The 112,667-nt window shown below is 73.1% G+C and carries 98 protein-coding genes, 1 tRNA gene and 3 pseudogenes (1 of these 102 running past the window's edge); 54 read left to right on the forward strand and 48 right to left on the reverse strand.

The features are described 5' to 3' along the window. Window positions 1-127 precede the first annotated feature (127 nt). Together LE181_RS09430 and LE181_RS09435 are read right to left on the reverse strand one after the other, a co-directional pair. Window positions 128-604, reverse strand: a complete 477-nt coding sequence (locus LE181_RS09430; RefSeq protein ID WP_190112922.1) for a DUF2771 domain-containing protein — start codon at window positions 602-604, stop codon at window positions 128-130. A 26-nt stretch (window positions 605-630) separates the two neighbouring features. Then, window positions 631-2,007, reverse strand: coding sequence for an MFS transporter (locus LE181_RS09435; protein ID WP_225660755.1), 1,377 nt, complete (start codon window positions 2,005-2,007; stop codon window positions 631-633). Between the two features lie 328 nt (window positions 2,008-2,335). On the opposite strand from LE181_RS09435, the gene LE181_RS09440 reads away from it, so the two are divergent. From LE181_RS09440 to LE181_RS09450, 3 genes are all read left to right on the forward strand, one after another. Next, the gene (locus LE181_RS09440; RefSeq protein WP_225660756.1) at window positions 2,336-3,232 is read left to right on the forward strand and encodes a DUF3027 domain-containing protein; all 897 of its coding nucleotides are present in this window, start codon (window positions 2,336-2,338) and stop codon (window positions 3,230-3,232) included. A gap of 709 nt (window positions 3,233-3,941) precedes the next feature. Further along, window positions 3,942-7,175, forward strand: a complete 3,234-nt coding sequence (locus LE181_RS09445; protein WP_225660757.1) for a sacsin N-terminal ATP-binding-like domain-containing protein — start codon at window positions 3,942-3,944, stop codon at window positions 7,173-7,175. A 96-nt stretch (window positions 7,176-7,271) separates the two neighbouring features. Next, a complete protein-coding gene (locus tag LE181_RS09450) occupies window positions 7,272-7,463 on the forward strand; it encodes a DUF1059 domain-containing protein (RefSeq protein ID WP_225660758.1) in 192 nt (63 codons plus the stop codon). 9 nt (window positions 7,464-7,472) lie between these two features. On the opposite strand, the gene LE181_RS09455 is transcribed toward LE181_RS09450, so the two are convergent. Together LE181_RS09455 and LE181_RS09460 are read right to left on the reverse strand one after the other, a co-directional pair. Then, a complete protein-coding gene (locus tag LE181_RS09455) occupies window positions 7,473-9,821 on the reverse strand; it encodes an HAD-IC family P-type ATPase (protein ID WP_225660759.1) in 2,349 nt (782 codons plus the stop codon). An 81-nt stretch (window positions 9,822-9,902) separates the two neighbouring features. Beyond that, a complete protein-coding gene (locus LE181_RS09460; protein ID WP_225660760.1) occupies window positions 9,903-10,166 on the reverse strand; it encodes a DUF2530 domain-containing protein in 264 nt (87 codons plus the stop codon). A gap of 221 nt (window positions 10,167-10,387) precedes the next feature. Between LE181_RS09460 and LE181_RS09465 the strand changes: the two genes are divergently transcribed. Then, window positions 10,388-11,863, forward strand: a complete 1,476-nt coding sequence (locus tag LE181_RS09465; RefSeq protein WP_225660761.1) for an NCS2 family permease — start codon at window positions 10,388-10,390, stop codon at window positions 11,861-11,863. 103 nt (window positions 11,864-11,966) lie between these two features. On the opposite strand, the gene LE181_RS09470 is transcribed toward LE181_RS09465, so the two are convergent. Continuing rightward, window positions 11,967-12,176 (reverse strand): hypothetical protein, encoded by a 210-nt coding sequence (locus LE181_RS09470; protein ID WP_225660762.1) that lies wholly within the window; start codon window positions 12,174-12,176, stop codon window positions 11,967-11,969. A gap of 491 nt (window positions 12,177-12,667) precedes the next feature. On the opposite strand from LE181_RS09470, the pseudogene LE181_RS09475 reads away from it, so the two are divergent. The 6 genes and pseudogenes from LE181_RS09475 to LE181_RS09500 form a co-directional block, all read left to right on the forward strand. After that, window positions 12,668-13,099 (forward strand): annotated as a pseudogene (locus tag LE181_RS09475) (NsdA family TPR-like regulatory protein); the annotation flags it as partial. A 208-nt stretch (window positions 13,100-13,307) separates the two neighbouring features. Next, on the forward strand, window positions 13,308-13,754 hold the full coding sequence (locus tag LE181_RS09480; RefSeq protein ID WP_190112929.1) for a MarR family winged helix-turn-helix transcriptional regulator: 447 nt from the start codon (window positions 13,308-13,310) through the stop codon (window positions 13,752-13,754). Between the two features lie 24 nt (window positions 13,755-13,778). Next, the gene (locus LE181_RS09485) at window positions 13,779-15,170 is read left to right on the forward strand and encodes an MFS transporter (protein ID WP_225660763.1); all 1,392 of its coding nucleotides are present in this window, start codon (window positions 13,779-13,781) and stop codon (window positions 15,168-15,170) included. A gap of 139 nt (window positions 15,171-15,309) precedes the next feature. After that, window positions 15,310-15,891: an RNA 2',3'-cyclic phosphodiesterase gene (gene thpR / locus LE181_RS09490; protein WP_225660764.1), complete on the forward strand. Its 582-nt coding sequence runs from the start codon at window positions 15,310-15,312 to the stop codon at window positions 15,889-15,891. Window positions 15,892-16,166: 275 nt separating this feature from the next. Further along, on the forward strand, window positions 16,167-17,294 hold the full coding sequence (locus LE181_RS09495; RefSeq protein ID WP_225660765.1) for a permease: 1,128 nt from the start codon (window positions 16,167-16,169) through the stop codon (window positions 17,292-17,294). 52 nt (window positions 17,295-17,346) lie between these two features. Next, the gene (locus tag LE181_RS09500) at window positions 17,347-18,336 is read left to right on the forward strand and encodes an aldo/keto reductase (protein WP_225660766.1); all 990 of its coding nucleotides are present in this window, start codon (window positions 17,347-17,349) and stop codon (window positions 18,334-18,336) included. A gap of 90 nt (window positions 18,337-18,426) precedes the next feature. On the opposite strand, the gene LE181_RS09505 is transcribed toward LE181_RS09500, so the two are convergent. Next, entirely contained in the window at window positions 18,427-19,122 is a 696-nt protein-coding gene (locus LE181_RS09505; RefSeq protein WP_225660767.1) for a GDSL-type esterase/lipase family protein, read from the reverse strand. A gap of 193 nt (window positions 19,123-19,315) precedes the next feature. On the opposite strand from LE181_RS09505, the gene LE181_RS09510 reads away from it, so the two are divergent. Then, window positions 19,316-19,861 (forward strand): dihydrofolate reductase family protein, encoded by a 546-nt coding sequence (locus tag LE181_RS09510; RefSeq protein ID WP_225660768.1) that lies wholly within the window; start codon window positions 19,316-19,318, stop codon window positions 19,859-19,861. Between the two features lie 45 nt (window positions 19,862-19,906). Here LE181_RS09510 and LE181_RS09515 read toward each other — a convergent pair whose 3' ends face one another. After that, on the reverse strand, window positions 19,907-20,140 hold the full coding sequence (locus LE181_RS09515) for a hypothetical protein (RefSeq protein WP_225660769.1): 234 nt from the start codon (window positions 20,138-20,140) through the stop codon (window positions 19,907-19,909). A 324-nt stretch (window positions 20,141-20,464) separates the two neighbouring features. On the opposite strand from LE181_RS09515, the gene LE181_RS09520 reads away from it, so the two are divergent. Genes LE181_RS09520 through LE181_RS09530 form a run of 3 tightly spaced genes read left to right on the forward strand, consistent with a single transcriptional unit; the run spans window position 20,465 to window position 21,834 of the window. Beyond that, window positions 20,465-20,692 carry a GntR family transcriptional regulator gene (locus LE181_RS09520; protein WP_225660770.1) on the forward strand — a complete coding sequence of 76 codons (228 nt, stop codon included), beginning with the start codon at window positions 20,465-20,467 and terminating at the stop codon, window positions 20,690-20,692. A gap of 33 nt (window positions 20,693-20,725) precedes the next feature. Beyond that, window positions 20,726-21,151 carry a nuclear transport factor 2 family protein gene (locus LE181_RS09525; RefSeq protein ID WP_225660771.1) on the forward strand — a complete coding sequence of 142 codons (426 nt, stop codon included), beginning with the start codon at window positions 20,726-20,728 and terminating at the stop codon, window positions 21,149-21,151. 2 nt (window positions 21,152-21,153) lie between these two features. Then, window positions 21,154-21,834, forward strand: a complete 681-nt coding sequence (locus tag LE181_RS09530) for a TetR/AcrR family transcriptional regulator (RefSeq protein ID WP_225660772.1) — start codon at window positions 21,154-21,156, stop codon at window positions 21,832-21,834. A gap of 14 nt (window positions 21,835-21,848) precedes the next feature. On the opposite strand, the pseudogene LE181_RS09535 reads toward LE181_RS09530, so the two are convergent. From LE181_RS09535 to LE181_RS09550, 4 genes and pseudogenes are all read right to left on the reverse strand, one after another. Then, window positions 21,849-22,021, reverse strand: a pseudogene (locus tag LE181_RS09535) (transposase); the annotation flags it as partial. 80 nt (window positions 22,022-22,101) lie between these two features. Next, window positions 22,102-22,560, reverse strand: coding sequence for a carboxymuconolactone decarboxylase family protein (locus LE181_RS09540; protein WP_225660773.1), 459 nt, complete (start codon window positions 22,558-22,560; stop codon window positions 22,102-22,104). Between the two features lie 70 nt (window positions 22,561-22,630). Then, complete coding sequence (gene sigJ, locus LE181_RS09545) at window positions 22,631-23,521, reverse strand: RNA polymerase sigma factor SigJ (protein ID WP_225660774.1); 891 nt, start codon at window positions 23,519-23,521, stop codon at window positions 22,631-22,633. 435 nt (window positions 23,522-23,956) lie between these two features. After that, on the reverse strand, window positions 23,957-24,784 hold the full coding sequence (locus LE181_RS09550) for a helix-turn-helix transcriptional regulator (protein ID WP_225660775.1): 828 nt from the start codon (window positions 24,782-24,784) through the stop codon (window positions 23,957-23,959). 124 nt (window positions 24,785-24,908) lie between these two features. On the opposite strand from LE181_RS09550, the gene LE181_RS09555 reads away from it, so the two are divergent. Further along, a complete protein-coding gene (locus tag LE181_RS09555) occupies window positions 24,909-25,646 on the forward strand; it encodes an SDR family oxidoreductase (protein ID WP_225660776.1) in 738 nt (245 codons plus the stop codon). Window positions 25,647-25,688: 42 nt separating this feature from the next. On the opposite strand, the gene LE181_RS09560 is transcribed toward LE181_RS09555, so the two are convergent. Continuing rightward, window positions 25,689-26,159, reverse strand: a complete 471-nt coding sequence (locus LE181_RS09560; RefSeq protein WP_225660777.1) for a carboxymuconolactone decarboxylase family protein — start codon at window positions 26,157-26,159, stop codon at window positions 25,689-25,691. Window positions 26,160-26,266: 107 nt separating this feature from the next. Next, entirely contained in the window at window positions 26,267-27,490 is a 1,224-nt protein-coding gene (locus tag LE181_RS09565; protein WP_225660778.1) for a hypothetical protein, read from the reverse strand. Window positions 27,491-27,734: 244 nt separating this feature from the next. Here LE181_RS09565 and LE181_RS09570 point away from each other — a divergent pair, with 244 nt between their 5' ends. The 4 genes from LE181_RS09570 (at window position 27,735) to LE181_RS09585 (ending at window position 30,461) form a co-directional block, all read left to right on the forward strand. After that, window positions 27,735-28,502 carry a MerR family transcriptional regulator gene (locus LE181_RS09570; protein ID WP_225660779.1) on the forward strand — a complete coding sequence of 256 codons (768 nt, stop codon included), beginning with the start codon at window positions 27,735-27,737 and terminating at the stop codon, window positions 28,500-28,502. A gap of 132 nt (window positions 28,503-28,634) precedes the next feature. Next, a complete protein-coding gene (locus tag LE181_RS09575) occupies window positions 28,635-29,570 on the forward strand; it encodes a GDSL-type esterase/lipase family protein (RefSeq protein ID WP_225660780.1) in 936 nt (311 codons plus the stop codon). A gap of 69 nt (window positions 29,571-29,639) precedes the next feature. Beyond that, the gene (locus LE181_RS09580; RefSeq protein WP_225660850.1) at window positions 29,640-30,002 is read left to right on the forward strand and encodes a helix-turn-helix domain-containing protein; all 363 of its coding nucleotides are present in this window, start codon (window positions 29,640-29,642) and stop codon (window positions 30,000-30,002) included. A gap of 48 nt (window positions 30,003-30,050) precedes the next feature. After that, the gene (locus tag LE181_RS09585; protein WP_225660781.1) at window positions 30,051-30,461 is read left to right on the forward strand and encodes a VOC family protein; all 411 of its coding nucleotides are present in this window, start codon (window positions 30,051-30,053) and stop codon (window positions 30,459-30,461) included. Window positions 30,462-30,533: 72 nt separating this feature from the next. On the opposite strand, the gene LE181_RS09590 is transcribed toward LE181_RS09585, so the two are convergent. The 8 genes from LE181_RS09590 to LE181_RS09625 all read right to left on the reverse strand — a co-directional run bounded on the left by LE181_RS09590 (window position 30,534) and on the right by LE181_RS09625 (window position 42,161). Then, window positions 30,534-31,103 carry a hypothetical protein gene (locus LE181_RS09590; RefSeq protein WP_225660782.1) on the reverse strand — a complete coding sequence of 190 codons (570 nt, stop codon included), beginning with the start codon at window positions 31,101-31,103 and terminating at the stop codon, window positions 30,534-30,536. Between the two features lie 134 nt (window positions 31,104-31,237). Continuing rightward, a complete protein-coding gene (locus LE181_RS09595) occupies window positions 31,238-31,846 on the reverse strand; it encodes a TetR/AcrR family transcriptional regulator (protein WP_225660783.1) in 609 nt (202 codons plus the stop codon). Continuing rightward, window positions 31,834-32,571 (reverse strand): enoyl-CoA hydratase family protein, encoded by a 738-nt coding sequence (locus LE181_RS09600; protein WP_225660784.1) that lies wholly within the window; start codon window positions 32,569-32,571, stop codon window positions 31,834-31,836. Before LE181_RS09600 ends, LE181_RS09595 begins: the two co-directional genes overlap by 13 nt. A 28-nt stretch (window positions 32,572-32,599) precedes the next feature. Next, window positions 32,600-33,775: an acyl-CoA dehydrogenase family protein gene (locus tag LE181_RS09605; RefSeq protein ID WP_225660785.1), complete on the reverse strand. Its 1,176-nt coding sequence runs from the start codon at window positions 33,773-33,775 to the stop codon at window positions 32,600-32,602. Next, entirely contained in the window at window positions 33,772-35,886 is a 2,115-nt protein-coding gene (locus LE181_RS09610; protein ID WP_225660786.1) for an acetyl/propionyl/methylcrotonyl-CoA carboxylase subunit alpha, read from the reverse strand. Before LE181_RS09610 ends, LE181_RS09605 begins: the two co-directional genes overlap by 4 nt. Window positions 35,887-35,898: 12 nt before the next feature. Then, window positions 35,899-37,494: an acyl-CoA carboxylase subunit beta gene (locus LE181_RS09615; protein ID WP_225660787.1), complete on the reverse strand. Its 1,596-nt coding sequence runs from the start codon at window positions 37,492-37,494 to the stop codon at window positions 35,899-35,901. Then, window positions 37,491-39,194: an acyclic terpene utilization AtuA family protein gene (locus tag LE181_RS09620; protein WP_225660788.1), complete on the reverse strand. Its 1,704-nt coding sequence runs from the start codon at window positions 39,192-39,194 to the stop codon at window positions 37,491-37,493. The genes LE181_RS09615 and LE181_RS09620 overlap by 4 nt, the downstream gene beginning before the upstream one ends. Window positions 39,195-39,242: 48 nt before the next feature. After that, window positions 39,243-42,161 (reverse strand): FAD-binding and (Fe-S)-binding domain-containing protein, encoded by a 2,919-nt coding sequence (locus LE181_RS09625; RefSeq protein WP_225660789.1) that lies wholly within the window; start codon window positions 42,159-42,161, stop codon window positions 39,243-39,245. Window positions 42,162-42,350: 189 nt separating this feature from the next. Here LE181_RS09625 and serC point away from each other — a divergent pair, with 189 nt between their 5' ends. Then, window positions 42,351-43,469, forward strand: a complete 1,119-nt coding sequence (gene serC, locus LE181_RS09630) for a phosphoserine transaminase (protein WP_225660790.1) — start codon at window positions 42,351-42,353, stop codon at window positions 43,467-43,469. Between the two features lie 69 nt (window positions 43,470-43,538). Here the strand turns inward: serC and LE181_RS09635 are convergent, their stop codons facing one another. The 3 genes from LE181_RS09635 to LE181_RS09645 all read right to left on the reverse strand — a co-directional run bounded on the left by LE181_RS09635 (window position 43,539) and on the right by LE181_RS09645 (window position 45,859). Continuing rightward, window positions 43,539-43,910, reverse strand: a complete 372-nt coding sequence (locus tag LE181_RS09635; protein ID WP_225660791.1) for a peptidoglycan-binding domain-containing protein — start codon at window positions 43,908-43,910, stop codon at window positions 43,539-43,541. Window positions 43,911-43,993: 83 nt separating this feature from the next. Further along, window positions 43,994-45,013 (reverse strand): SdiA-regulated/phytase-like domain-containing protein, encoded by a 1,020-nt coding sequence (locus LE181_RS09640; protein ID WP_225660792.1) that lies wholly within the window; start codon window positions 45,011-45,013, stop codon window positions 43,994-43,996. A gap of 159 nt (window positions 45,014-45,172) precedes the next feature. Further along, the gene (locus tag LE181_RS09645) at window positions 45,173-45,859 is read right to left on the reverse strand and encodes a TetR/AcrR family transcriptional regulator C-terminal domain-containing protein (RefSeq protein ID WP_225660793.1); all 687 of its coding nucleotides are present in this window, start codon (window positions 45,857-45,859) and stop codon (window positions 45,173-45,175) included. 83 nt (window positions 45,860-45,942) lie between these two features. Between LE181_RS09645 and LE181_RS09650 the strand changes: the two genes are divergently transcribed. Beyond that, on the forward strand, window positions 45,943-46,413 hold the full coding sequence (locus LE181_RS09650) for an ester cyclase (protein WP_225660794.1): 471 nt from the start codon (window positions 45,943-45,945) through the stop codon (window positions 46,411-46,413). Window positions 46,414-46,437: 24 nt separating this feature from the next. On the opposite strand, the gene LE181_RS09655 is transcribed toward LE181_RS09650, so the two are convergent. After that, window positions 46,438-47,538 (reverse strand): citrate synthase 2, encoded by a 1,101-nt coding sequence (locus LE181_RS09655; RefSeq protein WP_225660795.1) that lies wholly within the window; start codon window positions 47,536-47,538, stop codon window positions 46,438-46,440. A 454-nt stretch (window positions 47,539-47,992) separates the two neighbouring features. On the opposite strand from LE181_RS09655, the gene pdxH reads away from it, so the two are divergent. Together pdxH and LE181_RS09665 are read left to right on the forward strand one after the other, a co-directional pair. Further along, window positions 47,993-48,688: a pyridoxamine 5'-phosphate oxidase gene (pdxH, locus tag LE181_RS09660; RefSeq protein ID WP_308103113.1), complete on the forward strand. Its 696-nt coding sequence runs from the start codon at window positions 47,993-47,995 to the stop codon at window positions 48,686-48,688. Between the two features lie 393 nt (window positions 48,689-49,081). Next, window positions 49,082-50,443: a PAS domain-containing protein gene (locus LE181_RS09665; RefSeq protein ID WP_225660796.1), complete on the forward strand. Its 1,362-nt coding sequence runs from the start codon at window positions 49,082-49,084 to the stop codon at window positions 50,441-50,443. Window positions 50,444-50,493: 50 nt separating this feature from the next. Here the strand turns inward: LE181_RS09665 and LE181_RS09670 are convergent, their stop codons facing one another. Continuing rightward, on the reverse strand, window positions 50,494-51,249 hold the full coding sequence (locus LE181_RS09670) for an SIS domain-containing protein (protein WP_225660797.1): 756 nt from the start codon (window positions 51,247-51,249) through the stop codon (window positions 50,494-50,496). Between the two features lie 222 nt (window positions 51,250-51,471). On the opposite strand from LE181_RS09670, the gene LE181_RS09675 reads away from it, so the two are divergent. The 3 genes from LE181_RS09675 (at window position 51,472) to LE181_RS09685 (ending at window position 55,043) form a co-directional block, all read left to right on the forward strand. Then, entirely contained in the window at window positions 51,472-52,164 is a 693-nt protein-coding gene (locus LE181_RS09675; RefSeq protein ID WP_190111226.1) for an iron-dependent transcriptional repressor DtxR, read from the forward strand. A 462-nt stretch (window positions 52,165-52,626) separates the two neighbouring features. After that, window positions 52,627-53,475 carry an alpha/beta fold hydrolase gene (locus tag LE181_RS09680; protein WP_225660798.1) on the forward strand — a complete coding sequence of 283 codons (849 nt, stop codon included), beginning with the start codon at window positions 52,627-52,629 and terminating at the stop codon, window positions 53,473-53,475. 143 nt (window positions 53,476-53,618) lie between these two features. After that, window positions 53,619-55,043 carry an FAD-dependent monooxygenase gene (locus LE181_RS09685; protein ID WP_225660799.1) on the forward strand — a complete coding sequence of 475 codons (1,425 nt, stop codon included), beginning with the start codon at window positions 53,619-53,621 and terminating at the stop codon, window positions 55,041-55,043. 34 nt (window positions 55,044-55,077) lie between these two features. Here the strand turns inward: LE181_RS09685 and LE181_RS09690 are convergent, their stop codons facing one another. The 3 genes from LE181_RS09690 to LE181_RS09700 all read right to left on the reverse strand — a co-directional run bounded on the left by LE181_RS09690 (window position 55,078) and on the right by LE181_RS09700 (window position 58,301). Next, window positions 55,078-56,691, reverse strand: a complete 1,614-nt coding sequence (locus LE181_RS09690) for a transporter (protein ID WP_225660800.1) — start codon at window positions 56,689-56,691, stop codon at window positions 55,078-55,080. Beyond that, the gene (locus LE181_RS09695; RefSeq protein ID WP_225660801.1) at window positions 56,688-57,467 is read right to left on the reverse strand and encodes an ABC transporter ATP-binding protein; all 780 of its coding nucleotides are present in this window, start codon (window positions 57,465-57,467) and stop codon (window positions 56,688-56,690) included. Before LE181_RS09695 ends, LE181_RS09690 begins: the two co-directional genes overlap by 4 nt. A gap of 165 nt (window positions 57,468-57,632) precedes the next feature. After that, window positions 57,633-58,301 (reverse strand): bifunctional DNA primase/polymerase, encoded by a 669-nt coding sequence (locus tag LE181_RS09700; RefSeq protein WP_225660802.1) that lies wholly within the window; start codon window positions 58,299-58,301, stop codon window positions 57,633-57,635. 315 nt (window positions 58,302-58,616) lie between these two features. Here LE181_RS09700 and LE181_RS09705 point away from each other — a divergent pair, with 315 nt between their 5' ends. Further along, window positions 58,617-60,005, forward strand: coding sequence for an NsdA family TPR-like regulatory protein (locus LE181_RS09705; protein WP_225660803.1), 1,389 nt, complete (start codon window positions 58,617-58,619; stop codon window positions 60,003-60,005). A gap of 1,066 nt (window positions 60,006-61,071) precedes the next feature. Continuing rightward, on the forward strand, window positions 61,072-62,220 hold the full coding sequence (locus LE181_RS09710) for a hypothetical protein (RefSeq protein WP_225660804.1): 1,149 nt from the start codon (window positions 61,072-61,074) through the stop codon (window positions 62,218-62,220). Between the two features lie 51 nt (window positions 62,221-62,271). Here LE181_RS09710 and LE181_RS09715 read toward each other — a convergent pair whose 3' ends face one another. After that, window positions 62,272-63,561, reverse strand: a complete 1,290-nt coding sequence (locus LE181_RS09715; protein WP_225660805.1) for an ABC transporter substrate-binding protein — start codon at window positions 63,559-63,561, stop codon at window positions 62,272-62,274. A 180-nt stretch (window positions 63,562-63,741) separates the two neighbouring features. On the opposite strand from LE181_RS09715, the gene LE181_RS09720 reads away from it, so the two are divergent. Together LE181_RS09720 and purU are read left to right on the forward strand one after the other, a co-directional pair. Then, a complete protein-coding gene (locus LE181_RS09720) occupies window positions 63,742-64,185 on the forward strand; it encodes an SCO4402 family protein (protein WP_225660806.1) in 444 nt (147 codons plus the stop codon). Between the two features lie 63 nt (window positions 64,186-64,248). Further along, window positions 64,249-65,112: a formyltetrahydrofolate deformylase gene (gene purU, locus LE181_RS09725; RefSeq protein WP_225660807.1), complete on the forward strand. Its 864-nt coding sequence runs from the start codon at window positions 64,249-64,251 to the stop codon at window positions 65,110-65,112. A gap of 26 nt (window positions 65,113-65,138) precedes the next feature. Here the strand turns inward: purU and LE181_RS09730 are convergent, their stop codons facing one another. Both LE181_RS09730 and LE181_RS09735 read right to left on the reverse strand, forming a co-directional pair. Next, entirely contained in the window at window positions 65,139-66,269 is a 1,131-nt protein-coding gene (locus LE181_RS09730; RefSeq protein WP_225660808.1) for a maleylpyruvate isomerase N-terminal domain-containing protein, read from the reverse strand. Then, window positions 66,266-66,829 (reverse strand): sigma-70 family RNA polymerase sigma factor, encoded by a 564-nt coding sequence (locus LE181_RS09735; RefSeq protein WP_225660809.1) that lies wholly within the window; start codon window positions 66,827-66,829, stop codon window positions 66,266-66,268. The genes LE181_RS09730 and LE181_RS09735 overlap by 4 nt, the downstream gene beginning before the upstream one ends. A gap of 422 nt (window positions 66,830-67,251) precedes the next feature. Between LE181_RS09735 and LE181_RS09740 the strand changes: the two genes are divergently transcribed. Further along, window positions 67,252-67,629, forward strand: coding sequence for an STAS domain-containing protein (locus LE181_RS09740; protein ID WP_225660810.1), 378 nt, complete (start codon window positions 67,252-67,254; stop codon window positions 67,627-67,629). Window positions 67,630-67,648: 19 nt separating this feature from the next. Here the strand turns inward: LE181_RS09740 and LE181_RS09745 are convergent, their stop codons facing one another. Both LE181_RS09745 and LE181_RS09750 read right to left on the reverse strand, forming a co-directional pair. After that, complete coding sequence (locus tag LE181_RS09745; RefSeq protein WP_225660852.1) at window positions 67,649-68,752, reverse strand: sensor histidine kinase; 1,104 nt, start codon at window positions 68,750-68,752, stop codon at window positions 67,649-67,651. A gap of 29 nt (window positions 68,753-68,781) precedes the next feature. After that, window positions 68,782-69,447, reverse strand: a complete 666-nt coding sequence (locus tag LE181_RS09750; protein ID WP_225660811.1) for a response regulator — start codon at window positions 69,445-69,447, stop codon at window positions 68,782-68,784. A 189-nt stretch (window positions 69,448-69,636) separates the two neighbouring features. Here LE181_RS09750 and LE181_RS09755 point away from each other — a divergent pair, with 189 nt between their 5' ends. Continuing rightward, window positions 69,637-70,485, forward strand: a complete 849-nt coding sequence (locus LE181_RS09755; RefSeq protein ID WP_225660812.1) for a DUF4344 domain-containing metallopeptidase — start codon at window positions 69,637-69,639, stop codon at window positions 70,483-70,485. Window positions 70,486-70,537: 52 nt separating this feature from the next. Here the strand turns inward: LE181_RS09755 and LE181_RS09760 are convergent, their stop codons facing one another. Then, window positions 70,538-71,851, reverse strand: a complete 1,314-nt coding sequence (locus tag LE181_RS09760; protein ID WP_372458302.1) for a helix-turn-helix domain-containing protein — start codon at window positions 71,849-71,851, stop codon at window positions 70,538-70,540. A 243-nt stretch (window positions 71,852-72,094) separates the two neighbouring features. Here LE181_RS09760 and LE181_RS09765 point away from each other — a divergent pair, with 243 nt between their 5' ends. Together LE181_RS09765 and LE181_RS09770 are read left to right on the forward strand one after the other, a co-directional pair. Further along, a complete protein-coding gene (locus LE181_RS09765) occupies window positions 72,095-73,360 on the forward strand; it encodes an alpha/beta fold hydrolase (RefSeq protein ID WP_225660853.1) in 1,266 nt (421 codons plus the stop codon). A gap of 150 nt (window positions 73,361-73,510) precedes the next feature. After that, entirely contained in the window at window positions 73,511-74,797 is a 1,287-nt protein-coding gene (locus LE181_RS09770) for a M64 family metallopeptidase (protein ID WP_225660814.1), read from the forward strand. A 107-nt stretch (window positions 74,798-74,904) separates the two neighbouring features. Here the strand turns inward: LE181_RS09770 and LE181_RS09775 are convergent, their stop codons facing one another. Continuing rightward, entirely contained in the window at window positions 74,905-75,564 is a 660-nt protein-coding gene (locus LE181_RS09775; RefSeq protein ID WP_225660815.1) for a TetR/AcrR family transcriptional regulator, read from the reverse strand. Between the two features lie 86 nt (window positions 75,565-75,650). On the opposite strand from LE181_RS09775, the gene LE181_RS09780 reads away from it, so the two are divergent. Beyond that, the gene (locus tag LE181_RS09780) at window positions 75,651-77,117 is read left to right on the forward strand and encodes a DHA2 family efflux MFS transporter permease subunit (RefSeq protein ID WP_225660816.1); all 1,467 of its coding nucleotides are present in this window, start codon (window positions 75,651-75,653) and stop codon (window positions 77,115-77,117) included. 29 nt (window positions 77,118-77,146) lie between these two features. Next, a complete protein-coding gene (locus LE181_RS09785; protein ID WP_225660817.1) occupies window positions 77,147-77,539 on the forward strand; it encodes a VOC family protein in 393 nt (130 codons plus the stop codon). Between the two features lie 44 nt (window positions 77,540-77,583). On the opposite strand, the gene LE181_RS09790 is transcribed toward LE181_RS09785, so the two are convergent. Beyond that, a complete protein-coding gene (locus LE181_RS09790) occupies window positions 77,584-78,753 on the reverse strand; it encodes a winged helix DNA-binding domain-containing protein (RefSeq protein WP_225660818.1) in 1,170 nt (389 codons plus the stop codon). A gap of 138 nt (window positions 78,754-78,891) precedes the next feature. Continuing rightward, window positions 78,892-78,964, reverse strand: a tRNA-Arg gene (locus tag LE181_RS09795). Between the two features lie 146 nt (window positions 78,965-79,110). On the opposite strand from LE181_RS09795, the gene LE181_RS09800 reads away from it, so the two are divergent. Genes LE181_RS09800 through LE181_RS09810 form a run of 3 tightly spaced genes read left to right on the forward strand, consistent with a single transcriptional unit; the run spans window position 79,111 to window position 83,088 of the window. After that, window positions 79,111-80,748 carry a serine/threonine-protein kinase gene (locus LE181_RS09800; protein ID WP_225660819.1) on the forward strand — a complete coding sequence of 546 codons (1,638 nt, stop codon included), beginning with the start codon at window positions 79,111-79,113 and terminating at the stop codon, window positions 80,746-80,748. A 53-nt stretch (window positions 80,749-80,801) separates the two neighbouring features. Further along, complete coding sequence (locus LE181_RS09805) at window positions 80,802-82,568, forward strand: serine/threonine-protein kinase (RefSeq protein ID WP_225660820.1); 1,767 nt, start codon at window positions 80,802-80,804, stop codon at window positions 82,566-82,568. 49 nt (window positions 82,569-82,617) lie between these two features. Continuing rightward, a complete protein-coding gene (locus LE181_RS09810; RefSeq protein ID WP_225660821.1) occupies window positions 82,618-83,088 on the forward strand; it encodes a hypothetical protein in 471 nt (156 codons plus the stop codon). A gap of 63 nt (window positions 83,089-83,151) precedes the next feature. Here LE181_RS09810 and LE181_RS09815 read toward each other — a convergent pair. Together LE181_RS09815 and LE181_RS09820 are read right to left on the reverse strand one after the other, a co-directional pair. Continuing rightward, window positions 83,152-83,921 (reverse strand): annotated as a pseudogene (locus LE181_RS09815) (GntR family transcriptional regulator). Further along, a complete protein-coding gene (locus tag LE181_RS09820) occupies window positions 83,918-84,460 on the reverse strand; it encodes a GntR family transcriptional regulator (protein WP_225660822.1) in 543 nt (180 codons plus the stop codon). The pseudogene LE181_RS09815 and the gene LE181_RS09820 overlap by 4 nt, the downstream one beginning before the upstream one ends. Window positions 84,461-84,955: 495 nt before the next feature. On the opposite strand from LE181_RS09820, the gene LE181_RS32625 reads away from it, so the two are divergent. Genes LE181_RS32625 through LE181_RS09835 form a run of 3 tightly spaced genes read left to right on the forward strand, consistent with a single transcriptional unit; the run spans window position 84,956 to window position 88,699 of the window. Then, entirely contained in the window at window positions 84,956-85,222 is a 267-nt protein-coding gene (locus LE181_RS32625; RefSeq protein ID WP_225660823.1) for a DUF6255 family natural product biosynthesis protein, read from the forward strand. Between the two features lie 57 nt (window positions 85,223-85,279). Beyond that, complete coding sequence (locus tag LE181_RS09830; RefSeq protein WP_225660824.1) at window positions 85,280-86,905, forward strand: succinic semialdehyde dehydrogenase; 1,626 nt, start codon at window positions 85,280-85,282, stop codon at window positions 86,903-86,905. A 12-nt stretch (window positions 86,906-86,917) separates the two neighbouring features. Beyond that, the gene (locus tag LE181_RS09835) at window positions 86,918-88,699 is read left to right on the forward strand and encodes a GMC family oxidoreductase N-terminal domain-containing protein (protein WP_225660825.1); all 1,782 of its coding nucleotides are present in this window, start codon (window positions 86,918-86,920) and stop codon (window positions 88,697-88,699) included. A gap of 617 nt (window positions 88,700-89,316) precedes the next feature. Here the strand turns inward: LE181_RS09835 and LE181_RS09840 are convergent. Further along, window positions 89,317-89,685, reverse strand: coding sequence for a chorismate mutase (locus tag LE181_RS09840; RefSeq protein ID WP_225660826.1), 369 nt, complete (start codon window positions 89,683-89,685; stop codon window positions 89,317-89,319). Between the two features lie 317 nt (window positions 89,686-90,002). Between LE181_RS09840 and guaA the strand changes: the two genes are divergently transcribed. From guaA to LE181_RS09865, 5 genes are all read left to right on the forward strand, one after another. Next, the gene (gene guaA / locus LE181_RS09845) at window positions 90,003-91,607 is read left to right on the forward strand and encodes a glutamine-hydrolyzing GMP synthase (RefSeq protein ID WP_225660827.1); all 1,605 of its coding nucleotides are present in this window, start codon (window positions 90,003-90,005) and stop codon (window positions 91,605-91,607) included. Window positions 91,608-91,737: 130 nt separating this feature from the next. Next, entirely contained in the window at window positions 91,738-92,322 is a 585-nt protein-coding gene (locus tag LE181_RS09850) for a Uma2 family endonuclease (RefSeq protein ID WP_225660828.1), read from the forward strand. An 84-nt stretch (window positions 92,323-92,406) separates the two neighbouring features. Then, window positions 92,407-93,213, forward strand: a complete 807-nt coding sequence (locus LE181_RS09855; protein ID WP_225660829.1) for a class II aldolase/adducin family protein — start codon at window positions 92,407-92,409, stop codon at window positions 93,211-93,213. Between the two features lie 223 nt (window positions 93,214-93,436). Beyond that, the gene (locus tag LE181_RS09860) at window positions 93,437-94,465 is read left to right on the forward strand and encodes a L,D-transpeptidase (protein WP_225660830.1); all 1,029 of its coding nucleotides are present in this window, start codon (window positions 93,437-93,439) and stop codon (window positions 94,463-94,465) included. Window positions 94,466-94,671: 206 nt separating this feature from the next. After that, on the forward strand, window positions 94,672-95,139 hold the full coding sequence (locus tag LE181_RS09865; RefSeq protein WP_225660854.1) for a DoxX family membrane protein: 468 nt from the start codon (window positions 94,672-94,674) through the stop codon (window positions 95,137-95,139). Here LE181_RS09865 and LE181_RS09870 read toward each other — a convergent pair. Both LE181_RS09870 and LE181_RS09875 read right to left on the reverse strand, forming a co-directional pair. Continuing rightward, complete coding sequence (locus tag LE181_RS09870) at window positions 95,127-95,381, reverse strand: hypothetical protein (RefSeq protein WP_225660831.1); 255 nt, start codon at window positions 95,379-95,381, stop codon at window positions 95,127-95,129. The two genes, LE181_RS09865 and LE181_RS09870, sit on opposite strands and share 13 nt — an antisense overlap. Continuing rightward, entirely contained in the window at window positions 95,368-96,720 is a 1,353-nt protein-coding gene (locus LE181_RS09875; RefSeq protein ID WP_225660832.1) for a PspC domain-containing protein, read from the reverse strand. The genes LE181_RS09870 and LE181_RS09875 overlap by 14 nt, the downstream gene beginning before the upstream one ends. Window positions 96,721-96,866: 146 nt before the next feature. Between LE181_RS09875 and LE181_RS09880 the strand changes: the two genes are divergently transcribed. From LE181_RS09880 to LE181_RS09895, 4 genes are all read left to right on the forward strand, one after another. Further along, window positions 96,867-98,651: a serine/threonine-protein kinase gene (locus LE181_RS09880; protein WP_225660833.1), complete on the forward strand. Its 1,785-nt coding sequence runs from the start codon at window positions 96,867-96,869 to the stop codon at window positions 98,649-98,651. Between the two features lie 70 nt (window positions 98,652-98,721). Next, window positions 98,722-99,990, forward strand: a complete 1,269-nt coding sequence (locus LE181_RS09885) for an ATP-binding protein (RefSeq protein WP_225660834.1) — start codon at window positions 98,722-98,724, stop codon at window positions 99,988-99,990. Beyond that, on the forward strand, window positions 99,987-100,679 hold the full coding sequence (locus LE181_RS09890; protein WP_225660835.1) for a LuxR C-terminal-related transcriptional regulator: 693 nt from the start codon (window positions 99,987-99,989) through the stop codon (window positions 100,677-100,679). Before LE181_RS09885 ends, LE181_RS09890 begins: the two co-directional genes overlap by 4 nt. A gap of 112 nt (window positions 100,680-100,791) precedes the next feature. After that, window positions 100,792-101,907 (forward strand): alpha/beta hydrolase, encoded by a 1,116-nt coding sequence (locus tag LE181_RS09895; protein WP_225660836.1) that lies wholly within the window; start codon window positions 100,792-100,794, stop codon window positions 101,905-101,907. Window positions 101,908-101,948: 41 nt separating this feature from the next. Here the strand turns inward: LE181_RS09895 and LE181_RS09900 are convergent, their stop codons facing one another. Beyond that, a complete protein-coding gene (locus LE181_RS09900; RefSeq protein WP_225660837.1) occupies window positions 101,949-103,031 on the reverse strand; it encodes a C40 family peptidase in 1,083 nt (360 codons plus the stop codon). Between the two features lie 278 nt (window positions 103,032-103,309). Between LE181_RS09900 and LE181_RS09905 the strand changes: the two genes are divergently transcribed. Both LE181_RS09905 and pcrA read left to right on the forward strand, forming a co-directional pair. Continuing rightward, a complete protein-coding gene (locus tag LE181_RS09905) occupies window positions 103,310-103,663 on the forward strand; it encodes a hypothetical protein (protein ID WP_225660838.1) in 354 nt (117 codons plus the stop codon). A 112-nt stretch (window positions 103,664-103,775) separates the two neighbouring features. Then, window positions 103,776-106,235 (forward strand): DNA helicase PcrA, encoded by a 2,460-nt coding sequence (gene pcrA, locus LE181_RS09910; RefSeq protein WP_225660839.1) that lies wholly within the window; start codon window positions 103,776-103,778, stop codon window positions 106,233-106,235. An 81-nt stretch (window positions 106,236-106,316) separates the two neighbouring features. Here pcrA and LE181_RS09915 read toward each other — a convergent pair whose 3' ends face one another. Together LE181_RS09915 and LE181_RS09920 are read right to left on the reverse strand one after the other, a co-directional pair. Beyond that, a complete protein-coding gene (locus LE181_RS09915) occupies window positions 106,317-107,909 on the reverse strand; it encodes a M23 family metallopeptidase (RefSeq protein WP_225660840.1) in 1,593 nt (530 codons plus the stop codon). A 195-nt stretch (window positions 107,910-108,104) separates the two neighbouring features. Then, a complete protein-coding gene (locus LE181_RS09920; protein ID WP_225660841.1) occupies window positions 108,105-109,022 on the reverse strand; it encodes an esterase/lipase family protein in 918 nt (305 codons plus the stop codon). A gap of 384 nt (window positions 109,023-109,406) precedes the next feature. On the opposite strand from LE181_RS09920, the gene icmB reads away from it, so the two are divergent. Next, entirely contained in the window at window positions 109,407-109,820 is a 414-nt protein-coding gene (gene icmB / locus LE181_RS09925; protein WP_190111181.1) for a coenzyme B12-dependent isobutyryl CoA mutase small subunit, read from the forward strand. Between the two features lie 360 nt (window positions 109,821-110,180). Here icmB and LE181_RS09930 read toward each other — a convergent pair whose 3' ends face one another. Further along, window positions 110,181-111,788, reverse strand: a complete 1,608-nt coding sequence (locus LE181_RS09930; RefSeq protein ID WP_225660842.1) for a DUF5691 domain-containing protein — start codon at window positions 111,786-111,788, stop codon at window positions 110,181-110,183. Between the two features lie 66 nt (window positions 111,789-111,854). Further along, window positions 111,855-112,667, reverse strand: partial view of an SWIM zinc finger family protein gene (locus LE181_RS09935; protein WP_225660843.1) — the 3' portion only. Its footprint extends 588 nt past the window's final position; the window shows 813 of its 1,401 coding nt (coding positions 589-1,401); its start codon lies beyond the right edge, outside the window; the stop codon is at window positions 111,855-111,857.

Consider the following 112,667-nt stretch of genomic DNA (forward strand, 5'->3'; position numbering starts at 1 on the left):
CCCGGCGCAGCGTGGCGCCGGGCAGGGCGACCTCCGCCGTGGCCGGCCATGCGGCCGTCACGACGTCACGTTCCGCCGTGACGGCGGCGACGACGAGGACCCGCGTCGGCAAGGTGGCCACGGTGCGTCAGGAGTCGCGTTCGAGGGTGAAGTTCCAGACGCCCAGGGCCTTGCCCGTGGTCGTCTCGACGATGCTGATCTGAGTCTTCTTCACCGCCGCGCCCTGGCCGGCCGAGAAGAAGGCGCTGGCCGGGATGGTGCGGTACGTCTTCTTGTTCGGCTCCTGCTCGGCGGGCTGGCCGTTGATGAACAGGCTCCAGCCCTCATCGGCGATCTTCGGGTCGACGCCGAAGCGGACCTTGTCCTCCATCGACGCCTTGACGGTCTTGCCCGCGTCCTTCAGGCAGGGCGCCACCTTCTCGGTGTCGACGGCCTCGCCGTCGTTGTAGGCGCACGCCTCGGCGGTCACGGTGGTCGAGCCGACGGTCACCGTCGCCAGCGGCGTCGGCTTGTCGCAGGCGGAGAGGGCGACGAGCCCGAAGGTCACGGCACCCACGGCGGCAGCGGCGCGGCGGCGCTTGCCCCGGAAAATCGCAGCGGTCATGCGGGCAGGCTATCGGGCGTCCCCGCTCAGGCCACGCGCGGGTGCGGCGAGCCGCGCCGGGCGGCCGTCAGCAGGCCCCGTACGGCAGTGACCGCGCCCAGCGCGAGGAATCCCGCGGCGACCGCCATCCCCACCACCCCGTTGAGCGGAAGCAGGATGCCGATCGCGCCGCCGACCACCCAGCACATCTGCAGCAGCGTCTCCGAACGGGCGAAAGCGGACGTCCGCACCTCCTCCGGCACGTCCCGCTGGATCAGCGAATCCAGCGACTGCTTGCCCAGCGCCTGCGAGATGCCCGCCACCGCCGCCATGACCACCACGAAGAACGCGCTGTAGAGGACGGCCGTCACTATCGTCGTCCCCAGCGTCACCGTCAGCACCAGCGCGATCATCTTCTCCGGCCCGCGCGAACGCAGCAGCGCCCCTATGGCCGTGCCCAGCGCATTGCCGGTGCCCGCCGCCACCGCCACCACGCCCAGCGAGAACGCCGGGCTCAGCCCGCCCAGCGGATGCACCCGCAGCAGGAACGCCAGGAAGAACGTCAGGAACCCCGACAGCATGCGCAGCGCGCCGTTCGCCTGCAGGCCGTGCAGCACCGAGGCACCCACCGTCCGCAGCCCCGGCGTCCGGGGCCGCTTGCGCTGCTTCGTCAGGTGGTGCCGGGACTCCGGCGCCGTCAGCCGCGCCCGCGCCTCGCCCTTCGCCGAGTCCACCTTGTGCGGCAGCGACAGCGACAGGTACGTACCGAACGCGAAGACCGCGCACGCCCCGTACAGCGGCCACGCCGGGCCCAGCTGGTGCAGCCCCGCGCCCAGCGGGGCCGCCACGCCCGTGGCCAGCAGTCCGCCCAGCGTCACCCGTGAGTTCGCCTTCACCAGCGCGATCCGCGGCGGCACCAGCCGCGGCACCACCGCCGAGCGCACCACCCCGTACGCCTTCGACGCCACCAGCACCCCGAGCGCCGCCGGATACAGCTCCAGCCCGCCCGTCGCCACCGCGCCCGACATCGTCAGGGCCAGCAGCGCCCGCGCCAGCATCGCGCACGCCATCGCCGCCCGCCGCCCGTGCGGCACCCGGTCCAGCAGCGGGCCGATCACCGGGGCCAGCAGGGTGAACGGCGCCATCGTCACCGCCAGGTACAGGGCCACCCGGCCGCGCGCCTGGTCCGTGGGGACCGAGAAGAACACCGTCGACGCCAGCGCGATCGTGATCATCATGTCGCCGGCGGAATTCACCGCGTGCAGCTCGATCAGCCGGCCCAGCCCGGACTCGCCGGCACCGTGCGCGTTCGTCGCTTTCCGCACACCCCGCGCGGCGCCCGTGAAAGGCGCGCGAATGACTCGGCCGACGCTCCGGCCCGTACGGCGGAGCGGACCGCCTTCGGCTGACCGGATGGCTCCCACCACGCCATACTGCCCCAACTGGCACCGCGCATGGCACTTTCGGCGCACGAGCGGGGCGCGCGCACCAGGTCGCCGGGGGCTCGCCGCGGCCCGGGTATCCCCCGGGCGGTCGCGCGGGGTAGCGTGCGTAGCGCGCCACCGGCCGCCCGCCATTGGCCGCACCCCGAGTCCCCATCCCGCAGAATGGGTGATGACAGGTGCGCCCGAGGCCGTTCGGGCGCGGACGTCGACGCGGTCCGCCGGTCCGCTCCGTCCGCAGCCCCGACCGTTCGGCTGGCGCACTCGTGAGACGGCGTGGAAGAGAGAATCGATTCTTGTGAGTGCTGCGATGCGAAGCCGTACCCCGGACCGCCTGTGCGCCGAGGCGGTCGAACTCGCCCGTGCGGCGGCCGAGGAGGCCGCGCTGCCCGGGAAGGTCGGCGACCACGTCGAGGTCGTCGCCGACGGGGACCGCGTCGTCACGCATTACTTCGCCTGCGAGGACCCCGGCTACCGCGGCTGGCGCTGGGCCGTCACCGTCGCGCGCGCCTCCCGCGCCAAGAACGTCACCCTCGACGAGACCGTCCTGCTGCCCGGGCCCGACGCCCTCATGGCCCCCGAATGGGTGCCCTGGAGCGAGCGGCTGCGCCCCGGCGACATGGGCCCCGGCGACCTGCTGCCCACCGAGTCCGACGACCTGCGCCTGGAGCCGGGCTGGACCGGCGAGGACGTCCCGCCGCCGAATTCCGTCGTCTCGGAGGAGATGGCCCAGCTGGCCGAGGCGGAGGACGCGGACGTCACGGCCGGGCCGCCGTCCGCCCAGCCCTCGGCGCCCGTGCGCGGCTCGATCGCCGCCCTCGCCGAGGAACTCGGCATGCGGCGCGCCCGGGTGCTGTCGCGGTACGGGCTGCACACGGCCGCGGACCGGTGGGACGAGTCCCACGGCTCCAAGACCCCGATGGCCCAGGCGGCGCCGGCGTCCTGCGTGAGCTGCGGCTTCCTGATGCCGATCGGGGGGTCGCTCGGTCAGGCGTTCGGCGTGTGCGCGAATGAGTTCGGTCCGGCGGACGGGCACGTGGTGTCGCTGTCGTACGGCTGTGGGGGGCACTCGGAGGCGGCGGTCATGCCGAAGGCACCGCGGCCGGCGCCGCCGGTGGTGGACGAGACGCTGGTGGACACGATGCCGCTGCGGGACGAGACGGCGGAGTCCGAGTCCGAGTCCGAGGAGGACCTCGGGCACGCGTAGCGCTGCGCTTTGCGGTGCGCTTTGCGGTGCGGCTTGGTGGTGGGTCCGGGGGCCGGGGGCTCCGGAGGGTATTCCGGAATCGGATATTTACGGGCCCGCCGCCCTCTCTCCTTGACGCACCCCGCACCGGGCGGGCCCACAAATATCCGGCAGCATTCCGGAACACCCTCCTCCGCCCCCGGCCCCCTCCCGCCGTCGTCCGGCCCCTGCCTCCGTCACGCGACCCTCCCGCCGTCGTCCGGCCCCTGCCTCCGTCACGCGACCCTCCCGCCGTCGTCCGGCCCCTGCCTCCGTCACGCGACCCTCACGCCGTCGTGCGTGCGTCACTCTCTCCGGTGACCGCCATGGGTGCTGCCCGCAGGTCCCGCCCGGGCCGCCCCTCACGCCGTCATCGGTACGGTCTGCAGACTCCGTCCGGGCGGAGGGGCCGGGGTGGGATGGGCCCTGGCAGGGGCGTTACGCGTTATTTGCGGCCCCAGGAGGGGGCGCCCATGGCGGTGCCGGGCAACGGGCCGTAAATAATGCAGCCCCAGAAGGGTCCGTCCCGCCCCGGCCCCGGCCCACCCGCCGGAGCCAGGGAGAACCGCACCACCTAAGCGGAGCGGAATGGCCCCGGCCCACCCGCCGGAGCCAGGGAGAACCGCACCACCTAAGCGGAGCGGAACCGCGGAACGGCCCACCCCCACTGCGTACAGGGAGATCACCAGACGTGACCGGCACGGAGTTGGACCCCTTCGGCACCGCCCACCTGCGCCGCGCCGTGCTGGACGCCTGGGCGGCCGCCCCCGCGCGGTTCCGGGAGGACGCCAACGCCGAGGAGGACCTCGCCCTCGGCGGCTACCGCGACCGCCTCGTCGTCGAGCTCGCCCAGAACGCCGCCGACGCCGCGGCCCGCGCCGGCGTCCCCGGCCGTCTCCGGCTGACGCTGCGCGCAGCCGACGGCGGCGCGCCCGCCACCCTCGCCGCCGCCAACACCGGCGCGCCCCTCGACGCCGCCGGCGTCGAGTCCCTCTCCACGCTGCGTGCCTCCGCCAAGCGCGAGGACACGGGCCGGGCCGTCGGCCGGTTCGGCGTCGGTTTCGCCGCCGTCCTCGCGGTCAGCGACGAGCCCGCCGTCCTGGGCCGTACGGGCGGCGTCCGCTGGTCGCTCACCGAGGCCCGGGCCCTCGCGGACGCCACGGGCGACGGCGGCCTGGCCGAGGAGATCCGCCGCCGCGAGGGCCACGTGCCGCTGCTGAGGCTCCCGCTGCCCGCCGAGGGCGAGGCGCCCGCCGGCTACGACACGGTGGTCGTGCTGCCCCTGCGCGACGGCGCCGCCGAGGACCTGACCCGCCGTCTCCTCGCGGGCGTCGACGACGCGCTGCTGCTGACCCTGCCCGGCCTGACCGAGGTCGTCGTCGAGACGCCCGGCGGCGGGGAGCGCACCCTGACGCGTCGCCAGGACGGCCCTTACGTCGTCGTCGAGGACTCCGCCGCTGCGCAGCCCACGCGCTGGCGCGTGCAGCGGGACGGCGGGCCGCTGGAGCCCGCCCTGCTCGCCGACCGGCCGGTCGAGGAGCGCCTGCGCCCGCACTGGTCGCTGACGTGGGCCGTCCCCGTCGGCGCCGACGGCGCGCCCGCACGGCCCGCCACCGCGCCGGTCGTGCACGCGCCGACCCCGACGGACGAGCCGCTGGGGCTGCCGGCGCTGCTCATCGCGAGCTTCCCGCTGGAGCCGACCCGCCGTCACACGGCCCCCGGCCCGCTGACCGACTTCCTCACCGAGCGTGCGGCGGAGTCGTACGCCGCCCTGCTGCGGGACTGGCAGCCGGTGGGCACCGGCACCCTGGACCTGGTCCCGCCGCCGCTGGCGACGGGCGTGGTGGACGCGGAGCTGCGCCGCCGGGTGCTGGAGCGGCTGCCGCGCGTGGCGTTCCTGCCGGGTGCCGCGGGCGGGGGCGCCGAGGAGGAGCCCGCACCGCCGGCCGGTGCCGGCGTGGAGGGCATCCCGTGGACCGAGGGGCCGGACGCCTCCACCCAGCGGGCGGAGCCGTCCGAGCACGCCTGGGACGACCCCTTCGCGCACACCGCCGCCGACGCCCCGCGGGCCCTGCGGCCGGTGGAGGCCGAGGTCGTGGAGGGTGCGGGCGCGGAGACCGTGGCGGTGCTGGCCGAGTTGTTCCCGAGCCTGCTGCCCGCGGGGCTGGAGCGCCGCCAGGAGTTGCGGGCGCTCGGCGTGGCGCGCGTGCCGCTCGGCGAGGTCATCGACCGCCTGGCGGGCGCCGAGCGGCCCGCGGACTGGTGGTGGCGGCTCTACGACAGCCTGGCCGGCGTCGACCCGGACCGGCTGACGGGCCTGCCCGTGCCGCTGGCCGACGGCCGGACGGCCGTCGGACCCCGTCAGGTGCTGCTGCCGCCGGCCGACACGACCGGTTCGGAGCGCCTGTCGCGGCTGGGCCTGAAGGTCGCTCACCCCGACGCCGCCCACCCCCTGCTGGAGAAGCTGGGCGCCACACCCAGCTCGCCGCGGGCCGTGCTGACGACCCCGCAGGTGCGGGCCGCCGTGGCCGCTTCGCTGGATGCGGAGGACGTCTGGGACGAGGAGGGGCTCGACAGCGACACGCTGGCCGAGGTCGTCCTCACCCTCGTGCGGGACGCGGACCTCGCCCCGGGCGACGAGCCCTGGCTGGCCGCGCTGGCCCTCCCGGACGAGGACGGCGAGCTCGCCCCCGCCGGCGAACTGGTCTTCCCCGGCAGTGCGTTCGAGCGCGTGATCCGGCCCGGGGAGCTCGCCGCGTGCGACGCGGAGCTGGCCGGGCGCTGGGGCGAGCAGCCGCTGACGGCGGTCGGCGTGCTCGCGGACTTCGCGCTGGTGCGGGCCACGGACGTCGTCCTGGACCCGGACGAGCTCGAACCGCGCGACGGCGACTTCGCCGAGCCCGACGACGTGGGCCTGCTCGACGCGGTCGACGTGTGGTGCGAGGACGTCCTGGACCGCCTCCCCGACACGCCCGTGCCGCCGGTGGCGACGGAGATCGTCGCCGTGCGGGACCTCGACCTGGTCGACGACGACGCGTGGCCGGAGGCGTTCGCCCTGCTGTCCCGGCCGCCGCTGCGCGACGCGCTGACCGCGCCCGTGCGGGTGCTCCTGCCGGACGGCACGACGGAGTCGGTACGCCCGTACACCGCGTGGTGGCTGCGCGGCCACCCCGTCCTGGATGGCCGCCGCCCGGCCGGCCTGCGGGTCAGGGGCGGCGATCCGCTGCTGGCGGGCCTCTACGAGGCCGCCGACGCGGCCGGTCTCGCCGACGAGCAGGTGCTGCGCGCGCTGGGCGTGCGAACCTCCGTGGCCGCCCTGCTGGAAGAGCCGGGCGGCGCGGCCGAGCTCCTGGGCCGCCTCGCGGACCCGGACCTGCCCGTGACCCCCGCCCAGCTGCACGGGCTGTACAGCGCGCTGGCGGAGCTGGACCCGGAGGACGTGACGCTGCCGGACGACCTGCGGGCCGTGGTCGACGACGAGGTGCAGGTCGGGGACGCGACCGACGTGCTGGTCGCGGATGCCCCCGACCTGATGCCCCTGGCGGCGGGCCACCCGCTGCTGCCCGTGCGCCCGGACCGGGCGGCCGCCCTCGCCGAGCTGCTGCAGGTGCGGCGGGTGAGCGAGGTGTTCCCCGTGATCGTCCCGGCCGGCGAGGGCCGGGAGCGCGAGGTGCCGGAGGGCGTCCGCGTCCTGCTCCCGGGCGCGCCGGCGACGTACGTCGAGCACGAGGAGCTGGTCGTCGGCGGCGTCGAGCTCGACTGGCGCTACGGCGAGGACGGCGTCCTGCACGCCGCCACCCTGGAGGGCGTGGCGGCGGGCCTGGCCTGGGCGGCGGGCGCCTGGTCCCGCCGCTTCGAGGCGGCGGCGCTCCTGGAGGACCCGACGCGCACGGAGGAGCTGGCGCGCGCGAGGTGGTTCGACTAGCCCGGGGAACGGGCGGGGGAATCCCCCGCCCGGTCACGGGCCTACCCTGGCAGTACGGCGAAGTGTCCGTACGCACGTACTACCGGGAGGCTCCCCATGACCCGGAAAGTCGCCGACTGCCGCAAGTACCCCAGCGAATCGCACTGCACCCTCACCATCTCCGGTGAGGAGGAGGAAGTGCTCCGCGCGGCCGCCGAGCACGCCGTCTCCGTGCATCAGCACGAGGACACCCCCGAGCTGCGCGAGCAGATCCGCGGCCTGCTGGAGGACGAGAAAGCCGGTTCCTGAGGGGCGTGACTACGCCGGGAACCTCCGCCCCACCCACCGCCAGGTCACTTCCAGCGCCCCCGCCGCCACGGCCGCCACGGCGACGGCGGCCCACGGCATGGTCGTGCCGACCAGCTTCAGCGCGAAGAACCGCTGGAGCCACGGCGTGGCGAGCACCGCCAGGAAGGCGGCGCCCATGGCCGCCACCAGCGTCACGCGCCACCACGTGTACGGCCGCGCGATGATCGCGAGCACCCACATCGAGATCAGGAAGAGCGTCAGCGTCGCCGCGCTCGTCTCCGCGTCCAGCGCGCCCGCGCCGGAGTAGTGGTGGCGCGCCAGCAGGTACACCGCGAACGTGGCCGCGCCCGCGATGAGCCCCGCCGGAACGGCGTACCGCATCACCCGTCGCACGAAATGCGGCTGCGCCCGCTCCTTGTTGGGCGCGAGCGCGAGGAAGAAGGCCGGTACGCCGATCGTCAGCGTCGACAGCAGCGTCAGGTGGCGCGGCAGGAAGGGGTAGGGCACGCGCGTGCACACCACGAGGATCGCCAGCAGCACCGAGTAGACGGTCTTGGTGAGGAACAGCGTCGCCACGCGCGTGATGTTGCCGATGACGCGCCTGCCCTCGGCCACGACCGAGGGCAGGGTGGCGAAGCTGTTGTTGAGCAGGACGATCTGGGCGACGGCCCGGGTGGCCTCCGAGCCGGAGCCCATGGAGACGCCGATGTCGGCGTCCTTGAGGGCGAGCACGTCGTTGACGCCGTCGCCGGTCATGGCGACGGTGTGCCCGCGTGACTGCAGGGCGCCGACCATGTCGCGCTTCTGCCGGGGGGTGACGCGCCCGAAGACAGCGCCCTCGTCCAGGGCGCGGCCCATGGCGTCGCGTTCCCCGGGCAGCCGCCGGGCGTCGACGGGCGCCTCGGAGCCGGGCAGGGCCAGTTTCGCGGCGACTGCGCCGACGGAGACGGCATTGTCGCCGGAGATGACCTTGGCGGAGACGTTCTGTTCGGCGAAGTAGCGCAGGGTGTCCGCGGCGTCCGACCGCAGCCGCTGCTCCAGCACGACGAGCGCGGTGGGCTGCAGGCCCTCGGTGACGCGCGGGTCGTCCAGCCCGCGCCCCGCCCGCGCCAGCAGCAGCACCCGCAGTCCCCGGGCGTTGAGGGCCTCGACGTCGGTGAGCGCCGCGTCGCCGGGCGGCAGGAGGACGTCGGGTGCGCCGAGCAGCCAGTTGCCGCTGTCGTGGCCGGGGCCGTCGAGCGTGGCGCCGCTGTACTTGCGCGCCGAGGAGAACGGCAGGGAATCGGTGCAGCGCCAGCCGCTGCCGTCGGGGTAGGCGTCGATGATGGCCTGCAGGCTGGCGTTGGGGCGGGGGTCGGCGTCGCCGAGGGCGCCGAGCACCTGGCGCACGTAGCCCTCGTCGGCCCGGGCGTCGGGCAGGACGCGCAGTTCGCTGACGTCCATGCCGCCCTCGGTGAGCGTGCCGGTCTTGTCGAGGCAGACGACGTCGACCCGGGCCAGCCCCTCGATGGCGGGCAGCTCCTGCACCAGGCACTGCTTGCGGCCCAGCCGGACGACGCCGATGGCGAAGGCGACGGAGGTCAGCAGCACCAGGCCCTCGGGGACCATCGGCACGATGCCGGCGACCATCCGCCGGACCGCTTCCTTCCAGTCGTGTTCCTGCACGACGAGCTGGCTGATGACGAGCCCGAGGGCGGTGGGCAGCATCATCCACGTCACGTACTTGAGGATCAGGCTGATGCCGGTGCGCAGCTCGGAGTGGACGAGGGTGAAGCGGGACGCCTCCTCGGCGAGCTGGGCGGCGTAGGCGGCGCGGCCGACCTTGGTGGCGGTGAAGGCGCCGCCGCCGGCGACGACGAAGGAGCCGGACATGATCTTGTCGCCGGGCTGTTTGAGGACGGGGTCGGCCTCGCCGGTGAGGAGCGATTCGTCGATCTCCAGGCCGTCGGCCTCGACGACCTCGCCGTCGACGACGCACTTGTCGCCGGGGCCGAGCTCGACGAGGTCGCCGAGGACGATCTGGCCGGTGGGCAGGGAGACGGCCGTGCCGTCGCGCCGGACGGTCGGTCTGGCCTCGCCGATGAGGGCGAGGGAGTCGAGGGTCTTCTTGGCGCGGAGTTCCTGGACGATGCCGATCGCGGTGTTGGCGATGATCACGAAGCCGAACAGGCCGTCCTGGAGGGGGCCGACGACGAGGATGATCAGGAAGAGCACGCCGATGATGGCGTTGAACCGGGTGAGGACGTTGGCCCGGACGATGTCCGCGGTGGAGCGCGAGGACCGTACGGGCACGTCGTTGATCTCGCCCCGGGCCACGCGCTCGGCGACTTCGCGGGAGGTCAGGCCGCTGTGCCTCATCCTCCGACGGTAAGGCGCCCCCGCCGGCCCGGCCTTCCGGGAAGCCGGGGACCGGCCACCGGCCGTGGGGCCGGCAGGGGTCTAGCGGGCTTCGTCCGACCCGGCCGCGTGGCGCTTGATCGCGGCGTCGCGCTTGCGCACGTACCAGACGCCGATCAGGCCGAGGCCGCCGCCGGCCAGGCACGTCCACAGCCACCACAGGTGCCCGTGGTCCTGGAACCAGCCGTAGAACGGCAGCTGGGCGAGGAAGAGGACGAACCACAGGATGGTGCCACCGGTGATGGTGGCCACGACGGGCCCCTCCAGCGGCTCGGGCGCCTCGTGCCTGGGTGTCCACTTCGTCATGGCGGCCAGCCTAGTGCGTCCTGGGGGAGGCGCAGCCGCGGAGCCCTTGTCCCGCGGGGGTCTACGCGCGGAGATAGCCAATCGGCGTTTGTTTATTCATACTGAATCGAACCGGAATTGACTGGATGCTTTTGTTTGATCATCCAAGAAGTATCCAATCAAGATCCTTTTTTGTTTGTTTCCCCGGCCCCGGCCGGCCCTCTCACGACTGAGGTCCCCGCATGACCACCTCGGCCACCCCTGCGGTCGACGAGCAGCAGCCGTCCCCCACGCCCCCCGGCGCCGCGAAGAACGCCTTCGACCGCTACTTCCGGATATCCGAGCGGGGCTCGTCCGTCGCCCGCGAGCTGCGCGGCGGCCTGGCCACCTTCTTTGCGATGGCCTACATCATCGTGCTGAACCCGATCATCCTCGGGGCAGGCCAGGACAAGTTCGGACACCAGCTGGACAACGGCCAGCTGGTCACGGCCACGGCCCTGATGGCCGGGCTCAGCACCGTCCTCATGGGCGTGATCGGCAACGTGCCCATCGCCTGCGCCGCGGGCCTCGGCATCAACGCCGTCGTCTCGCTGCAGCTGGCGCCCAAGATGAGCTGGCCGGACGCGATGGGCATGGTGGTGCTGGCCGGCCTGGTCCTGATGCTCCTGGTCGCCTCCGGCCTGCGGCAGCGCGTCATGGACGCGATCCCCGGCGGGCTGCGCCGGGCGATCGCCATCGGCATCGGCCTGTTCATCTCGCTGATCGGCCTGGTGGACTCCGGCTTCGTCACCCGCAACCCCGACGCCGCCCACACCACCGTCCCGCTGGGCCTCGGCCAGGGCGGTCAGCTGCAGGGCTGGCCGGTGCTGGTGTTCGTCGCCGGGCTGGCGCTGACGTTCATCCTGCTCGTGCGGAAGGCGCCGGGCGCGATCCTCATCGGCATCGTCGTGATGACGCTCGTGGCGATCGTCATCAACTCGGTCGCGAAGATCCCGGACGCGAGCTGGGGCCTGTCCGTCCCGTCCTGGCCGGACAAGATCGTGGACACCCCGGACTTCGGCCTGATCGGCGAGGTCAGCCTCTTCGGCGGCTTCCACGAGGTCGGCCTGCTCACCGGCTGCCTGTTCGTCTTCACCGTGCTGCTGTCCGGCTTCTTCGACGCCATGGGCACGATCATCGGCGTCGGCGAGGAGGCCGGGCTGACGGACGAGAAGGGCCAGCTGCCCAACATGGGCAAGATCCTCATGATCGACGGCGTGGCGGTCGCCGCCGGCGGCGCCGGCTCGGCCTCGGCCAACACCTGCTTCGTGGAGTCCACGGCCGGCGTCGGCGAGGGCGCCCGCACGGGCCTGGCCAACCTGATGACGGGCGGCCTCTTCCTGCTGGCCCTCGTCTTCACCCCGCTGGCCACCGTGGTCCCCGCCCAGGCCGCCACCCCCGCGCTGGTCGTCGTCGGCTTCCTGATCATGGCGTCCAACGTCAAGGAGATCGACTGGAGCGACTTCACGATCGCGATCCCCGCGTTCCTGACGATCATCTCCATGCCGTTCACGTACTCGATCACCAACGGCATCGGCATCGGCGTCCTGGCCTTCATCCTGCTGCGGATCGCCGACAAGCGGGCGCGCGAGATCCCCTGGCTGCTCAACGCGGTGGGGCTCTGCTTCCTCGTCTACTTCATGCTGGACCCGATCGAGCGGATGCTGGGCGTGAAGTAACCGGGACGGCCCGCACGGCCCCGGCGAGGTGACTGCCTCGCCGGGGCCGTGTCCGTCCGATGTCCCGCAGGTGCTGCCGGGGGGTCTCGCGCGTGGGTGCGGCTCACCCGTCGGGTGTTCCGTCGGGCTGTTCGTCCGGCTCCCCTGCGCCCGGGCCGTCGCCCGGCTCCCTGCCCCCGCGAGGCCGCTGTCGTTGCGAGGAGTGAATCGCTCGCAGCCCCCACAGGGACAGTGCGCTGAGCAGCGCTGCGAGGTAATTGCCGAGGACGTCGTGCAGGAGGATGTCGGCCCATGGCTGGGCGAGTCGGGGCATGCCTCCAGCCTCCGGCGGGCCTTGCCCCCGGGAACGGCAGCGGTCTTTTCCGAACATCTGCCGTGCGGCGGCGACCGAACTGGGATGATCCGGAACGGCCGCGAACGGCTGGGAACGGACCTCTGGAGGGCGGCGTGGGTCAGGCAGGTCGTTTACGGATGCCGGACCTGCCACCCGGCGCCCGGCGCCGGCTGAAGCAACGACTCCATGAGTTGCACCTCAAGGCCGGAGCGCCATCGATCGGTGTGATCCTCCGCGAGTTCCCTGTGACGGAGCGGCTCTCCCGCTCTGTCGTCCACGGAGTCTTCGCGAGCCCGGCCGTGCCCCAGCGTGACCAGGTGTCGGCTGTGACGGCCGTACTGGCGAGGCGGATTCGGAAGGCGAACGTCGAGGAGCTGATCGACGAGGTGTACGGGCTGTGGGAGGAGGCGTGGACCGAGGAGACGGGCCCCGCGGCGGAGGTGGCACAGTCCGGGGAAGACCTGCGCCCCGTGCAGCGCGCACCGCGCCAGGAGCCCAACACGCGCCTCGCGGACCTCTTCACCCTCACGGGATGGACGAAGGGCGAACTCGCGCGCCTGGTGAACAGGCAGGCGGCCGTCATGGGCCATCCCCAGCTGGCGACCGACACCTCGCGCGTGCGGCGGTGGCTGGAGATGGGAGAGAGTCCACGTGACCCCGTGCCCAGGGTGTTGGCCGTGCTCTTCACCGAACGGCTCGGGCGAGTGGTGAGGATCGAGGACCTCGGGTTCGGGGTTTCGGCCGCCACGCGACGCCCTGCGGCCGAGCCGGACGGGCTGCCCTGGCCTCCCGAGCGCACTGCCGCCGTCCTCACCGAGTTCACGGGCATGGACCTGATGCTCAACCGGCGCGGCCTGGTGGGCGCGGGAGCCACGCTCGCCGCCGGGTCGGCGGTCGGCGGAGGCGCCCTGGGGGCGAGGGAGCGCTGCGTCGTCTGCGGGAAGGCGCCCATGGGCGGATTGCTGCGCATTCCCACGGCCCGGGGCGGTGTGTGCCGCCACTGCGCCCGTGATCTCGGTCGGCTTGCCGACTGACGTCCGACCCCGTCTGCCCCTGTGCCCCCACCGTGCCTACTTTCTTTAGTTCAGGTAATGAGTTAATCTAATGAACATGCCGGACCTGTCCCGTGCCCCCGAACCGGGCGACGAAGCCGCCGTGAACGCTCTGCGCTCGGCCGTGATGCGGCTCTCGCGCAGGCTCAAGCACCAGCGCGTCGACGAGTCGCTCAGCCCCGCCGAGATGTCGGTGCTCGGCACCCTCGCCCGCTGTGGCTCGGCCACCCCGGGTGAGCTCGCCCGCAAGGAGCACGTCCAGCCGCCGTCGATGACCCGCATCGTCGCGCTGCTGGAGGGCAAGGGCCTGGTCAGGCTGGAGCCGCACCCCGAGGACCGCCGCCAGAAGGTGGTCCGCCAGACCGAGCAGGCCGAAACGATGCTCGAAGAGAGCAGGCGCAGGCGCAACGCCTGGCTCGCCGAACTGGCCGGGCAGCTCGACGACGAGGAGTGGGCGACGCTGCGCGCCGCCGCGCCCGTTCTGGAGAAACTCGCGCACCTGTAAGCACCCGAAGGAGGCGAACGCACCTTGAGTACGGGACACGGAGCAGACTCCGCACCCGCACCGAACCGCCACGACGACGCACGCACCACCTCCCTGCCGCGCACTCGGCGCACCTCCAAGGGAGGCACGTTCAGCTCGCTCCGCATCCGCAACTACCGGCTCTTCGCCACCGGCCAGGTGGTGTCCAACACCGGCACCTGGATGCAGCGCATCGCCCAGGACTGGCTCGTCCTCGGCCTCACCGGCTCCTCCGCCGCCGTCGGCATCACCACGGCACTGCAGTTCCTGCCCATGCTGCTGCTCGGCCTCTACGGCGGCGTGCTCGCCGACCGCTGCCCCAAGCGGCCGCTGCTGCTGATCACCCAGTCCGCGATGGCCGTCACCGGCCTCGCGCTCGGCGTGCTCACCCTCACCGGGCACGTGCAGGTCTGGCACGTCTACCTGACCGCGCTCGCGCTCGGTCTCGTCACGGTCGTCGACAACCCCGCCCGGCAGGCGTTCGTCGTCGAGATGGTCGGCCCGGCCGACCTGCGCAACGCCGTCAGCCTCAACTCCGCCAACTTCCAGTCCGCCCGCCTCGTCGGCCCCGCCGTCGCCGGTGTGCTGATCACCGCGATGGGCAGCGGCTGGGCGTTCCTGCTCAACGGGCTGTCCTTCGCCGCCCCCATCGCCGCACTGCTGCTGATGCGCACGAGCGAACTGCACAAGGTCGACCGCGCCCCCCGCGCCAAGGGGCAGCTGCGTGAGGGCCTGAGCCATGTGGCCGGGCGCCCGGAGCTGATCTGGCCGATCGTCCTGGTCGGTTTCATCGGCACCTTCGGCTTCAACTTCCCCATCTGGCTCACGGCGTACGTCAACGACGTCTTCCACGCCGGAGCCGGCACGTACGGCCTGCTCAACACCCTGATGGCAGCCGGTTCGCTGGCGGGCGCGCTGCTCGCCGCGCGCCGGGGCACCTCCCGGATGCGGATGCTGGTCGGCGCCGCGGCGGCCTTCGGAGCGCTGGAGATCGCGGCGGCGCTGGCGCCCTCCTTCTGGGTCTTCGCGGCGCTGCTGGTGCCGATCGGCATGTGCGGTCTGACGATCAACGTCACCGCGAACTCGGGCCTGCAGATGGCCGCGGACCCGGCCCTGCGGGGACGGGTGATGAGCCTGTTCATGATGGTCTTCATGGGGGGTGCGCCGCTGGGCGCGCCGGTGATCGGCTGGGTCACCGACGTGTACGGGCCCCGGGTCGGCTTCCTCGCCGGGGGCGTGGTCTCGGCCCTGGCCGCGGTCGCGATCGGCTTCGCGCTGGCCCGCTCGGGCGGGCTGCGCCTGAAGATCGACCTGCGTCGCGGACGCCGCCTCGTGACGTTCGTCCCGCGGGAGCGGGCCACCGCCCCGCGTCCGGACGAGGTGACGGTCGTGGCATGACGGCGGGGCCGCCGGAGGGCGTGGCTGCCGGGAGGGCGTGGCCGCTGTGACGGCGGGGCCGCCGGGAGGGCGTGGCTGCCGGGAGGGCGTGGCGACGTCGCATCGCCCCGGCGGCCGCCCGCCGGGGGAGACTGGCCCCATGCGACTGTTCGCCGCGGTGATCCCGCCCGGAGCCGCCATCGACGAACTGGCGGCCGAAGTGGCGCAATTGCGTGCCGCGCTCCCCGACCGGCACGGGCGGCTGCGCTGGACCGAGCCGGCCATGTGGCACTTCACGCTCGCCTTCCTCGGTGAGGTCGACGAGGCCCTGCTGCCGGAGCTGGGCGAGCGCCTCGCCCGCGCCGCCCACCGGCATCCGGCGCACGAGCTGCGGTTCGCCGGGGGCGGCCGGTTCGGCGACCGGATCCTGTGGGTCGGGGCGACCGGCTCGCTGGAGACCCTGGGCGGCCTCGCCCGTTCCACCGTCGCCGGCGCCCGGCGGGCCGGGGTGCGGATGGACGACGCCAGGCCCTTCCGCCCCCACCTCACCCTCGCCCGGACCGCCGGGCACGTGAACCTGCGGCCGTACGCCGAGGAGCTGGCGGAGTTCCGGGGCCGCCGGTGGACCGTCGACCGCCTGGAGCTCGTCCGCAGCCGCCTGCCGGCCTCCGGGGTGCCCGGGGAGCGCCCCCGGTACGAGACCGTGGCGGCCTGGCCGCTGGGCACCCGGCGAGCGGAGTGAGCGGTCCGGTTACGCTCAAGGGGTGGACCCGAAGACCAGGAACCGGATCATGACCGGTGCGCTCGCCGTGATGCTCGTCGTCGTCGCCGTGGTGGCCGCGGTGAAGTGACGACGGCGCCCGGACGCGCCCGGACACGCCGACGGACGTACTGCCGGGCACGGACGCGCCGACCGGCGCGCGCCCGGACACGCGGGCGGCGGCCGGTGCCGGGGTACCCGGGGGCCGCGCTGGTACGGTCCCGGCCCCGGGCACTGATCGGAAGGCGGGGTCCCGGATGGTCCACGCCGTGCTGCACGCGCTCTCCATCGCCGGGTCCATGACCTGGGAGATCACCTGGGCGCTGATCCTCGGCTTCGCCCTGTCCGCCGTCGTCCAGGCCCTCGTGCGCACGGCGTCCGTCGTCTCGCTGCTGGGTGACGACCGTCCCTGGGCGCTGGTCCTCGCGGCCGGGCTGGGCGCGGCGTCGTCCTCCTGCTCGTACGCCGCCGTCGCGCTGGCCCGTTCGCTGTTCGTCAAAGGGGCGCACTTCACGTCCGCGATGGCCTTCGAGATCGCCTCCACCAACCTCGTCGTCGAGCTGGGCGTCATCCTCGCCCTGCTGATGGGCTGGCAGTTCACCGCCGCGGAGTTCGCCGGCGGCTTCGTGATGATCGCGGTCTTGGCCGTGCTCTTCCGGCTGTTGCTGCGCGAGGCGCTGCTGCGCGGCGCGCGGGCGCAGGCCGAGCGCGGGGTGGCGGGCGCCATGGAGGGCCATGCGGCGATGGACATGTCCGTCCGGGGCGAGGGCTCGTTCGCCCGCCGGCTGCTGTCGCGCGAGGGGTTCACCGCCACCTCCCACGTCTTCGTCATGGAGTGGGCGGCGATCCTCCGCGATCTGGTGTTCGGCCTGATCGTCGCGGGTGCGATCGCCGCGTGGGTGCCCGAGGACTTCTGGCGCGCGTTCTTCTTCGAGGGCCACCCGCTGCTGGCGAAGCTGTGGGGCCCGCTGGTGGGGCCGCTGGTGGCGATCGCGTCGTTCGTCTGCTCGATCGGCAACGTGCCGCTGGCCGTGGTCCTGTGGAAGGGCGGCATCAGCTTCGGGGGCGTGGTGGCGTTCGTCTTCGCGGACCTGCTGATCCTGCCGATCCTGAACATCTACCGGAAGTACTACGGGCGGCGGATGGCGCTGTTCCTGCTCGGCACGTTCTACGCGGCGGCGGTGGTGGCGGGCTACGTCGTGGAGTTCGTCTTCGGTGGTCTCGGCCTGGTCCCGGACCAGGCGGACGCGAAGGTCCCGATGGAGGGCGTGAGCTGGAACTACACGACGTACCTCGACATCGTCTTCCTGCTGCTCGCCGCGGTGCTGACGGCGCGCTTCCTCACCACGGGCGGGCGGCGCATGCTCCGGACGATGAGCGGGTGACGGGCGCGGGTCCCCCTTGCTTCGAGCGGACTCGAAGGCGTTGGCTTGGCGCATGGAGTACACGCAGCTCGGACGCACGGGACTCAAGGTCAGCCGGCTCGTCCTCGGCACCATGAACTTCGGCCCGCAGACCGAAGAGGCCGAGAGCCACGCCATCATGGACGCCGCCCTGGACGCGGGCCTGAACTTCTTCGACACCGCCAACGTCTACGGCTGGGGCGAGAACAAGGGCCGCACCGAGTCCATCATCGGCAACTGGTTCGCCAAGGGCGGCGGCCGCCGCGAGAAGGTCGTCATCGCCACCAAGGTGTTCGGCGGGATGGACGGCGACCGTGAGCCGTGGCCGAACCACGACCGGCTCTCCGCGATCAACATCCGCCGGGCCGTCGACGCCAGCCTCAAGCGGCTGCAGACCGACTACATCGACCTCTACCAGTTCCACCACATCGACCGTCGGACGCCCTTCGAGGAGATCTGGCAGGCCATCGACGTCCTCGTCCAGCAGGGCAAGATCGTCTACGCCGGCTCCTCGAACTTCCCCGGCTACAAGATCGCTCAGGCGAACGAACTCGCCGCGCGGCGCGGCACGGTCGGCCTCGTCAGCGAGCAGTGCCTGTACAACCTCGCCGAGCGGCGCGCCGAGATGGAGGTCATCCCCGCGGCGCAGGAGTACGGCCTGGGCGTCATCCCCTGGTCGCCGCTGCACGGCGGCCTGCTCGGTGGCGTGATCAAGAAGGAGGTCGAGGGCGGGCGCCGCGCCTCCGGGCGGGCGGCGGACGCCCTGGCCGACGTGGCCGTGCGGGCGCAGATCCAGGCGTACGAGGACCTGCTCGACAAGCACGGCATCGAGCCGGGCGAAGCGGCCCTGGCCTGGCTCCTGACCCGGCCCGGGGTCACCGCCCCGATCGTCGGCCCGCGCACGCAGGGCCAGTTGGAGAGCGCGTTGCGGGCGGTGGAGCTGGAGCTGGGCGACGAGGTGCTGACGGGGCTGGACGGGATCTTCCCGGGCCCGGGGCCGTCGCCGGAGGCGTTCGCGTGGTGAGGTGAACGAGCCGGCGCGCGGCGTTCTGTACGGCTTCTCGTACGGCTTCTCGTACGGGTTCCCGTACGGTCCGTACGGGAACGCCGTGCCTCAGCGGCGGGAGGGGGCGGCTGCGTACGGGCCGCCCACGTCCCACGCCTGGTACAGCGCGGTGGCGAAGGCGGCGGCGAGGAGGTGCTCGCCGGCGGCGTTCGGGTGCGTTCCGTCGTAGGTGTCCCGGTCGATGTCCCAGCCCTCGGGAGGCGAGGCGAGCAGCAGGGGCGAACCGGGCTCGTCGAGGTCGGCGACGGCCTTGCCCAGCAGCTCGTTGAAGCGCTCGCACTCGGCGGCGAAGGGCGGGTCGTTGAGCGCGCGGACATTGAGGATCACCGGCATCAGCACGGCCCGGATCCGCGGATTGGCCTCGCGGGCCCCGGCGAAGAAACGGCGGACGTTGGCGGCGGTCTGGCCGGCGTCGGTGTAGAAGCCGAGGTCTATGAGGCCGAGGGAGATCAGCAGGGTGTCCGCCTTGCCCTGGCGGACGGCGTCGCCGATGAGCGGTGCCATGTGGAGCCAGCCCTCGCCCCAGCCGGCGAGGTGACCGCGGCAGCGCTCGGGGAAGCCGGGGTCGCCGTAGTCGAGCGACCCGGCCTCACCGGTCGTGGGGTCGTACAGCTCCCGGCGCGGGCCGACGATCTTGTAGGGGGCGCCGTAGGAGGCGTTGAGGTGTTGCCACATGCGGTAGCGCCATGTGAAGTCACCGGCGCTACCGATCGTCATCGAGTCGCCGACGAACATGATTCGCATGCGGGTCATCTTCGCAGGTCGCGCCGGGGCCGGGGATGTGACGGCGACCACCCGGCGGCGAGGGGGTCCGCCGCTGCCGGGCCGTTGTCAGTGGGTGCCCCTAGATTGAGCGGCGTTGGGGAGGCGCCTGATGACGGGGCGCTTTCCGCTCTGTCCACGTGCCCGCCAGGGGCACCGCCTTGGGGGGTCTGTCATGGGCAAGATCGTCGCGCTCGTCTACCTGTCGCTGGACGGCGTCATGGAGAGTCCGTCCTGGACCGCTCCGTACTTCGACGAGGAGCACGGCGCGTACGCGCACCGCCGGTTGTTCGCCGCGGACGCGCTGCTGCTGGGCCGCGAGACGTACGAGGGCTTCGTCCAGGCGTGGCCGGGCATGACGGACGAGGACGGCTTCGCCGACCGGATGAACTCCATGCCCAAGCACGTCGCCAGCACCACGCTGCGGACGACGGAGTGGAACGCCACCCTGATCGACGGCGACCTCGCCCAGGAGGTCGCCGCGCTCAAGGAGCGGTACGAGAACGACATCCTGATCTACGGCAGTGGCGCCCTGATCCGCTCGCTCATAGCCGAGGGCCTGGTGGACGAGCTGAAACTCTGGATCCACCCGGTGGTGGTCGGCAAGGGCAAGCGCCTCTTCCCGGAGGGCGCACCGGCGTCGACGTGGGTGCCGGCCGGCACGACCACGTTCACGTCGGGGGCCATGGTGCTCGACTACCGCCCGGCCGGGCAGGAGTAGCCGGCGGGGGCAGCCTGTCGTGGGGCCGCCCCCGCCGGACGGCGGTCAGTCGCCCTTGCCGGGGGGCAGGGGGAGGCGGCCGTACACACGTTCCGCCGCGGCGAAGCGGTGCTTCTCCGGCTGCTCCGGCGGCCGCAGGTTGGTGGCGTACGCCTGCCAGCTGAAGCCGTTGGGGTGCTGGAGCCGGACGAGGCCGTTCGCCGACTCGACGACCAGGCCGACGCCGCTGGTGAAGGTGTCCACGGCAAGGATGCCGAGCGGGACGTCAGGAACGCTCACTCGCCCCACCTGCCGCCGGTGTGGGGGAGGGAGATGACGGAGGGTCGGGGCGGAAGCGAAGGCGGCAGCGCAAGCGGTGGCGTGGGCGGGGGAGGGGGCGCGGTGCTCATGAGTCGCGCTCTCGTCCAGGCGAGGAGTCGGGCGATACGCTCTTTCATGTCATCAGCTCCTTGGAGGCTGGTGGCCATGCCCCCGGACCGGTCGCACGGTCGCGGGGGTCTTGAGTCTGCGCCAGCCTAGAGCCTCCTTGAGGCACCTGTCTACACCTAGATGCATAAAGTAGGCTCTATGTTCGGTTGCATATTGCTGCATACAGTCACGCCCGTGATGGAGTTTGACCCGACCCGGCCGAAGTGGATGCAGATCGCCGATGTGATCAGGAAGCGCATCGCGGACGGTGAATATCCGCCCGACCACCTCATCTCTGAAGTGCGGATGGAGCAGGAGTTCGCCGTCGCACGCACGACGGTACGCAAGGTCACCGCGGCACTCCGCGAAGAGGGCCTGATCGTCACCACCCCGGGCATGGGCTCGTTCGTCGCACGGCGCTAGCCGACCGGGGCGGGTGCTGCCTACGCTCGTCGCATGCCGCAGCACCCGAACGTCGAAGCCGCCGTCCGGTACCACGAGGCGGTCTCCCGGGGCGCCACCGGGGAGGAGCTGGCCCGCTTCTTTCACGAGGAGGCGGTGCAGGAGGAGTTCCCCAACGCCCTCTTCCCCGACGGTGTCCGCCGTCGTCTGCCCGATGTGCTCCGGGCTGCGGAGCGCGGGCGTGAGGTCGTCGCGCACCAGCGGTTCGAGGTGCACAACGCGGTGGCGGCCGGCGACCAGGTCGCGCTGGAGGTCACCTGGACCGGCACGCTCGCCGTGCCGCTGGGCGGGCTCCCCGCCGGCCACGTACTCCGTGCACGCATCGCGGTCTTCCTCGAATTCCGCGACGGAAAGATCTGGGCGCAGCGCAACTACGACTGCTACGAACGTCTGACGGATCGGCCGGCAGGTACGGTTTGATCATGGACATATCCAGTGTTGTCAGGGCAGCCGCGCGGCGCCTCCTCGTGGAACTGGGCGCCGGCGGGCTGACCCTCGAAGCCGTGGCCGAGGGCGCCGGTCTTGCGGTCACCGACGTCGCGAGCGTCTTCCCGCACCGGGACGACCTGTTGACGGCGCTGCTCATCGACGCCTACAACGAGTCCGGCGCGGCGATGGAGCAGGCCGATCAGGCGGCCAAGGACGACGGCGCGCCGACGGGGACCCGCTTCCTCGCGGTCGCGCGTGCCCTGCGGGCGTGGGCCCTCGCCAACCCCGCCGAATTCGCGCTGGTCTACGGTTCGCCCGTTCCCGGGTACCACGCCCCTCAGGACACGGTTCCGCCCGCGTCACGCACCCCGGCCGTGCTGGCCGGGATCGTGCGTTCCGCGCTGGAGGCCGGTGAACTCACCCCGCCGCGACGGGCGGTGCCCGGGCCGCCGCTGATCCGGCCGGAGGCGACCGCGCTGTTCGGCAGCGTGCCCGAGGCGCCGTTCGCGGACGTCATCGAGCGCGGCATCGTGCTGTGGAGCAACCTGATCGGTCTCCTGGCGTTCGAGGTCTTCGCCCGTACCCACGACAGCGTCCTCGACCAGTCCGACTTCTTCGATTTCGCCATCGCGGTGACGGCCGAAGGCATCGGGCTCGTGGTTCCCCTGGGCTAGGTTCTGTCTAGGGAAGAGCCGAGCTCGTCGGGAAGGTCCCGCCAGGCGAGTTGGTGCGGTACTTCCACGCGATGGCCGCGAGAATGCGGCGGTGGTCGGCCCACCGCCGCCCTCGAACCGGATAGGCCGGCATCAGCGGCTCGATCCGGTCCCACATCACATCAGTGATCACTAATCGGACGGACACATCCGATCAACTAACTTGCCGACCAAGAGACACGCGCTGGGAGCCGTGACGCGTTCTCGTCGCCGGTGCCACTGTCGAGGTCAGCTCTCGACTGGGTACCGACTGGTGATCGCGACGCGGTTGAATGCGTTCATCAGGGTTGCGAGCCAGGCGATGGCCGAGACCTGGTCTGCGGTGAGTACGGCCGTGGCGGCGTTGTAGTCCTCGTCGCCGACGTGTCCGTCGGACACGCGGGTCACCGCCTCGGCCAGACGCAGGGCGGCCCGCTCGGTCCCGGAGAAGTAGCCGGTCTCCTCCCATCCGGGCAGGACGGCGATCCGGTCGGAGCTCTCGCCCTTCTTCAGGGCGTCGCGGGTGTGCATGCGCAGGCAGAACGCGCAGCCGTTGATCTGGGAGATCCGGATCTTCAGCAGCTCGATCAGGAGCGGGTCGAGGCCCGCTGCGGCAGCGGCCCCTTCCACCTCGGACGACAGGGTGATGAGGGCCTTGTAGGCGGCCGGGTGCTGCTTGCCGATGTTGACTCGCTGGGGGTCGTTCATGGTTCCTTCGATTCGTTGCTCGTTCGCTGTCTCATCAGGGAGACGAAATAGCCCCTGCGGGTGTGACAGCTCAGACGCGCACGAGTTTGTCGGGATTGACGACCCGGCGGTACGCGGTGATCACACCGTCTGTGATCTGGACCGTGTCCACGGAGTGGACCCGGCCTGCGCGGTGGAACACCAGGGCGAGCTCGCCGCCGACCTCAGCGAAGTCGATACGGTCCGGATGCCACTGGCGCCCCACGCGCACCATGACCTCGGCGATGCGCTCACCGCCGTGGATGGGCCTGCGCGCCGCGGACACGTTGCCGCCGCCGTCGGTGACGAAGACGGCGTCCGGGTGCAGGAGCCTGACCAGGCCGGCCAGGTCCCCGGCCTCGTACGCGGCGCGGAATACCTCAAGGACGCGTTCGCGCTCCGCCTTCGACGCCTGCGGCATGGACTGCTTCGCCTTGGCCACCCGCCGTCGCGACCGCGAAGCGAGCTGCCGGGCGCCCGGCACGGAGACGTCCAGCACTTCGGCGATCTTGCCGAACTCCAGACCGAAGACATCGTGCAGGACGAAAGCCACCCGCTCCGGCGGGCTCAGCTCCTCCATGATCAGCAACATCGCCGAGCTGACGGACTCATCGACGAGCACCGGCTGCGAGGCGTCCGGCCCCGTCAGCAGCGGCTCCGGCAGCCACGGCCCGACATAGCTCTCCCGACGGACACGCGCACTCCTGAGAATGTCGTACGACCGCCGCGCAGCCACCGTCACCAGCCAAGCCCGCAAGTCACCGACGTCCCGGAGATCCGCTCCGGCCGCCCGCAACCACACATCCTGGGTCACGTCCTCGGCATCGGCCACACTCCCCAGCAGCCGGTACGCCACACCGAAGACCGCGGGCCGGTGACTCTCCCATCCGGCTCCGAGCGAGTCCTCCCGCTCAGACCACACGGACCCGTGCCCGTCACCCATACAGACCGCAACCTCCTCCGGCTTGCCGATTCAGCGTAGCCATCCGACCCCGGCCCATCTTTGCGTATACAACGAGCGCAGCCCCGCACCCCTGGCTGCGAGGGCGGGACCCGGCATACTCCTTCCGGGGCCATCCGCAGTCATCCGCGGCACCGGGGATTCCGGGCGATGATCCCGCAGCCTTCCGACCAGATCGGCCGCCGCCAGCGGCGAGCCGCCGCGGCGGCCAACCGCCCGGCTTCGACCGCGAGGCCAACAAGGAGCGGAACACCCTTGAGCGGTGCATCAACCGGCTCAAGCGGTGGCGCCGCCTGCATGCTGGCCGGCAACTGACGCCCTGCTGTGAGGCGCTGTGAGCGCGCCGCGGCTCACAGCGCCACACCGGGCAGAACCCGAAGCATGATCCGAGCGCGACGCCGGCCAGAGCGGCAGGACCTAGGTGCGGTGCGCCGTGGCGTGCACGGAGCCGAGCAGGCCGAGCGCCTCGGCGCTGCGGCTGCCGGGTTCGGCGTGGTAGATGATCAGCTGCTGGCCGGGTGCGTCCCGCACGTCGAACGCGTGGTGGGTGAGGGTCAGGCTGCCGACGTCCGGGTGGTGGACGTGCTTGTTCTCCCTGGTCTTGCCGCGCACGGTGTGCGCGTTCCACAGCCGGACGAAGTCCGGGCTGTACGCGGCGAGTTCGCCCACGAGAGCCCGTAGGCGTGGATGGCCCGGATCGACGCCGGACGCCTGGCGCAGGTGCCCCGCCACCGTCTCGGCCGTCCGCTCCCACCGGGGGTGGAACGACCGGCCCGCCGGGTCCAGGAAGACCATGCGGGCCAGGTTGTCCATCGCTTCGAAGGGGGAGTACAGCGCCTCGGCCAGGGCGTTGGCGGCCAGGACGTCCAGGGCCGGGTTGATGACGAACGCCGGGGTGCCGGCGTAGCCGTCGAGCAGGACGCGCAGGCCGGGGGCGACCCGGTCGGTGGCGGCGGGGGACCGCCGGGCCGGTGCGGTTCCGGACAGCCGGTGGAGGTGCGCCCGGGCGTCGGCATCCAGCAGCAGGGTGCGGCTGAGCGCCTCCACCACCTGCGCGGACGGGTGGCGTTCGCGGCCCTGTTCCAGCCGGGTGTAGTAGTCCGCGTTGACTCCTGCCAGTACGGCGACCTCCTCGCGGCGCAGTCCGGCCACCCTGCGCACGCCGTGGCTCGGCATCCCGACCTCGTCCGGCCGCACGGCCGCCCGGCGTGCCCGTAGGAACTCACCCAGCTGGTTGTCGGTCATGCGCCCAGGCTAGGTGGCGGGCCCGGTGTGCTGCCCGGGTGTGTCGCACCCAGGCAGCACACGGCCTGGGCCGTCCGGAACGCTCCGCCCAGACTCGGTGCCCTACCGAGAGAAGGGGGCAGTCATGCCGGACCGGACAGCCAAGGTCGTAGCGATCACCGGCGCAAGCAGTGGGATCGGCGAGGCGACCGCCCGCCGGCTCGCCGCCGACGGCCACCGCCTGTTCCTGGGGGCCCGGCGCACCGATCGCCTGGACCGAATCGTCGCGGAGATCACCGCCGCGGGCGGAACGGCGGCGAGCCGGCGCCTGGACGTCACCGAGGCCGCCGACGTCCGGGACTTCGTGGCAGCGGCCGGAGAGCGGTACGGCCGCGTGGACGTGATGGTCAACATCGCCGGGGTGATGCCGCTGTCGCCGCTGGAGGCGCTCAGGACGGAGGAGTGGGACCGCATGATCGACGTGAACATGCGGGGCGTCCTGCACGGCATCGCCGCCGCCCTGCCCGTGATGCGCGCGCAGGGTGGCGGGCACGTCGTGAACATCGCCTCCGTCGGCGCGCACGAGGTCTCTCCCACCGCCGCCGTGTACTGCGCCACCAAGTTCGCGGTCCGTGCGATCTCCGAGGGGCTGCGTCAGGAGTCCGCCGGTGACGTCCGGGTCACGCTGGTCTCGCCGGGCGTCACCGAGTCCGAACTCGCCGACTCCATCGCGGATCCGGCCGCCCGGGAGGCCATGCGGGCGTACCGCGCCGTGGCCCTGCCGGCGTCCGCGATCGCGGACGCCGTCGCCTACGCGATCTCCCAGCCGCCGCAGGTCGACGTCAACGAGATCGTCGTACGACCTGCGGCGAGCGCCCAGTGACGGACGGAGCCGGAATGCCGTACGCCCTCGCCCGGCGGGCGGTCATGCGAACTGGCCGGGCTGGTAGTCGCCCGCGGGCATCCGCAGCATGACGTTCATGCGGTTGAAGGCGTTGATGAGGCCGATCAGCGCCACCAGGGCCATGAGCTGGTCCTCGTCGTAGTGCTTGGTGGCGTTCGCCCACACCTCGTCCGGGACGCCGGCCCCGTCGGCGATGCGGGTGCCCTGCTCCGTCAGCTCCAGCGCCGCGCGCTCGGCGTCGGTGAAGACCGTGGCCTCGCGCCACGCCGCGACCAGGTTGAGGCGCGTCGAGGTCTCACCGGCGGCGGCGGCCTCCTTGGTGTGCATGTCGAGGCAGAAGCCGCAGCCGTTGATCTGGCTCGCTCGGATCTTCACCAGTTCCTGCGTCGCGGCAGGCAGCGGCGTGTCCGAGACCGCCTTGCCTGCGGCGATGAAGTGCTTCATGAGCTTGCCGGCGGTCTGGTTGCCGAAGACGTTCATGCGGGCTTCCATCGTGTGCTCCTTGGCCGTTGTCGGTGGGTGCACGGATACGACGGAAACAGCCGGGCGCCACGTGACACGAACGGCTGTGACGTGCGTCTCCCCGGCCCGCGGGTGGGTCAGGAGCGGGTGATGCGGGTGGGAGTGACGCCGCCGGGAAGGCGTGACGACCTCTTCCGGCGCGTCAGGAACGGCAGCCCGAGCACCGGCAGCAGCCAGACGGGCAGGACGAGCCGGGCGTACTGGCCGTAGACGGGATGCGCGATCACGCTGAGGAGACCGGTGAGCGCGGCCGCCGTGGCGAGGACGGCGAAGGTGACGTCGACGCGCCAGAGGGCGGCGAACGACAGGCCGCACAGGGCGACAGGCAGGAAGGCCGCGGTCTCGCTCTGCCAGGGCAGGTAGGACCACAACGCGGTGTTGAGCCTGACCAGGTGGGCGACGGGATCGGCGACGTCCGGTTGCTTGAAGTGGTCGGTGAAGGTGTCCTGCATGGTGCTCGCGGCCTCCGGCCACCCCATCAGGCGGGCTCCGACGGTGATCCCCGCGAACCCGGCGAGGGACGTCACCGCGAGGGCGACGGTTCCCGCATGGCGGGAGCCGCGCCGGCCCAGGCACACGATCGAAGCCGCCAGCAAGGCCGCGCAGAGGAAGGTGAACGACGAGTACCGGACGAAGCAGCCCAAGGCGAGGGCGGCACACAGCGTGACGGTCCCCGGCAGCAGGGAGCGGCGGCAGGCGAGCAGGACCGCGCCGACCAGAGCCGCCAGGGTGATGGCGACGGCAGGACCGTCGGTGAGCCGCTGCACGCCCAGGCCGCCGGTGGGCAGGGCGAAGAAGAGGATCTCGCCGGTCCAGGCGGCTCGGACACCGCCGCCCGCCAGCCGGATCAGGACGATCACCAGCGCACCCCCCGCCAGGGTGAACGCGAGGGAGACGACCCACAGCCCCGCCCACACCCCCGTGAGGGGCGCAACCAGCGAGGCGAGGAAGGGATAGCCGGGCCGGGCGTAGAAGATCTCCTTGTACCGCTCGGTCGTACCGTCGTGGCGGATCAGCCAGTCCAGGCAGCCGGTGTACGCCTTGGGGTCGGGCTGCGCACCGACCGAACCCTCGACCCGCCGGGAGGCGATGTCGTTGTCGGAACGCGCTCGGCACCAGTCCGCGGCCGCCCGGCGGACCGCTTCGTCGGGCGCGGCGCCCGTCGCGCTGTGAGCCTGGACCGTGTAGCGGTAGACGTCGTTGTTCGCCGGGGGAAGCGTGTCGCTGTGGTAGCCGAGGACCTGGAAGACGGCGAACGCCACCGCAATGAGGAGTCCTCCGGCCGCGAGCCTGCGTGTCACCGCACGGGCGCTGCCCCCGGGACGAGCGGGCGGCGCCCCCCTCATGAGGAGCGCCCGCGCGGAATACACCTCATGTGCTCTGTTTAGCCCGCACGCGCGCCCTCCGCGACCCGAGCCCCGCCGGGGGCTCCGCCGGCACGCCGGCCGGGCGGGCTCCCCCGACCGGCTTGCGCTTTACGTTGCGTCAACTTCTACGGTCGTCTGTGTGGCCGGGAAAACCGGCCCGGCGATGGGAGGGGGAACGATGGCCTGGTCGATCGCGGACGTGGCCCGGATGTCGGGGACGACGTCCCGGACGCTGCGGCACTACGACGACATCGGTCTGCTGCCGCCCGCGTGGATCGGGAGCAACGGGCACCGCTACTACGAGGAGGCCGGTCTGCTGCGGCTGCAGCAGATCCTGCTGATGCGGGAGCTGGGTCTGGGGCTGCGTGAGATCAGGGCGGTCCTGGAGAGCCAGGTCGACCAGGTGGCCGCGCTCCGCGAGCACCACCAGCGGCTGCTGGGGGAACGGGACCGGCTGGAGAAGCTCGCCCGCACGGTCGGCCGCACCATCGCCGAACTGGAGGAGAACAAGGAGAAGCACGACATGGTGAAGATCAACAGGCCGGAGAACCTCTTCGAGGGCTTCGAGACCTCGGACCCCGGCACCGACGCCGAGGTGCGGGAGCGGTGGCCGGAGGCGTGGGAGGAGTCCCGGCAGGCCATCGAGTCGATGACCGCCGAGGACACGGAGCGGTGGCAGCGCGAGGTGACGGCGCAGATGGTCCGCCTGGCGGAGTTCATGGTGGCCGGGACGCCGGTCGCCGACCCCGCGGTGCAGGCCGAGATCGACGCCCACTACCAGGGCGTGTGCCGCTTCTGGACCCCGAACGCGGAGGCGTACAAGGGGCTGGGCCAGACCTACGTCGATGACCCGCAGTTCCGCACGAACTACGACAAGATCGCCGAGGGGCTGGCCGTCTACCAGCGCGACGCGATGGTCGTCTACGCCGACGCCCGTCTGGGCTGACCGGCGACTCACCTCTGCCGGGGGGCTGCAGACCCCCGGCGACCCGCACTCGCTCCGGGCGGCCGGCCACCCCGTCCGGCACCGCCGTTAGGGTTAATCGATCAACCCGAACGAAAGGCCACGGCGCTCACGGTGACCGAGTCCCGCCCCCACACCCTGTTCTCCTTCGGCACGCTGAGGGACGAGCACGTCCAGACCGCGCTCTTCGGACGGGCCGTGCCCACGTCCGCGGCATCGCTGGCCGGCCACACGACCAGGCCCCTGAAGATCACCGACCCGTCCGTGATCGCCACCAGCGGCCTCGACGTGCACCTGACCCTGGAGCGGAGGACCGGCGCCGAGGTCGAGGGAGCCGTCCTGCACCTCACCGACGAGGACCTCGCCGCGGCCGACGCCTACGAGGTGGACGACTACGTCCGCCGGCGGGTGCTCCTCTCCTCCGGGGAGAGCGCCTGGGCCTACGTGGACGCCAAGCCACTGCGCCCGGCGGAGCGCATCGTGATCGTGGGCGACAGCATCGCCTACGGACGCTGCGACCCGCACGGAGGCTGGGCGGCCCACCTGGCCGCCGCCCACATCGCCGGCGACGAGGCCCGGTGCCGGGTCTTCAACCTGGCCATCCCCGGGACCACCCTGACCGAGGTCGGCGAGCAGACCCCCGCCCTCCTCGGCCCGCGCCTCCCGGACACCCTCCTCCTCGCCGCCGGCATCAACGACTCCGCCCTGCGGCTCGCCGAGGAGCAGAGCCACGACGGCCTGGCGCACATCGCGGACAGCCTCGGCTCCCTCGCCGTCACGGCCCTGAGCCACAACGCGCGACTCGTCGTCATGGGACCGGTATGGCTCGACGAGACGCGCACCGGCGACTACTGGGGCCTGCGGTTCACCGAGGCCAGGGCGCTGGCCCTCCGCGAGACCCTGCAGACCTGGTGCGCCGGGAACCACGTCGACTACCTCGACATGTGGGAGCCGCTGCGCGATCGCCCCGGACTGTTCACGGACGGCCTGCACCCCACCCCCGAAGGACACCGGGAACTCCACCGGCACCTCGCCGCCCTCAGCAGCTGAAGCAGCGGACGAGGGCCGTGGTGTGATGGCGGCGTGACCCGCACTGCCACCGAAGACAGCAACCGCCGCATGCTCCGGGCGCGGGACGCCATGGACCGCGCCTACGCGCAGCCGCTGGACGTCCCTGCCCTGGCCCGGATCGCCCATGTGTCGGAGGCGCACTTCACGCGCACCTTCCGGGCCACGTTCGGTGAGACGCCGCACCGCTACCTGCAGCGCCGCCGCGTCGAGCGCGCGATGTTCCTGCTGCGCGAGACCGACCGCAGCGTGACGGACATCTGCTTCGAGGTCGGCTTCGGCAGCACGGGGACCTTCAGCCGCACGTTCCGCGACATCGTCGGCCGGTCGCCCCGCGAGTACCGCCAGCAGGCCGTGGCGCAGCCCGTCCCCACGTGCTTCGCCATGGCCTGGACGCGGCCCGCCGGCAGCTGAGCAGTTTTGGATAAGTTTCCCGGACCGTTGCCGCATAACGTGGTGCACATGTTCAACGCCATCACGCACTCGCAGATATACGTCCTCGACCAGGACGAGGCCCTCGACTTCTACGTCGGCAAGCTCGGCCTGGAGGTCAGCGCCGACATCCCGCTGGGCTTCATGCGCTGGCTGACCGTCAGCGTCCCCGGCCACCCGGAGCGCCAGATCCTGCTGGAGCAGCCGGGCGGCCCGATGATGTCCGAGGAGACCGCTGCGCAGGTCCGGGACCTGGTCACCAAGGGTGCGATGGCCGGCTGGCTCATCCTCACCACCGACGACTGCCGCAAGACGTACGAGACGCTGCTGGCCCGGGGCGTGGAGTTCACCGAGGAGCCCACCGAGCGCCCGTACGGGACCGACTGCGGCCTCCGCGACCCCTTCGGCAACCGCATCCGCTTCACCCAGCCGCGGGTCTGACCGGCGTGCGCACACGATGCAGCCGGGGCCGCGTGGTCGCCGCGGTCCCGGCAGTGTGCGGGGAGGAGTGCGTCAGCAGGGCCTGACGTACCAGATGGGCTCCCAGTAGTAGTTCGCCTCCCACGAGTACGCGCCCGCCGTGGTCGTGACCACGCCGTGGTTGCGGTTGAGCAGCCGCGCCTGGGTGCCCGGGGTCTGGTTGTTGACCCACGAACCCCAGCCGCGCCAGTTGGACAGCGCGTGGTCGCGGCAGTGGTACAGGTTGAGCTGGTCGCCGGTGTAGTACGTGCCCCTGTACATGCAGAAGTTCTCGTAGGGGCAGTCGCCCAGCCGTGCGGCCGCGCCGGCCTTGGCGTCCAGGTCGCGGGCCTTCTCCTCGCCGGGCAGGGTGAGGACGAGCGTGCCGGCGCCGGTCTCGATCTTGTTGGCGGCGATCTGCCGGCCGCCCGTGCCGGCCAGGTAGCCGTCGACCCTGCTCTGCAGCTCCTTGGCCTGGGAGCCGGTCAGGCCGGCCTGCTTCGCCTGGGCGGCGAAGTCCGCCGGAGCGGTGGTGGCCGAGGCGGCCGTGCCGGTCGCGCCGATCAGGGAGCCGGCCAGGGCCGTCGCCGCGAAGGCCGTCGCGGTGAACTTGCGCAGTGCCATGCGTGATTCCCCCTTACGGGTGCCGAGCCGAAGCCCACCCGGTGCGGGTGGGCACGCCAGCCAGTCTCCTCAGGACATGCACCGGATCCCAGTGGGTTCAGCGGTGCTCGAAACACACTGGTGGAATGAGCCGTTCAGCGGTCCAGGGCACCTTCCAGGATCCGCAGCCACTGTTCCACCACACGCCGCCGCCGTGCCCGGTCGTCCGTCAGCAGCGTCGCCAGGCCCAGCCCGCGCGCCATGTCCAGCAGGCCCTGCACGGTTTCCCGCACGCCCGGGACGCGTTCGTCCGCGCCGAGCAGCTCCACGGCCATGCGGTGCGTCTCCCGGCCGACGTGCGCCTCCAGGGCGGTCACGCGCTCGCGCAGCTGTGCGTGGTCGTGGGAGGCGGCGACCCATAATTGCAGCGCGGCCCGGAACAGCGGGCCGGTGTAGAGCTCGACGAGCTCGGTGACGACGACGTACCGCCGTGCGGGCCCCACGATCGGCGAGGCGGCGGCCACCACGGACCGCAGTGCCGCCGAACGTTCCTCGGCCACGTACTCGACCGCCGCCGTGAACAGGTCCTCCCGGGTGGGGAAATGATGCTGGGCGGCACCGCGCGAGACGCCCGCCCGCTCGGCGACGACGGAGACCGTCGAACCCGCCCAGCCGTACTCGGACAGACAGGAGATGGCCGCCTCCAGCAGGCGCTGCCGCGTGGCCCGGCTGCGGTCCTGCTTGGGGCCGGTCAGCGCACCCACGACGGGTCCCTCTTCGCCAGGAACGCCGTCATTCCCTCCCTGGCCTCCGCCGACGCGAACAGCCGCGCCGACCGCTCCCCGAGCTCCGCCGCATCGCGGTCGAACGCGCGCAGCACCTCCGCCGTGACCAGGCGCTTCGACTCGGCCAGCCCCTGCGGGGACCCCCGGCGCAGCCCGTCCGTGACGCGGGCGACGAACGCGTCGACGTCCTCGTCCACCGCCGTCACCAGGCCGATCCGGGCCGCCTCCGCCGCGTCGAAGCGCTCGCCGGTCAGGTAGTAGCGCGCCGCCGCCCGCGCGTCGAGGCGCGGCAGCAGCGGCAGCGAGACGACCGCCGGGGCCAGGCCCAGCCGCGCCTCCGTGAAGGCGAACGAGGAGAACGGGCCGGCGACCGAGATGTCGCAGGCCCCCAGCAGCCCGAGCCCCCCGGCCCGGACGTGCCCGGTCACCCGGGCGACCACGGGTTTGGGAAGCTCCACGATCGCCCGCAGCAGCCGCGTCAGCTCCGCGGGGCCGGTCGGCGTCGGCTCGGACAGGTCCGCGCCCGCGCAGAAGGTGGTGCCGGTATGCGTGAGCACCACCGCACGGGTGTCCGCGTCCTCGGCCGCCCGCTCCAGGCCGTCCCCCAACTCGCCCACCAGCCGGGCGGAAAGAGCGTTGCGGTTGCGGGGGGAATCCAGGGTCAGCGTGGTGATGCCGTGCTCGTACGAGCTGCGGACCAGCATCGCGGACCTCCTTCCGGATCGAAGGTTCTCAGTAGGACTTGGGCAGGCCCAGCGTCCGGTGCGAAACGTAGTTGAGGATCATCTCCCGGCTCACCGGCGCCACCCTCGTCACCCTCGCGGCCGTGATGAGCGAGGCCAGCCCGTACTCCGAGCTCAGCCCGTTCCCGCCCAGGGTGTGAACCGCCTGGTCGACGGCGCGCACCGCGGCCTCGGCGGCGGCGTACTTGGCCATGTTGGCCGCCTCGCCGGCGCCCTCGTCGTCCCCGCCGTCGTAGAGCGCGGCGGCCTTGTACATCATCAGGCGGGCCAGTTCGAGCTCGATGTGCGACTGCGCCAGGGGGTGGGCGATGGCCTGGTGGGCGCCGATCGGCTCGCTCCACACCTGGCGCGTGCGGGCGTAGTCGGCGGCCCGCGCGACCGCGTAGCGGCCCATCCCGATCGCGAACGCGGCCGTCATGATCCGCTCCGGGTTGAGGCCGGCGAACAGCTGCAGCAGCCCGGCGTCCTCGTCACCCACCAGCGCCCGCCCCGGCAGCCGCACCTCGTCGAGCACGAGCTCGAACTGCTTCTCCGGGGAGGCGACGTCCATGGGGATGGGGCGGCGCGTGAAGCCGGGGGCGTCACGGCCGACGACGAACAGACAGGGCTTGAGCCGGCCGGTCCGGGCGTCGGCGGTCCGGCCGACGACCAGGGTCGCGTCCGCGACGTCGGCGCCGGAGATGAAGACCTTGCGGCCGGAAAGAACCCAGTCGTCGCCGTCCCGGCGCGCGGTGGTGGTGAGCCGGTGGGAGTTGGAGCCGGCGTCGGGCTCGGTGATGCCGAACGCCATGCGCAGGGTGCCGGCGGCCAGACCGGGCAGCCAGGTGCGCTTCTGCTCCTCCGTGCCGAAGCGGGCGATCACCGTGCCGCAGATGGCGGGCGACACGACGAGAAGAAGCAGCGGACAGCCGGCTGCCGCCAGTTCCTCCAGCACGATGGCGAGCTCGGTGATACCCCCACCCCCGCCCCCGTACTCCTCCGGCAGGTTGACCCCCAGATAACCCAGCTTGCCGGCCTCCTCCCAGAGCTCGTCAGCATGCCTGCCGTCGCGCACGGCGGCGGTGAAGTAGTCGCGGCCGTAACGGGTGGCGAGAGCGGCGACGGCGGCGCGCAGGGCGTGGTGTTCGGGGGACTCGGCGGGAGGCCCGCCGCGGGTGTCGCTCATGAGGTCTTCTCCTCGGTCTCGGTGACCACGGCGAGCAGCTCTCCTACCTCCACCTGGCGGCCCGGCGCCGCGTGGAGGGCGGTGAGCGTCCCGGAGGCGGGGGCCACGACCCGGTGCTCCATCTTCATGGCCTCCAGCCACAGCAGCGGCTGCCCGGCCCGTACGACCCGCCCGGCGGCGACCCCGTCCGCGAGCCGCACGACGGTGCCGGGCATGGGGGCGAGCAGCGAACCGGGTTCGCTGCGGACGGTGGGGTCGGGGAAACGGGAGAGAGGCGTAAGAACGTAGGAGCCGGCGTGGAATGTATCGACGTACACGGGACCCGACGGCCCGTACGAAGCCACGTCGAGCACGCGACGCACACCGCCCGCCTCCAGCACCACCCGCTCACGGTCGGCGTGCAGGACCTGAAGGCCCGGAAAGCCCTCGACGTCCAGCCCGTCACGGGTGAGGCGGTATCGGATCTCGTACTCGGAGTCCCCGCAGCGATAGGTCTTGATCTGCGGCTGGGAGGGAACGTTGCGCCAGCCGCCGAACCGATGACGCCCCTGGGCATCGGCGACGGCGGCGGCGAGAGCGGCCAGCCGGGCATCACCTGGCGAGCCGGCGACCTCGGCCAGATGCGCATCGAAGAACCCGGTGTCCATGCGCCCCCCGACGAACGTGGGATGTCTCAGGCTGCGCACGAGCACATCACGGTTGGTGGAAGGCCCATGCAAACGGCCGAGCTCCAGTACACGCGCGAGGAGACGAACGGCCTCCGCCCGACTGCCCGCCCAGACAACGACCTTGGCGAGCAGGGGATCGTAGTGAACACCCACCCGATCCCCGTCCTCGTACCCGGAGTCGACGCGCAGGACGGGACGGTCCGCAGGCGGGAACGGACGGGAGGCGACGGGGCCGGAGGGGCGGGGGTCCGGGACGCTGCCGTGTATTTGCGGGCCCGAAGGGACGCCGGACAAGGGATGCGGAGTGCCGGGCCCGTAAATATACGGTCCCGGACCCCCGCCCCGGAGGCCCCGGCGCCGGCCCCCCGACGCACCGGCCACCCCAGACGCTTCGTCCCCGACCGCCAGCCGATGCACAACCCCGGCCTGTGGCGCCCACCCCCGCCCCGGATCCTCCGCGTAGAGCCGAGCCTCCACCGCATGCCCCACCGCCTCCGGAGGCGAGCCCAGCGCCACCCCCTCCGCGATGCGCAGCTGCAAGGCCACCAGATCCACCCCGTACACGGCCTCCGTCACCGGATGTTCCACCTGCAGGCGGGTGTTCATCTCCAGGAAGTACGGCCGGCCGTCCGCCGCGACGAGGAACTCGACGGTGCCGGCGCTGACGTACCCGATGGCGCGGACAGCCGCCTCGGCGGCCTCGCAAAGGGTCCGCACGAGAGCGTCCGGCAGACCCGGCGCAGGCGCTTCCTCGACGACCTTCTGATGCCGTCGCTGCAACGAGCAGTCCCGCGTCCCCAGCGTCCACACCGTGCCGTGCTCGTCGGCGAGGACCTGCACCTCCACGTGCCGCCCGCCCACCACGTACGGCTCCACGAACACCTCGCCGTCACCGAACGCGGCGGCCGCCTCCGCCCGGGCCGAGGCCAGCTCGCCGGGCAGGGCGGACAGGTCCCGTACGACCCGCATCCCGCGCCCGCCCCCACCCGCCGCGGCCTTGATCAGCACGGGCAGGCCGGCCCCCGTCACGGCCTCCGGCGCCAGGGGCGCGAGCAGCGGCACCCCGGCGTCCGCCATGATCTGCTTGGCGCGCGTCTTCGACGCCATGGCCTCCACGGCCTCCGGTGGCGGCCCGATCCACACGAGCCCCGCGTCCCGCACGGACCGGGCGAATGCGGCGTTCTCGGAGAGGAACCCGTACCCCGGGTGCACGGCGTCCGCGCCCGCGGCACGGGCGGCCGCGATCAGCAGGTCGCCGCGCAGGTACGTGTCCGCGGGGGCGGAACCCGGCAGCCGCACGGCCGCGTCGGCCTCCCGCACGTGCCGGGCGTCCGCGTCGGCGTCGGAGTGCACGGCCACCGTCGCGAGGCCCAGCTCGCGGCAGGTGCGGAAGATGCGGCAGGCGATCTCACCGCGATTGGCCACGAGCACCGAAGAGATCATGCAATCCACACCTCACATCCGGAAGACGCCGAAGCCGCCCCGCGCCCCCTCCACGGGGGCGCCGTGCACGGCGGACAGGCAGATCCCGAGGACCGTCCGCGTGTCCCGCGGGTCGATGACCCCGTCGTCGTACAGCCGCCCCGACAGGAACGCGGGCAGCGACTCCGCCTCGATCTGCTGCTCCACCATGGCGCGCAGGGCGGCGTCGGCCTCCTCGTCGTACGGCCGCCCCCCGGCCTCCGCCGAGGCGCGGGCGACGATCGACAGCACCCCTGCCAGCTGCTGTGGTCCCATGACGGCCGACTTGGCGCTGGGCCAGGCGAACAGGAAGCGCGGGTCGTAGGCCCGGCCGCACATGCCGTAGTGGCCGGCCCCGTAGGAGGCGCCCATCAGCACCGACAGGTGCGGCACCCGCGAGTTGGACACCGCGTTGATCATCATGGCGCCGTGCTTGATGATGCCGCCCTGTTCGTAGGCGCGGCCGACCATGTAGCCGGTGGTGTTGTGGAGGAAGAGCAGCGGGATGTCACGCTGGTTGGCCAGCTGGATGAACTGGGCGGCCTTCTGCGATTCCTCGCTGAAGAGCACGCCGCGGGCGTTGGCGAGGATGCCCAGCGGACAGCCGTGCAGCCGGGCCCAGCCGGTCACGAGGCTCGTGCCGTAGCGCGGCTTGAACTCGTCGAAGTCCGAGCCGTCGACGAGGCGCGCGATGACCTCGCGGGGATCGAAGGGCACCTTGAGATCCCCCGGCACGATGCCGAGCAATTCGTCCTCGTCATGGAGCGGAGGCGGGACGCACCCCGAAAGACCGCCCGACGTGCGCCAGTTGAGCCGGGCGACGACGAGCCGCGCCTGTCGCAGCGCATCCTTCTCGTCGACGGCGAAGTAGTCGGCGAGCCCGGAGACGCGGGCGTGCATCTCGGCCCCGCCCAGCGACTCGTCGTCGCTCTCCTCGCCCGTGGCCATCCGCACCAGCGGCGGGCCGCCCAGGAAGACCTTGGCCTGCTCCTTGACCATGATGACGTGGTCGGACATGCCGGGTACGTACGCGCCGCCGGCCGTCGAGTTGCCGAAGACGACGGCCACGGTGGGGATGCCGGCCGCGGACAGCCGGGTCAGGTCGCGGAAGAGGCCGCCGCCCGGGATGAAGATCTCCTTCTGGCTGGGCAGGTCGGCGCCGCCGGACTCGACGAGCGAGACGACCGGCAGCCGGTTGGCGGCGGCGATCTCGTTGGCCCGCAGGGCCTTCTTCAGGGTCCAGGGGTTGCTGGCGCCGCCGCGCACGGTGGGGTCGTTGGCGGTGATCACGCATTCGACGCCCTCGACGACGCCGATGCCGGTGACGAGGGACGCGCCGACGGCGTAGTCGCTGCCCCACGCGGCCAGCGGGGAGAGCTCCAGGAAGGGCGTGTCGGCGTCGACGAGCAGCTCGATGCGCTCGCGGGCGGTGAGTTTGCCGCGGGCCCGGTGCCGGGCGGTGTACTTCTCGCCGCCGGCGACGGCTTTGGCGTGCTCGGCCGCGAGGTCGTCGAGCTTGGCGAGCATGGCGGCGCGGTGGGCGGCGTACTCGGGGGCGGAGGTGTCGAGCGCGGAGGCGAGCACGGTCACAGCAGCACCTCCGGTATCTCCACGTGGCGGGCGCGCAGCCACTCGCCCAGGGCCTTGGCCTGCGGGTCGAAGCGCGCCTGGGATGCGGCGCCCTCGCCGAGGATGCCGTCGACCACGAAGTTCAGGGCCCGCAGGGCGGGCAGGACGTGCCGGGTGACGGTGAAGCGAGCGGTCTCCGGTAACAGGTGGCGGAACCGTTCGACCGTGAGGTCGTGGGCCAGCCACCGCCAGGCGTCGTCGTCGCGGACCCACACGCCGACGTTCGCGCTGCCGCCCTTGTCGCCGCTGCGCGCCCCGGCGACGAGGCCGAGCGGGGCGCGCCGGGTGGGCAGCCCGGCGGGCAGCGGTTCCGGCAGCACGGGTGCGGGCACGGGCGCGGGCGCGTCGGCGGTCCGTACGGGCGCCGGCAGCACCGGCACGCGGGTGCCGTCCGGCAGGACCGCGACGTGCCGCACCGCGTCCGCGTCCACGGAGGCGGCCTCGAAGACCCCGTACGGGGCCGGTTTGCCCGGCGGCGCCGCCACGTGGAAGCCCGGGTAGCTGGCGAGCGCCAGCTCCACGCAGGCGGCGTTGACGACGCGCCCCACCTCGGGGTCGCGGGCGCGGACGACGAGCCGCAGCAGGGCGCCGGCCTCCTCCTGCACGGGCGCGTCGGCCCGGTCGGTACGGGCGAGGCTCCACCGCACCTCGGCGGGGCGGGCGGCGGCCAGGACCCCGTCGAGCTGGGCGCGCACCAGGCGGGCCTTGGCCTCGACGTCGAGGCCGGTCAGGACGAACACGACCTCGCTGCGGTGGCCCCCGAGCCGGGTGAGCCCGACCTTGAGCGCTGCGGGCGGGGCCTCGCCGCGCACCCCGCTGATGCGCACCCGGTCGGGGCCGTCCGGCGCGAGCCGGACCGTGTCGAGCCGCGCGGTGACGTCCGGGCCCGGGTAGCGGGCGCCCGCCGTCTCGTACAGCAGCTGCGCGGTGACGGTGGAGACCGTGACGGCGCCGCCCGTACCGGGGTGTTTGGTGATCACGGCCGAGCCGTCGGCGTGCAGTTCGGCGAGCGGGAAGCCGGGCCGGCGCACGTCGTGCTCGCCGAAGAACGCGTAGTTGCCGCCGGTGGCCTGTGCCCCGCACTCCAGGACGTGTCCGGCGACGACCGCGCCGGCGAGCGGGTCGAGGTCCTCGGCGGTCCAGCCGAAGTGCGCGGCGGCGGGGCCGGTGACGAGCGCGGCGTCGGTGACGCGGCCCGTGACGACGACGTCCGCGCCCGCCCGCAGGCACTCGGCGATGCCGGCCCCGCCGAGGTAGGCGTTGGCGGTGAGGACGCCCCGGGGCCACTGGTCCTGGCCGTCGGCGAGGAGGTCGTCGCCGGTGACGTGGGCGACGCGGACGGGCACGCCGACGCGGTCCGCCAGCTCGCCGATGCGCTCGGCGAGGGCGGCGGGGTTGAGGCCGCCGGCGTTGGTGACGAGTCTGACGCCGCGGTCGGCGGCCAGGCCCAGTCCCTCCTCCAGCTGGGCGAGGAACGTGCGCGCGTAGCCGGTGGCGGGGTCCTTCAGGCGGTCCCGGCCGAGGATCAGCATGGTCAGTTCGGCGAGGTAGTCACCGGTCAGTACGTCGAGGGGGCCGCCGGTGAGCATCTCGCGCAGGGCGTCGAAGCGGTCGCCGTAGAAGCCGGAGGCGTTGCCGATTCGCAGAACGGGCACGGGCATGGCACCGGAGGGTGGCACCGCCCACAGAAACAAGCAAGCGTGCTTGCATTATTTTCGGCCGCCGCCGGGGTCCTCGTCGGTGCCCTCTCCGCGGCCACGGTTGCGGGAGGCGAGCGCGTCGGCCAGGACCTCGGCCAGGTGGCGCCCGCGGACGTCGGTGAGCTGGGCGATCTGGGTGCGGCAGGAGAAGCCGTCGGCGAGCACTTCGGCATCGCGCGGAGCCTGCCGCAGGGACGGCAGCAGCTGTTCCTCGGCGCAGGCGACGGACACGTCGTAGTGGCCGCGCGTGAACCCGAAGTCCCCGGCGAGCCCGCAGCAGCCACCGCTCAACTCGCCGGCCAGGCCCGCCCGTTCGCGTAGCCGGCGCTCGGCCGCGTCGCCGAGGACGGCGTGCTGGTGGCAGTGGGTCTGGCCGGCCACGGGCCGGCCGACACGCGGCGGCTCCCACAGCGGGGCGCGCTCCTCAAGTACTTGCGCGAAGGTCCGTACGGAGGAGGCGAGCCGGCGGGCGTGGGGCTCGTCGGGGAGCAGCTCGGTGAGGTCGGTGCGCAGGGCGGCGGTGCAGCTGGGTTCGAGCCCGACGACGGGCAGGCCGGCGTCGAGGGCGGGCGCCATGACGCGCAGTGTCCGCCGCAGAACGGCCCGGGCCTGCGTGAGCTGCCCGGTGGAGACCCAGGTCAGGCCGCAGCACACGGCCTTGGGCGGGACGACCACCCGCAGCCCGGCATCCTCCAGCACGGCCACGGCGGCACGTCCCACGGAGGGCGAGAAGTAGTTGGTGAAGGTGTCGGGCCACAGCACGACGGCGGAACGCCCGGGCCCGCCCCCCGCCCCCTGCCTCGCCCTCGCCCGCCGCCGCCACCATCGGGTGAACGGCTCGGGCGCCGGGTGCGGCAGGTCGCGTTCCGGGGCGATGCCCGCCAGGCGCTTCGCGAGGGCCGTCGGGCGGGGCCGGGACAGCAGTTCGTTGATCAAGGGGGTGGCCGGTGCGCCCAGGTGGAGCCACAGGGGGAGCCGGCCCATCGTGTAGTGGGCGGCCGGGCGCGGGCGGCCCGCGTAGTGGTGGTGGAGGAACTCCGCCTTGTACGTGGCCATGTCCACCCCCGCCGGGCAGTCGCTGCGGCAGCCCTTGCACGCGAGGCACAGGTCGAGGGCCTCCCGCACCTCCTGCGAGCGCCAGCCGTCCGTGATCAGCTCCCCGGCGAGCATCTCGTGCAGCAGCCGCGCCCGGCCCCGCGTGGAGTGCCGCTCGTCGCGCGTCACGCGGTAGGACGGGCACATCACGCCCTCCCCGCTCCCGGCGGCCGGCTCCGTCTCGCGGCACTTGGCGACGCCGACGCACCTGCGGACCGCCGTCGAGAAGTCCCCTCCGTCACCCGGATAGGCGAGCTGCACCGGGACGGGCCGCCGGGGCAGCACGTCGAAGCGCAGGTTCTCGTCCAGGCGGTACGGGCGGACGACCATGCCGGGGTTGAGTCCGCCCGCCGGGTCCCAGAGGTCCTTGAAGCGCTCGAAGAGCCGTACCGCCTGCGGTCCGTACATCAGCGGCAGCAGTTCGGCGCGCGCCTGCCCGTCGCCGTGCTCGCCCGACAGGGAGCCGCCGTGCGCCACCACCAGCTCCGCCACCTCCGCCGAGAAGGCGCGGTAGCGGCGCACGCCCGCGGCGCTCAGCAGATCGACGTCCAGCCGCACGTGGACGCAGCCGTCGGCGAAGTGCCCGTACGGCGCGCCCCGCAGCCCGTGGCGGCCCAACAGGGCCCGGAACTCCCGCAGGTACGCGCCGAGCCGTTCCGGCGGCACCGCGCAGTCCTCCCAGCCGGGCCACGCCTCGCTGCCGTCGGGCAGCCGCGTCGCCGTGCCGGCGGCGTCCTCGCGGACGCGCCAGAGCGCACGCTGTCCGGCCGGGTCGGTGATGACGGTGTGACCGGAGACCAGCCCGTCGGCGGCTGCCGCCCGGCACAGTGCTTCGGCGCCGGCCGCCGCCTCGGCGGGCGTGTCGCCGCCCGTCTCGACGAACAGCCAGGCGGCACCCCGCGGCAGGTCCGCTGCGGTGTCGCCCACCAGGTCCGCGGCCATCCCCTCGACCGTCAACGGCCCGTACGGCACCAGCAGATGACCCGCGTCCGCCGCCGCGCCCTCGTCCGGGTAGCCGAGCACCGCAAGGGCACGCGCGGCGGGCGGCCGCACGAGGCGCACGGTCGCCTCCGTCAGCACGGCGAGCGTGCCCTCGCTGCCGGTGAAGGCCCGGGCGACGTCGGTGCGCCGCTCGGGCAGCAGGGCGTCGAGGACGTAGCCGGAGATGCGGCGCGGCAGGTCGGGGAAGCCGGTGCGCAGCAGGGCCAGATGGCCGTCGACCAGCGCCCGCAGGCCGTCGGCGAGGAGCTGGGGGAGGCCCTCGTAGCCACGGGCGAGCCGGGCCCGTTCGCCGTCGTACGTCAGGACGTCCAGTGCGGTCACGTTGTCGGCCGTCGTGCCCCAGGCCACGGAGTGCGAGCCGCACGCGTTGTTGCCGATCATGCCGCCGAGCGTGCACCGCCCGTGCGTGGAGGGGTCGGGCCCGAACGTCAGCCCGTACGCGCCCGCCGCCGTCCGCAGCCGGTCCAGGACCACCCCGGGCTGGACGACGGCGGTGCGAGCCTGGGCGTCGACGGAGAGGACCGCGTCCATGTGCCGGGTGAAGTCCAGGACGACGCCCTCGCCCGTCGCCTGGCCGGCCACGGACGTCCCGCCCCCGCGCGGTACGACCGGGACGCCGTGCTCGCGGCAGACGGCGAGCACGCCGGCCACGTCGTCGGCGTCGCGGGGCGCGACCACGCCGAGTGGGACGCGCCGGTAGTTGGACGCGTCCATGGTGGTCAGGGCGCGGGCGGAGACGGAGAAGTCGACGTCGCCGCGCACGACGGTGCCGAGTGCGGCCCGCAGGGAGGCGTACGGGTCCGTCGCGCTGCGACTGCTGTGATCACCCATGGGAATCAGCCTGCCCGCGAAAACCACCGAATACGGCACAGTTGCCTCATCCGTCGCAATGGACGGGCGATCGGCGGCAGGGACGGGCGATCGGCCCAGGGGGACCGCCCCTCCCGGCTGTCCCACCGGGCCGTCTCAGCGAGTGGATATTCACCGGCCGTGCGCCCGGCGACGGATTAGGCTGCCGTCGTGGCTGATATCCAGATCCCCGCTGACCTCAAGCCCGCCGACGGTCGCTTCGGCGCGGGCCCCTCCAAGGTGCGGACGGAGGCGCTCGCCGCGCTGGCCGCCACCGGTACGTCACTGCTCGGCACGTCCCACCGCCAGGCCCCGGTCAAGGAGCTGGTGGGCCGGGTGCGCGAGGGCATCCGCGAGCTGTTCTCCCTGCCCGACGGCTACGAGGTGATCCTCGGCAACGGCGGGTCGACCGCCTTCTGGGACGTCGCCACGCACGGTCTGATCGAGTCGAAGTCGCAGCACCTGTGCTTCGGCGAGTTCTCGTCGAAGTTCGCCAAGGCCGCCCGGCAGGCCCCCTGGCTCGCGGAGCCGACCGTCATCTCCTCCGAGCCGGGCACGCACCCCGAGCCGCAGGCCGAGGCCGGCACGGACGTGTACGCGCTCACCCACAACGAGACGTCGACCGGCGTCGCCGCGCCGGTCCGGCGCGTCGCCGGGGCCGACGAGGGCGCGCTCGTCCTCGTCGACGCCACGTCCGGCGCGGGCGGCCTGCCCGTCGACATCGCCGAGACGGACGTCTACTACTTCGCCCCGCAGAAGTCCTTCGCCGCCGACGGCGGGCTGTGGCTGGCGGCGTTCTCCCCGGCGGCCCTGGAGCGCGCCGCCCGGATCCACGCCTCCGGGCGGCACGTCCCCGAGTTCTTCTCGCTGCCGACCGCCATCGACAACTCCCTGAAGAACCAGACCTACAACACGCCCGCCCTCGCCACCCTGTTCCTGCTGGAGCAGCAGGTGGAGTGGATCAACAGCCAGGGCGGCCTGGACTGGGCGGTGCGCCGCACCGCGACGTCCGCGCGCACGCTCTACGGCTGGGCCGAGGCGTCGAAGCACGCGGCGCCGTTCGTGGCGGACCCGGCGAAGCGGTCGGCCGTCATCGGCACGATCGACTTCTCCGAGGACGTGGACGCCGCGGCCGTGGCCCGGGTCCTGCGCGCCAACGGGATCGTGGACACCGAGCCGTACCGCAAGCTGGGCCGCAACCAGCTGCGGGTGGCGATGTTCCCGGCGATCGACCCGGCGGACGTCGAGGCGCTGACGCAGTGCGTCGACTACGTCATCGAGCGGCTGTAGCCGGGGGCGGGACCGCTCGTACGGCAGGGGGCCGCGGCCCCCTGAACGCCGCCGGGGCCGGCCGTGGTGTCAGCCCCGGCGGGGCCGCGGGCTGCGGCGCAGTTCGTCCCAGGTCCCGGCGTCGACGACGCCGGTGGCGGTCAGGCCGCGGTCGGCCTGGAAGTCCTTGACCGCGGACTCGGTGTCCTCGTCGAAGTCGCCCGAGGGGTCGTGCGCGACCGGCAGGTAGCCCCAGAAGCCCAGGAGGCAGCGGGCCTCCTTGACCGCCGGGCCCTTGCTGCCCGGCTGGACGGCCGCCGGCCGGTGGTTGCCGTCGTAGCCGCAGGAGAGGCCCTCGACGGGGACGTCGTCCGCGGCGGCGTTTCCGGCGGTGAGGGCGCCGGCTCCCACGAGCAGGGCGGCGACGAGCGTCGCCGATGCGGCTAATCGTGGAGATTTCATGGTTGGTCCACCTCTTTCACCCGATGTCCCGGTGTGGGACGGGCTTTGAGCATATGGATCAACGTCCGGGCCGACCAAGCGATTTACGTACCGTCCGGGCGCCGGCGGAAGAGCCACCGCAGGCCGAGGGCCAGCACGGCCAGAACGGCGACGGCCCCGGCTCCCAGGACGAGCGTGTGGTGGCCGTCCCCGTCGTCTCCGCCCGCGGCCTGGTCGCCGGCGCCGCCGTGGCCTGGGTTCTTGTTCTCCTTCGCGGCGCTGTCGGGCAGCAGTTCGCCGCTCAGGGCGACCGGCGACACCCTGCTGTTGGCGCCCTCGGAGCCGTACATCAGCGTCCGGCCGTCGGTCGTGAACGTCACCGACTCGCCCTGGCGCTGCAACGGGACCGTGGGGCGGCCGATCTCCTCGGGCCGGCCGTCCGTCCAGCGGTACTCGCGCGCGTCGAAGTAGCCGCGCACGACCAGACGCGTGCCGTCGGGGGAGAACGCACCGTCCGTGGCCCAGATGTTGATGTCGGCGACGCGCCGGAAGGTGTTCACGTCCGAGGGCGAGAGCTTCGCGGGCGCCTCGTAGAGCGCGCCCTTGCCGGACTTCTTCTTACTGACGATGTACAGCCGGCCGGTCACCGGGTGCACCATCATCGACTCGGCGTCGCGCGGGCCGTCCTCGTAGCGGACGGTGTAGCGGGTGGGGGTGAGCGTGATCTCCCCCTGGAGCTCCTTCGGCTCCGGGAAGCGGTAGATGCGGACGTCGGGCCAGGTGCCGCCGAGGTTGTCGCCGATGTCGCCGAGGTAGACGTTCCCGTCGGGGCCGACGGAGATCGCCTCGACGTCCCGGGCCTCGACGCCGTCGAGGGTGACGCGGGCGACCGTGCGCCCGGTGCGCCCGTCGACGGCGTAGGCGTACGGCCCGTCGCCGCTGTCGTTGTGCGTCCAGTACACGCCGGGGTGCGCACGGCTGGCGGCGAGGCCGCTGGACTCCTTGATGCGGGGGTCCTCGATGGTGAAGCCGGCGGGCCCGTCGGCGGCCGCCGGGGCGGCGGCCGGCAGAAGGGCCAGCACGGCCAGGGCGGCGATTCCAGAAGCGGCGAGGAGCGGTCGCATGCCCCAAGCCTGCCATTCACGGGCCCGCGAGGGGTGGACGGCCGCGTGTCGCCGACCGGCCGGCCCCGGCCCGCGGTGCCGTGGACCACTGCGGGCGGCCACCCGCGGGACGGGCCGAACGGCCGGGCGGGGTGGCTGCGGTGGCGGGCCGCCCGGAGCTCAGTCGGTCTTCGACGGCCCGGCCGGGACGCCTGTCGTCGTGGCGAAGCCGGTGATCAGGGCCGTCGTCGCGGCGTGGAAGCGGGCCGCGTCGTCCGCCCCGGCGCCCGTGCGGGCGGCCTCGGTGAGCAAGGGATACCGCGCGGCGTCCAGCCCGGCGAGCCAGTCGGCCCGGCCGGGGGCGGTGGCGTCGTCCTCCTCGGCGGCGGCCTCGGCGGCCGTGTGGGCGACCACGAAGACCGACAGGGAGTTGAGCGCGTCGACCGCGGCCCCGAGCGGGAAGCCCGCCGCCGTGAGCGCCCCCAGGCCGCGTTCCACGGCGTCCAGGGTGGCCGGCGTCACGGCAGGCCGCGCCGCGGCCAGCGGCAGCACGCCGGGGTGGCGCAACAGCGTCCCGCGCAACGCGTCGGCATACGCGTGCAGCATGGCCCGCCAGTCGGGAGCCCTGCCGCCGTCCGCCCCGGCCGGCGGCAGGGCCCGGGCGAAGACGTGCTCGACGAGGCCGTCCAGCAAGGCGTCCTTGCTGGGCACGTAGTGATAGAGCGTCATGGCCTCGACGCCGAGCTCCGCGCCGAGCCGGCGCATCGTCAGCGCCTTGAGCCCCGCCCGGTCGGCCAGCGCCAGGGCCGCCTCCAGGATCTGTTCCCTGGTCAGCCCGGCCCGTTCGCCCCGCGATCTCGTTGACATTCTTACATCGTAAGTCCATGCTGGGCGCACGCCGGCACACTTACGGCGTAAGAATGAATCGACCGAACGGGGCAGGCACAGCAATGCGACAGGGCGTCAACGGCACCGGTCAGAGCACAAGCGACAGCAACGGCCACGGCAACAAGGCGGTGGTCGACGGCTTCTTCCGGGCGATCAACGAGCGCCGCCTCGCCGACCTGCCCGACTACCTGGCCCCCGACGTCGTCGACCACAACAAGGTCATCCACGGCGAGCCCGACGAGCCCGGGGCGGCGTTCGACGCCTTCGCGCAGCAGATGGCGGCCTTCGGGAACGCCCGGATGGAGGCCCGGCAGTACGTCGCCGAGGGCGACACCGTCGTGGCCCGCCTGATGGTCGGCGGCACGCACACCGGGGCGCACCCGCGCATGCCGGAGCCGACGCACCGCTCCTTCGAGGTGGAGCAGATCTGGATCTTCACGGTCGCCGACGGCCGGATCTCGGAGATCCGTGCCGTCAGCGACCGGCTGGGGATGTTCGTCCAGCTGGGCTGGGACTGGCCCACAGCGGACTAGGGCCGGGGCCGGCCCGCCCGGGGCTCAGCTCACGATGTCCGCGTAGCCCTCCACCTCGCGCGGGTCGCGCGGGCCCGGGCCGATGTAGCGGGCCGAGGGGCGCACGAGGCGGCCGGTGCGCTTCTGCTCCAGGATGTGCGCGCTCCAGCCCGCCGTGCGGGCGCACGTGAACATCGACGTGAACATGTGCGCGGGCACCTCCGCGAAGTCCAGGACGATGGCCGCCCAGAACTCGACGTTGGTCGCCAGCACCCGGTCCGGACGGCGGTTGTGCAGCTCCTCCAGCGCCGCCTTCTCCAGGGCCTCCGCCACCTCGAAGCGCGGCGCGGCCAGCTCCCTGGCCGTGCGGCGCAGCACGCGGGCGCGCGGGTCCTCGGCGCGGTAGACGCGGTGGCCGAAGCCCATGAGGCGCTCGCCGCGGTCGAGGGCGCCCTTGACGTACGCGACGGCGTCGCCGGTGCGCTCGATCTCCTCGATCATGCCGAGGACGCGGGAGGGCGCGCCGCCGTGCAGCGGGCCGGACATGGCGCCGACCGCACCGGACAGGGCGGCCGCCACGTCGGCGCCGGTCGAGGCGATGACGCGGGCGGTGAACGTGGAGGCGTTCATGCCGTGCTCGGCGGCCGAGGTCCAGTAGGCGTCGACGGCCTTGACGTGCTTGGGGTCGGGCTCGCCGCGCCAGCGCTTCATGAAGCGCTCGACGACGGTGTCCGCCTTGTCGATCTCCTTCTGGGGCACCATCGGCAGGCCCTGGCCGCGGGCCGACTGGGCGACGTACGACAGGGCCATCACGGCGGCGCGCGCGAGGTTGTCGCGGGCGGTGGCCTCGTCGATGTCCAGCAGCGGTTTCAGGCCCCACACCGGGGCGAGCATCGCCAGCGCGGACTGGACGTCGACGCGGATGTCGCCGGAGTGCACGGGGATGGGGAACGGTTCGGCCGGCGGCAGGCCGGGGTTGAAGGAACCGTCGACCAGCAGGCCCCAGACGTTCCCGAAGGACACGTCGCCGACCAGGTCCTCGATGTCGACGCCTCGGTAGCGGAGGGAACCGCCTTCCTTGTCGGGTTCGGCGATCTCCGTTTCGAACGCGACGACTCCTTCGAGTCCGGGGACGAAGTCGGACATCAGGCGGCTCCTCGTGATGTGTTCGACAAGCGGCTGCCGGCCGCGCGGACGGGGTCCGGGGTCTCCGGGTCCGGCCGGGCGGCCAGAGTGCTGAGGCGGGTGCTCGGGGCAGGGTGCTTCCGGCATGGGCGCCGGATCGGTTACGCGGCAGCGTGCGCGGCTCGCGGTCCGTTCCGGTCAACCCGGTCATGCCCCGTGCGGCGGTACTTCACCCGGTACTTCACCCGGCCTCCGCAGAAGCACGGTCCGGTGCCGGGGCCGGACACGATAGCCGGTGGGGTGCGGACGCCACATCCGTCCGCCTCGTGATTCTGGGGTGTCCGGCGCGCACGGGGGAAGGTGATGTCCGGCACACCGCTCTTTTCGCCGGAAGCAGGATTACCGGCGTGCCGCACGGGGCAGACAAGCTGATCAAGTCTTTTCGCGGCCGCCGCCCTCCTGCAAGATTGTGGCCGTGTCCCACTCCGAGAAGTACGAGTTCGCGCACGACCTGGCCGCCATGCGCGCCCACTACCAGTTCGAGGGCCTTTCCGAGCCGGGCGTCGCCCCCACCCCGTACGAGCAGTTCGCGCGCTGGTTCGGGGAAGCGGCCGCGGGCGAGCTGCACGAGCCCAACGCGATGGTGCTCTCCACGGCGGACGCCGCGGGCCGGCCCAGCTCCCGGACGGTCCTGCTCAAGGGCTACGACCCGCGCGGTTTCGTCTTCTACACCAATTACCGCTCCCGCAAGGCGCGGGACATCGCCGTCAACCCCGCGGTGTCCCTGCTCTTCCCCTGGTACCCGCTGGCCCGGCAGGTCGTCGTCACCGGTACCGCCGGGCGGGTGGACCGGGAGGAGACCGCCGCCTACTTCCGCTCCCGCCCGTACGGCTCGCAGATCGGCGCCTGGGCGAGCGAGCAGTCGACGGTGGCCGCCTGCCGGGCCGACCTCGACGCGGCGTACGAACGGATGATGGCCCGCTACCCCCAGGGCGAGCACGTGCCGGTGCCGCCGCACTGGGGTGGCTTCCGGGTCAGGGCGGAGACGGTGGAGTTCTGGCAGGGCCGGGAGAACCGGCTGCACGACCGGCTGCGGTACGTCCGTACCGGCGAGGGCGAGGGCGGGCGCTCCGGCGGCGGGGAATGGCGCGTCGAGCGCCTGTGTCCCTGAGGCCACGGCAGCCCCTGAACGCAGACGATCCGTGGGCCCGCTACCCCGCGCCGCACACGTGGCGGCGCAGGGTGCCGAGCGGACGACTCGGCGGCCCACGGATCGGGTGACTGCTGGGGATTGGCCGGCACTCCCGCCGGCGCTGCGCTGTGCGCGACGACGGGCGCTAGCCCGCAGTCACCTCACGCGTCCGGAAAGAAATCATGTCCCGAACCACCTCCCTTCTCGTGTACGCCCCACCCTAGGAACCGCCTCCGGCGGCGACAAGTGAATTTCCGTGAGCCCGATTTCGCGGAAGACGGTGTGGTCCGCGCCGGGGTCGAGTTGAATGCCGCTCGTGCAGGACATGCAGGGCATGCGGACCACGCAGAGGCGTCCAGCAGGGGGTACCCCGTGACCGTTCCACACCCGTCCGGCGCCGCCCGTCACGAGGCGGCGGACAGCGACGACCACGACCTCCTCGCGGCCCTCCTCGACGGCATGGACGCCGCGCTCTGCGCGTTCGACGCCGACGGCACCGTCACCCACTGGAACCGCGAGGCCGAGCGGATACTCGGCTGGTCCGCGGAGGAGGCCGTCGGGCGGCACGGCCTGGCCGGCTGGGCCCTGCGCGAGGCGGACGCGGCGGAGGTCACCGGCCGGCTGCTGGGCGCGATGAAGGCGCCGGGGCGGCAGGTGGACGAGTTCGCGCTGCTCACCAAGGCCGGCGGGCGGGTGCTCGTACGCATCCAGTCGTCCGCCGTGCCCGGCGGCGACGGCAGCCCGGCCGGGGTCTACTGCGCCTTCAGCGAGGTGCACACCCAGATCGACCTGGAGCGGTCGGTCGCGCTCAGTGAGGCGCTGTTCGGGGAGGCGTCGTGGGGCGTGGTCCTCGTCGACGCCGACCTGCGGCCCGCCCTGGCCAACGCGCACGCCGCACGAGCCCTGCGGACGAGCCGTACGGCGCTGCTCGGACGGCCGCTGGGCGAGCTGCTGGACCAGGGCGTGGAGGAACTGGAAGGCGTACTGCAGCACGTGCTGGCGGCCGGCGCGCCGCCCGCGCCCACCGAGCTGTGGGTGACCGTACGGGACCAGGGCACCGGCGTCGCGCTGCCCGAGCGGCGCTGCTGGCGCAGCGGCTTCCTGCGGCTGGCCACGCCCCTGGTGGAGGAGCCCGTGCCGCTGGGAGTGGCCTGGCTCTTCACGGACGTGACGAAGACACGGCTGGCGGAGCAGGAGAGCGCGCGGCTGCGCTTCCGGGGCAGTCAGCTGCACCGGGCGGGCCGGGCGGTCGCGGAGTGCGAGGACCCGATGGAGGCGGCGGCGCTCTACCTGGAGTTCGCGCTCGCGGGCTTCGCCGACCACGCCCTCATCGACACGCTGCCCGAGCCGGAGCCGGTCCCCGAGCCGCCCGTCCGGCTGACCCGGGCCGCGAGCACGCCGGCCGGCGCTCCGGGGGCGGCGGCCCCGGCCGGCGCGGGCGTCCCCGTGCCGTACGCGGCCGGGCACCCGGCTCTGCAGGCGGTCGAGCGCTGCGGCTCGGTCAGGGCGGCCACGGACCGTTCGGACGGCTGGGCGGCGGCCCGCAAATGGCCCGACGGCACGCGACACGCCCTGGCGACGGCGCTCCGCAGCCGCGGCCGGACGGTCGGGGTGGTGACGTTCCTGCGCGGCGCGGCCCGCCGCCCGTTCGACCGCGCGGACGCCGTCTACGCGGAGGACATCGCGACCCGCGTCGCAGCCGCGATCGACTTGGCGGTGACGGTGTCCCGCTAGGGCCGGGCCTGTGCCACTGCCCCGGCCGTCGGCCCGGCCGGCGGCGCCGCCTAGTGGCGGAAGAAGATGCGGTCCCCGTACTCGTCCAGCAGGCGGCCGTTCCACTCGTGGCCGCCGTCGACGTTGCCCGAGCGCAGCATCGGCGGGTCGATGCCGCGCGCCGCGAGCTCGGTGGCCGCGGAGGCGACGAGCGCCTGCATCACGGCGCTCGTGACGACCGTGGAGGCCGGGCCGAACGGCGCCGCGATGCCCTCGGCGGACAGCTCCGCGTCCCCCGTAGCGATCTTGCTGTCGAGGACGAGGTCGCAGTGGTCCTTCAGGAAGGTCCCCGAAGCGTGCCGCGACTTCGTCTCCTCGGCGTAGGCGAGCGAGGTGACGCCGATGACCTTCAGCCCCAGCGCACGGGCGTTGATCGCCATCTCGACGGGCAGGGAGTTGCGCCCGGAGAGGGAGATGACGATCAGGACGTCGCCGCGCCGGGCCGGGCTGCTGTCCAGGACCGCGCCGGCGAGGCCGTCCACGCGCTCCAGGGCGCTGCCCAGCGTGGCGGGCATGATGTCGACGCCGACCGTGCCCGGCACGGCGAGCAGGTTCATCAGGGCCAGGCCGCCGGCCCGGTAGACGACGTCCTGCGCGGCCAGTGACGAGTGGCCGGCGCCGAAGACGAAGATCCGGCCGCCGTCCGCCACGGTGTCGGCGATCATGGCTCCGGCGGCGGCGATGCGCTCGCCCTCCTCGTCGCGGACCCGCCGCAGCAGGGCGATCGCGGCGTCGAAGAACTGGCCGGCAGGCTTGTTCTCGCTCATCGCTGCGGGGCTCCTCGGGGTGCGTCGTCGGCTCGGTGCGGCAGGCCGTGGGGGAATGCGGCCGTCCGGCGCATTGTCCCGCGGCGCCGATCACGTTGCGGCCCCGACGGCGGCGCTGTCAATACGGCGGGGGCCGTCAGGGGCGTGGGCGGCCCCGTTGTCGGTGGTATGCGTCAGAATTGGGTCCAGGGCCAGCGCACGACTTATTTCGAGGGGCACGGCATGTCCGGACTGATCGACACCACGGAGATGTATCTCCGCACCATCCTGGAGCTGGAAGAGGAAGGTGTGGTTCCCATGCGTGCCCGCATCGCGGAGCGGCTCGACCAGAGCGGCCCGACGGTGAGCCAGACGGTGGCCCGCATGGAGCGCGACGGCCTGGTGTCCGTCGCCGGCGACCGGCACCTGGAGCTGACGGAGGAGGGCCGCCGGCTGGCCACGCGCGTGATGCGCAAGCACCGCCTCGCGGAGTGCCTCCTGGTCGACGTGATCGGTCTGGAGTGGGAGCAGGTGCACGCCGAGGCGTGCCGCTGGGAGCACGTGATGAGCGAGGCCGTCGAGCGGCGCGTGCTGGAGCTGCTGCGCCACCCGACCGAGTCGCCGTACGGCAACCCGATCCCGGGCCTGGAGGAGCTGGGCGAGAAGTCCGAGTCGGACCCCTTCCTCAACGCCGGCATGGTCAGCCTGATGGACCTGGAGCCGGGCACGGAGGGCAAGACCGTGGTCGTGCGCCGCATCGGCGAGCCCATCCAGACGGACGCCCAGCTCATGTACACGCTGCGGCGCGCCGGTGTGCAGCCCGGCGCCGTGGTCAGCGTGACGGAGTCGCCCGGTGGGGTGATGGTGGGCAGTAGTGGCGAGGCCGCCGAGCTGGCGTCGGACATCGCCTCCCACGTCTTCGTCGCCAAGCGCTGACCGGCCTCGACGCCCCGCGGGCGCCGGCCGCGCCGGGTACGTATGCCGCGTTACGTAAAGCTGCCGAGCCGCGGCGGAATCGGCGCGGGCGGGCCCGAGCCGTGCGACGCTGGCGCTGAGTGCTGAACGCATATGCGCGCGCCGCCGACCGGGGAGGGGATCGGATGAGCTCAGCGGGGGGCCGCACCACGGTGAAAGGGCCCCGGCGCCCTCGCGGACTGCCGGGGCCCCACCTCCCCGTTCTCCCCCGCGGCGCCCCGGAGCCCCGAGCTCCCAGGGTGCGCCTCGCGGGCCTTCTTCCCCGAACGGCCCGCGCCCAGGTCGATTTCTCCCCGGGGCACAGACGGTCAATCCTTCCGCCCGGTCACTCGAACGAGGGGTGTTGCGCGCGACCACGGTTCATTCGAATGGAAGTTCCATAAGGTGGAGCTGCTCGGGGGAGACGAGGGGGTGTCAGAGCTCATGGTCCGGCGTATCGAAGTGACCGGAAGCGGCGGAGTGCGGCTTGCCGCCTGGGAGTTCGCCGAACCGCCGAAGGCGGGGGGAGGCGGGGTGCTGCTCCTGCACGGCCTGCTGGGCCGGGCCGCGCACTGGGCGGACACGGCCCGCTGGCTGTCCACGCGGTACCGCACGATCGCCCTCGACCAGCGCGGCCACGGCCGCAGCGACAAGCCGGTCAGCGGCCCCTACGCCCGCGAGGCGTACGTCGCCGACGCCGAGGCCACCGTCGAGCAGCTCGGCCTGGCCCCCGTCACCCTCATCGGCCACGCCATGGGCGCCCTCACCGCCTGGCAGCTGGCCGCCCGCCGCCCCGACCTCGTCCGCGCCCTGGTCATCTGCGACATGCGCGCCTCCGCCCTGGGTGCGGCCACCCAGCGCCAGTGGAGCGAGTGGCTGAGGTCCTGGCCGGTGCCGTTCGCGACGCTCGCCGACGTCCGCAAGTGGTTCGGCGAGGACGACCCCACCCTGGAGCGGCCCGCCCCGGCCCGGGGCGACTTCTACGCCGAGGTGATGTCCGAGCGCGCCGACGGCTGGCGTCCGCTGTTCTTCCGCCGCCAGATGCTCCAGGCCCGCGAGGGGTACGCCCACGACGCGCACTGGGAGGAGCTGGCCCGGGTGGAGTGCCCGGCGCTGGTCGTCCGCGGGCTGGACGGCGCGCTGGGCCGTGCCGAGGCCCAGGAGATGGTCCGCGTCCTGCCCCGCGGCCGCTACGCCGAGATCCCCGACGCCGGGCACCTCGCCCATTACGACCAGCCGGCCGGCTGGCGGCGCGTCGCCGAGCCCTTCCTGGAGGCCGCCGTACCGGCGTGAGGGGCGCCCCGTCCGGGGCGTGCCCGATTTAATTCAACACCCGTTGACATAACCGGGGTGCCGGGTGTGCACTGGCATGGAGGCGCAGTCCACGTCCTGCGCACGATGCGCAGCCATGCCGCCGCCATCCACCGGGAGCCGTCATGTCCCCACGCACCGAACCCACCGCGGACGTCCTGGTCGTCGGAGCGGGCCCCACCGGGCTGCTGCTGGCCGGCGATCTCGCCGCCTCCGGCGTGCGCGTCACCGTCCTGGAGAAGCGCGCCCAGGAGTCCAACCTCACCCGTGCCTTCGCCATCCACGCCCGCACCCTGGAGGTGCTCGACGCGCGGGGCCTCGCCGAGCCGCTCATCGCCACCGGCACCTTCCTGGGCCGGCTGCGGCTCTTCGGCCGCACCTGGATCGAGCTGAACCGGCTCGACTCCCGCTTCCCCGGCGTGCTCATCACCCCGCAGTACGAGATCGAGCGGCTGCTGGAGGAGCGCGCCCTGGCGCACGGCGCCGAGATCCGGCGCGGCGCCCGGGTGACCGGGCTGCGCCAGGACGCCGAGGGCGTCGACGTCGACGTCGAACCCGCCGGGGACGGCGCCTCCGCCACCGTGCGCGGCCGCTACGTCGTCGGCGCGGACGGGGTGCACAGCGCCGTCCGCACGGCCCTCGGGATGCCCTTCCCCGGACGGTCCGTCCTGCGGTCCGTGATGCTCGCCGACGTGCGCCTGGACGTGCCCCCCAAGGACGTCCCCGCGTTCAACGGCGTCGCCGGGGGCTTCGCCTTCATCGCCCCCTTCGGGGACGGCTGGTACCGCGTCATCGCCTGGGAGCGGGGCAGCGACCTGCCCTCCGGCGCCCCCGTCGACTTCGACAGCCTGCGCGCGGTCACCCGTGCCGCGTTCGGCACGGACTTCGGCATGCGCGAGCCCCGCTGGACCTCGCGCTTCCACAGCGACGAGCGCCAGGTGCCGCGCTACCGCGAGGGCCGCGTCCTCCTCGCGGGCGACGCCGCCCACTGCCACTCGCCCGCCGGCGGCCTCGGCCTCAACACCGGTGTCCAGGACGCCGCCAACCTCGGCTGGAAGCTCGCCGCCGTCCTGCAACACCGCGGCGACGACCGGCTCCTGGACAGCTACCACGACGAGCGTCACCCCGTCGGCACCGCGGTCCTGCGGCTCTCGGGGGCCATCGTCCGGTCGGTCCTGGCCGCCACGCCCGTCACCCGGGGCCTGCGCAACGCCCTGGCCGGGGCGGTCGCCCTCGCCCCCTTCGCACTGGACCGGGCCGCCCTGTTCATCTCCGGCGTCGGCATCCACTACCCGGCCCCGCCCGGCGCCCACCCCCTCGTCGGCCGCCGCGCCCCCGACCTGCCGCTGGCCGAGACCGCCGACGGCCCGGACCGCCTCTACGAGGCGCTGCGCGCCGGCACGTACGTACGGGTCCTGCCGCGGGGCGCGGACGCGCGAAAGGCGGACGAGAAGGAGGACGGCGTCACCACGGTCACCCGTGCCGACGCCGCCCCCACGACCCTGCTCGTCCGCCCCGACGGCTATGTGGAGCGGGCCACCGACGGCTGACGGCCGCCGCGTGCGCCCTTGCCGACCGTCGTCGTCAGCCCTTGCTCACCGCCGCCAGGATCTCCGGCAGCCGGCCGGCCACCCGCGGGGCCGCGAACCGCAGCCCCGCCCAGGCGATCAGCACCCCGTATCCGGCACCGGCCGGCACCAGCGCCCACAACAGGCCCGTCGCGCCCGCCGAGTGCAGCCAGATCGCCGCCACGATGAGCGGGGTGCACAGCGCCGCGCTCACCAGCGCGCCGAGCAGCATGCCGGCCCAGGCGATGCCGTTCTGGCCGGGGGCGACGTTCTTGAAGGCCCCCTCCTGGGGAATGGAGTAGGGGTAGCGCCACGACGTCGTGGCGGCCGTCGCGAAGAGGGCACCCACCAGCGCCAGGCACAGTCCCCACACCATGGGCATGTCCCGCCAGTTGCCCGTGATCGCGGCCGAGACGATGACGACCAGCGTCGTGTACGGCACGGCGATCAGCGCGACGGCCAGCGCACGGGAACGCAGTTCGTCATAGGCGTCGCGGGGCGAGGAGATCGTCTGCAGCACCATCCAGAACGCCGAACCGTCCTGGCCGAACTGGTTGTAGTTGTGCATGCCGAGGACCGTCGTCGCGAAGAACGCGAAGTAGATGCTGCCGTTGCCCTGGGCGGCGTTGACCGCGGGCACCACCAGGCCGATGATCAGCGCCGAGGCCCACGCCATGCGGGTCTTGGGGTCGCGGCCGAGGTAGCGCAGCGAGCGCAGCATGACCGCGCCTGTGCGCCCGGCGGGCAGCAGGCCCGCCAGTCCGGCGCCCTTGTCCGCCGTCCGCCCGGCGTCCTTGCGCGACGCGTCGGGGGAGACGGTGGAGGCATCCGCGGAGACCATCACCGCGGCGAGGCTGCGCTGCCACCACCACAGCACCGCCGCCAGCACCACGGCGGACAGGGCGAGTTCGCCGGCGGCCAGCCCGTACGAGCCCTCGCCGGCGGCCCGGACGGCGTCCAGGGCGGAGCCCGGCGGCACCCAGCGCAGGACGTCGGCGAGCGGCTCCAGCCGGGCGAGGTGGAGGGTGTTCAGCTTCGCCATGCCGAGGTTCACGAACTGCAGCCCCAGGGCGATGATCAAGCCGCTGAGCAGGGCCATCTCACGGCCCTTGCGGCTGGTCAGGAGCCGGGCGTTGGCGGTGGCGACGGCCCGGGCCAGCGCCAGGCACAGCAGCAGCGCCAGGACCGCGCCGAACACCCCGACGACGGCCGCGGCGACGCCGTGCGCGGTCGCGATCACCGAGCCGACGAAGAGGATCAGCGTGAAGGCGGGACCGATGCCGATCAGCGAGGCCGTCATCAGGGCCGCCACCAGCGGGGTGGGCCGCAGGGGCAGCATCACCAGCTTGGACGCGTCCAGGGTCTCGTCGCCGCCCGGGAAGAACAGCGGGACGAACGCCCAGCCGAGCGCCAGCAGGACCGCCAGCGGCACGGTCAGGGCCGCGGCGTGCTCGTTGCCGCGCAGGGCGATCAGGGCGATGAGCTCAAGCGCCGCGAAGAGCGCGGTGAGGACGATGGAGGTGATGTAGACGGCCTTGCGGCCCGAGGACTGGCGCAGGCCGTTGCGCAGCAGCGACAGCTTCAGGTGGGCGAACGTGCCGAGCAGAGAGGGGAGTGCGGGGGCGCTCATCGGGCGCCGCCCAGCCAGTCGAGGTTCTCGCTGTCCGCGCCGGCGCGCCCGCCGACCAGCGAAAGGAACGCGTCCTGCAGAGTGGGCGCCTCGCCCCGCACCTCCGCGAGCGGGCCGTGGGCCCGGATGCGGCCGGCGGCCAGCACGGCGACCCAGGAGCACAGGGACTCCACCAGCTCCATGACGTGACTGGAGAAGACGACCGTGGCACCGGAGGCGGTGTAGCGCTCCAGCACCTTGCGGATGGTCTGGGCGGAGACCGGGTCGACGCCCTCGAACGGCTCGTCCAGGAAGAGGACTTCGGGGTTGTGGAGCAGCGCCGCGGCCAGGCCGATCTTCTTGCGCATGCCGGTGGAGTAGTCGATGACCAGCTTGTGCTGCGCGCCGGCCAGGTCGAGGACGTCCAGCAGCTGGGTGGCGCGCTTGTCGACCTCGTCGCCGGGCAGGCCGCGCAGGCGGCCGGTGCAGGCGAGGAGCTCGCGCCCGGAGAGCCGCTCGAACATCCGCAGGCCCTCGGGCAGGACGCCGATGCGCGCCTTGACGGCGGCCGGGTCCTGCCAGACGTCGTGGCCGCCGATCTCGACGCGGCCGGAGTCGGGCCGCAGCAGGCCGGTGACCATGGACAGGGTCGTCGTCTTGCCGGCGCCGTTCGGGCCGACCAGGCCGATGAACTGCCCGGCCGGTATCTCCAGATCGATACCGGCCACCGCCGCCTGCTCGCCGAAGCGCTTCCACAGTCCCTCGATGCGGACCGCGGGTATGACGTCCTGTCCCACTGTGCTCGTCCTTTTCCCCGTGAAGGTGGTGCCGGGGGAGCCGGAAGTGCCCCGCCCTCCCGGTCCACGGTAGGGGCGGTCCGGGAGGGCGGGCAGTGAGGTTTGTCAGGAGTTCGTCGTGAGGAAGGTCCTCCGGGGGCCTGGGCCTGGGCCTGGCCGGGGGACTCAGCGGCCGCGGGCGAGGGCGGCTTCCCGCCCGCACGCGTACGCCAAGGCGCTGACCAGCTCCTCCGCGTCCGGCAGCCAGCGGTTGGCGGCCGTGGGCTGCCGGGCCCACTGCACCGGCCCGCGGTTGCCGATGCGGGTGGGAGGCGCGATCACGTAGTCGCCCTCCCCGCGGGCCACGAGGTCGAGCGTGGAGGGCGACCAGCCGAGCTTGCGCGCCTGGTCGGCGACCTTCAGGGCCCCGCCGGGCAGCACGAAGAACTGCATCCGCCGGAACGGCGTGCACGTGATCGGCCCCAGCTGGATCTCCATGCGCTCCATGCGGGCCAGCGCGAGGAAGCCGGCGGACTCGGAGACGTCGAGCGCGTCGAAGGTACGGCCCGTCGGCAGCAGGATCGAGGCGCGGGGCTGCTTCGTCCACATGCGGCGCGCCGTGGACGCGCTCCCCGTGGCCTGGGTCGCCCAGTCGGGCCGGGCCGGATGGGCCCCCGGAGCGGGGCAGTCGAGATCGCCGCACGAGCAGCGCTCCCGCCCGTCCACGGCCTCCAGCCACGTACCGGCGAATACGTCCCAGTGACGGTCCTCCGCGTATCTCGCCGCCGCATCGAGCACGCGCTCGCCGCGTTGCTGGGGGATGTGCGGGGCTCCTACTCCGATGGTCTCTTCCACGTTCAACACAACTCCCCTTGTCACCAGGGGTTACGGCTTGGGCACAGGCATGTTGCAACTGCCGGTAACAGCACGTGGGGCGCACGGATGCATGTACGGGGGCGCAGGCGAAAGTTCGCCGCAGCGAAGGGGTAGCCACCTGGGCGCACGTGCTGACCCAGGACATTGCCGCGATCGATGCGAATACCGGCAAGTCCTGCATTCTCCGGATATCAGGGGGGCAAAGATCGAAGGAGAGAGCGTTCACAGCTGTACCGGCTCCTCCGCACCCAGCGGAGCTCATCGCGAACGCATAGCGTCTCAGGGGGTTACGTCATGGCCGCACGGCCACTCGTTGCGCGGCAGCCGAACGAACGGCTGCAAGCGCTGATTCAGGAAGCCGGCTGCTCCAACGCCGGGTTGGCGCGCAGGGTCAACATGTGCGGCGCCGAGCACGGTCTGGACCTGCGGTACGACAAGACGTCCGTGGCCCGCTGGCTGCGGGGTCAGCAGCCGCGCGGGCGGGCCCCCGCCGTCATCGCCGAGGCCCTCGGCCGCAAGCTGGGCCGCTCCGTCACCATCGACGAGATCGGCATGGCCAACGGCAAGAACTTGGCCTCGGGCGTGGGTCTGCAGTTCTCCCCGACGGTCCTCGGGGCCATCGAGCAGGTCTGCGAGCTGTGGCGCAGCGACGTGGGCCGCCGCGACTTCCTCAGCGGCACGTCGGTCGCCTCCTCGGCCCTCGTCGAGCCGAGCCGCGACTGGCTGATCACCGCGGCGGACGCGCAGGTCGCGCGGAGCGCGGGCGCGCGCGTCGGCCCCTCGGACGTCGAGGCGGTGCGCGCCACGACCGAGGCGCTGGTCGAGCTCGACCACCGCTACGGCAGCGGCCACGTGCGCCCCGTCGTCGTCCACTACCTCAACAGCGTCGTCTCCGGGCTGCTGGCCGGCTCGTACCGGGAGGCGGTCGGCCGCGAACTGTTCGCGGCGGTTGCCCGGCTGACGGAGCTGGCGGGCTACATGGCCGTCGACACCGGCCAGCCCGGCCTCGCCCAGCGCTACTACATCCAGGCCCTGCGGCTCGCCCAGGCGGCCGGTGACCGCGGCTACGGCGGCTACGTCCTGGCCGCCAGCATGAGCCACCTCGCCGCCTCTCTGGGCAACCCGCGGGAGATCGCGCAGCTGGCCAAGGCCGCGCAGGAGGGGGCGCGCGGGCACGTCACGCCGCGCGCGGAGGCCATGTTCTACGCCGCCGAGGCGCGCGGCCACGCGCTGCTCGGTGACGCGCGCTCCTGCCAGACGGTCGCCTCCCGGGCGATCGCCCGCCTGGACGCCGCCGACAACGGCCCGGACTCGGGCGACGACCCGCCGTGGATCCGCCACTTCGACCGGGCCTACCTCTCGGACGAGCTGGCGCACTGTCACCGCGACCTCGGCCAGGCGGAACCCGCACGCCGGCACGCGGAGGACGCCCTGACCACGCATCCGACGGGGCGGGTGCGCCGCCGCGCCATCGACCTGCTGCTGCTGGCCACGGCCCACGTGCAGCAGCGCGAGGTGGAGGAAGCCTGCCTGACGGGCACGAGGGCCCTGGAACTGCTGGGCACCCTGCGCTCGAACCGTGGGGCGGAGTATCTGGACGACTTCCGGCAGCGTCTGGAGCCGTACCGGGACGAGCCGGTGGTGCGGGAGTTCGGGGCGCGGATGGAGTTGCAGGCGGCGTAGGGGGTGCTGGGGGTGTAGGGGTGCCGGGGTCTTGGCTTGGGCCGGGGCCCCGGCTGGCCGTTCGTTGTGGGGCGGGGCCGGGGCGGGAGGGGACGGGAGCAGCCGGATTGGTGCGGAACCGGGACGGGCCGGTGCGGCCGCGCACTTGTGCGAACCGGTAGCGTGAGTCGCCGGTCACGCAAGTCCCGTTACAGCCTGAGGAGTCCCGGTGACGCAGAGCGGACAGGGAAACGAGCCGCAGCCCGCTGCGGCCCCGCCCGCGCCGCCAGTACGGCCCGCCCCCGACGGGGGCGCCCCCTGGGGCCCCGGCGCCCATCGCGCCCCCCTGCCACCGGAGACCCCCCAGGGCGACTCCGACGCCACGCAGTACCTCCCGCCGCTGGGCGGCGCCCCCATGCCGGGCGCCCCGCTGCCGCCCCCGCCGTACGCGGCCCCGCCCGTGGCCGAGGCGTCCACGCAGTACCTGCCGCCGGTGAGCGGTGACGGCGGTGCGCCCGCCGGACGGGACGTGTGCGAGATACGTGAGATACGGGAGGCGGCCGACGAGCCGCCCGGTACGTACGGTCGCGGCGTCCCCGAATCCGCTGCAGAGGCCACGCAGTTGCTTCCCCCGCAGCGGGGCGGCGCCGGACGTGGCTCTGATGCGGAGGCCACCGCACTTATCCCGCCTGTGGGTGGCATGCCCCCCTTTGGGTCGGGTGTGGGTGCCGGACGTGGTTCCGACGCTGATGCCACGGCCCTGATTCCGCCCGTGGGTGGTGGCATGCCTCCCTTTGCGCCGGGTGTCGGTGCGGGGCGTGGCTCTGATGCGGAGGCCACGGCCCTGATCCAGCCTGTGGGCGGTGTGCCCCCCATTGGGGCGAATGCCGGTGCAGGTCGTGGCTCTGATGCTGATGCCACGGCGCTGATTCCGCCGGTGGGTGGCGGTATGCCGCCTTACGCGCCGGGTGCCGGTGCAGGTCGTGGGCCCGATGCGGAGGCCACGGCCCTGATCCAGCCCGTGGGTGGCATGCCTCCCTTTGGGGCGAATGCCGGTGCTGGTTCCGACGCCGATGCCACTGCGCTGATGCCCCCCGTCCCCGGCTCGCCCCCGCTGCCGTCTGCCGGTTTCGCCCCGCAGGGGGCTCCCGTCGTGGCGCCGACGGGCGGCGCGCACGGCGGTCCCGCGGGTGCGCCTCCGGCCGGTGCCGAGGCGACCGCGGTCGGCCCGGCGGCGGGTGGCGGCGGTGCCCATCGGCGGCACGCCGCGCCGGAGCGGGCCCCCGAGGGCCAGGCCGGGGGCACCGATCCGGCCCCGTCCGTGACGGGTTCCGGGCCGGCCACGCCCTTCACCGTGATGGCGCCGGCGGGCGAGCGGCCGCCGCCCGCCGAGTTCGACACGCTCTTCCGGGCCGCCACCCCGACGCAGCAACTGCCGCCCGTCCCGCCGGTCGGCGCGCCCACGCCGCCCCCGCAGCCGGCCGCCAGCCCCTCGTACGGCGTGCCCCCGAACGGGCCGCAGGGCCCGCGCGGTCCCCAGGGCCCGAGGGACGACGCGCCGCGGCAGCCGGGGCGCAAGAAGTCGCCGGCCGTGCTGATCGCCGCGGTCGTCGCGGGCTGTGCCGTCGCCGGGCTCGGCGCGGGTGCGCTGCTCAGCGGCGGGGACGACGACAAGAGCGAGCCGCAGAAGGCCGCCGTCGCCAGTACGTCGCCCACCCCCGCGCCCAAGGGCGAGGCGTCGGCCGCACCCAGCCCCAAGGCCCCGGAGAAGTCGGCCGACCCGGCCGAGGCCCAGGCGAAGGCGCTGGACGCGTTGCTGAAGGACAGCAACAACAGCCGCGACTCCGTGATCAAGGCGGTGGACTCCACCCGGAGCTGCAAGGACCTCGGCAAGTCGGCCGCCGACCTCGACGCCGCCGCGGGCCAGCGCAACGGCCTGGTGACGCGCCTCGAACAGACGGCCACGGACCAGCTGCCCCAGCATGCGGAGCTGACGGGCCAGCTGTCGAAGGCGTGGAAGTCGTCCGCGTCGGCGGACAGCCACTACGCGGCGTGGGCCCGCCAGGTGGACGGCAAGAAGGGCTGCGTGAAGGGCCATGCCCGTCCCTCGGCCGACAGCGTCGCCGGCGACCGCGCCAGCGGCGACGCGACGGCCGCCAAGAAGAAGGCGGCCGAGCTGTGGAACCCGATCGCGAAGAAGTACGGCCTGACGCAGCACGAGTGGACCCAGCTGTAACGAGGACGACGAGCGCTGCCCGGCCCTCACCGGGCAGCGCACCCGTCGGCGTCAGCCCTTGCTCTGCTCCTCCAGCGTGCGGGCCACGTTGACGAAGCCGCTGCGGTCCGCGACCAGGCGGCCGCCCCTGACCACCTGGTAGGTGACGTCCGCGTTGACGACGCGCGGGTAGTCGCGGACGGCCAGCAGGTCCTGTTGCCGCCAGCGCAGGGGCGGTGTCAGGCCGCCCGTGTCGACCTCGTGGCCGTCGTCCAGGGCGTGGCGCACCGATGCGGCGCTGATGTCGTCCGCGTCCAGGGACATCAGTACCGACCGCAGCACCGTGTACGCGAGCCACGTCGTCTGGACTCCGGGGTCCGTGGGGCTGACGCGATTGTCGCCGAAGGCGTGCTCCTCGATGACCTTCCGCATCGAGGCCCACCGGCCGTCGTCCGCCGCCGGGTACCAGCCGGTCGCGTACGCGCCCTCCAGCGGGCTGCTCGCGCCGCCCGTGCTGTCCACCAGCGACTGCTGGACGCTGCCCAGCACGGCGGCGATGCGCACCCCGGACCCGCGTCCGGTCTCGCGCAGCCGCCGGAAGGAGTCGAAGAAGGTGTTCGTGCGCTCGCCGAGCGCCGCGGTGACGCAGGCGCCGTCCTCGGTGCCGGCGCTCTCCAGGGCGGCGGCGCTGTGCCGCGTGTAGTCCGTGGCGTCCTCCGGGGCCCGGACGTCGGCGGCCCGCGGCCGTCCGCCCGCGGTGAGGCCCGCGTCGAGCAGTGGCGGTAACTGGTCGCCGGCGATCGTGTCCGGCCGGACGAGCGCGACGCGCCGGCACACCCCGGCCAGCTGCCGCCCGTTGCCGGCGAGCAGGGTCGCCTGGCCGCCGTTGACGGGGTACGACAGGGGGCTGGTGAACTCCTCGTTCGTGATCCCGTAGCCGCCGATGAACGGTGTCCCCGATGCCTCCAGCGCCGACATCATCGACCGTCCGTGCTGGCTGTAGGAGCCGACGACCGCGACGGCCCCGGCCTCCACCGCCCGCTGCGCGCAGCCCGCGGCCGCGACCGTGTCGTTGCGCTCGTTGCAGGTGAGGACCTTCAGCCGGCGGCCGCGGATGCCGCCGCTCGCGTTGACCCAGCGGGCGTAGGCGGTGGCCATGGCGGGCATGCCGGCCATGTTGGTGGCCTGGGTGCCCTCGGGGGCCCAGGTCATGACGGTGATGGGTTCCCGGGAGTCCCCCCGGGCCCCCGGGAGCCCACCACCGCACCCGGTGAACAGCGCCGCTCCCACGGCTGTCGCACACACCGCGGCCATGGCGGAGTGCAGGAGCGGGCGGGGGAACAGGCGGCGCCGTCCGGTCATGGCCGGAAGCCTGCCGCCCGGCAGGTAACGGCGGAGTGATCATGTCGCAACGAAGGGTGACGCCGGGGTGAACACCGGGAGCGGCCGGGGTGGGGCACGGCGGGGCGCGGCGGGAACGTACGATCGATTGTTGTGCAGGGTTCAGAGAAGTCTTCCCGTCGCGGCCGCCGCTCGACCACCATGGACGGTATGCCGCTCAATGACATGCCGTGGTGGCGCTGGCGCGCGAACGTGCGCTCCGCGCTGCACATGCTCTCGGACCTCGTCTTCCAGCAGGAGTGCTGGCTCGCGGGCCGCGAGGGGTACGGGGACGTGACCGACGCCGTCTACCGCCTGGTCGAGGACACCTGGCTGGACAACTGGTCGGCCGAGAAGTACGTCGGCACCGTCTTCCGCGACTCGGGCGAGGCCGCGCTCGTCGACGTCGTCGTCCTGCGCGTCCTGCGGATCATGCACCAGGTCGGGGCGGACGCGCCGTCCTCGGCCTACCTGCAGCACCACGGCTGGCCGGAGGTCGTGCAGGCCGCGCGCGAGGCACACGTCCGGCTGGCGGCGGGCGACGGGGAGAGCCCGGACGTGCCGCCGCGCCCGCTCGCCGTGCTGGAGCTGGCCACCGGGTACTGAACCGCCACCCGCCGCCCGGCGGGCGGTCCGGCAGGGGTCCGGGATATGCGACGCTATTGGGCTATGACCACCGAACAGCCTCAGCAGTACGTCCTCACCCTTTCCTGCCCGGACAAGCAGGGCATCGTGCACGCCGTGTCCAGCTACCTCTTCATGACCGGCTGCAACATCGAGGACAGTCAGCAGTTCGGCGACCGGGACACCGGGCTGTTCTTCATGCGCGTGCACTTCGGTGCGGAGGCCCCGGTCACGGTCGAGAAGCTGCGGGCCAGCTTCGCGGCGGTCGGCGACTCCTTCCAGATGGACTGGCAGATCCACCGGGCCGACGAGAAGATGCGCATCGTGCTGATGGTGTCCAAGTTCGGGCACTGCCTCAACGACCTGCTCTTCCGCTCCCGCATCGGGGCCCTCCCGGTCGAGATCGCGGCGGTCGTCTCCAACCACACCGACTTCGCCGAGCTCGTCGGCTCCTACGGCGTCCCCTTCCACCACATCCCCGTGACGAAGGAGAACAAGCCGGAGGCGGAGGCGCGGCTGCTGGAGCTGGTCCAGGCCGAGAACGTCGAGCTGGTCGTGCTCGCCCGCTACATGCAGGTGCTCTCCGACGACCTCTGCAAGGCGCTCTCCGGGCGGATCATCAACATCCACCACTCCTTCCTGCCGAGCTTCAAGGGCGCGAAGCCGTACCACCAGGCGCACGCGCGTGGTGTGAAGCTGATCGGTGCCACCGCGCACTATGTGACGGCCGACCTCGACGAGGGCCCGATCATCGAGCAGGAGGTCGAGCGCGTCGGCCACGACGTCACCCCGGAGCAGCTCGTCGCGGTCGGCCGCGACGTGGAGTGCCAGGCGCTGGCGCGCGCGGTGAAGTGGCACAGCGAGCACCGCGTGCTCCTGAACGGCACCCGCACGGTGGTCTTCGCCTGACGTCCTCCCCCGAGCGGCGGCCGCCGTCACAGCCGTGACAGCGACGCCGTCGCGTACAGGACGTCGCGGACGGCCTCGGCGTCGCCGAGCGAGCCGGCGGCGGCCTCCTCCGGGGCGACGTGGCCCGCGGCCAGGCGGCAGAACTCCACCCCGTCCAGGGCCACATGCGCCACCTCCCCCTCCGGCGTGCCGAGCGCGCCGGGGGAGTCCAGGGCGATGTACCAGTGGCCGCCGCCCCTGCCCTCGATCTCCAGGTGCAGGGCGCGGCCGGGCGTGCCCGCCGCGACCAGCGTGCGGGCCGGCGGGGCCAGGCCCGCGCGGCGGCGTGCCGCGATCGAGGACGGCAGCAGCCGGGCCGCCAGGTCGATCATGCGGTTGAGGTGCGGCGAGGACGGCGGCTCGTACGGATAGTCGACGGCGTCGGCGATGTCCTCGGCGTGCACCCAGCACTCGAAGGCGCGGTCCAGGAAGGAGTCGCGCAGCGGCAGGCTGAACGGGCCGTACGGCACGTCGAGGTCGGCGACGTTCCCGTCGGCGAAGGACGCCGTCCGTATCAGCGCCCGGCCCTGGTCGCGCCAGGCGGACCGCACCTGGGCGGGCGTCTGCCGTGTGGGTGTGCCGGAGGCCCAGAGGGCCTCCGTGCGCTCGTCGGGCGAACCGCTTCCGCCTCCGTCGGGCAGGCCGAGCGCGCCCGCGACGATGCCGTCGACGGCCGTCAGATGGCCGATGACGCCGGCGACGGTCGCCTCGCGCGCGGCGGGGCGCCGCCCGTCGAACCAGGTGAGCCGCACCGGCGCCTGCCACTCCGCCTCGCCGATGTCGCGCAGCAGGGCGTCGAGCCGGGCGGCCTCCGCCTCGTAGGGCGCGGCCCATTCGGGGACGGGGATGCGGGCGGGCCGGCGGCTGAGCGCTCCGGCCAGGACGCGGGAGCGCAGCGTGGGGTCGAGGTCGAGGCTGTCCTCGGGGTGCAGCAGTGCGACGGCGTCGCGCAGCCGGACGGCCTCCTCCGCGCACGGGGCGCAGTCGGTCAGGTGTTCCTCGACGGCGGCGGTCTCCTCGGCCGAGCACGCGGCCAGCGCCCAGGCGCCCAGCAGCGACTTGAGCACGTGGTGGGACGGCGGACGGGCCGCCTCCGGCGGCAGGGGCGCGTCGTTCATCGCAGGGCCGCCTCGCCGGGCGGCGCGACCGCCCGGGGGCCCTCGTGGGCGGTGGACAACAGCTGTAACCCGAGCCTGAGCCGCCGCCTGGCCTCGTCCTCGGTGACACCCAGCCGCACCGCGGCCTGACGGTAGTCCAGACGGCGGAAGTAGGCGAGGTCCAGGGCGGCCCGCAGGGGCGCGGGCATGGACGTGACGATGTAGTCGGCGCGGGCGGCGGCGCTGGCGGCGCGCACCTTGGCCTCGATCTCCGCCGCGGGCCGCTCCCCGTCGTCCTCGGTGCGCCGCAGCCGGCTGACGGCGTGCCGGTGGGCGAGGGAGGCGATCCACGAGCGCAGGGGACCCTCCTTGGGGTCGTACGCCTCCGGGTGCTCCCAGACGTAGCCGAAGACCTCGCGGGTGACGCGGTCCGCGCCGCTCTCGTCGCCGAGGACGCGGTGGGCGAGGCCGTGCACGAGGGAGGCGAAGCGGTCGTAGAGCTCGCCGAGCGCGGCGGCCTCGCCGTGGACGAGCCGCTGCTGCATCCTGCGGTCCCACCGCGGTGGTGCGTCGTTCGTCATCCGGCCTGCCCCCTCCGTACGCACTCCTGTACGCCCTCTCGCCGAATGTATCGGCAGGGTCCGACAACGCACGAGCGTTTGGGGCGAAACCCGGAAAGGGTGACTCTCACTTCTGCTGCGCATGGTATTGAAGCGTTCACTTTGGGTGGAGGTCCGGGGCGGGGTGACGACCGGTCATGGCCGGTCGTGGTCGAACGCGCCCGAATGTGCCGATGTGTTATGCGGGTGTGACCGGATCTATGGGGATTGGGGGTCCGGGCTGGGCATAGGCTCAACAGCGGTCGGCTTATGCCAGGCGATGATTCACGCCGTGCCCCGCACGGTGTTTCACATGCCGCTCCACGGGGGAAGCGCCAGGCAGCCATACCGCGGAAGGGTCCATTCCGAAGGAAACGACAGACCGAGTGAAGGGGCTCGAACGCGTGACGTTGAAGGTGTTGGAGCATGAGCAAGGGGACTGGGCCGTGCTCCAGGTCTGCGGTGAACTCGATCTGGTGACCTCGCCCTCGGTCCGCCAGCACGTGCACGACGCTGTGGCGGACGGTCGGCGGAGCCTGGTGCTCGACCTCGGCGAAGTGCGGTTCTGCGACTCCAGTGGCGTGGGGGTACTGATTGCCGCACGCCGGCTGATGCGCTCCTGTCAGGGAAGACTCAGGCTGATCCTGCCCGCCCAGGGGGCCGTGGAGGACTCGCACGTCAACAGGGTGCTGGGGGCGCTGGGGGTGCGCCGGCTGTTCGAGGTCTACCCGGACCTGGAGAGCGCGACCGCGGAGCCCGCCACCAAGCCGCTCTCGGCCTGAGCGCGGCCCCGGGCCGCCGTCATCTCTCCTCCCGGGGGAAGCGGGCCCGTACGGCGAACCCGCCCTCCTCGGTGGCGCTCGCCTCCAGCGTCCCGCCCAGGCTCTGCGCCCGCTCGCGCAGGCCCACCAGACCGTGGCCCCCGCCGGGCAGTTCCGGTGCCGGCACGGCCGCGTCCGCCGGTCCGTTGCGGATCTCCACCAGCAGCCCCGCGCGGTCGTCCTCGGTGATCCGGACCGTCACCTTCGCGCCCGGTGCGTGCTTGCGGACGTTGGTGAGGGCCTCCTGCACCGTGCGGAAGGCCGCGCGCTCGACGGCCTCCGGGCGCACGGCCGCCGGGTCGGAGCCGTCCTCGAACGCGACGTCCAGCGCGCTCAGATCGATCAGCCGCGGCAGGTCCGACAGCCGCGGCTGGGGGGTGAGTTCCTCGGTGTCCGCCCCCGCCGCCCGCAGGATGCCGACCATGTGGCGCAGCTCGTCCAGGGTCCGCACGGACAGTTCGCGGATGGTGCGGGCCCCGTCGCGCGCCTGGCTGTCCTCGGTGCTGATCTGCACGGCTCCGGCCTGCAGGCTGATGAGGCTGACCTGGTGCGCGACGACGTCGTGCATCTCGCGGGCGAGCCGGGCCCGCTCGGTGGCCAGGACGCGGTCGGCCAGCAGCCGGTCCTCGCGGGCCCGGCTGCGGGTCAGTTCGTCGAGCCGGTCGGCGAGTTCGCGGCGGGTGCGGGTGAGCAGGCCCAGCGCGATGGGGGTGGCCGCCACCACGACGGCGTCGACCAGGTTGACGGCCGTCTCGCGCCGGTCGGCCAGCGTCAGGTCCGAGACCGGGTACGGCACGAACTGCGCCGTCGTCATCAGCAGCCCCGCGACGGCGAGCAGCCACCGGTGCGGGCGCCGCACGGCCAGCGTGTAGAGGGCGATCATGGGTGCGAGCCAGATGTACGTGAGGTACATGCCGGGCAGGGTCGCGGCGAAGACGGTCGCGGGCAGCCGCCGGCGCCACAGCAGCGCCGCCGCCGCGAGCAGCGACACCCACAGCTCGTACCCCGGCTCGATCCCGTTGACCAGCAGCGCGTCCCCGGCGGCGAGCAGCGCGGGCCCGGCCACGGGCACCCAGTCCGGCATCCGGGCCGGCAGCGGCACCCGCCAGGGGCTCACTGCCGTCCGCCTTCCCGGACCGTGGCCACGAGCCCGGCCCGGTCGGCGACGATCGCGGCCTGCACGCGGTTGACGCCGCCGAGCTTGCCCAGGACCGCGCGCACGTGGTCCTTGACGGTGCTCGGCGCGAGCCCCATCCGCTCGGCGATCTGCGGATTGGCCAGGCCCGCGCCCAGGTGGGCCAGCACCTCGCGCTCGCGGGGGGTCAGCGCCCGCACCGCCGCGGCCGCCGTGGACTCGGCCTCGGCGGCCAGGTAGCCGCCGATGACCGCGCGGGTCACGCCCGGGTCGAGGACGCTGCCGCCCCCGGCGAGCGTGCGCACGGCCCGCACGAGCTGCTCGGGGTCGGTGTCCTTGAGCAGGAAGCCGGCGGCGCCCGACCGCAGGGCCGCGGCGAGGTACTCGTCGGCGTCGAAGGTGGTGAGCATGGCGACGGCGGGCGGGTGCGGGTGGGCGCGCAGGGCGCGCAGCACGGTCAGGCCGTCGACGTCCGGCATGCGGATGTCGAGGAGCACCACGTCGGGGGCGCACCGCAGCACCATGGCCACCGCCTCGCCGCCGCCGCAGTCGGCGACCACGTCGATGTCCGGGGCCGTGCCCAGGATCATCCGCAGCCCGGACCGGACGAGTTGTTCGTCGTCCACCACCGCAACACGGATCACCGCCCGCTCCTCTTTCCTGTTCCGCCGGGTTCCGTCCGGCTCCCGGCCCCTCCAGCCTGCCGCACCGGCGGATAAAAGCGGAGTTCGGCACTCCACCCCAGGGCCGGGGCCACCCCCGCCGACCGGCGGGGGTGGATCTGGACCCACGGCGGATTCCCTCCGGGCCCGCCGGACGGCAGAGTGCTGTCCATGCTGCACCATGCGGGGGTCGGTCCCCGGACCCCGGCCCGTCCGCGGCGCGCCCGCGCGCTCGTGGCGGCCGGAGTCTGTACCGCCGCCCTCGCCGTCGCGTGCGGCCCACGGTCGCAGGCCGCCGCGCCCCCCACAGGCGGCGGCCTGTCCGTGTCCTACGAGGCCCCCTCCCGCGGGGGCGAGGACGAGAGGGCCTTCCTGCGCGGGCGCCGGCTGCCCGAACAGGTCGCGGCCGACCTGAACCGGACGGTCCGGCTGCCGCAGCCGGTGCGGATCGTCGGCCGTTCCTGCGAGAAGGACGGCATCCCCGAGTACGACCCGGAGTCCGGGCGCATATCGCTCTGCTACGGCTTCATCGGCGAGGTCCGCTCGATGTTCGCGGCCGAGCGGGACGGCGGCGACCCCGACGAGCGGACGGCCGGCGTCGTCACCGAGACGCTCTACCACGAGGCCGGCCACGCGCTCATCGACAAGCTGGCCCTGCCCTTCACCGGTCACGAGGAGGACGTCGCCGACCAGTTCGCGGCGTACCGCCTGCTGAGCCGGGGCGAGACGGGCCGGGCCGCGCTGCTGGCCGCGGCGGACAACTACGCCCAGTACGCACGCGAGGCGGACCCCTCCGACGTGGACCCCTCCGACGAGCACGCCCCCGACGCCATGCGCAGCGCGAGCTACCGCTGCTACCTCTACGGCTCGGCGCCCCGGCAGAAGCGGGGCAAGGAGTACCGCTCCCTCGTCGACGGCAAGCGCCTGAGCAAGGAGCGCGCCGGGCTGTGCGAGGAGGAGTACGAGAGCCTGCGGCGCGGCTGGCAGCGGCTGCTCGCACCCCATATGTCCGACCGCTGACCGGCCCCGGTGAGGGGAGGGCCGGTCGGCGGGCCGGCGGCGGCCCGCGGCGTCAGGGCCGCGGCCAGTACGGCGGCGCGGTGGGCGCGGGGCCCAGTGTGGTCGTCCCGGGCGCGGCCCGGTGTCCCAGGCCCGTGCGGTAGGCGTCCAGGGCCGCCTCCGTACGGCCCGTACGCCGCAGCAGGTCGCCCAGCAGCCGGCACAGGTCGGCGAGGTCGCCCGCGGCGCCCGTGCGCTCCAGCAGCGACAGCGCGGCGCAGTAGTGCTCCTCGGCGGCGTCGGTGTCGGACCGCTCCTCGGCGATGAGTCCCAGCAGCCGGTGCGCGCCGCCCGCGTGGACGGCACCGCGCTCGGCGCCCAGCGCGGTCGGCGCGAGCAGGGGGCGCAGCAGCTCCTCGGCCTCGGCCGCCTTGCCCCGGCGGCGCAGCACGTCCGCCAGCTCCACCTCCACCTGCACGGTGAACAGGGCGGCGCGCTTGGAGGCCAGCATGTCGCGGGCCGTGCGCAGCTCGCTCTCGGCCTTGCGCAGGTTGCCGTCCTGGGCGTGCACGTAGCCGCGCATCCAGTGGCAGTGGGCCAGTTCGGTGCGGATGTGCAGCTGCTGGTAGAGCTCCTGGGCCTTGGCGAGGGAGGCGTCGGCGTCGGCGATGCGGCCCTCGGCGATGAGGGTGCGGGCCACGCCCCGGTGCATGCCGGCCACCAGCGCGGGGTTGTCCACCTGGGGCGCGAGGGCGAGGGCGAGCTCCGCGGCGTGCGCGGCGCGTGCGTGCGCGCCCATGTCCATGTAGGGCGCGATGGAGGCGGTGTAGAGGAGCAGCAGGGCGTCCGGGTCGTGCATGCCGGAGGCGTTCAGCTCGTCGAGGGCCGTCTCCAGCAGGTAGCAGGCGTAGCGCAGTTCGCCCGCCAGGAGGTGGGCGGTGGCCCGCCCGCGCAGGGCGGGGACGCGGCGCGGCAGCGGCTGGCCGGCGAGCAGGGCCTCGGCCTCGCCGAAGAGGTCGCGGGCGTCGGTGAGCTCGCCCGTCTCCAGTGCGCAGTCGCCGAGCCCGAGCAGGGCGGTGAAGTGCTCCTGCACGAGGTCGAGCCCGGCGGCCTCGTCGCGCAGCGCGCGGAAGAGCACGGCGGCGTCCTCGGCGTCGCCGGTGGCCAGGGTGCGCCGGGCGTCGGTCAGCCGCAGGCGCAGCTCGGTGGCCAGGTGCGGGGGACGGCCGGTGGCGATCTCCTCGACGGTGGTGCCCAGCCGCCCGGCCAGGTGGCGCAGGGCGGTCTCGGAGGGCCGTACCTTGCCGGCCTCCAACGTGGAGATGTATGCGGCGGTGTAGGCGGGTTCGGCCAGTTGCTTCTGGGTGAGCCCCCGCTCGGTGCGCATCCGCAGGACGCGGCGCCCGATGTCGGAGGGTTCGTCCGCCCGTATGCCGTGGGTGCTGTTCTCGGCCACTTCCGCCCCTCGGTACATTGCGCCGTGATCCAAGCCGTTCGTTAAGTCTGCTTACGTGAGGATGTAACCGTGTCGCCTGCGCCGTCCGTGCCGTCCATACCGAAGACCACCGGAAACGGTGACACAGCGAACACCGGGGCCCCTGGCGCCGCCACCGTCCGCCAGCCCGGCCTCATGATGACCGACCACTTCTTCGACGTACCGCTCGACCACCGGGACCCGGAGGGGGAGCGTATCCGCCTCTACGCGCGCGAGGTCGTCGCCGCCGGCCGCGCCCGGGAGGACCTGCCCTGGCTGGTCTACCTCCAGGGCGGCCCCGGCTTCCCGGCGGGCCGGCCGGTGGGCCGGGAGAACTGGCTCGACCGGGCGCTGGAGGACTACCGCGTCCTCCTCCTCGACCAGCGCGGGACCGGCCGCTCCACCCCGGCCACCCGGCAGACCCTGCCGCTGCGCGGCACCCCCGGGGAGCAGGCCGCCTACCTCGCGCACTTCCGGGCCGACGCCATCGTCCGCGACTGCGAGTACATCCGCCCCCGGCTGACCGGCGGCCGCCCGTGGACCGTGCTCGGGCAGAGCTTCGGCGGCTTCTGCGCCGTCACCTACCTCTCCTTCGCGCCGGAGGGACTCGCCGAGGTGATCGTCACCGGTGGCCTGCCGTCCCTGGACGCCGGCGCCGAGGACGTCTACCGGGCGGCCTACCCCCGCATGGAACGCAAGTGCCTCGCCCACTACGCCCGTTACCCGCAGGACGAGGAGGCGGCCCGGCGCATCGCCCGGCACCTGGCGCAGCAGCCGCAGACCCTTCCGGACGGCACCGTCCTGACCGTCGAACAGTTCCAGCAGCTCGGCATCCTGCTGGGCACCGGCGACGGCTCCCACCGGCTGCACTACCTCCTGGAGGACGCCTTCGTGCCGACGCCCGCCGGAGAGCAGCTCTCCGACGCGTTCGGCGAGCAGGTCGCGGCGCTGCTCTCGCGCGCCGCGAGCCCTCTGTACACGCTCCTCCATGAGGCCATTTATGCCCAGGACGGCCGCCCGACGCACTGGGCGGCCGAACGCGTCCGTGCCGAATTCCCGCAGTTCGAACCGAACGTCGAGGACGGCGGGCGCTTCCTCTTCACCGGCGAGACCGTGCACCCCTGGATGCTGCACACCCAGCCCGCCCTGCGCCCGCTGCACGAGACCGCCCAGCTGCTCGCCCGGCGCGAGGGATGGACGCCGCTGTACGACGCGGCGCAGCTGGCCCGCAACACCGTTCCGGTCGCCGCCGCGATCTACCACGACGACCTCTACGTCGACACCGGGCACTCGCTGAGGACGGCACGGTCCATCGCCGGACTGCGGACGTGGGTCACCGACGAGTACGAGCACGACGGCGTGCGGGCGAGCGGACGCGTGGTGCTGGACCGGCTGCTCCGGCTCGTCCGGGACGAGATCTGAGCGCACGCACCTGCCGCCCCCGTGGCGAATGTGAGGCCGCATCAGCCGCATCCATTGTCATGAACCTCCCGAGCCTCTACGTTAAGCGGCGCCTTAACGCGACTTAACCCGCTGCTTGTGCAGTGGGTTTCGGTTCGGGAGGAACCCCCCATGCACCGACGAATACCTCTCGCGGCGAGCGTGGCCGTCATGGCCGTACTCGCCGCCGGCACCGGCGCCTCCGCCGTTGGTCCGACTCCGGATGTCAAACCCGCCCAACGGGTGGAGTACTTCACCGAGCCGGGCGGACACCCCCACCACACCACCGTCCCGGCGTCCCCCACCCCGCCGCGCTCGCTGCGCCCGTCCGTCAAGGGCGACGGCGACGTGACGCCCGTCGTCACCAACGGGCCCACCGGCACCACGCTCGACGTCGTGTTCATCGGCGACGGCTACACCGCCTCCCAGCAGGAGGCGTTCCACACGGCCGTGCGGGCCAAGTGGGCGAAAATGTCGGCCGTCGAGCCCTACGCCTCCTACCGCAACCTCTTCAACGTCTGGGCCGTGGACGCCGTGTCGCGCGAGTCGGGCGTCTCCGGGGACCCCGCGCAGGGTGTCGCCAAGGACACCGCGCTGAAGTCCGGCTTCTTCTGCGACGGCATCGAGCGGCTGCTGTGCGTCGACACCGGCAAGGTCGAGTCGTACGCCGCCAAGGCGCCCGCCGCCGACCTCGTGGTGGTGCTGGCCAACTCCACCAAGTACGGCGGGGCCGGCTACAACGACGTCGTCTCGACGGTCGGTTACGACGGCATCGCCACCGCCTCTTCCGACAACGACAGATCCGACCAGATCGCCGTCCACGAGACCGGCCACTCCCTCGGCAAACTCGCCGACGAGTACCAGTACGACGAGTACGGCACCTACACCGGCCCCGAGCCCGGCGACGTCAACGTCTCCGCGCTCACCGCGGAGCAGATGACGGACCGGCGCGCCAAGTGGTACCGCTGGATCGGCCGGACCTCGCCCGACGGCGGCACGGTCGGGGCGTACGAGGGCGGCGGCTACTACCCGCGGGGCCTCTTCCGGCCCACCCAGGACTCGCTCATGCGGTCGCTGGGCCGCGAGTTCAACCTCCCCGGCCGGGAGGCGATGATCGCCGGTTTCTACCGGCACGCGCGCGTGCTCAGCGGCGAGCCGGGCAGCGGCACACGCATCGGGCGCGGCGACCGGGTGCGCGTCCGTGCGGCGTCGGCGACGACCGAAGTGCGCTGGTACGTCGACGGCCGCGAGGCCGTGGCCGCCCGGGGGCGCACCACGGTCGTCCCGCGCGCGCTCGGCGTCCCCGCCGACGGCCGGCACCACACGCTGACGGCCAGGGGGACCGACCGCACGGAGGCGGTGCGCGACCCGGCACTGGCGGACCGGCTGACGACGACGCTGGGCTGGCGGGTCGGCTGACGGCAGGGACGTAGGCAGGCGGGCGGGCGAGGCAGGGCAGGCGGGCCCGCCGGCCCGGGCCGGTCAGGGGGCGCGCGCATCGCCGGCCCCCTTTCCGCCGCGTGGTGCTACGCCGGCGCCGCCGTGAGTGCGGCCGTGCCGGGGTAGGCCCGGGCGAGCCGGGCGAAGCCCCGGTCGAGGGCGTCCTCGGCGGCCGACCGCGCGCGTCCGGCCGGCTCGCCCGCCGCCAGGGCGGTGTGCACGGCCGCGTAGGCCGTCTCCCCGACGGTGACGACCAGAGCGGCGAACAGCTTCCGTTCCGCCTCCGGCAGCTGCGGCGCCCGCGCGGCCAGGAGCTCGCACAGCATCTGCTGCCGCTCGGCGGCGATCGCGAGGTAGCTGCGCCTGAGCGCGGGGCTCTCCAGCAGGACGCGGGAGAAGACCCGCCCGTGGGCGGCGTGGTCGCCGGACAGGATCCGTTCGCACCGGCCGGCGTAGAACGCGCGCAGGCCGTCGAGGAGACCGTCCCAGGTGCGGGCCGACCCGACAGTCTCCGGCATGCCCGTCCAGAACTCCTCGCGCCGGCTGAAGAAGATGTCCTCCTTCGACGCGAAGTGCGTGAAGACCGTCGCCGGAGCCACGTCCGCCGCGGCCGCGATGCGGGTGAGCGTGACGGCGTCGAAGCCCTGCTCGGAGAAGAGCCGGAAGGCCGCGTCGGAGATGGCGCGCCGGGTGCGTTCCCGCTTGCGGCCCCGCAGCCCGCTCGTGTCCGTAGGGGATGACGTCATGCGCTCAGAATAACGACTCCCGCGCTTATAAATAGAGCTGCTATATTTTTAGAGCAGGTCTACTTCTGAAGGCTCGGGGGCGCCTCATGGACACCGACGCGTTACCACGGCCCGGCACGGCGGGCGGCCCCACCGCGCCCGGCACGTCCCCGGCGCCCCGCTCCACCGCGGCGATCCTGGTCCTCGCCTGCGCCGCCCAGTTCATGGTCATCCTCGACGTGTCGATCGTGAACGTGGCGCTGCCCTCGATCCGCGCCGAGCTGCACCTCAGCAGCGCCGGCCAGCAGTGGATCGTCAACGCCTACACCCTCGGCTTCGCCGGCCTGCTGCTGCTCGGCGGCCGCCTGGCCGACCTCGTCGGCACCAGACGGGCCTTCCTCACCGGCCTCGCCGCCTTCACCGCCGCCTCGTTCGCCGGCGGCCTCGCCCCCGGCGGCGCCCTGCTGATCGCCGCACGGGCGGTGCAGGGCGTGGGCGGCGCGGTCCTCGCGCCCGCCACCCTGACGCTGATCATGACGACGTTCACCGAGCCCGCCGCCCGCACGCGGGCCATGGGCGCCTGGAGCGCCGTCATGGCGGCCGGCGGCGCGGCGGGCGCCGTCGTCGGCGGCGTGCTCACGCAGTACGCGGGCTGGCGCTGGGTGCTGTTCGTCAACGTCCCCCTCGGCGCCGTGCTGCTGGCCGCCGCCCTGGCGTACGTACCGGCCGCCACCGGCGCCGGCGGCGGCCTGCGCCGGCTCGACCTGCCGGGCGCGGTGACCGTGACGGCCGGCCTGACCGCCCTCGTCTACGGGATCATCGCCGGCGAGACCCACGGCTGGGACGCGCCCGCGGTGTGGGGCCCCGTGGCCGCCGCGGTCGTCCTGCTGGGGGCGTTCCTCGCCGTCGAGGCGAGGGTCGCCCACCCGCTCGTCCCTCTGGCGGTCCTGCGCCGCCGCACGCTCGCCACCGCGAACCTGGTCGTGATCGCGATCGGCGCGGCCATGTTCTCGATGTGGTTCCTGCTGTCCCTCTACCTCCAGCAGGTGCTCGGCTACACCGCCCTGCAGGCGGGCCTGTGCTTCCTGCCCGGCGCCCTGTCGATCATCGCGGCCTCGCGCCTCGCCACCCGCTGCGTCGGACGCGTCGGCGCGCGCCCGCTGCTGGTCGGCGGCATGACCGTCAGCGCCGTCGGTTTCGCCTGGCTCTCGCAGCTCTCCGCCGGCGGCAGTTACGCGACGGACGTCGCCGCGCCCTTCGTCCTCGCCACCTTCGGCGCGGGCCTGGCCGCCATGCCCACCACGATGACCGCCACCAGCGGCGCCGCCCGCGAGGAGGCCGGGCTGGCCTCCGGCCTCGTCAACACCTCGCGCCAGGTCGGCGGCGCCCTCGGCCTCGCCGTCCTGGGCACCGTCGCCTCCCGCACCACGGCCGCCCGGCTGGCCGGCCACGCCCACGACGTACCGGCCGCGCTCGCCGCCGGCTACGGGCGCGGCCTGCTGCTGGCCGCCGCCTGCGCGGCCTGCGCCGCCCTGGGCGGCCTGGCCCTGCCCCGCCGCACCACCAAACCCTGACCCACCGGACCGGAAGGAACGAAGACCTCATGGCGAACGAGCTGAACCACATCATCGTCCACTGCAAGGACCGCCGGGAGAGCGCCGCGTTCGTCAGCGAGCTGCTGGGCTGCGCACCCCCGGTCGACGTCCACCACTTCACCCAGCTGAAGACGTCCAACGGCGTCGACATCGACTTCGCCGACTTCGCCGTCAAGCCCGAGGACCTCAACGGCTCCCACCTCGCCTTCCTCATCAGCGAGGAGGAGTTCGACGCGACCTACGCCCGGATCACCGAGCGGGGCCTGCAGCACTGGGCCGACCCCTACCGCACGACCGAGGGCATCAACCGCAACGACGGCGGCCGCGGCGTGTACGTGTGGGACCCGGGCGGCACCATCGCCGTCGAGTTCATCACCCGCCCGTACGGCTCCGGCTCCTGACCGCTCCGGCCCCCGCCGGAGCCGCTGCCTGACCGTGCCGGCGGCTAACGGACCAGCTCCCGTTCCAGCGGGGTGCGGAACCGGGGCGTGACGCGGACGTCACCGATCCAGGCGGAGAGCCGGCCGGCCTCCGCCTCGATCGCGGCCACCGCGTCGCGCCCCACGTCCGTCAGGGCCCGCCACACGATCTCGCCGTCCGCCCGCTGCGCCCAGCCGCCGACGATGCGGCCGTTCCACCAGACGGTGGGGCCGACGTTGCCCGCCCGGTCGAACAGGAAGGGCACGTCGTCGGGGGAGAGGTACCAGTCACGCTCGCGCCACCCCATGGAGGTCGGGTCGAGCCCGGGCAGCAGCGCGGCCCAGTCGCCGCACGGCTCCACGTCGTCGAGGTCGTCGGGCAGCGCCAGGCCGGGCCCCCTCTCCAACTGCACGGCGCACGCCCCGGCGTCGGCGAGCGCCGCGCGCGTGTCGCGCACGGTCCAGCCCGTCCACCACTTGAGGTCCGCCTCCGTCGAGGGCCCGTACGAGGCCAGCCAGCGCCGCGCCACCTCCGCCTTGGCCTCCCGCACCGGCACGTCCGGCAACTGCGGCGCCGACGCCCACGTGTAGAGGCTGCTCGTCCACGAACCGCGCGGGCGGGCCCGGCGCACGTGCCCGTCGCAGGCCAGCAGCCGCAGCACCCAGCTGCCGACGCTCTGCCGCCCCTCGTACGGCTTGCCGGGAGACGTCACGACGGCCTCCCGCAGCGCCGGCACGTCCCGGGCCAGCTCGGCGGTGGTCGCCTCGCCGCGGGCGGCCAGCGCTTCCAGCGCCTCCCGCTCGACGCGCACCAGGCGCCGCTCGTCCCACTCCGGCAGGCTCGCCCGCAGGCGCTTGACGAACGTCGCCCGCTCCTTGAGCGCGATGGCCCGGGCGGTGGAGGAGGCCACGTACGGGGCGGTGTCGGTGGTGACGGCGAAGATCGTGCGCCGCATGGACAGCAGCTTCACCAGCGTCACGTCCTCGTACAGCCCCCGCTCCACCTCGGCCGCCGACGGCTCGGCCAGCCGTGCACAGGCGGAGAGGTAGACGGTCGCCGGGTCGGTGGCGTGCAGTCCGACGAGCGCGTCGGTCACCTCCTCGACGGTGGCGGCCCGGCGCTCGGGTGCCAGGAGGTGACGGTGCCCGAGGCGGGCGCGACGCTGCGCGTCGCCGATGCGGGGGAGGGTGACCATGGAAAGACCGTAGGCCGGATGTAGGACGGATTCCGTCCTAGGGCGCGCGGTGTGCGTCCTGAGGGAACGGGGTGCCCGTCCCTCGGGAACGAAGAACGGGAGCCGGACACGTGATGTGTCCGGCTCCCGTCATGCATGTGCGCTCGGCAGGATTCGAACCTGCAACCTCTTGATCCGTAGTCAAGTGCTCTATCCGTTAAGCTACGAGCGCTCGGCCCCCCGGTGGCGGAAACCCGTCGGCCGGTCGGCGTTGCGGGAACAACTGTACATGACTCATTGCCCTGCTTTTCCCGCCCGCGGAGTGAAGCGACCTGTACGGGCCCGGTCGGCCCGGGAGTGGTGCGGCAGTATGGCTCCATGGGCACCTTCGCTGCACACGGCGGTCTCATCGCCGGGCGGTACCGGCTGGTCAGGAAGATCGGGCGCGGTGGCATGGGCACGGTGTGGCGTGCCACGGACGAGCTGCTCGCCCGCGAGGTCGCGGTCAAGGAATTGCACGTCGACGATCAGCAGTCCCCCGCGGACGCCCGGGCGCAGTACGACCGCATGCTGCGCGAGGCCCGTGCGGTCGCGCTGATCAAGCACCCCAATGTGATCGTCATGCACGACATCGTCGAGCAGGACGGCCGGCCCTGGATCGTCATGGAGCTGGTCGAGGGCCGCTCGCTGTCGGGCCGGCTCTCGGCGGAGGGCCCGGTGGGCCCGCAGGAGGCGGCCCGCATCGGCATCGCGATGCTGGGCGCGCTGCGCGCGGCCCACGCCCGGGGGGTCCTGCACCGCGACATCAAGCCGCCCAACGTCCTGCTGGAGGCGGTGACCGGCCGGGTCGTGCTCACCGACTTCGGCATCGCCCAGGTCTCCGGCGCCACGACGATCACGGAGGCCGGCGCGTTCGTCGGCTCGCCCGAGTACACCGCGCCGGAGCGGATGGCGGGCGGCCGCGCGGGCCCGGAGTCCGACCTGTGGTCGCTGGGCGTGCTGCTGTGCACGGCCATGAACGGGGAATCGCCCTTCCACCGGGACTCCCTGGGCGGCATCCTGCACGCCGTCGTCTACGCCGAGATCCGGCCACCCGCCGCGGCCGGGCCACTGCTGCCGGTCGTGCGGGGTCTGCTGGAGCGCGACCCGGCGCAGCGGATGGGCGCGGACGAGGCGGAACGGCTGCTGCGGGCGTACCTGGAGACCGGTCGCGCCCCCGCCCCGCAGACGTACACGCCCACGGCGGCGGGCGGCCCGCCGCCGCTGCCCGCCGCCGCCCCTGCCGCCGCCCTGGCCTCGGTCCCCGCCGGGCCTCCCGCCGCGGTCCCGGCGTCGGCCGTCACGCCCGGCAGCGGACGTGCCCGTACCGCCCTGATGGCGGCGCTGACCATCGTCACGCTGGCCGGGATGGGCGCGGGCGCGGCCGCGCTGCTGATGGACCGTGAGGGGGCCGCGTCGGTGGACGGCAAGGCGATCCACTCCTCGGGCCCGCCGCGCGCCCCCTCCGCCGCCGAACCGCCTCCCGCCAGCGCGTCGGTGGCCGCGCCCGACGGCTACCACGCCGTGCAGGACCCGGCGGGCTTCGCCTTCGCCGTGCCCGACGGCTTCACCCGCTCCTTCGAGCCGCCGCGCGTCTTCTACTACTCGCCCGGCAAGGAGTTCCGCATCGGCGTCCTCATCCAGGACATCCAGGAGGGTGGCCCGATCGTCGTCATGCGCAGCTCCGCCGCGCTCGCCCCGGACCGCTACCCCGGCTACCGCGACGGCAAGGTCGAGCGCACCTCGCACCGGGGCCGCCGCGCAGCCTCCTGGGAGTTCGTCTGGGACGGCTTCGAGGCGCAGGAGAACAAGGGGCCCGTCGGTCCGCGGCACACCTACGACCTCGCCTGGGACGAGGGAGAAAAGATGTATGACGTATGGGTCTCGTCCCCGGCCGGCAAGGCGGCGGAGGGCCGGCGGCACTTCCGTACGGCGCTGTCCACGTTTGTCAGGACGAAGCCGGTCTCGTCCCCCTGAGGCGGGGGATCCCAAGGTGCGGTGGCGCCGCGGTGCTTGGTAGAGAATGAGCCATGACCAACCACGGGGGATGGGCGAACGAGCCCACCAGCTACGGACTTCAGCCGCCGGGCGCGCCTGAACCCGAACATTTCACGCCAGGAACGGCGACCGCGCCGATGCCGCTGCCCACGCTGCGGTCGGTGCCCCAGCAGCCGAGCGCCGACAATCCGTACATATCCGAGCAGAAGCCTGCCGAACAGAAATCCTCCGGACAGAAGCCTGCCGCTCCGGCCCCGTCCGAGGCGCCCGTGCCGGGCGCCGGCCGGCTCGTCGGCGGCCGCTACCGCCTCATCTCCCGCCTGGGCCACGGCGGCATGGGCACGGTCTGGAAGGCCCGCGACGAGGTCATCGACCGGGACGTCGCCGTCAAGGAGCCGCGCGTTCCCGACCACCTGCCCGAGCACATGCTCCAGCAGATCCACCAGCGCATGCTGCGCGAGGCGCGTGCGGCCGCCCGGATCGAGCACCCCGCCGTCGTCACCGTCCACGACGTGGTCGAGGAGGACGGCCGCCCGTGGATCGTGATGGAGATGGTGCACGGCCGCTCGCTCGCCGATCAGCTCGCCGAGGGCACCCTGGAGCCCCGCGAGGCGGCCCGCGTGGGCCTCGCCGTCCTCGGCGCGCTCGCCGCCGCCCACGAGGCGGGCGTGCTGCACCGTGACGTGAAGCCGGACAACGTGCTGCTCGGGCGCGACGAACAGGTCGTCCTCACCGACTTCGGCATCGCGCAGATCGAGGGCGAGCAGGGTCTGACCGAGACGGGCGCGTTCGTCGGCTCCCCGGAGTTCGTCGCCCCGGAACGGGCGGCGGGCCGGCGCCCGGGCCCGGAGTCGGACCTGTGGTCGCTGGGCGTGGTGCTGTACGCGGCCGTGGAGGGCGTCTCGCCGTTCCGCCGCTCCAACACGCAGGCGACGATGCAGGCGATCATCTCCGCCCAGCCGCAGTCGCCGGTGCGTGCCGAGGGCCCGCTGGGCACGCTGATCATGCGGCTGCTCAGCAAGGACGCGGCGGACCGCCCGGCCCCCGCCGAGATCCGCCGCACCCTGGAGGACCTGGCCCGCCCGCTCCCGCCCCAGCCCCCCGCTCCCGCGACCCCCGCCGCGCCCCCGGCCGCCGCCGGCAACGCCTGGGTCCCGCCCGTCCTGCAGGGCAACCGCAAGGCGCAGTTCGGCCTGCTGAGCGGCGTCCTGGCGGCGGCCGTCACGGCGAGTCTGGTCGTCCTGGACCCCTTCGCCGAAGAAACGATCCCGCCCCACTGGAAGGTCCGCGACGAGCCGGAGATCGTCAAGGCGTCCCTCGCGGTCCCCGAGGACTACGTCAAGGCCGTCGACGCCGAGAAGGGCTGGGTCGGGTTCGAGGACCCCAGCGGCATCTTCAACATCTACCTCACCAGGAGGACCGAGGAGCCGAAGTCCGCGTACTCGACCGAGCACGCGGAGATCGGCTCGGCGGAGCAGGAGGCGGACAAGCTGGCCCAGTCCTACAAGGAGGGCAAGGTGTCGGGTGTCGACGACCCCACGTCGACGACGGTCGAGGCCCCCCGCCACCAGGGCATGGAGGCGGCCGAGACGGTCACCGTCTACCGCAGGTCGGGCAACGACGAGAAGGCCCCCAAGCGGGCCATCCGCCAGCGCGTCATCGTCAACGAGGACGAGAACGTCTCCTGGGACCTTGAGGTCCGCATGCCCGCAGCCGGCCAGGGCCGCAAGGACGGCGACAAGCTCTTCGAGGACGTCCTCAAGTACTTGACGATCCAGGAGGCGCCGGCGGAAGGCTAGGAGCCTTCCGGGCGGGGGGCTTGTCAGTGCGGTCCCCTAGCCTGCGCTCATGACAACCGCCGAGTACGTCCCCCTGATCGACGAGATGCTCGCGCAGCCTTTCCCGGAGGCGGACTTCCATGACGACAACGGGTGCGGCGGCCCCGGCCATCGTGTACGCGTCCTGCGGGCCAGTCAGGAGTTCTGGGATGACGACGACGGCCAGGCGGCGCGCGAGGCGGACGCAGACCTGCGGACCCACCTCGACGCCCTGACCGCAGCCCTCACCGCACGCTGGGGCGAGCCGCTCGTCGTCGACCTGTTGCCGTACCTGCGGGCCGGCCTCGCCGGGGCGTCGGTGCCCGAGCCGGTCGGCTACCTGAGCCAGCTGACAGGCAGCATGCGAGCCTGGCCGGACCGGCCCTCCGGCCGCTGGCTCGGGCTCACCCTGGGGCAGGCAGACAAAGAGCTACCGCTCGAACTGCTCGCGGCGGTCGGCCAGACCCCCGCCCCGGAGCCGAGCGGGCCCGCCGGGCCGTGAGCGCAGCCCCTGACGGCTGCTGCAGCGGGGGGGGCGAAGCACTCAGGTGATCGGGGGCATGTCCTAGTCGGGCGTGAACTCGTACTGCAGCTCGTAGAGATGACCGGCCTTCTGGCCTCGATGGGCCGGTCGTCCTTGCTGTAGACGACGCGCAGGGTCCGGAGCACCGGCAGGCTGCCCGGCAAGCGGAGTACCTGGTACTCCTCCTGCGTGGGCACGCGCGCCGAGACCTTGTCCACGCTGAGCAGGGGCGGGAAGCCCAGGTCGGCCAGGAGCCTCGGGGTGCCGCCCTTGATCCTGCGGCGTTCCGTCATGGCCGTGCCGCGGGCGAGCTCCAGCGGGTAGTACGACTTGACCAGTTCCACGGGCTCGCCGTCGACGGTGAGCACCTGTGAACGGAGCAGTGCCGTACCGCCCTGCGCGAGGTTCAGGGCCGCGGCGATGTCCGCGGGCGGGACGACCTCGGCCACGTCGAGCAGCTCGCTGCGGGCTTCCGTGCCGTGTTTCCCCGCCTCGGAGAGCCAGCGGTACGGTTCGCCGGCCGCCGCCGGAGCCATGTAGGCGGCGGGTCTCATGGTGCGCTGTCGCCGCTCGCGTACCGTGACGGCCGCACCCGGCCGTCCGATGACCAGGCGCTCATCCTTGAGGAGCTGCAGGGCCTTCTGCACGGTGGCGTTGGAGGCGTCGAAGCGGGCCTTGAGCTGCACGGTGGACGGCAGCTTGGCTCCCGGTGCCAGGTCGCCGCTCATGATTTCGTCACGCAGATCAGCGGCGATCCGCTCGTGCAGTGAGCGCCGGTCGGCGGCTTCGGCTTCGTATCCGGGCACGGTCATCCGATCCTGATCTCGTAATGCAGCCGTTGGCGATGAGCGGGCATGGTCATCACATCCACCTGAATCGGACGCTCGTGACTGTCGAGCGTGACCCGCGTCAGCTGAAGGACGGGCTCGTCCGGCGTTGTGTGCAGGGCTTCCGCCTCTTCCCGGGTCGGCATCCGGGCGGTCACGTCCTCGCGGACGACCGCCCCGACATGCCCGAGCTCGGCGAGCAGCGTGACGGCTCCGCCGGGGATCTTCGCCGTCCCGGCGAGCCGGGTCCCACGGGCGATCCCGGCGGGGTAGTAGGTGTCCGTCAGCTCGTTGGGCTCGTCGTCGAGGAACACCATCCGCCGCCGCACGACGACCGGCTCCCCGTCGGGCAGTTCGAGCAACTCGGCGACGACGTGCGGTGCGGGCACCTCGCCTGCGTGGACGATCCGCTGAGAGCCCCGACGGCCCTGGGCGGCCGTTTCCGTACTCCAGGCATCGGGGCGGCCTGTGGGATGTGGTGTCAGGTACGGCATCGAGCTGCTGACCCACTGACCGTTGCTCACGCTGTCCTCCCACGACTGCCGTTCAACCTGTGCTCGCCTTACACGGTATGCGACCACTGCGGGGTATCGACCATCACCACGCAACCTTGCCGCTTTTCGCGAATAGCGCTACGTTTGCCCTCGGCTGGCACTCCTCTGGGGAAGGCGTAGGTCGATGGCGTACCGAGATGGCGCTTACGTGGTGGACACGCGAGAGAACCGGATCGCCGAGGCGGTCTGGAGCAGGGAGGGCCGCGCGCGGCTCCGCCGGCCCGGGGGCGGTGCCGAATGGGAAGTCCCCTTCACCGCCCTGAGGTTGGCGACCCGGGCCGAGCGGGAGGCGGCCGGAATCCGTGCGACCGCGGCAAGGTCGCCCGTCGGCTGTGCGGAGTGCGCCGGCCTGGAAGCCGCGCGGCGGCAGGCCGTAGCCCACGGAGACGAGGAAGCGACCGTGGACGCCGTCGTCGCCGTCCGCAGCCACTTTAGCGACGCGCATCTCCTGCCCCGGAGGACCTGGTGAGTGGCGCCGGGACAGGCACCGCTTTCGCGACCGGCCGGCTCGTCAGCCATTGCCTGCACGGCTCCGGCTGGACCCACACCGCAGGTGAGTCCCGCTGCGACGCGTGCGGAACGCGTCGCTTCAGCCAGTACGGCGCCCTGAGGCCACCGGGCCTGCCGCATGCAGTCAGACCCACACCGAGAGAACCGCACGCCGCGGACCGATCGGCCGCCCGGAACCTGGCGAGGTTCGCCTGCCGGCGCCAAGGGCAGGCCCGCTCGTAAGGGGATCGTGTTACCAACGGGTACCCAAAGCGGCCCACCCGGCATACGCTCACCCGCATGACGGACCCGCAGGACACTGGAACAGTCTCCGATGGCACCTCCCGCAATCCCGTAGCCCCGGCGGGCGCCCGTACCGCCGCCGATGTGCTGACGCCCGCGCTCGTCACCCGCCTCATACGCCCCGTCGTGAGCTCCGGGAGCGCCACCACCGCCGGCCACGCGCCCCTCACCGGGGAGCGGCTCGCCGAGTTGCCCGTTTCCTCGCCCGCGGACGTCGAGGAGGCGTTCGTACGGGCCCGCACGGCGCAGCAGGCGTGGGCGGCCGTGCCGGTGCGGCGGCGGGCGGCCGTGCTGTTGCGCTTCCACGACCTCGTGCTCGCCCGCCAGTCGGAGGTGCTGGACCTCATCCAGCTGGAGACCGGCAAGGCCCGCCTGCACGCCCACGAGGAGGTGCAGGCGGTCGCGGTGGCCGCCCGGCACTACGGGCGTTCGGCCCCTGCGTATCTGCGGCCCAAGGCGCACACGGGCGTCCTGCCCGTCCTCACCCGCGTCACCGAACTGCGCGTGCCGCGCGGGGTGGTGGGCCAGATCGCCCCGTGGAACTACCCGTTCGAGCTGTCCGTCGGCGATGCGCTGCCCGCCTTCGCCGCGGGCAACGCGGTCGTGATGAAGCCCGACACGCAGACCGCCCTCACCGCGCTGTGGGCACGCGAACTCCTCGTCGAGGCGGGGCTTCCCGAGGAGGTCTGGCAGATCGTGGTCGGCGACGGGCCGGTCGTCGGCCCGGCCGTCGTCGCCGGCGCCGACTACGTCTCGTTCACCGGCTCCACCCGCACCGGCCGCGAGGTCGCCCAGGCGGCCGCCGCCCGGCTCGTCGGCTGCTCGCTGGAGCTCGGCGGCAAGAACGCGATGCTCGTGCTGCGCGACGCCGACGTCGAGAAGGCGGCGGCCGGCGCCGTCCGCGGCTGCTTCTCCTCCGCCGGTCAGCTGTGCATCTCCATCGAGCGGCTGTACGTGCACTCGTCCGTGGCCGACGCCTTCCTGGAGCGCTTCGTCGCCCGCACCCGCGCCCTGCGCCTGGGCACGGGCCTCGCCTACGGCGCGGACATGGGCTCGCTCGTCTCGCAGCGCCAGCTCGACACGGTCCGGCGGCACGTGGAGGAGGCGGTGGCCAAGGGCGCGAGGGTCCTGGCCGGCGGGCGCCACCGGCCCGACGTAGGGCCGCTGTTCCACGAACCCACCGTCCTCGACGGCGTCGAGCCGCCCATGGCCGTCTGCACGGAGGAGACCTTCGGCCCGGTCGTCTCCGTCCACCGCTTCGACGACGAGGACGAGGCGATACGGCTCGCCAACGCCACCCCCTACGGCCTCAACGCCAGCGTCTGGACCCGGGACGGCCGCCGCGGCCGGGCGGTCGCGGCGCGGCTGCGCGCCGGTACCGTCAACGTCAACGAGGCGTACGCGGCCGGCTACGGCAGCGCACAGGCCCCGATGGGCGGCATGCGCGACTCCGGCCTGGGGCGCCGGCACGGCGCCGAGGGCATCCTCAAGTACACCGAGGCCCAGACCGTCGCCCACCAGCGGGTCATGCCGCTCGGGCCGGCGTTCGGCCTCGACGACGAGCAGTACGCCCGGCTGATGACGGGCGGACTACGGGTGTTGAAGGCGATGCGCCTGCGCTGACCGGAGGTATCAGTGACCACATTCGACTACGACGTCGTCGTCATCGGCTCCGGATTCGGCGGCTCCGTCTCCGCCCTCCGCCTGACCGAGAAGGGCTACCGCGTCGGCGTCCTGGAGGCCGGCCGCCGCTTCACCCCCGACACCCTTCCCCGCACCTCCTGGGACCTGCGCAACTACCTGTGGGCGCCGGCCCTCGGCCTCTACGGCATCCAGCGCATCCACCTCCTCGGCAACGTCATGGTCCTGGCGGGCGCGGGGGTCGGCGGCGGCTCGCTCAACTACGCCAACACGCTCTACGTCCCGCCCAAGGCGTTCTTCGACGACCCGCAGTGGGCCGGCATCACCGACTGGGAGACGGAGCTGCGGCCGTACTACGAGCAGGCCCGGCGCATGCTGGGAGTGCGGCTCAACCCCACCATGACCCCCTCGGATGTGCACCTGAAGGCGGCCGCCGAGCGGATGGGCGTGGGGGAGACGTTCCACCCGGCCCCGGTCGGCGTCTTCTTCGGCGACGGCGAGGACGGCGACGGCGACCGGCGGGCCCGCCCCGGCGAGGAGGTCCCCGACCCGTACTTCGGGGGCGCGGGCCCCGCCCGGCGGGCCTGCACCGAGTGCGGCGAGTGCATGACCGGCTGCCGCCACGGCGCCAAGAACACCCTCACCGAGAACTACCTCCACCTCGCCGAACGAGCCGGCGCGGTCGTCCACCCGATGACGACGGTCGTGGCCGTCACCGAGCACCGCGACGGCGGCCACCGCGTCCTGACCGTCCCCACCGGCCGGCGGCGCACCGCGCGCCCGCGCGTCCTGCGCGCCGAACGCGTCGTGATCGCGGCCGGTACGTACGGCACGCAGACCCTCCTGCACACCATGCGGGACAAGGGCCTGCTGCCCCGGATCTCCGCACGGCTGGGCGAGCTCACCCGGACGAACTCCGAGGCGCTGGTCGGCGCCCAGACCACCCCCCGCCGCTACCGCAAGGCCCACGGCCGGGAGCCCGACTTCACCCGCGGCGTGGCGATCACGTCCTCCGTCCACCCCGACGCCGACACCCATATCGAGCCCGTCCGCTACGGCAAGGGCTCCAACGCGATGGGCAGCCTGTCCGTCCTGCAGGTGCCGGTCGGGACGCGGGCACCGCGGGCGGTGGCCTTCGCGGCGCGGTGCGTACGGCACCCGGTGCTGCTGCTGCGGTCGCTCTCCAACCACCGCTGGTCGGAGCGGACGATCATCGGCCTGGTCATGCAGTCGCTGGACAACTCCCTGACGACGTACCGCAAGCCGGGCGGCGTGGGGAAGGGCCTGCTCACGGCCCGGCAGGGGCACGGCGCGCCCAACCCGAAGCAGATCCCGGCCGCGGCCGAGGCGGCCACCCTCATCGCCCGCGAGATCAACGGCTTTCCCGGCAGCAACGTCGGGGAGCTCATGGGCACCCCGCTCACCGCCCACTTCATCGGCGGCTGCCCGATCGGCCCGAACGCCTCCCGCGGGGTCATCGACCCGTACCACCGGCTGTACGGGCACCCGGGCATCTCGGTCGTCGACGGCGCGGCCGTCTCGGCGAACCTCGGCGTCAACCCCTCCCTGACGATCACGGCGCAGGCGGAACGCGCGATGGCGCTCTGGCCGAACAAGGGCGAGGCCGACCCCCGGCCGGAGCAGGGCGGCCCGTACGTACGGACCGCCGCGGTCGAGCCACGCAGCCCGGCGGTCCCGAAGGACGCCTTCGCGGCGCTGCGCCTGCCGTTCCTGCCGGTGCCGGAGGTGCCCGGCCGACCCGGACAGCCCGGGTGATTGATGTCACAGGACCACGGCGAAGGGCCCCGGGCCGGCTCCGCGGGGGCGTGCGGGCGGCCTCGGGGCCCTTGACTGCCGGCACCGAGGTCAGGGCAGGTCGGTGCCGCGGAGCGACGCCGGGGGGAGCGTCGCGGGCTGAGGGGTGGTGCTGAGGGGTGGTGCTGAAGGGCGAGGCTGAGGGGTGGTGCGGATGTGGTCGGACCAATGGCAGTGCGTGGAACCAATGGTGGTGCGGAGCAAGGGACTTGCCGCTTCCCTCGGTCTTCTCTCCGTGTCTCCCTTGGCATCGTGCGGGATGAGCCGCCCCGGGCGCAACCGTTTCGACCGGATACGGTCGGTTCCAGGCGTCCCTGGAACCGACCGTCCCTGGATGGCGGCCGGGCTGCTGTCCCCTGCTGACCGGTCGCCGCGCCACCGGAGTGAGGTCCCACGACGCGCGTGCTCGCGCGTCACACACTCCGGTGGATCCGCCCTGTCGTTGCCGGGCGCCCGGACGGACGGGGGCGGAAGCCGTGTGCGGATCTCGGAGGGCCGCTCCTGGATGGCGCGGACACCGGTATTAACGAAGATGATCAGCCACCGGTCACGGCGCCGTACGGGTGACGGGCCCGGTCTCAGACACGCCCGCGGCACAGCTCCAGCAGGGTCATGGCCAGTGCGGTGCCGGGCTTGCCGAGCTGCTCGCTGTAGTGGTTGAGGATCTCCATCTCGCGGGAGAGGTTGACGCGGCGGCCGCCGGAGGCGATGCGCTCGCGCTGGATCACGGCGGAGACGGCCATCCGCTCCTGCACGAGGCCGATGATCCGGCCGTCGAGATCGTCGATGCGCTCGCGGGCGCCGGTGATCACACCGGCGGCCTGCGCGGTGCGGGCCCCGGTCGCGGCGGGGGCGCCGGCGGGGGCGTCGAGACGGGCGCCGGCGGGGGTGCCGGTTCCGGCCGGGGCGTCGGCGAGGGCGGTGGTGGGTGCGGTCCGGGTGCTCATGTGTGTGTTCCTCCAAAGGGGTGCGCGGCCCCCCGGAGCGGCAAGGCCCGGAGAAACGACAGGCGCCCCGGGCCTTGTCGGCCCGGGGCGCCTGGGAAGTCGCTTGTCAGCTGCTCAAGCAGAACGACCATGGCACCGGACGGGCCGGATGCCATAGGTAAAGACGAAGGTCGTGTGCTTGCGCATGGCGCACAGTATGGCCCGCGGGCGGCCCGGGGGCCAATGCGGATTCGGATGGTGAGACAAAAGCAAGCACCCGTGCCCCGGTAGAATCGACAAATACAGCCCCCTCTTCGACCCGCCGGAAGGCCGCTCCCGTGTCAGCAGCACCCCCCGCCGCCGTCCACGACAACACCGCGGAACCGGTGCTCGTTGTCGACTTCGGTGCGCAGTACGCCCAGCTCATCGCCCGTCGCGTCCGTGAGGCCCGCGTCTACAGCGAGATCGTGCCCAGCACGATGCCCGTCGCCGAGATGCTCGCCAAGAAACCGAAGGCGATCATCCTCTCCGGTGGCCCCTCGTCCGTGTACGAGGAGGGCGCCCCGCGTCTGGACGACGCCCTCGGCCTCTTCGAGTCCGGCGTCCCGGTCTTCGGCATGTGCTACGGCTTCCAGCTGATGGCCACCACGCTCGGCGGCACCGTCGACAACACCGGCGCGCGCGAGTACGGCCGTACGCCGCTGCACGTCTCCAAGACCGGCTCGACCCTCTTCGAGGGCACGCCGGCGGAGCAGTCGGTGTGGATGTCGCACGGCGACGCCTGCTCGGCCGCCCCCGAGGGCTTCACCGTCACCGCGTCCACGGACGTCGTGCCGGTCGCCGCCTTCGAGAACGACGCGAAGAAGCTCTACGGCGTGCAGTACCACCCCGAGGTGATGCACTCCACGCACGGCCAGCTGGTCCTGGAGCACTTCCTCTACCGCGGCGCGGGCATCGAGCCGACGTGGACCACGGGCAACGTGATCGAGGAGCAGGTCGCCGCCATCAAGGAGATGGTCGGCACCAAGCGCGCGATCTGCGGCCTGTCCGGCGGCGTGGACTCCGCGGTCGCCGCGGCCCTCGTCCAGAAGGCCATCGGCTCCCAGCTGACCTGCGTCTACGTCGACCACGGCCTGATGCGCAAGGGCGAGACCGAGCAGGTCGAGAAGGACTTCGTCGCCGCCACGGGCGTCCAGCTCAAGGTCGTCGACGCCCAGGAGCGCTTCCTGGACGCGCTCGCCGGCGTCTCCGACCCGGAGACCAAGCGCAAGATCATCGGCCGCGAGTTCATCCGCGTCTTCGAGCAGGCCCAGGCCGAGATCGTGGCCGAGGCCGGCGCGGGCGGCGAGGACGTCGCCTTCCTGGTCCAGGGCACGCTCTACCCGGACGTCGTCGAGTCCGGCGGCGGCACCGGCACCGCCAACATCAAGTCCCACCACAACGTGGGCGGCCTCCCCGAGGACCTGGAGTTCAAGCTCATCGAGCCGCTCCGCCAGCTCTTCAAGGACGAGGTCCGCATGGTCGGCCAGGAGCTCGGCCTGCCGGACGAGATCGTCCAGCGCCAGCCCTTCCCGGGCCCCGGCCTCGGCATCCGCATCGTCGGCGAGGTCACCAAGGAGCGCTTGGACCTGCTCCGCGAGGCCGACGCCATCGCCCGCGAGGAGCTCACCGCCGCCGGCCTGGACCGCGAGATCTGGCAGTGCCCGGTCGTGCTGCTCGCCGACGTCCGCAGCGTGGGCGTCCAGGGCGACGGCCGCACGTACGGTCACCCGATCGTGCTGCGCCCGGTCTCGTCCGAGGACGCCATGACGGCCGACTGGACGCGCATGCCGTACGAGGTGCTGGCGCGGATCTCGACGCGCATCACCAACGAGGTGCGTGACGTGAACCGTGTGGTGCTCGACGTGACGAGCAAGCCGCCGGGCACGATCGAGTGGGAGTAATCCCACCGGCCCACTCGTAGGGCCATCAGGTCAACGCCACCGCCGTCGCTCATTCGTTTGAGCGGCGGCGGTGGTGTTTTGGCTGGGTACGCTGACCGTACGGCCGAGGATCCCGTCCATGGGAGGAACCATGACCGCTGAGCCCGTGCACCACTGGCCGGTGCCGCCGCAGGACGGGTACACCGTGAACGACCTGCTGACGCTGCCCGACCTCCCGCCGCACACGGAGTTGATCGACGGGAGCCTGGTTTTCGTGAGTCCGCAGCGGGATTTCCACAGCATTGTGATCGACCTGCTGGTGAGCGGCCTGCGCCGTACCGTGCCATCTGAGTTCAGGGTTCGGCGGGAGATGACCATTGTGATCGACAGGCGCAACGGCCCGGAGCCGGACGTCTCCGTCGTACGTGCTGCGTCGGTGCGTGGCAAGGAGCAGACGTACTACCCGGTTGAGGACGTGCTGCTCGCGGTCGAGGTGGTTTCCCCGGACTCCGAGGCCCGTGATCAGATGACGAAGCCGTTCAAATATGCCCGTGCGGGGATCCCGCACTTCTGGCGAGTCGAGATGACGACTACCGATCACCAGCCGGTCGTGTACGTCTTCGAACTCGACAATGAGGCGCGCGCCTACACGCCGACCGGGACGTACCGGGACAGCCTCAAGCTCACCGTCCCCTTCGACATCGACATCGATCTCACCGAGATCGACAAGCTCTAGGCGTCCCGCGCCCACCCTCTGGCCTCCGCCCATACCCGGCGGTAGCTTCCGGTCCGTAGCCACGGATCACGGAGGAGGCCCGTCATGCCCGAGGCCGGCGCCAGCGCCACCGCCCCCGAGCCCATACCCACCGACCAGCTGCACTTCGCCATGCCGCCGAAGCACGAGTCCGTCGAGGACGAGCGGCGCCACCGCAAGGAGCGGCTCGCGGCCGCTCTCCGCCTCTTCGGGCGGTTCGGCTTCGAGGAAGGCGTCGCGGGGCACATCACCGCGCGCGACCCGGAGTTCACCGATCACTTCTGGGTCAATCCCTTCGGGATGTCGTTCAAGCACATCACCGTCTCCGACCTGATCCTCGTCAACCACCAGGGTCAGGTCGTCGAGGGCCGCCACCACGTCAACCAGGCGGCGTTCGCGATCCATTCGCAGATCCACCGGGCCCGCCCGGACGTCGTGGCCGCCGCACACAGCCACTCCACCTACGGGCGGGCGCTGTCCGCCCTCGGCGAGCTGCTGGAGCCGATCACCCAGGACGTGTGCGCCTTCTACGAGGACCACGCCCTCTTCGACGACTACACGGGCGTCGTCGTGGACGAGGAGGAGGGCCGGCGCATCGCCACGGCCCTCGGGCCCCACAAGGCCGTCATCCTGCGCAACCACGGCCTGTTGACCGTCGGTGACTCCGTGGACGCGGCGGCGTGGTGGTTCATCACGATGGAACGTTCCTGCCAGGTGCAGCTGGCCGCCAAGGCGGCCGGCAAGCCCGTGCGCATCGATGCGGTGCACGCGGCGCACACCCGCGACCAGCTCGGCAACGACTTGGTCGCGTGGATCAACTACCAGCCGCTCTACCAGCAGATCACGCGCAGCGAGCCGGAGCTCCTGGACTGACGGCCCGGGGAGCGACGGCTTGCCGCCACCCCCGCCGAGCGGCGGGGGTGGCTCGTTCTCCAGGGCGTCTTTGCGGTCCTTTTACCTTGCCTACGATGGTGGGAGGCCGAGGCGGCGACGTCTCGGCTCCGTCGTGTCCGGGTCCGGTGCGCGGGCCCGGTGTCCGGGTCCGGTGTGCGGGTCCGGTGTGCGGGTCTGCAAAGAACGAACCGGTAGGAGAACCATGCGCCGCCTCTCCCGTTGCCTCGGGCTGTCCGCCGCCCTCGCCCTGACCGGGCTCGCCGTCACGGCGTGCGGCGGCGGCGCCGGAGCCGAGGAGCGCCCCGCGAAGTCCTCCGCCCGGGGCTCGTCGGCCCCGGCGCCGTCGAGCCCGGCGCCCGTCTCCGAGAAGCCGGCCCCGGCGGCCGTGATGCTGTCCGGCGCCGCCCGGACCGTACGGCCCGAGATCGCCCCCGCCAACGGGGAGAAGGTCGGCGTCGGCCAGCCCATCGCGATCGTCTTCAAGCAGCAGAAGATCGCCGAGGAACTGCGCGCCGGCATCGAGGGACGACTGAAGGTCTCCACCTCGCCGCAGGTCCCGGGGGCCTGGCACTGGAACGAGTCCAAGGGCGACACCCGCGTCCACTTCCGGCCCGAGAAGTTCTGGCCCGCCGGCACCAAGGTGACCCTGGACGCCCGGCTGGCGGGCGTGAAGCTCGCCGCGGGCACGGCCGCCGCCGGGGACCGGACGATTTCCTTCACCATCGGCGACTCGATGGTCAACACCGTCGACCTCAAGACCCACAAGCTCACCGTCGTCCGCAACGGCAAGACCCTGCGCACCATCGCGATCAGCGGCGGCGACGAGGGCAAGGGCTTCGGCACCCGCGAGGGCATCAAAACCATCCTCGCCAAGGAGGGCCGGGTCGTCATGGACTCGCTCTCCATCGGCATCCCGCGCAACCACCCCGACGGCTTCTACGGCTCGTACGACTACAGCATGCGCGAGACCGTCAGCGGCGAGTACGTGCACGCGGCCCCCGACAACGCCGAGTCGTTCGGCAAGGAGAACGTCAGCCACGGCTGCATCGGCATGTCCACCGACGACGCCAAGTGGCTGTACGGCATGAGCCTCAAGGGGGACGTCGTGCAGGTCGGCGGCGGTACGAAGCCCAAGCCCATGGACCACTTCGGCAACGGTTACGGCGACTGGAACCTCAGCTGGGAGCAGTGGCTGAAGGGCAGCGCACTGGGCGTGCGCACCGGCCGCTGAGCACACCGCACCGTCACCCACAAGCCCTGTGGACAACTTCCGCCGCCCGCGACGGAGGTTGTCCACAGGGCTGAACGCGTTCTGCGCCGCGCACGTATGGTCGGAGGACGAAAGGTCACGGTGCGTGACGGCGAGGGATGGAAAGGGAGGGCGGCGACGTGAGCGGAAGGTCATGGACGGGTCGCGGGGGCGGCGCGGAGCGGGACATGGGGCGGTACGCGCTGTTGCCGCTGCGCCTCTTCCTCGGGATCACCTTCGTCTACGCCGGGCTCGACAAGCTCACCGACCCGGCCTTCATGGCGAGCGAGGGGCCGGAGTCGATCGGTGCGCTGATGGCCTCGGCACGGGAAACGGCCGCCGTGCCGGGGCTGGTGGACCTGGCCCTGAAGAGCCCCGTCGGCTTCGGCTACGCCATCGCCCTGGGTGAGCTGGTGGTCGGCATAGGCACCCTGCTCGGCATAGGGGCGCGCGTTGCCGCGGCCGGCGGTGCGCTGATCTCGCTCAGCCTGTGGCTGACCGTCAGCTGGTCCACGACGCCCTACTACTACGGCAACGACCTGGCCTACCTGATGGCGTGGCTGCCACTGGTCATCGCCGGTGCGCCGCTGTGGTCGGTGGACGCGGCCTGGTCCGCCCGCCGCCGGGACCGCCCCCGACGGCGTCAGCCCGTGTGACCGGTGTGGCCGGCGTGACCGGGGCGGTCGTCGGTGTCGGCAGCGCGGCCGCGGTGCCGGCGCAGGACGTAGGCGAGGAAGGAGAGCACGCCGGCCGCACAGAAGCCGGCCACCATGACGGGCAGCAGCACGTAGGAGGGGAAGTGCCACCAGCCGCGGGCGGCGGCCAGATAGGCCAGGCAGCCGCCGAGCATGACCAGTCCGAGGACGAGCCTGCCGGGGTCGAATTCATGGCGTGGCACGTTCCACCTCCACCTGGCCGATGCCGGCCTTGAGCTTGATCTGCAGGGTGCCGTGCGAGGGGTGCCCGGCGGGCGGGTCCAGGGTGAGGTGCTTGCGCTGGCCGGGCTGGACGTCGATGTCCTCGCGCCCCTCCCCGGGGAGCTGGATGTCGCCCACGCCGACCTCGATGTCCAGCACGGCCGTCACGTCCTGCGGGAGGACCACCCGGAGCTGCCCCGCGCCGACCTCGGCGCTCAGGGCGATGGGCGACGTGCCGCCCTGCGGCCACGCCACCCCGCTCAGGTCGAGCACACCGACGCCGGTGCCCAGTTCGTACCGCGGGTGCAGCTCGGCGGTGCTCGACGGGTGCCAGGTCGTGCGCGCCCACTCGCTGCTCACGGACTTGGGCAGGGCGGCGGCGCCGGTCAGCAGGGTGCCGGTGAGCACGGCGGCGACGACGGTGCCGCCGCCGGTGCGCCCGTAGCGGGAACTGAGCGCGATGCCCAGGCCGAAGACGCCCAGGGCGCAGGCCAGGCCCGTCTCCAGCGAGGTGCCCAGCGGCTGGTGGTGCCACGTCAGGCCGGTGCCCAGGCCGAGGGCGGCGAGGGCCAGCAGGAACGTCCAGCCGCCCAGCTGACGCCCGGTGGGCGCCGTGCGGGCGGGTACGCGGACGGCGGTCCGGGAGCCGCCGTCGCGGCCGGGGACGTACGTGCCGTCGTCCGGACCCCACAAATAGCCGGTGCCGGGGGAGCTCGTGGGGGTGGCGGCCGCGGAGTCCTTGACGGGGTCGCGCCACCAGGAGGGGGTGCCCGGCGCCGGCGGGGCCTGGGTCTCCGGCGGGGCGTCCACCGCCTTGTGCGGCTTGTGCGTCCTGACGGTCTTCTGGGGTTTGTGCGCCGCGTACGGCAGTGGCTGCCCGCCGGCGCGGCCGGGCTCGTCGGCCTCCTCCTCGGCCTCGCCGCGGTGCTGCGACCAGTAGGCGGCGCCGCATATCGCGATGGTCAGCATCAGGGCGAAGGCCATCACGCCGCTGTTGTTGAGCATCGACAGGAACAGGCCGCAGCCCACCAGCGCACACAGCACCGCCGTGAGCGCCGGCCCGTCGACGCGGCCCGACAGCATCCGGCGGCCTTCGTTCTCCTCCTCGCCCTCCAGCGGGACGAGCAGCCATGCGAAGCCGTACACGATCAGGCCGAGCCCGCCGGTGACACCCAGCACTCCCAGCACCACGCGGAAGACCACGGGGTCCAGGTCGAAACAGCGGCCGAGGCCGCCGCAGACGCCCGAGACCATCTTGTGCTCGCGGCTGCGCCGCAGCGGTGGTCGGGCGTCGTGCTCGGCGGTCGGTGCGTCGGTCATGGGGACATGGTGTCAACCGGAACGTGCATGCGACATCCGTGTCGACCCTGGACATTCCCTGAGATCGTCCCTGACGCCCGGCCGGTTAGGGTGTGGCGGATCGAACACACACGGGGAAACCGGAGGGCCGCGCGGTGCACGGTGCAGTGCCTGGGACGGGTCGGCTCATCGCGGGGCGCTACCGGCTCGCCGAGCGGATAGGCCGCGGCGGCATGGGCACCGTCTGGCGCGCCGAGGACGAATTGCTGGGCCGTCAGGTGGCGGTCAAGCAGCTGCACGTGTCCCCGGGCCTGGAGGAGGACGAGCTCGCCACCCTCTACGAGCGCACCCGTCGCGAAGCCCGCAGCGCGGCCCGCATCACCCATCCCAACGTGGTGGTCGTCCACGACGTGGTCGAGGATCAGGGCCTGCCGTGCATCGTGATGGAGTACGTGCCCTCGACGACCCTCGGGGACGTGCTCAAGCGCGGCACCGTGACCCTGGAGGAGGCCGCCCGCATCGGCCGAGGCATGATCGCGGCGCTGCGCGCGGCCCACGCGGCCGGTGTGCTGCACCGCGACGTCAAGCCCGGCAACGTCCTGCTCGGCCACGACGGCCGCGTCGTCCTCACCGACTTCGGCATCGCCCAGTCCACCGGCACCTCCACCCTGACCAAGACCGGCGAGATGGTCGGCTCGATCGACTACATCGCCCCCGAGCGGGTCAAGGGCGCCAAGCCCGGACCCGCCGCCGACCTGTGGGCGCTGGGCGCCACGCTCTACCAGGCCCTGGAGGGCCGGCCGCCGTTCCGCAAGGACACCGCGGTCGAGACGGCGTACGCGATCGCCATGGACCCGTTCGAGCCGCCGCGCCGGGCGGGCGAGCTGACCAGGCTCATCGAGACGCTGCTGGCCAAGGACCCGGCGCTGCGCCCGCCGGCCGAGCTCGTCGAGCAGATCCTGCGCGAGCCGGAGGTGGGACGGGGTACGGACGCCTACGCCGCGCGGACACCGGCCGCGCCGGCCCCGGCCGGCCCCGGGTGGGCCGCCACCGCCGCCGAGCCGTCGGCCGCACCGGCGACCGGGACCGCACCGGCCGCTCCCATGACGCAGTCCGCCGCGACGCTCCCCGACGCGAACGCCTTCACCGCGACGACCCCGGTCACCACCCCGGCCACGGTCCCGGCCCCGGTGATGACTCCGGCCCCGCCCACGACCCGTCAGGCCGAAGTCCCGCAGGCGAGGGCCCCACAGGAGAGGTCCCCGGAGGCCAAGGCGGCGGAGGGGGCCGAGCGCAGGACTCCGCGCCGCCGGGCGCCGGTCCGGGCCGCGGTGGGGATCGTCCTCGCGCTGGGCCTGGCGGCCGGCGCGTACGTCCTCTTCCCCCGGGGCGGCGATCAGGGCGACGACAAGGCCGCACCCCTTCCGTCGGCGTCGAAGGAGGCGTCGACGCCGAGCCCGTCGGCCCACAAGCGGCCGCCCGTCCCCACGGGTTATCACCTGGTCGACGAGAAGGAGGTGGGCGTCTCCTTCCCCGTGCCGGACGGCTGGAAGCGCAAGAAGCTGCAGGACAGCGACGAGATCCTCTACGTCGACCCGACCGAACTGGTCGGGCTGCGCATCTCCGTCCTCGACCTCGCCAGCAGCGACCCCCTCCAGCGCTGGAAGGACGACGAGGCCAAGTCCGTGGCGGAGGGCAAGCTGCCCGGCTACAAGCAACTGCGCATGCAGAGCACGGAGTACCGGGGACAGCCCGCCGCGCTCTGGGAGTTCTCCTGGCGGGGACGGGCACGTGAATTCCGGGCCGTGGACCTGGGATTCGGCCGCCCCGGCCAGAACGAGTACGCGATCTACCTCTCGGCGCCCAAGGCGGACTGGGACAAGCACAAGAAGGTGTTCGACGACGTCAAGGACGGCTTCGTGCTGCCCGAGGACAAGGGAACGGACCACTGACGCCGGGATGGGGGACGCCTCAGGGGCGACCCTGATGCCACGACCCCCGCCTGCGTGTGACGATCAGTGCATGACCACCGCCCCGGCCCCCGACAGCCCGCCCCTGCGCAAGCTCTACCGCAGCGCGGAGGGCCGCATGCTCGGCGGCGTGGCCCGCGGGCTCGCCGGGCACATGGGCGTGCCGGTGTCCTGGGTGCGGCTGGTGTTCCTCGCCCTGTTCATGGCGCAGGGCATGGGGGCGCTGCTGTACGCGGTGTTCTGGTTCGTCGTGCCGCTCGGCGTGGGCGGCGTCGAGGCGCGGCCCCTGGCGTTCGCCGAGGTCGCCGCGGACGGCCGCCGCCGGCTCTTCGCCCGCAAGCCCGACCGCGGCCAGGTCTTCGCCCTCCTCGCGCTGCTCGTCAGCGCCGCGATCTTCCTCGACCGGCTCCACCTCGGCCGCGCCAACACCTACATCTGGCCGCTGATCTTCATAGGCGCGGGCGTCGCCCTCGTCTGGCGCCAGGCCGACAACGCCCGGCGGGCCCACTGGATGGAGGTCAGCCGCCGCAAGCGCGTCCTGCCGCTCGCGCGCGGCGCGGCGGGCGTGGTGCTCGTCGGGGTCGGCGCGACCGGCATCGTCGTGCTCCAGGGCTCGGCCGAGCACCTGGGCACGGTCCTGCAGGCGTCGCTGGCCGTGCTCGTCGGCATAGCGCTGCTGGCGGGCCCCTCGGTCGTCCGGATGACCCAGGACCTCTCCGCCGAACGGACGATGCGCATCCGCGCGCAGGAGCGGGCCGAGGTCGCCGCGCACGTCCACGACTCCGTCCTGCACACCCTCACCCTCATCCAGCGCAACGCCGAGGACTCCCGCGAGGTCGCCCGCCTGGCCCGCGCCCAGGAGCGCGAGCTGCGCAACTGGCTGTACAACCCCGAGGGCCGGGGCAAGGAGGAGGCCGAGGAGCCGCAGACGCTGGCCGAGGCCGTCAAGGTCACCGCCGCCGAGGTCGAGGACTACCACGGCGTGCCCATCGAGGTCGTGGTCGTCGGCGACTGCCCCCTCGACGAGCGGCTGGGCGCCCAGCTGCAGGCGGCCCGTGAGGCCATGGTCAACGCCGCCAAGTACGGTGGCGACGGCGGGGCCGTGCAGGTCTACGCCGAGGTCGAAGGGCGTACGGTCTTCATCTCCGTGCGCGACCGCGGCCCCGGCTTCGACCTGGACTCGGTGCCGGACGACCGGATGGGCGTCCGCGAGTCGATCATCGGCAGGATGCAGCGCAACGGCGGCACGGCGAGACTGCGTTCCGCGCCCGACGGGGGGACGGAAGTGGAGCTGGAGATGGAGAGGGCGGAGAAGGCATGACGACCGAAGAGACCGGCGGGGGCGCCGAGCGCCACGTCAGGGTGGTGCTGGTGGACGACCACCGCATGTTCCGCACGGGCGTGCAGGCCGAGATCGGCGCCACGGACCGCACGGGCGTCGAGGTCGTCGGCGAGGCCGCCGACGTCGACCAGGCGGTCACGGTCATCACCGCGACCCGGCCCGAGGTCGTCCTCCTCGACGTCCACCTCCCCGGCGGCGGCGGGGTCGAGGTGCTGCGCCGCAGCGCCGCCATGATGGCCGATCAGGACGCCCCCGTGCGCTTCCTGGCCCTGTCGGTGTCCGACGCCGCCGAGGACGTCATCGGCGTCATCCGGGGCGGCGCGCGCGGCTACGTCACCAAGACCATCACCGGCACCGACCTGGTCGACGCCGTCTTCCGGGTCAAGGAGGGCGACGCGGTCTTCTCGCCCCGGCTGGCCGGCTTCGTGCTCGACGCCTTCGCCTCGACGGACGCCCCGCCGGTCGACGAGGACCTCGACCGCCTCACGCAGCGCGAGCGCGAGGTCCTGCGCCTGATCGCCCGCGGCTACGCCTACAAGGAGATCGCCAAGCAGCTCTTCATCTCGGTGAAGACGGTCGAGTCCCACGTCTCGGCGGTGCTGCGCAAGCTCCAGCTCTCCAACCGGCACGAGCTGACCCGGTGGGCGACGGCACGGCGGCTGGTGTGAGCTGACCCGCCGGGCCGGGCGGCCTCTCGACGGGGCCGCGGGGAACCTCCCCGCCCTCCTCGTCATCTAGCCAGGGCGAGAAGCACGCACCCGAAACGAGAGCCGCCGCCCGATGAGCCTGACGGGAACCCCCTTCTTCCTGACGACGATCGTCCTGGTCGTCGTGGCCCTGGCCCTGCCGCTCACGCTGTGGGGAAAGATCGGCGGACCCCGCCTGGTGCGCCATGCCACGCGCCTGTTCATGCTGCTGTTCGCGCAGGTCACAGCCATCGCCGTGGTCTTCGTGGCGGTGAACAACGCCAACGGGCTGTTCGACACCTGGGCCGATCTGCTCGGCACCGGCGACCACGTCAGCGCGGCGGCCGACCTCGGCCCGGACGGCACGGGCGGCAAGAAGCTGGACAGCGAACCCAAGGTGGTGCAGAAGTTCACCCCCGCCTCCGACAAGCGGATGGGGCCCGGCGTCCAGGAGACCAAGCTCAAGGGCCGCATATCGGGCGTCGAGGGCGAGGTCTACGTCTGGCTGCCGCCGCAGTACGACGACCCCGCCCACAAGGACAAGAAGTTCCCGGTGGTCGAGGTGCTGCCCGGCTTCCCCGGCTCGGCCAAGGCGTGGTTCGGCACCCTGAACGTCAACACCCAGCTCAAGCCGATGATGCAGAAGGGCGAGGTCGCGCCGTTCATCATCGTGGCGCCGCGCACCACGCTCCTCGGCGACGTCGACACCGGCTGCGCCAACACCCCGGGCAAGGTCAACGCCGACACGTGGCTGAGCGTCGACGTCCGCAAGATGGTCATCGACACGTTCCGTGCCTCCGACAAGCCCGACGGCTGGGCCGTCGCCGGCTACTCGGCCGGTGCGCACTGCGCCACCAGGCTCGCCGTCGCCCACCCCGACCGCTACCGGGCCGGCGTCAGCCTCTCCGGCTACAACGACCCCGCCGGCGAGCCGGCCTCGCTCACCGCGAAGACGCCGGAGCTGCGGCAGGCCAACAACCCCCTGACCATGCTGCAGCACGCCAAGACCCCGCCGCACGTGGCGCTGTTCCTCTCGGGCGCGGAGGGTGACGGCTACCAGAGCGGGCAGGCGCTGAAGCAGGCCGCGAAGCCGCCGACGACCGTGCACGTCGTCATGGTCCCGGCGGGCGCCGGCGGCCACGGCACGGCCGTCTGGAAGCGGCAGGTCCCCGACGTCTTCAAGTGGCTGACCCAGCAGCTCACCCACTGAGCCGTTTCCCGGGCGGGTCCCAGATGAGTCCCGGGCGGGGCCTAGGCGGGCCGGGACGCTCCCGCGAAGGGCATCTCGTCGATCGGTGCGATGCGCACCGGGGCCCCCGGGTGCGGGGCGTGGATCATCCTGCCGCCGCCGATGTAGAGGCCGACGTGGCTGATGCCGGAGTAGAAGAACACCAGGTCACCGGGGGCGAGCTGGTTCCGGGCGACCCGCCGTCCGGCGTTGATCTGTGTGTACGTCGTGCGCGGCAGCGACACCCCGGCCGCCTGCCACGCCGCCTGCGTCAGCCCCGAGCAGTCGAAGCCGGACGGGCCGGTCGCCCCCCACACGTACGGCTTGCCGATGGCGGAGTAGGCGAAGGCCACGGCCCGGGCGGCCCGCCCCGAAGCGGCCGGGGCCGGTGCGGCGTGAGCGGCCCCGGCGGCGGCGAGCACCGTGTGCGTGGCCTCCTTGCCCGCGGTGCCGGCGGTGTCCACCGCGCCGTCGGCCGCCTCGACCGCCGTGCGCTCGGCGGCGGGCAGGGCGTCCAGCACCTCCTTCGCCTTGGCGAGCTTGGCCTCGACGGTGCGTTTGTGCGCCGCCAGCGCGGCCTCCTCGCGCCGGAGCTCCGAGAGCCGCGCCCCGGCGGTCGTACGGACCTGCTGGACGTCGCGGAGCTCGTGCCGCACCCGGGCCACCGCCACGGCCTGCCGGGTCCCGGCCCGGTCGGCGAGCGCGGCGCTCTCCAGGTAGCGGTCGGGACTGGAGGAGAGCAGCAGCCGCACCCCGGCGGGCATGCCGCCCTCACGGTACTGGGCGGTGGCGAAGGAGCCCAGGGCGTTGCGGGCGGCGTTCAGCCGCTCCGTCCGGCGGGCGGCCTCGTCCTGCAGCCGGTCGAGGGCGGACCGGGCCCGGTCGGTCCGCTCCTTGGCGCCGTTGTACTTCTCGGTGGCCACCTCGGCCTGCCGGTAGTAGCCCGCCACCTGGGTCTTCGCCTGGTCGACGGTGATCGCGGGGGTGGCGTGCCCGGTGCCCTCCAGAGCGGTGGCGGTGGCGGCGCCCGCCAGGGCCAGGGTGGCCGCGGTGCGCGCGGTGCTGCCGGCGAGCGGGTTCTGCTTGGGCTTTCGGTGCGTCGCCACGACGGCCGTCACTTCCTTCGGGTCCGGCAAGAGATGCCCGGCGGCGGCCCGCGCGAGGGGGGGGAGGGCGGGCCACCGCCGTCTGGATGAGGACGCTAAACCCCGGAATCGCAGGGAAACGGCCATGACCGGTATTGGCTGTAATCAGCCAATTGGTGACTGCGCCTGGCGGGCGATTCCCGATCGTACGGAAAGAACGGGGCCCGGACTGACCGAAGAGGCGATTACTCCCACCTCGCCGCCGATGGGTGGTATGGGCCCGGCTAGGGTCGTGCCCCATGGACGTACTCATTCACGCCGTCGTCGGCCTGCACATCATCGGCATCGCCGCCCTGCTCGGCGGCTTCATGACCCAGATGAAGGCCATGGGCAAGGGCACGGCGCGCATGGTTCCGGCGATGCTGCACGGCGCGCTGACCATGCTGGTCACCGGCGTCGCGCTGGTCGGCCTGAACCAGGCCGAGGACCACACCCTCAACACCGTCAAGATCGGCGTCAAGCTGGCGCTGCTGGTCGTGATCCTGGGCCTGGTCTACGTCAAGCGCGACGACGAGAAGGTCGAGGCGGCCGCCTTCGGCACGGTGGGCGCACTGACGGCAGCCAACGTCTTCATCGCCGTCCTCTGGGTCTGAGCGCCGGGGCCCCATTTCGGCCCCCGCAAGCCCCTGCCCGCCCTGTGGGCCTGGACACTGTCCGGCGGATCCGGGACCGGCTGTCAGCGGGGCGGCCTAGACTCGGGAGGCGATGAGCAGCCTCTTTGACGACAGCTTCCTGGCGGATCTTGCTCCCTCCGACGAGGAGCACCCGCCGCCCCCGGAGGACACGGCCCCGGAGCCCCTGCCGGACGACCTGTTCGGCGGCGCCTTCGACGCGCCCGTCCCCCGCGAGGCGTACTACCGCGACGGCGCCGCCCGGCCCGTCGTGGACCCCGCCGCGTTGCTGGAGGGCATGAACGAGCAGCAGCGCGCCGCCGTCGTGCACACGGGATCGCCGCTGCTGATCGTCGCGGGCGCCGGCTCCGGCAAGACCCGCGTGCTCACCCACCGCATCGCGCACCTGCTGGGCGCGCGGGGCGTCCACCCCGGCCAGATCCTCGCGATCACGTTCACCAACAAGGCCGCGGGCGAGATGAAGGAGCGCGTCGAGCAGCTCGTCGGCCCGCGCGCCCACGCGATGTGGGTGATGACCTTCCACAGCGCGTGCGTGCGGATCCTGCGCCGCGAGAGCAAGAAGCTCGGCTTCACCTCCTCCTTCTCGATCTACGACGCGGCCGACTCCAAGCGGCTCATGGCGCTCGTCTGCCGGGACCTCGACCTCGACCCGAAGAAGTTCCCGCCGAAGTCGTTCAGCGCGAAGATCTCCAACCTCAAGAACGAGCTCATCGACGAGGAGGCGTTCGCCGCGCAGGCGGCCGACGGCTTCGAGAAGACGCTCGCCGAGGCGTACGCGATGTACCAGTCGCGGCTGCGCGAGGCCAACGCCCTCGACTTCGACGACATCATCATGACCACCGTCCACCTGCTGCAGGCGTTCCCGGACGTGGCCGAGCACTACCGCCGCCGCTTCCGGCACGTCCTGGTCGACGAGTACCAGGACACCAACCACGCGCAGTACACGCTCGTGCGCGAGCTGGTGGGCACGCCGGAGACGGCCGGCGAGGAGGGCGTCGGCGAGCTGTGCGTGGTCGGCGACGCCGACCAGTCGATCTACGCCTTCCGCGGCGCCACCATCCGCAACATCCTCCAGTTCGAGGAGGACTACCCGGACGCCACCACGATCCTCCTGGAGCAGAACTACCGCTCCACGCAGACGATCCTCAGCGCCGCCAACGCCGTCATCGAGCGCAACCAGAACCGCCGCCCCAAGAACCTGTGGACCGAGGCCGGCGCGGGCTCCTCCATCACCGGCTACGTCGCCGACACCGAGCACGACGAGGCCCAGTTCGTCGCCGACGAGATCGACCGGCTGACCGACGCCAAGGACGCCAAGGCCGGCGACGTCGCCGTCTTCTACCGGACCAACGCCCAGTCCCGCGTCTTCGAAGAGATCTTCATCCGCGTCGGCCTGCCCTACAAGGTCGTCGGCGGCGTGCGCTTCTACGAGCGCAAGGAGGTCCGCGACGTCCTGGCGTACCTGCGGGTGCTCGCCAACCCCGAGGACACCGTCCCGCTGCGGCGCATCCTCAACGTCCCCAAGCGCGGCATCGGCGAGCGCGCCGAAGCCATGATCGACGCCCTCTCGCTGCGCGAGAAGATCAGCTTCCCGCAGGCGCTGCGCCGCGTGGACGAGGCGTACGGCATGGCCGCCCGCTCCGCCAACGCCGTCAAGCGCTTCAACGTGCTGATGGAGGAGCTGCGCACCGTCGTGGAGTCCGGGGCCGGCCCCGCCACGGTCCTGGAGGCGGTGCTGGAGCGCACGGGCTACCTCGCCGAGCTGCAGGCGTCCACGGACCCGCAGGACGAGACCCGCGTCGAGAACCTCCAGGAGCTCGCCGCCGTCGCCCTGGAGTTCGAGCAGGAGCGCACGGAGGACGAGCCGGGCACGCTGGCCGAATTCCTGGAGAAGGTCGCCCTGGTCGCCGACTCCGATCAGATCCCCGACGAGGACACCGAGGGCACGGGCGTCATCACGCTGATGACCCTGCACACGGCGAAGGGCCTGGAGTTCCCCGTCGTCTTCCTCACCGGCATGGAGGACGGCGTCTTCCCGCACATGCGCGCCCTGGGCCAGGTGAAGGAGCTGGAGGAGGAGCGCCGCCTCGCCTACGTGGGCATCACCCGCGCCCGCGAGCGGCTCTACCTGACGCGCGCCGGCATGCGCAGCGCCTGGGGGCAGCCCTCGTACAACCCGCCGTCGCGGTTCCTTGAGGAGATCCCCGAGCAGTACGTGGCCTGGCGCCGCACCGGGCCCTCGACGCCGTCCGCGTCCTCGCTGGGCGCCGGATCCGGCATCACCTCGGGCTTCTCCTCCTCCCGCAGCACCGGCCGCGGGAAGGCGGGGCCCTCCGGCTTCGCGACGCGCCGCGCCAACGACCGGCCCGTGGTCGCGCTGACCACCGGCGACCGCGTCACGCACGACTCGTTCGGGCTCGGCACGGTCATCGCCGTCAAGGGCAGCGGTGACAACGCCGAGGCCACCATCGACTTCGGCGGCGAGAAGCCCAAGCGGCTGCTGCTGCGGTACGCGCCGGTCGAGAAGCTGTAGCGGGCGGGGCCGTAGCGGGCCGGGCCGGTTGTCGTACCGGCCCGGTTGCGTACCGGCTGGCGTACCGGATTCGTGGCCGGCTTACGTCGGGTCGAAGCCGTGGCTGCGCAGCCACGGCAGCGGGTCGACGGCCGAGCCGCCGGGCCGCACCTCGAAGTGCAGGTGCGGGCCGGTGGAGTTGCCGGAGTTCCCGGAGTAGGCGATGACGTCCCCGGCCTTGACGGGCCCGGAGCGCACCTTGGTGCTGCTGAGGTGGCAGTACCAGGTCTCGGTGCCGTCGGGTGACGTCACTATGGCCATGTTTCCGTAGGCCACGTTGTACTGCGTACGGACGGTGCCGTCGGTGGCGGCCATGACGGGCGTGCCGTAGCCGACCGGGAAGTCGATGCCGGTGTGCACGGACATCCAGTTGACGCCCGCCTGCCCGTACATGGCGCTGAGGCCGTGCTGCGCGACGGGGAGCGAGAACTTCGGCCGCTCGCGTTCCTTCTTCGCCGCCTCCTCCGCCTTGCGCTTGCGCTCCTCCTCCTGGCGGGCCTTGAGGTCGATGCGCTCCTGGGTGCGGTTGGCGCGGCTGGCGAAGTCGTCGGCGCCCCGGCTGAGGCTGGCGAGCTGGGTGTCCAGCTTGCTGTTGGCCGCCTGGGTCTTCACGGCCGTGTCGGGGGCCGAGGCGGCGGTGGTCTTCGGGGTGTCCTTCTCGCCGCCGGACATCACGGAGGCGGCGGCGATGCCGGCCACGCCCATGACGGCGACCGAGGGCACGGCCACCGTCAGCAGCGCCTTGCGGCGCGGACGGTAACCGGCGCGGGGCGGCGCGCCCTTGCGCCGGTTGGCGCGGGCACGGTCCGGAACGTCGTCGTGGCTCGCTCGCGAGGGTGAGGGGAGCGCGACCTCCGGAGCGTCCGGCTCCTTCTCCTGCTCCGGCTCCAGGTCGAGGACGCTTATGGTGCGGGTCTCGGCGTCGGCGACGTTCCGGGCGGCGGGGACGGCGGCAGTGGGCGCGGGGGTGGGCGCGGCGTCGAGGTCGAGACCGGAGACGTCGACCATCACGGTGGGCGAGTGCGGGACGTCGGACGCGACCGGGGGAGCGGGCTGCGGCGGCGCCTGCCGGTGGTTCTCCATCGAGGCGTAGGCGCTGGTGTCCCACATCTGCGTCTGCTGGGTGCTGATGTCCCACTGGCCGGACGTGTCCGACTGGCCCGAGGTGTCCCAAGCGCCGGACGTGTACTGCCCGGTCGCGTCCCAACCCTGGGTGTGCGCCTGGTCGTAGCCGCCCGTGCCCCACTGGTCCCACTGGTAGCCCTGGCCGGAGGTGTCGTACGCACCGGCCGGCGAGCCGGCGGCGCTCCAGGCGCCCGTCTCCCACTGGCCGCTGTAGTCACCGGTGTGGTGCTGCCCGCTGTGGTGCTGGCCGGACTGGTGCTGGCCCAAGGGGTCGGTGTGGCCCGAGTGTCCCGTGTTACCGGTGAGGTCGTAACCGCTGAAATCCCACGTTTGGGTGTGTCCGGTGGTGCCCCACTGGCCCGCGGTGTCCCACTGGCCGGAGCTGTAACCGTCGTACGTGGTGTGGCCCTGCGGAATGCTCTGCTGCTCGTACGAGGCGTAGTGCCCGTAGGAGGCATCGGGAGCGGGAACGGACGGAGCCGGACCCGCCGACGGGTGACGGTCGTTCACCACCACTTCCATTTCGCCTTGGCAGCAGGAGAATTAGCGGCGACTGTACCCGGCGGTATGCGGCGACGACAATCTTCCTCGCGATGCGGCCGGTCGGGGACCGGGCATTTAGTCGCCTTTTGGCGGAGTGGGCCGTGATGGGTCGACCCGACGTTCGATATTCGTTCGATCCGTATCCGGCTCAATCCCGGATGATCAGGCCACGGACGCGGCGCCCGTGGCGCCCCTCTCCGTCTCGTCCGAGGTCAGCGCCTGCCGGATGCCCGCCGCCACCTCCGGGTGCACGGGCAGGGCGAGATGGCCCACGCCGCTCACGCGCACATTGCGCGAAATGAGATCCGGGTGGTCGATAGCGGCCGTCTCGACGGGGACCATGATCTGATCGAGGTCGCTCCAGAAGGAGATGAAATGCGTCGCGCAATGCGGGGCGGGCTCGCCCAACTCCGCGATGACATCCGAATCGGGGCGCATCTGCCGAACCAGCGGATGGGCGGACATCAGGGGCGCGACGCGCGTGCCGCCGTGCGGGGTGCCGAGCGTGACGAGGGTGCGGACGTGGGCGTCGCCGCCCAGCCGCTGCACGTAGTAGCGGGCGATCAGACCGCCGAGGCTGTGGCCCACCATGTCGACCCGCTCCCGGCCGGTGCGGGCGCAGACCTCCTCGACGTGCCGGCCGAGCATGTCGGCTGCGGTGCGGAGATCGCACGTCAGCGGGGAGTAGTTGAGGGACCAGACCTGCTGCCAGCCGTGGCGGCGCAGTGAACGCCGCAGCATGACGAACACCGAGCGGTTGTCGATGAAGCCGTGGAGGAGCAGCACCGGAGCGTGCCCCGCGGGCGGGGCCGCTGCGGCCGGCACCGTGGGGACCGCCGGGACGGGTGTGGTCGGAGCGGCGGAGGGGGCGGCAGGCGCCGGCGGGGGAACGGGGACGGGCGTGGGCGCGGGCACCGGCGGCGGTCGGCGTTCCTGGGCCATGCCGGTCGGATAGACCAGCAGATGCCCGGCGAGGATCGCCAGCTCCAGCACCGTGGAGCGCACGAGTGCGGCCGATGGGCGCACAAGAGCACAAGGGCGCAAGAAGATATGGAGAAACGACAAAGGCAAGGCTCCCATGGCCGACCGACCTCCCGAACAGCACGCAGGGAGCGACCCTCTCCCCCGTGTGCCCTCCCGGGCAGCTGTGCGCTGCCGGCCGGACCGCTGTGCCGCGCGGCTGTCGGCACAGGGGTGCGGCGGCCTCGTCGCGGCTCCCCTCGCGACCGTTCCCCGGCCCGGCGGCTCGCTCCGAGGGGCGCTTGCGGCCCGTGAGACGCGGGGTGCGGGAACGGTGCGTAGCGAACGTGGTGTCCCACGTGTGATTTCCCCCTCGGTCTCCACCGCGAAACGGCCGCGTGCGGGATGCTGGGGGATAACGTTCGTTCACGTCCCCGGCCCCTGGGCCCGGGGAGACCTCGCGGCCGGTTGACGGCACGTACTGGCACGTACATGGAGGCAGTGATGGGAGTGACCGGTCCGATCCGCGTGGTGGTGGCCAAGCCGGGGCTCGACGGCCACGACCGCGGCGCCAAGGTCATCGCGCGGGCGCTGCGCGACGCGGGCATGGAGGTCATCTACACCGGCCTCCACCAGACGCCGGAACAGATCGTGGACACCGCGATCCAGGAGGACGCCGACGCGATCGGCCTCTCCATCCTCTCCGGTGCGCACAACACCCTCTTCGCCAAGGTGATAGAGCTCCTGAAGGAGCGCGACGCGGCGGACATCAAGGTCTTCGGCGGCGGCATCATCCCCGAGGCGGACATCCCCCTCCTCAAGGAACAGGGCGTAGCGGAGATCTTCACCCCCGGCGCGACGACGACCGCGATCGTGGAATGGGTCAACACCAACGTCCGCGAGGCCGCAGGCGCCTGACACCTGTCGGTGGCGGTCGCCGGTGAACCCGCCCGGCCGCCCGAAAGACGTCGCCCACCCGCCGCCGGGCGGCGGGACGCTCTGTCCCAAGGGGGGGCGGTGTCAGGCGCCCACGCCGCCTGGCCGCCGCGCCGCCTCCGCCCGTAGCGACGGGTCTGCGCAGCCCCGCGCCCGCAGCGGCGGCGGGCCGTCCGCCGTGGTGACCGGCCTGCCCACGGGCGGGGTCGGTCGTCGGCCCCTGTAGCGACTGGCCGCTGCCGCCCCACCATCGGCAGCGGATCGCGCGGCCCGGGCGTCGGGGCTCCTGGCCGCCCGCGGGGCGGTGACAGGGCCGCCGCCCACCGCTCGTCGGCCGCCGGTCTAACGGGCCTCCTCGGTCGTCCCCTCGGCGAGTTCCCTCTGCATCGTGGCGCGTAGGCGCAAGGTGCCTATCAGGCGTTGGAACGCTTCCGTCCAGTAGTCGGATGCCACCGCCGGTTCGCCCGGGGTGGTCGTCAGGACGCTCAGGCGGTCGGCCTGGGCCGGGTTCAGGCAGCGTTCCGCCAGGCCCATGACGCCGCTGAAGCTCCAGGGGTAGCCACCCGCGTCGCGGGCGCTGTCCAGGGCGTCGACCACCGCGGCGCCCAGCGGCTCCGCCCACGGCACCGCGCACACACCCAGCAGCCGGAACGCCTCCGACAGACCGTGGACCGCGATGAATTCGGCCACCCACGCCGCCCGCTCCCCGGCCGGCAGGGCCGAGAGCAGCTTGGCCGGGTCCAGCCAGGACGAGCCCTGCGGCGCGGGCGGGTGGGCCGCGGGCCCGAGCAGCGCCCGTGACCACTCGGCGTTCCCCTGCCGGGCGGCAGCCCGGCACCAGGCGGCGTGCAGGTCCGGCTGCCAGCCGTCGGCGACCGGCAGTGCCACGGCCTCCGCCGCGCCCCCCACTCCCAGCCGCTCGCACCAGATCGCCAGCGGTGCCGCCTCCACCAACTGGCTCAGCCACCACGAGCGCTCGCCCCGCCCGGAGGGCGGCTTGGCCACGACGCCGTCCCGCTCCATCCCCGCGTCGCACTCGGGCGGCGCCTCCACCACGATGCGCGGGCCGCCGTCCGTGGTGCGGTCCAGGGCGACGCAGGCCCGGGCCCGGGCGGCCATGCGGGTCGCGAGCGCAGAACCGGGCAGGGTGGCCAGAAGTTCGGCAGCGGTGGAACGGACGTTTCGGCTCCGGTCCGACAGGGCCTGCTCCAGGAACGGCTCGTCGGCGGGGGAGAGCCGCTCGCGCAGGACGTCCAGGAACATCAGCCCGTCCTCCGCCCGTTCCTTCCCCCAGGCCGAGGCCAGCAGCTCGCGCCCCGCCGCCGGGTCCTGCCGCCGCAGGGCGGCGAGCACGGCCACCCGCTCGGCGAACAGCCCCTCCTCCCAGACGTGCCGCCCCTCCGCCCCGGCGACGGCGCCGGTCGCGGCGAGCGCCGCGCCCCCGGCAGCGTCGCCGCGCAGCGCGTACTTCCACTGCGGGTTGAGCCGGGCCAGCCAGAGGGCCCGGGGCCCGCCCAGGGCCAGCGCCTCCGGCCGCAGGTCGCTCCGGGCCCGGGCGGCCTCCAGCAACGCGGGCAGCAGTGCCTCCGGGGCCCGGAACCCGTGCCCGTTGGCCGCGGCCAGCCACTGCGGCAACAGCTCGGTGAGATCGGGCGCCGCGCCGCCCCGGCGCCCCGCGCCGCCGGGGCCGGCCCGGTCGGCGAGCAACTGTTCCAGCCGCCGCCGCGCGGCGGCGGGCAGCGGTGGCCGCCCGTCCTCCGGTGCGGGCTCGGGCCGCGCTCGCGCCACGACCGGCAGCAGCGCCGCCCGCCGCTGCACGGTCCGCACCGCCGCGGCGTCCAGCAGCGCCCCGGCGGGCTCCTGCCCCGGCTCCCCGACGCCCATGGGCACGGCACGCCGCTCGGTACCGAGCAGCGCGGTGGTGACGAGATCGTTCCAAGTGGTGGTCATGTGCCTGCTCCTCGCTGCGAGACCGTCGCTGGGTGAAAGAAGGGAAGAGGGCCGGTACGGAGGCGCTCAGAGCGCCACCGCGTCCGGCGCCCACGCCGCCAGCGGCGTGAAGCCCCAGTGGCCGCACTCCCCGAAGACCCGCACGGGGCCGCCGCCGGATATCGCCGCGAGCCGCCACAACCCCGCACTGTCCCCCTCGCACCGTGGGTCGACGGGAAGCGCCGACGCGCCGTCCGCGTCGGCCACCTGCCAGCCCCGGCCGTCCCCGCCCGGGACCGGCGTCACCGCGGACAGCACCACCGGCCACGCCTCCAGCCAGGGGTCGTCCCGCAGGGCCTCGCCGTACGCGCGCAGCGCCGCCGTCGTGTCCCCGCCCGGGGGCGGTTCCGGGCAGGGGGCCGGGGCGGCGTGCCGGGTGCCCAGCACCGCGCGCAGCGGCCGCGCGGACGGGTGGAAGACGAGATCGGCGTCCACGGCCAGGCCCACCGGCAGGGAGAGCTCGGGCGCGCGGCCGGCCGCGCCGTAGGAGAGGAGCAGGGCCATGCGGCCCGTGCTCCGGCCGTGGAGCCAGATGCGGCGGGTGATCAGACGGCCGTCGTCGCCGTCCCGCTGGGCCAGGACGAGCCAGTGATCGCGCACGGGCGGGGCGGAGGCCAGCAGCGCCGCCGCGTCCGAGGTGATGCCGACGCGGGCCCGGACCGTCGCAGCCAGCGGCTCGGGGAGCCGGTCGACGCGCAGGAAGCCCTGGTTGAGCGTGTGCAGCAAGGCGCACTCCTCCAGCAGCCTGGAGGCCCACTCCATGCCGGCCCCCGATCCGGCCGCCGAGGCCAACTCCCGTACCTGCGCGGCCAGCCCCGGTGCCTGGGCGTCGACCATGCG

This window comes from Streptomyces sichuanensis (assembly GCF_020328095.1).
Lineage (GTDB): Bacteria > Actinomycetota > Actinomycetes > Streptomycetales > Streptomycetaceae > Streptomyces > Streptomyces cinnamoneus.

What these genes read in the sequence shown, in the direction of transcription:
- LE181_RS09610 (WP_225660786.1), bottom strand. Translation starts at nt 35,886, where the DNA reads ATGATCTCTTCGGTGCTCGTGGCCAATCGCGGTGAGATCGCCTGCCGC.
- LE181_RS09810 (WP_225660821.1), top strand. Translation starts at nt 82,618, where the DNA reads ATGACAACCGCCGAGTACGTCCCCCTGATCGACGAGATGCTCGCGCAG.
- LE181_RS09655 (WP_225660795.1), bottom strand. Translation starts at nt 47,538, where the DNA reads ATGTCCGACTTCGTCCCCGGACTCGAAGGAGTCGTCGCGTTCGAAACG.
- LE181_RS09450 (WP_225660758.1), top strand. Translation starts at nt 7,272, where the DNA reads ATGACCCGGAAAGTCGCCGACTGCCGCAAGTACCCCAGCGAATCGCAC.
- LE181_RS09470 (WP_225660762.1), bottom strand. Translation starts at nt 12,176, where the DNA reads ATGCCCCGACTCGCCCAGCCATGGGCCGACATCCTCCTGCACGACGTC.
- LE181_RS09875 (WP_225660832.1), bottom strand. Translation starts at nt 96,720, where the DNA reads ATGACCGACGCACCGACCGCCGAGCACGACGCCCGACCACCGCTGCGG.
- LE181_RS09670 (WP_225660797.1), bottom strand. Translation starts at nt 51,249, where the DNA reads ATGAGCGAGAACAAGCCTGCCGGCCAGTTCTTCGACGCCGCGATCGCC.
- LE181_RS09570 (WP_225660779.1), top strand. Translation starts at nt 27,735, where the DNA reads ATGGCCTGGTCGATCGCGGACGTGGCCCGGATGTCGGGGACGACGTCC.
- LE181_RS09690 (WP_225660800.1), bottom strand. Translation starts at nt 56,691, where the DNA reads ATGAGCGCCCCCGCACTCCCCTCTCTGCTCGGCACGTTCGCCCACCTG.
- LE181_RS09540 (WP_225660773.1), bottom strand. Translation starts at nt 22,560, where the DNA reads ATGAACGACCCCCAGCGAGTCAACATCGGCAAGCAGCACCCGGCCGCC.
- LE181_RS09580 (WP_225660850.1), top strand. Translation starts at nt 29,640, where the DNA reads ATGCTCCGGGCGCGGGACGCCATGGACCGCGCCTACGCGCAGCCGCTG.
- LE181_RS09895 (WP_225660836.1), top strand. Translation starts at nt 100,792, where the DNA reads ATGAGCCTGACGGGAACCCCCTTCTTCCTGACGACGATCGTCCTGGTC.
- LE181_RS09645 (WP_225660793.1), bottom strand. Translation starts at nt 45,859, where the DNA reads ATGTCAACGAGATCGCGGGGCGAACGGGCCGGGCTGACCAGGGAACAG.
- LE181_RS09440 (WP_225660756.1), top strand. Translation starts at nt 2,336, where the DNA reads ATGCGAAGCCGTACCCCGGACCGCCTGTGCGCCGAGGCGGTCGAACTC.
- LE181_RS09805 (WP_225660820.1), top strand. Translation starts at nt 80,802, where the DNA reads ATGACCAACCACGGGGGATGGGCGAACGAGCCCACCAGCTACGGACTT.
- LE181_RS09705 (WP_225660803.1), top strand. Translation starts at nt 58,617, where the DNA reads ATGGCCGCACGGCCACTCGTTGCGCGGCAGCCGAACGAACGGCTGCAA.
- LE181_RS09605 (WP_225660785.1), bottom strand. Translation starts at nt 33,775, where the DNA reads ATGAGCGACACCCGCGGCGGGCCTCCCGCCGAGTCCCCCGAACACCAC.
- LE181_RS09560 (WP_225660777.1), bottom strand. Translation starts at nt 26,159, where the DNA reads ATGGAAGCCCGCATGAACGTCTTCGGCAACCAGACCGCCGGCAAGCTC.
- LE181_RS09585 (WP_225660781.1), top strand. Translation starts at nt 30,051, where the DNA reads ATGTTCAACGCCATCACGCACTCGCAGATATACGTCCTCGACCAGGAC.
- LE181_RS09625 (WP_225660789.1), bottom strand. Translation starts at nt 42,161, where the DNA reads ATGGGTGATCACAGCAGTCGCAGCGCGACGGACCCGTACGCCTCCCTG.
- LE181_RS09710 (WP_225660804.1), top strand. Translation starts at nt 61,072, where the DNA reads ATGCCCCCCGTCCCCGGCTCGCCCCCGCTGCCGTCTGCCGGTTTCGCC.
- LE181_RS09555 (WP_225660776.1), top strand. Translation starts at nt 24,909, where the DNA reads ATGCCGGACCGGACAGCCAAGGTCGTAGCGATCACCGGCGCAAGCAGT.
- sigJ (WP_225660774.1), bottom strand. Translation starts at nt 23,521, where the DNA reads ATGGGTGACGGGCACGGGTCCGTGTGGTCTGAGCGGGAGGACTCGCTC.
- LE181_RS09620 (WP_225660788.1), bottom strand. Translation starts at nt 39,194, where the DNA reads ATGCCCGTGCCCGTTCTGCGAATCGGCAACGCCTCCGGCTTCTACGGC.
- LE181_RS09860 (WP_225660830.1), top strand. Translation starts at nt 93,437, where the DNA reads ATGCGCCGCCTCTCCCGTTGCCTCGGGCTGTCCGCCGCCCTCGCCCTG.
- pcrA (WP_225660839.1), top strand. Translation starts at nt 103,776, where the DNA reads ATGAGCAGCCTCTTTGACGACAGCTTCCTGGCGGATCTTGCTCCCTCC.
- LE181_RS09530 (WP_225660772.1), top strand. Translation starts at nt 21,154, where the DNA reads ATGGACATATCCAGTGTTGTCAGGGCAGCCGCGCGGCGCCTCCTCGTG.
- LE181_RS09765 (WP_225660853.1), top strand. Translation starts at nt 72,095, where the DNA reads ATGATGACCGACCACTTCTTCGACGTACCGCTCGACCACCGGGACCCG.
- LE181_RS09790 (WP_225660818.1), bottom strand. Translation starts at nt 78,753, where the DNA reads ATGGTCACCCTCCCCCGCATCGGCGACGCGCAGCGTCGCGCCCGCCTC.
- LE181_RS09465 (WP_225660761.1), top strand. Translation starts at nt 10,388, where the DNA reads ATGACCACCTCGGCCACCCCTGCGGTCGACGAGCAGCAGCCGTCCCCC.
- LE181_RS09930 (WP_225660842.1), bottom strand. Translation starts at nt 111,788, where the DNA reads ATGACCACCACTTGGAACGATCTCGTCACCACCGCGCTGCTCGGTACC.
- LE181_RS09525 (WP_225660771.1), top strand. Translation starts at nt 20,726, where the DNA reads ATGCCGCAGCACCCGAACGTCGAAGCCGCCGTCCGGTACCACGAGGCG.
- LE181_RS09745 (WP_225660852.1), bottom strand. Translation starts at nt 68,752, where the DNA reads ATGCCGGACTGGGTGCCCGTGGCCGGGCCCGCGCTGCTCGCCGCCGGG.
- LE181_RS09800 (WP_225660819.1), top strand. Translation starts at nt 79,111, where the DNA reads ATGGGCACCTTCGCTGCACACGGCGGTCTCATCGCCGGGCGGTACCGG.
- LE181_RS09675 (WP_190111226.1), top strand. Translation starts at nt 51,472, where the DNA reads ATGTCCGGACTGATCGACACCACGGAGATGTATCTCCGCACCATCCTG.
- LE181_RS09770 (WP_225660814.1), top strand. Translation starts at nt 73,511, where the DNA reads ATGCACCGACGAATACCTCTCGCGGCGAGCGTGGCCGTCATGGCCGTA.
- LE181_RS09720 (WP_225660806.1), top strand. Translation starts at nt 63,742, where the DNA reads ATGGACGGTATGCCGCTCAATGACATGCCGTGGTGGCGCTGGCGCGCG.
- LE181_RS09775 (WP_225660815.1), bottom strand. Translation starts at nt 75,564, where the DNA reads ATGACGTCATCCCCTACGGACACGAGCGGGCTGCGGGGCCGCAAGCGG.
- LE181_RS09780 (WP_225660816.1), top strand. Translation starts at nt 75,651, where the DNA reads ATGGACACCGACGCGTTACCACGGCCCGGCACGGCGGGCGGCCCCACC.
- LE181_RS09510 (WP_225660768.1), top strand. Translation starts at nt 19,316, where the DNA reads ATGGGCAAGATCGTCGCGCTCGTCTACCTGTCGCTGGACGGCGTCATG.
- LE181_RS09600 (WP_225660784.1), bottom strand. Translation starts at nt 32,571, where the DNA reads ATGCTGGTCCGCAGCTCGTACGAGCACGGCATCACCACGCTGACCCTG.
- LE181_RS09495 (WP_225660765.1), top strand. Translation starts at nt 16,167, where the DNA reads ATGGTCCACGCCGTGCTGCACGCGCTCTCCATCGCCGGGTCCATGACC.
- LE181_RS09885 (WP_225660834.1), top strand. Translation starts at nt 98,722, where the DNA reads ATGACCACCGCCCCGGCCCCCGACAGCCCGCCCCTGCGCAAGCTCTAC.
- LE181_RS09890 (WP_225660835.1), top strand. Translation starts at nt 99,987, where the DNA reads ATGACGACCGAAGAGACCGGCGGGGGCGCCGAGCGCCACGTCAGGGTG.
- LE181_RS09830 (WP_225660824.1), top strand. Translation starts at nt 85,280, where the DNA reads ATGACGGACCCGCAGGACACTGGAACAGTCTCCGATGGCACCTCCCGC.
- LE181_RS09785 (WP_225660817.1), top strand. Translation starts at nt 77,147, where the DNA reads ATGGCGAACGAGCTGAACCACATCATCGTCCACTGCAAGGACCGCCGG.
- LE181_RS09505 (WP_225660767.1), bottom strand. Translation starts at nt 19,122, where the DNA reads ATGCGAATCATGTTCGTCGGCGACTCGATGACGATCGGTAGCGCCGGT.
- thpR (WP_225660764.1), top strand. Translation starts at nt 15,310, where the DNA reads ATGCGACTGTTCGCCGCGGTGATCCCGCCCGGAGCCGCCATCGACGAA.
- LE181_RS09865 (WP_225660854.1), top strand. Translation starts at nt 94,672, where the DNA reads ATGGGGCGGTACGCGCTGTTGCCGCTGCGCCTCTTCCTCGGGATCACC.
- LE181_RS09635 (WP_225660791.1), bottom strand. Translation starts at nt 43,910, where the DNA reads ATGAAATCTCCACGATTAGCCGCATCGGCGACGCTCGTCGCCGCCCTG.
- icmB (WP_190111181.1), top strand. Translation starts at nt 109,407, where the DNA reads ATGGGAGTGACCGGTCCGATCCGCGTGGTGGTGGCCAAGCCGGGGCTC.
- LE181_RS09760 (WP_372458302.1), bottom strand. Translation starts at nt 71,851, where the DNA reads ATGCGCACCGAGCGGGGGCTCACCCAGAAGCAACTGGCCGAACCCGCC.
- LE181_RS09650 (WP_225660794.1), top strand. Translation starts at nt 45,943, where the DNA reads ATGCGACAGGGCGTCAACGGCACCGGTCAGAGCACAAGCGACAGCAAC.
- LE181_RS09755 (WP_225660812.1), top strand. Translation starts at nt 69,637, where the DNA reads ATGCTGCACCATGCGGGGGTCGGTCCCCGGACCCCGGCCCGTCCGCGG.
- LE181_RS09685 (WP_225660799.1), top strand. Translation starts at nt 53,619, where the DNA reads ATGTCCCCACGCACCGAACCCACCGCGGACGTCCTGGTCGTCGGAGCG.
- LE181_RS09840 (WP_225660826.1), bottom strand. Translation starts at nt 89,685, where the DNA reads ATGAGCACCCGGACCGCACCCACCACCGCCCTCGCCGACGCCCCGGCC.
- LE181_RS09430 (WP_190112922.1), bottom strand. Translation starts at nt 604, where the DNA reads ATGACCGCTGCGATTTTCCGGGGCAAGCGCCGCCGCGCCGCTGCCGCC.
- LE181_RS09730 (WP_225660808.1), bottom strand. Translation starts at nt 66,269, where the DNA reads ATGAACGACGCGCCCCTGCCGCCGGAGGCGGCCCGTCCGCCGTCCCAC.
- LE181_RS09500 (WP_225660766.1), top strand. Translation starts at nt 17,347, where the DNA reads ATGGAGTACACGCAGCTCGGACGCACGGGACTCAAGGTCAGCCGGCTC.
- purU (WP_225660807.1), top strand. Translation starts at nt 64,249, where the DNA reads ATGACCACCGAACAGCCTCAGCAGTACGTCCTCACCCTTTCCTGCCCG.
- LE181_RS09640 (WP_225660792.1), bottom strand. Translation starts at nt 45,013, where the DNA reads ATGCGACCGCTCCTCGCCGCTTCTGGAATCGCCGCCCTGGCCGTGCTG.
- LE181_RS09590 (WP_225660782.1), bottom strand. Translation starts at nt 31,103, where the DNA reads ATGGCACTGCGCAAGTTCACCGCGACGGCCTTCGCGGCGACGGCCCTG.
- LE181_RS09735 (WP_225660809.1), bottom strand. Translation starts at nt 66,829, where the DNA reads ATGACGAACGACGCACCACCGCGGTGGGACCGCAGGATGCAGCAGCGG.
- LE181_RS09905 (WP_225660838.1), top strand. Translation starts at nt 103,310, where the DNA reads ATGGACGTACTCATTCACGCCGTCGTCGGCCTGCACATCATCGGCATC.
- LE181_RS09850 (WP_225660828.1), top strand. Translation starts at nt 91,738, where the DNA reads ATGACCGCTGAGCCCGTGCACCACTGGCCGGTGCCGCCGCAGGACGGG.
- LE181_RS09550 (WP_225660775.1), bottom strand. Translation starts at nt 24,784, where the DNA reads ATGACCGACAACCAGCTGGGTGAGTTCCTACGGGCACGCCGGGCGGCC.
- LE181_RS09920 (WP_225660841.1), bottom strand. Translation starts at nt 109,022, where the DNA reads ATGGGAGCCTTGCCTTTGTCGTTTCTCCATATCTTCTTGCGCCCTTGT.
- LE181_RS09715 (WP_225660805.1), bottom strand. Translation starts at nt 63,561, where the DNA reads ATGACCGGACGGCGCCGCCTGTTCCCCCGCCCGCTCCTGCACTCCGCC.
- LE181_RS09460 (WP_225660760.1), bottom strand. Translation starts at nt 10,166, where the DNA reads ATGACGAAGTGGACACCCAGGCACGAGGCGCCCGAGCCGCTGGAGGGG.
- LE181_RS09680 (WP_225660798.1), top strand. Translation starts at nt 52,627, where the DNA reads ATGGTCCGGCGTATCGAAGTGACCGGAAGCGGCGGAGTGCGGCTTGCC.
- LE181_RS09855 (WP_225660829.1), top strand. Translation starts at nt 92,407, where the DNA reads ATGCCCGAGGCCGGCGCCAGCGCCACCGCCCCCGAGCCCATACCCACC.
- LE181_RS09480 (WP_190112929.1), top strand. Translation starts at nt 13,308, where the DNA reads ATGCCGGACCTGTCCCGTGCCCCCGAACCGGGCGACGAAGCCGCCGTG.
- LE181_RS09455 (WP_225660759.1), bottom strand. Translation starts at nt 9,821, where the DNA reads ATGAGGCACAGCGGCCTGACCTCCCGCGAAGTCGCCGAGCGCGTGGCC.